Origin of the sequence: Faecalibacterium hominis (ex Afrizal et al. 2022), assembly GCF_049545105.1 — a bacterium.
GTDB lineage: Bacteria > Bacillota > Clostridia > Oscillospirales > Ruminococcaceae > Faecalibacterium > Faecalibacterium duncaniae.
Map to the genome: position 1 here is coordinate 1,264,398 of NZ_CP186860.1, position 112,881 is coordinate 1,377,278.

At 55.8% G+C, this 112,881-nt stretch carries 108 protein-coding genes, 1 tRNA gene and 3 pseudogenes (2 of these 112 running past the window's edge); 34 read left to right on the forward strand and 78 right to left on the reverse strand.

The genetic code is table 11. From position 1 onward, the window contains the following. The 14 genes and pseudogenes from srtB to mobQ all read right to left on the reverse strand — a co-directional run. Positions 1-1,948 carry the beginning of a class B sortase gene (gene srtB / locus ACKXGA_RS06070; protein WP_423730282.1) on the reverse strand. It extends 2,903 nt beyond the left edge of the window, so the window shows 1,948 of its 4,851 coding nt (coding positions 1-1,948); it begins with the start codon at positions 1,946-1,948; its stop codon lies off the left edge, out of view. Between the two features lie 99 nt (positions 1,949-2,047). Continuing rightward, positions 2,048-3,160 (reverse strand): DUF4366 domain-containing protein, encoded by a 1,113-nt coding sequence (locus ACKXGA_RS06075; protein WP_055156909.1) that lies wholly within the window; start codon positions 3,158-3,160, stop codon positions 2,048-2,050. Then, on the reverse strand, positions 3,150-3,395 hold the full coding sequence (locus ACKXGA_RS06080; protein ID WP_025577937.1) for a DUF4315 family protein: 246 nt from the start codon (positions 3,393-3,395) through the stop codon (positions 3,150-3,152). The genes ACKXGA_RS06075 and ACKXGA_RS06080 overlap by 11 nt, the downstream gene beginning before the upstream one ends. Positions 3,396-3,413: 18 nt before the next feature. Continuing rightward, the gene (locus ACKXGA_RS06085; RefSeq protein ID WP_158424852.1) at positions 3,414-6,092 is read right to left on the reverse strand and encodes a CD1108 family mobile element protein; all 2,679 of its coding nucleotides are present in this window, start codon (positions 6,090-6,092) and stop codon (positions 3,414-3,416) included. A 33-nt stretch (positions 6,093-6,125) separates the two neighbouring features. Then, positions 6,126-8,600, reverse strand: coding sequence for a VirB4-like conjugal transfer ATPase, CD1110 family (locus ACKXGA_RS06090; RefSeq protein ID WP_262590908.1), 2,475 nt, complete (start codon positions 8,598-8,600; stop codon positions 6,126-6,128). Next, positions 8,500-8,934 (reverse strand): PrgI family protein, encoded by a 435-nt coding sequence (locus ACKXGA_RS06095; protein WP_158424851.1) that lies wholly within the window; start codon positions 8,932-8,934, stop codon positions 8,500-8,502. Before ACKXGA_RS06095 ends, ACKXGA_RS06090 begins: the two co-directional genes overlap by 101 nt. A 36-nt stretch (positions 8,935-8,970) precedes the next feature. Further along, positions 8,971-9,717 (reverse strand): hypothetical protein, encoded by a 747-nt coding sequence (locus ACKXGA_RS06100; RefSeq protein ID WP_227199217.1) that lies wholly within the window; start codon positions 9,715-9,717, stop codon positions 8,971-8,973. Beyond that, on the reverse strand, positions 9,714-10,271 hold the full coding sequence (locus tag ACKXGA_RS06105) for an MT-A70 family methyltransferase (protein ID WP_015542954.1): 558 nt from the start codon (positions 10,269-10,271) through the stop codon (positions 9,714-9,716). Before ACKXGA_RS06105 ends, ACKXGA_RS06100 begins: the two co-directional genes overlap by 4 nt. Next, the gene (locus ACKXGA_RS06110; protein ID WP_015542955.1) at positions 10,271-10,723 is read right to left on the reverse strand and encodes a SpoVG family protein; all 453 of its coding nucleotides are present in this window, start codon (positions 10,721-10,723) and stop codon (positions 10,271-10,273) included. The genes ACKXGA_RS06105 and ACKXGA_RS06110 overlap by 1 nt, the downstream gene beginning before the upstream one ends. A gap of 38 nt (positions 10,724-10,761) precedes the next feature. Further along, on the reverse strand, positions 10,762-11,625 hold the full coding sequence (locus tag ACKXGA_RS06115) for a VirB6/TrbL-like conjugal transfer protein, CD1112 family (protein WP_423730283.1): 864 nt from the start codon (positions 11,623-11,625) through the stop codon (positions 10,762-10,764). A 10-nt stretch (positions 11,626-11,635) separates the two neighbouring features. Continuing rightward, positions 11,636-11,851 (reverse strand): Maff2 family mobile element protein, encoded by a 216-nt coding sequence (locus ACKXGA_RS06120; protein WP_005361081.1) that lies wholly within the window; start codon positions 11,849-11,851, stop codon positions 11,636-11,638. Between the two features lie 245 nt (positions 11,852-12,096). Next, a pseudogene (locus ACKXGA_RS06125) lies at positions 12,097-13,419 on the reverse strand (VirD4-like conjugal transfer protein, CD1115 family); the annotation flags it as partial. Between the two features lie 42 nt (positions 13,420-13,461). Continuing rightward, positions 13,462-13,635: a hypothetical protein gene (locus tag ACKXGA_RS06130; RefSeq protein ID WP_117527659.1), complete on the reverse strand. Its 174-nt coding sequence runs from the start codon at positions 13,633-13,635 to the stop codon at positions 13,462-13,464. A 14-nt stretch (positions 13,636-13,649) separates the two neighbouring features. Beyond that, positions 13,650-15,227, reverse strand: a complete 1,578-nt coding sequence (mobQ, locus tag ACKXGA_RS06135; protein ID WP_423730389.1) for a MobQ family relaxase — start codon at positions 15,225-15,227, stop codon at positions 13,650-13,652. 101 nt (positions 15,228-15,328) lie between these two features. On the opposite strand from mobQ, the gene ACKXGA_RS06140 reads away from it, so the two are divergent. Both ACKXGA_RS06140 and ACKXGA_RS06145 read left to right on the forward strand, forming a co-directional pair. Continuing rightward, positions 15,329-16,141 carry a PD-(D/E)XK nuclease family transposase gene (locus ACKXGA_RS06140; protein WP_117527663.1) on the forward strand — a complete coding sequence of 271 codons (813 nt, stop codon included), beginning with the start codon at positions 15,329-15,331 and terminating at the stop codon, positions 16,139-16,141. A gap of 484 nt (positions 16,142-16,625) precedes the next feature. Continuing rightward, positions 16,626-17,831 (forward strand): IS110 family transposase, encoded by a 1,206-nt coding sequence (locus ACKXGA_RS06145; RefSeq protein WP_117554713.1) that lies wholly within the window; start codon positions 16,626-16,628, stop codon positions 17,829-17,831. A 260-nt stretch (positions 17,832-18,091) separates the two neighbouring features. On the opposite strand, the gene ACKXGA_RS06150 is transcribed toward ACKXGA_RS06145, so the two are convergent. From ACKXGA_RS06150 to ACKXGA_RS06265, 24 genes and pseudogenes are all read right to left on the reverse strand, one after another. Then, entirely contained in the window at positions 18,092-18,415 is a 324-nt protein-coding gene (locus ACKXGA_RS06150) for a DUF3847 domain-containing protein (protein ID WP_423730284.1), read from the reverse strand. A 99-nt stretch (positions 18,416-18,514) separates the two neighbouring features. Next, positions 18,515-19,189 carry a tetratricopeptide repeat protein gene (locus ACKXGA_RS06155; RefSeq protein ID WP_117950304.1) on the reverse strand — a complete coding sequence of 225 codons (675 nt, stop codon included), beginning with the start codon at positions 19,187-19,189 and terminating at the stop codon, positions 18,515-18,517. Between the two features lie 11 nt (positions 19,190-19,200). Next, positions 19,201-20,985: a hypothetical protein gene (locus tag ACKXGA_RS06160; protein ID WP_055192369.1), complete on the reverse strand. Its 1,785-nt coding sequence runs from the start codon at positions 20,983-20,985 to the stop codon at positions 19,201-19,203. A gap of 17 nt (positions 20,986-21,002) precedes the next feature. After that, on the reverse strand, positions 21,003-21,491 hold the full coding sequence (locus ACKXGA_RS06165; RefSeq protein ID WP_055192367.1) for a hypothetical protein: 489 nt from the start codon (positions 21,489-21,491) through the stop codon (positions 21,003-21,005). Between the two features lie 9 nt (positions 21,492-21,500). Continuing rightward, on the reverse strand, positions 21,501-24,107 hold the full coding sequence (locus ACKXGA_RS06170; protein ID WP_117527671.1) for an ATP-binding protein: 2,607 nt from the start codon (positions 24,105-24,107) through the stop codon (positions 21,501-21,503). A 29-nt stretch (positions 24,108-24,136) separates the two neighbouring features. Beyond that, on the reverse strand, positions 24,137-24,322 hold the full coding sequence (locus ACKXGA_RS06175; RefSeq protein ID WP_147576378.1) for a hypothetical protein: 186 nt from the start codon (positions 24,320-24,322) through the stop codon (positions 24,137-24,139). Between the two features lie 24 nt (positions 24,323-24,346). After that, complete coding sequence (locus ACKXGA_RS06180) at positions 24,347-24,772, reverse strand: hypothetical protein (protein ID WP_129873419.1); 426 nt, start codon at positions 24,770-24,772, stop codon at positions 24,347-24,349. 254 nt (positions 24,773-25,026) lie between these two features. Next, entirely contained in the window at positions 25,027-25,629 is a 603-nt protein-coding gene (locus ACKXGA_RS06185; RefSeq protein ID WP_117527673.1) for a recombinase family protein, read from the reverse strand. A gap of 118 nt (positions 25,630-25,747) precedes the next feature. Further along, positions 25,748-25,954, reverse strand: a complete 207-nt coding sequence (locus ACKXGA_RS06190) for a hypothetical protein (protein WP_423730390.1) — start codon at positions 25,952-25,954, stop codon at positions 25,748-25,750. After that, positions 25,947-26,264 (reverse strand): hypothetical protein, encoded by a 318-nt coding sequence (locus tag ACKXGA_RS06195; protein WP_423730285.1) that lies wholly within the window; start codon positions 26,262-26,264, stop codon positions 25,947-25,949. Before ACKXGA_RS06195 ends, ACKXGA_RS06190 begins: the two co-directional genes overlap by 8 nt. A gap of 103 nt (positions 26,265-26,367) precedes the next feature. After that, the gene (locus ACKXGA_RS06200) at positions 26,368-26,757 is read right to left on the reverse strand and encodes a TnpV protein (RefSeq protein WP_423730286.1); all 390 of its coding nucleotides are present in this window, start codon (positions 26,755-26,757) and stop codon (positions 26,368-26,370) included. Then, a complete protein-coding gene (locus ACKXGA_RS06205; protein ID WP_423730287.1) occupies positions 26,754-28,694 on the reverse strand; it encodes a recombinase family protein in 1,941 nt (646 codons plus the stop codon). The genes ACKXGA_RS06200 and ACKXGA_RS06205 overlap by 4 nt, the downstream gene beginning before the upstream one ends. A 106-nt stretch (positions 28,695-28,800) precedes the next feature. Continuing rightward, positions 28,801-29,331, reverse strand: a pseudogene (locus ACKXGA_RS06210) (type IV secretory system conjugative DNA transfer family protein); the annotation flags it as partial. Continuing rightward, positions 29,328-29,798, reverse strand: a complete 471-nt coding sequence (locus ACKXGA_RS06215) for a PcfB family protein (RefSeq protein WP_158424849.1) — start codon at positions 29,796-29,798, stop codon at positions 29,328-29,330. The pseudogene ACKXGA_RS06210 and the gene ACKXGA_RS06215, both read right to left, overlap by 4 nt. A gap of 51 nt (positions 29,799-29,849) precedes the next feature. Then, positions 29,850-30,665, reverse strand: a complete 816-nt coding sequence (locus tag ACKXGA_RS06220; protein ID WP_005361071.1) for a hypothetical protein — start codon at positions 30,663-30,665, stop codon at positions 29,850-29,852. 17 nt (positions 30,666-30,682) lie between these two features. Then, complete coding sequence (locus tag ACKXGA_RS06225) at positions 30,683-31,099, reverse strand: DUF3846 domain-containing protein (RefSeq protein WP_005361068.1); 417 nt, start codon at positions 31,097-31,099, stop codon at positions 30,683-30,685. After that, positions 31,096-31,926, reverse strand: a complete 831-nt coding sequence (locus ACKXGA_RS06230; protein ID WP_025580367.1) for a hypothetical protein — start codon at positions 31,924-31,926, stop codon at positions 31,096-31,098. Before ACKXGA_RS06230 ends, ACKXGA_RS06225 begins: the two co-directional genes overlap by 4 nt. 18 nt (positions 31,927-31,944) lie before the next feature. Further along, on the reverse strand, positions 31,945-33,960 hold the full coding sequence (locus ACKXGA_RS06235) for an LPD1 domain-containing protein (protein WP_301858644.1): 2,016 nt from the start codon (positions 33,958-33,960) through the stop codon (positions 31,945-31,947). Positions 33,961-33,999: 39 nt separating this feature from the next. After that, positions 34,000-34,902 (reverse strand): hypothetical protein, encoded by a 903-nt coding sequence (locus ACKXGA_RS06240; RefSeq protein ID WP_158424847.1) that lies wholly within the window; start codon positions 34,900-34,902, stop codon positions 34,000-34,002. Positions 34,903-34,984: 82 nt separating this feature from the next. Continuing rightward, positions 34,985-35,266 carry a helix-turn-helix domain-containing protein gene (locus ACKXGA_RS06245; RefSeq protein ID WP_005361060.1) on the reverse strand — a complete coding sequence of 94 codons (282 nt, stop codon included), beginning with the start codon at positions 35,264-35,266 and terminating at the stop codon, positions 34,985-34,987. A gap of 32 nt (positions 35,267-35,298) precedes the next feature. After that, positions 35,299-35,523 carry a hypothetical protein gene (locus ACKXGA_RS06250; protein ID WP_005361058.1) on the reverse strand — a complete coding sequence of 75 codons (225 nt, stop codon included), beginning with the start codon at positions 35,521-35,523 and terminating at the stop codon, positions 35,299-35,301. A gap of 13 nt (positions 35,524-35,536) precedes the next feature. Beyond that, positions 35,537-36,517, reverse strand: coding sequence for a DUF3991 domain-containing protein (locus tag ACKXGA_RS06255; protein ID WP_067536870.1), 981 nt, complete (start codon positions 36,515-36,517; stop codon positions 35,537-35,539). A 77-nt stretch (positions 36,518-36,594) separates the two neighbouring features. Next, complete coding sequence (locus tag ACKXGA_RS06260) at positions 36,595-37,467, reverse strand: DUF6017 domain-containing protein (protein WP_005361053.1); 873 nt, start codon at positions 37,465-37,467, stop codon at positions 36,595-36,597. Positions 37,468-37,496: 29 nt separating this feature from the next. After that, a complete protein-coding gene (locus ACKXGA_RS06265; RefSeq protein WP_005361050.1) occupies positions 37,497-38,018 on the reverse strand; it encodes a DUF5720 family protein in 522 nt (173 codons plus the stop codon). A gap of 257 nt (positions 38,019-38,275) precedes the next feature. Here ACKXGA_RS06265 and ACKXGA_RS06270 point away from each other — a divergent pair. After that, positions 38,276-38,455: pseudogene (locus ACKXGA_RS06270) on the forward strand (tyrosine-type recombinase/integrase); the annotation flags it as partial. A gap of 62 nt (positions 38,456-38,517) precedes the next feature. Here ACKXGA_RS06270 and ACKXGA_RS06275 read toward each other — a convergent pair. Then, positions 38,518-38,596, reverse strand: a tRNA-Leu gene (locus tag ACKXGA_RS06275). A gap of 514 nt (positions 38,597-39,110) precedes the next feature. Here ACKXGA_RS06275 and ACKXGA_RS06280 point away from each other — a divergent pair. Both ACKXGA_RS06280 and ACKXGA_RS06285 read left to right on the forward strand, forming a co-directional pair. Beyond that, positions 39,111-39,590 (forward strand): hypothetical protein, encoded by a 480-nt coding sequence (locus ACKXGA_RS06280; RefSeq protein ID WP_117476741.1) that lies wholly within the window; start codon positions 39,111-39,113, stop codon positions 39,588-39,590. 164 nt (positions 39,591-39,754) lie between these two features. Next, on the forward strand, positions 39,755-40,108 hold the full coding sequence (locus tag ACKXGA_RS06285) for a DUF6465 family protein (protein ID WP_278320814.1): 354 nt from the start codon (positions 39,755-39,757) through the stop codon (positions 40,106-40,108). Between the two features lie 131 nt (positions 40,109-40,239). Here the strand turns inward: ACKXGA_RS06285 and ACKXGA_RS06290 are convergent, their stop codons facing one another. The 3 genes from ACKXGA_RS06290 to ACKXGA_RS06300 form a co-directional block, all read right to left on the reverse strand. Next, on the reverse strand, positions 40,240-40,839 hold the full coding sequence (locus tag ACKXGA_RS06290) for an ECF transporter S component (protein ID WP_097771480.1): 600 nt from the start codon (positions 40,837-40,839) through the stop codon (positions 40,240-40,242). 241 nt (positions 40,840-41,080) lie between these two features. Next, a complete protein-coding gene (locus ACKXGA_RS06295; RefSeq protein WP_423730288.1) occupies positions 41,081-42,064 on the reverse strand; it encodes a Gfo/Idh/MocA family protein in 984 nt (327 codons plus the stop codon). Positions 42,065-42,088: 24 nt separating this feature from the next. Continuing rightward, a complete protein-coding gene (locus ACKXGA_RS06300) occupies positions 42,089-42,976 on the reverse strand; it encodes a type III pantothenate kinase (protein WP_156072572.1) in 888 nt (295 codons plus the stop codon). 251 nt (positions 42,977-43,227) lie between these two features. On the opposite strand from ACKXGA_RS06300, the gene coaBC reads away from it, so the two are divergent. The 7 genes from coaBC to ACKXGA_RS06335 all read left to right on the forward strand — a co-directional run bounded on the left by coaBC (position 43,228) and on the right by ACKXGA_RS06335 (position 51,684). Continuing rightward, positions 43,228-44,424, forward strand: a complete 1,197-nt coding sequence (gene coaBC / locus ACKXGA_RS06305; RefSeq protein ID WP_423730289.1) for a bifunctional phosphopantothenoylcysteine decarboxylase/phosphopantothenate--cysteine ligase CoaBC — start codon at positions 43,228-43,230, stop codon at positions 44,422-44,424. 206 nt (positions 44,425-44,630) lie between these two features. After that, positions 44,631-45,572 carry an ABC transporter permease gene (locus tag ACKXGA_RS06310; RefSeq protein WP_005931767.1) on the forward strand — a complete coding sequence of 314 codons (942 nt, stop codon included), beginning with the start codon at positions 44,631-44,633 and terminating at the stop codon, positions 45,570-45,572. Then, positions 45,572-46,603, forward strand: a complete 1,032-nt coding sequence (locus ACKXGA_RS06315; protein ID WP_005931769.1) for an ABC transporter permease — start codon at positions 45,572-45,574, stop codon at positions 46,601-46,603. Before ACKXGA_RS06310 ends, ACKXGA_RS06315 begins: the two co-directional genes overlap by 1 nt. Before the next feature lie 13 nt (positions 46,604-46,616). Next, positions 46,617-47,678: an ABC transporter ATP-binding protein gene (locus tag ACKXGA_RS06320; protein ID WP_097771486.1), complete on the forward strand. Its 1,062-nt coding sequence runs from the start codon at positions 46,617-46,619 to the stop codon at positions 47,676-47,678. Continuing rightward, positions 47,671-48,696 carry an ATP-binding cassette domain-containing protein gene (locus ACKXGA_RS06325; protein ID WP_423730290.1) on the forward strand — a complete coding sequence of 342 codons (1,026 nt, stop codon included), beginning with the start codon at positions 47,671-47,673 and terminating at the stop codon, positions 48,694-48,696. The genes ACKXGA_RS06320 and ACKXGA_RS06325 overlap by 8 nt, the downstream gene beginning before the upstream one ends. Before the next feature lie 183 nt (positions 48,697-48,879). Next, the gene (locus tag ACKXGA_RS06330) at positions 48,880-50,613 is read left to right on the forward strand and encodes a class I adenylate-forming enzyme family protein (RefSeq protein WP_423730291.1); all 1,734 of its coding nucleotides are present in this window, start codon (positions 48,880-48,882) and stop codon (positions 50,611-50,613) included. A gap of 39 nt (positions 50,614-50,652) precedes the next feature. Continuing rightward, positions 50,653-51,684, forward strand: a complete 1,032-nt coding sequence (locus ACKXGA_RS06335) for an SGNH/GDSL hydrolase family protein (protein ID WP_423730292.1) — start codon at positions 50,653-50,655, stop codon at positions 51,682-51,684. A 166-nt stretch (positions 51,685-51,850) separates the two neighbouring features. On the opposite strand, the gene ACKXGA_RS06340 is transcribed toward ACKXGA_RS06335, so the two are convergent. Then, positions 51,851-52,879: an NAD(P)H-dependent glycerol-3-phosphate dehydrogenase gene (locus ACKXGA_RS06340; protein ID WP_097771489.1), complete on the reverse strand. Its 1,029-nt coding sequence runs from the start codon at positions 52,877-52,879 to the stop codon at positions 51,851-51,853. 316 nt (positions 52,880-53,195) lie between these two features. On the opposite strand from ACKXGA_RS06340, the gene ACKXGA_RS06345 reads away from it, so the two are divergent. The 3 genes from ACKXGA_RS06345 to ACKXGA_RS06355 all read left to right on the forward strand — a co-directional run bounded on the left by ACKXGA_RS06345 (position 53,196) and on the right by ACKXGA_RS06355 (position 55,718). Next, positions 53,196-53,879: an amino acid ABC transporter permease gene (locus ACKXGA_RS06345; RefSeq protein WP_005931789.1), complete on the forward strand. Its 684-nt coding sequence runs from the start codon at positions 53,196-53,198 to the stop codon at positions 53,877-53,879. Positions 53,880-53,895: 16 nt separating this feature from the next. Then, the gene (locus tag ACKXGA_RS06350; protein WP_423730293.1) at positions 53,896-54,711 is read left to right on the forward strand and encodes an amino acid ABC transporter ATP-binding protein; all 816 of its coding nucleotides are present in this window, start codon (positions 53,896-53,898) and stop codon (positions 54,709-54,711) included. A 158-nt stretch (positions 54,712-54,869) separates the two neighbouring features. After that, a complete protein-coding gene (locus ACKXGA_RS06355; RefSeq protein ID WP_423730294.1) occupies positions 54,870-55,718 on the forward strand; it encodes a transporter substrate-binding domain-containing protein in 849 nt (282 codons plus the stop codon). 53 nt (positions 55,719-55,771) lie between these two features. Here ACKXGA_RS06355 and uvrC read toward each other — a convergent pair whose 3' ends face one another. From uvrC to ACKXGA_RS06395, 8 genes are all read right to left on the reverse strand, one after another. Further along, positions 55,772-57,619 (reverse strand): excinuclease ABC subunit UvrC, encoded by a 1,848-nt coding sequence (gene uvrC, locus ACKXGA_RS06360; RefSeq protein WP_186850937.1) that lies wholly within the window; start codon positions 57,617-57,619, stop codon positions 55,772-55,774. Positions 57,620-57,688: 69 nt separating this feature from the next. After that, the gene (locus tag ACKXGA_RS06365) at positions 57,689-57,952 is read right to left on the reverse strand and encodes an HPr family phosphocarrier protein (protein WP_005920365.1); all 264 of its coding nucleotides are present in this window, start codon (positions 57,950-57,952) and stop codon (positions 57,689-57,691) included. Positions 57,953-58,212: 260 nt separating this feature from the next. Then, positions 58,213-59,445 carry a tRNA (guanosine(37)-N1)-methyltransferase TrmD gene (trmD, locus tag ACKXGA_RS06370; RefSeq protein ID WP_423730295.1) on the reverse strand — a complete coding sequence of 411 codons (1,233 nt, stop codon included), beginning with the start codon at positions 59,443-59,445 and terminating at the stop codon, positions 58,213-58,215. Between the two features lie 3 nt (positions 59,446-59,448). Next, positions 59,449-59,985, reverse strand: coding sequence for a ribosome maturation factor RimM (rimM, locus tag ACKXGA_RS06375; RefSeq protein WP_097771496.1), 537 nt, complete (start codon positions 59,983-59,985; stop codon positions 59,449-59,451). 212 nt (positions 59,986-60,197) lie between these two features. Beyond that, a complete protein-coding gene (locus tag ACKXGA_RS06380; RefSeq protein ID WP_005934928.1) occupies positions 60,198-60,431 on the reverse strand; it encodes a KH domain-containing protein in 234 nt (77 codons plus the stop codon). Positions 60,432-60,447: 16 nt separating this feature from the next. Next, positions 60,448-60,690, reverse strand: a complete 243-nt coding sequence (rpsP, locus tag ACKXGA_RS06385; protein WP_035394752.1) for a 30S ribosomal protein S16 — start codon at positions 60,688-60,690, stop codon at positions 60,448-60,450. Positions 60,691-60,775: 85 nt separating this feature from the next. Beyond that, the gene (ffh, locus tag ACKXGA_RS06390) at positions 60,776-62,131 is read right to left on the reverse strand and encodes a signal recognition particle protein (protein WP_423730296.1); all 1,356 of its coding nucleotides are present in this window, start codon (positions 62,129-62,131) and stop codon (positions 60,776-60,778) included. Positions 62,132-62,162: 31 nt separating this feature from the next. After that, a complete protein-coding gene (locus ACKXGA_RS06395; RefSeq protein WP_035394754.1) occupies positions 62,163-62,546 on the reverse strand; it encodes a sigma factor-like helix-turn-helix DNA-binding protein in 384 nt (127 codons plus the stop codon). A gap of 295 nt (positions 62,547-62,841) precedes the next feature. Between ACKXGA_RS06395 and ACKXGA_RS06400 the strand changes: the two genes are divergently transcribed. Both ACKXGA_RS06400 and ACKXGA_RS06405 read left to right on the forward strand, forming a co-directional pair. Further along, positions 62,842-63,753 carry a pyridoxal-phosphate dependent enzyme gene (locus ACKXGA_RS06400; protein ID WP_097771498.1) on the forward strand — a complete coding sequence of 304 codons (912 nt, stop codon included), beginning with the start codon at positions 62,842-62,844 and terminating at the stop codon, positions 63,751-63,753. A 276-nt stretch (positions 63,754-64,029) separates the two neighbouring features. Next, positions 64,030-65,358, forward strand: a complete 1,329-nt coding sequence (locus ACKXGA_RS06405) for an MATE family efflux transporter (RefSeq protein WP_423730297.1) — start codon at positions 64,030-64,032, stop codon at positions 65,356-65,358. 31 nt (positions 65,359-65,389) lie between these two features. Here ACKXGA_RS06405 and ACKXGA_RS06410 read toward each other — a convergent pair whose 3' ends face one another. After that, on the reverse strand, positions 65,390-66,076 hold the full coding sequence (locus ACKXGA_RS06410) for a ClpP family protease (protein ID WP_207697335.1): 687 nt from the start codon (positions 66,074-66,076) through the stop codon (positions 65,390-65,392). 253 nt (positions 66,077-66,329) lie between these two features. Between ACKXGA_RS06410 and ACKXGA_RS06415 the strand changes: the two genes are divergently transcribed. The 5 genes from ACKXGA_RS06415 to ACKXGA_RS06435 all read left to right on the forward strand — a co-directional run bounded on the left by ACKXGA_RS06415 (position 66,330) and on the right by ACKXGA_RS06435 (position 71,542). After that, positions 66,330-66,971: a redox-sensing transcriptional repressor Rex gene (locus ACKXGA_RS06415; RefSeq protein ID WP_005934937.1), complete on the forward strand. Its 642-nt coding sequence runs from the start codon at positions 66,330-66,332 to the stop codon at positions 66,969-66,971. Between the two features lie 87 nt (positions 66,972-67,058). Next, the gene (locus ACKXGA_RS06420) at positions 67,059-67,667 is read left to right on the forward strand and encodes a thymidine kinase (protein ID WP_005934938.1); all 609 of its coding nucleotides are present in this window, start codon (positions 67,059-67,061) and stop codon (positions 67,665-67,667) included. Positions 67,668-68,211: 544 nt separating this feature from the next. Next, complete coding sequence (locus ACKXGA_RS06425; protein WP_423730298.1) at positions 68,212-69,582, forward strand: ABC transporter substrate-binding protein; 1,371 nt, start codon at positions 68,212-68,214, stop codon at positions 69,580-69,582. A gap of 164 nt (positions 69,583-69,746) precedes the next feature. Then, positions 69,747-70,673: a carbohydrate ABC transporter permease gene (locus ACKXGA_RS06430; RefSeq protein WP_097771503.1), complete on the forward strand. Its 927-nt coding sequence runs from the start codon at positions 69,747-69,749 to the stop codon at positions 70,671-70,673. A gap of 11 nt (positions 70,674-70,684) precedes the next feature. Further along, positions 70,685-71,542, forward strand: a complete 858-nt coding sequence (locus tag ACKXGA_RS06435) for a carbohydrate ABC transporter permease (RefSeq protein WP_097771504.1) — start codon at positions 70,685-70,687, stop codon at positions 71,540-71,542. A 79-nt stretch (positions 71,543-71,621) separates the two neighbouring features. On the opposite strand, the gene ACKXGA_RS06440 is transcribed toward ACKXGA_RS06435, so the two are convergent. Beyond that, positions 71,622-72,437, reverse strand: coding sequence for an AraC family transcriptional regulator (locus ACKXGA_RS06440; protein ID WP_117505867.1), 816 nt, complete (start codon positions 72,435-72,437; stop codon positions 71,622-71,624). 160 nt (positions 72,438-72,597) lie between these two features. Between ACKXGA_RS06440 and ACKXGA_RS06445 the strand changes: the two genes are divergently transcribed. After that, the gene (locus ACKXGA_RS06445) at positions 72,598-74,154 is read left to right on the forward strand and encodes a glycoside hydrolase family 28 protein (RefSeq protein WP_423730299.1); all 1,557 of its coding nucleotides are present in this window, start codon (positions 72,598-72,600) and stop codon (positions 74,152-74,154) included. Between the two features lie 3 nt (positions 74,155-74,157). Further along, the gene (locus ACKXGA_RS06450; protein WP_423730300.1) at positions 74,158-75,303 is read left to right on the forward strand and encodes a glycoside hydrolase family 88/105 protein; all 1,146 of its coding nucleotides are present in this window, start codon (positions 74,158-74,160) and stop codon (positions 75,301-75,303) included. 169 nt (positions 75,304-75,472) lie between these two features. Here ACKXGA_RS06450 and ACKXGA_RS06455 read toward each other — a convergent pair whose 3' ends face one another. The 4 genes from ACKXGA_RS06455 to ACKXGA_RS06470 are packed head-to-tail and all read right to left on the reverse strand — an operon-like array spanning position 75,473 to position 77,725. Next, positions 75,473-75,964, reverse strand: a complete 492-nt coding sequence (locus tag ACKXGA_RS06455) for a hypothetical protein (RefSeq protein ID WP_423730301.1) — start codon at positions 75,962-75,964, stop codon at positions 75,473-75,475. Further along, entirely contained in the window at positions 75,948-76,622 is a 675-nt protein-coding gene (locus ACKXGA_RS06460; RefSeq protein ID WP_423730302.1) for a hypothetical protein, read from the reverse strand. The genes ACKXGA_RS06455 and ACKXGA_RS06460 overlap by 17 nt, the downstream gene beginning before the upstream one ends. Before the next feature lie 10 nt (positions 76,623-76,632). Continuing rightward, entirely contained in the window at positions 76,633-77,211 is a 579-nt protein-coding gene (locus tag ACKXGA_RS06465) for a hypothetical protein (RefSeq protein WP_423730303.1), read from the reverse strand. Next, positions 77,195-77,725, reverse strand: coding sequence for an RNA polymerase sigma factor (locus ACKXGA_RS06470; protein ID WP_005934952.1), 531 nt, complete (start codon positions 77,723-77,725; stop codon positions 77,195-77,197). The genes ACKXGA_RS06465 and ACKXGA_RS06470 overlap by 17 nt, the downstream gene beginning before the upstream one ends. 340 nt (positions 77,726-78,065) lie before the next feature. Here ACKXGA_RS06470 and ACKXGA_RS06475 point away from each other — a divergent pair, with 340 nt between their 5' ends. Beyond that, positions 78,066-79,028 carry a biotin--[acetyl-CoA-carboxylase] ligase gene (locus ACKXGA_RS06475; protein ID WP_423730304.1) on the forward strand — a complete coding sequence of 321 codons (963 nt, stop codon included), beginning with the start codon at positions 78,066-78,068 and terminating at the stop codon, positions 79,026-79,028. A gap of 581 nt (positions 79,029-79,609) precedes the next feature. On the opposite strand, the gene ACKXGA_RS06480 is transcribed toward ACKXGA_RS06475, so the two are convergent. Continuing rightward, on the reverse strand, positions 79,610-79,882 hold the full coding sequence (locus ACKXGA_RS06480; protein ID WP_423730305.1) for a hypothetical protein: 273 nt from the start codon (positions 79,880-79,882) through the stop codon (positions 79,610-79,612). 54 nt (positions 79,883-79,936) lie between these two features. On the opposite strand from ACKXGA_RS06480, the gene ACKXGA_RS06485 reads away from it, so the two are divergent. Continuing rightward, positions 79,937-81,220: a hypothetical protein gene (locus ACKXGA_RS06485; protein ID WP_423730306.1), complete on the forward strand. Its 1,284-nt coding sequence runs from the start codon at positions 79,937-79,939 to the stop codon at positions 81,218-81,220. 351 nt (positions 81,221-81,571) lie between these two features. Here ACKXGA_RS06485 and ACKXGA_RS06490 read toward each other — a convergent pair whose 3' ends face one another. The 4 genes from ACKXGA_RS06490 to ACKXGA_RS06505 form a co-directional block, all read right to left on the reverse strand. Then, entirely contained in the window at positions 81,572-82,768 is a 1,197-nt protein-coding gene (locus ACKXGA_RS06490) for a hypothetical protein (protein WP_423730307.1), read from the reverse strand. 6 nt (positions 82,769-82,774) lie between these two features. Then, positions 82,775-83,017: an acyl carrier protein gene (locus tag ACKXGA_RS06495; RefSeq protein WP_117533996.1), complete on the reverse strand. Its 243-nt coding sequence runs from the start codon at positions 83,015-83,017 to the stop codon at positions 82,775-82,777. A 183-nt stretch (positions 83,018-83,200) separates the two neighbouring features. Further along, on the reverse strand, positions 83,201-84,673 hold the full coding sequence (locus tag ACKXGA_RS06500; protein ID WP_423730308.1) for a class I adenylate-forming enzyme family protein: 1,473 nt from the start codon (positions 84,671-84,673) through the stop codon (positions 83,201-83,203). 28 nt (positions 84,674-84,701) lie between these two features. Continuing rightward, positions 84,702-86,210 carry a class I adenylate-forming enzyme family protein gene (locus ACKXGA_RS06505; RefSeq protein WP_423730309.1) on the reverse strand — a complete coding sequence of 503 codons (1,509 nt, stop codon included), beginning with the start codon at positions 86,208-86,210 and terminating at the stop codon, positions 84,702-84,704. 376 nt (positions 86,211-86,586) lie between these two features. Between ACKXGA_RS06505 and ACKXGA_RS06510 the strand changes: the two genes are divergently transcribed. The 8 genes from ACKXGA_RS06510 to ACKXGA_RS06545 all read left to right on the forward strand — a co-directional run bounded on the left by ACKXGA_RS06510 (position 86,587) and on the right by ACKXGA_RS06545 (position 97,232). Then, a complete protein-coding gene (locus ACKXGA_RS06510) occupies positions 86,587-87,747 on the forward strand; it encodes an acyltransferase family protein (RefSeq protein ID WP_117476717.1) in 1,161 nt (386 codons plus the stop codon). 59 nt (positions 87,748-87,806) lie between these two features. Beyond that, positions 87,807-88,634 (forward strand): hypothetical protein, encoded by an 828-nt coding sequence (locus tag ACKXGA_RS06515; RefSeq protein ID WP_423730310.1) that lies wholly within the window; start codon positions 87,807-87,809, stop codon positions 88,632-88,634. A 22-nt stretch (positions 88,635-88,656) separates the two neighbouring features. Continuing rightward, the gene (locus ACKXGA_RS06520) at positions 88,657-90,258 is read left to right on the forward strand and encodes a glycosyltransferase (RefSeq protein WP_423730311.1); all 1,602 of its coding nucleotides are present in this window, start codon (positions 88,657-88,659) and stop codon (positions 90,256-90,258) included. Positions 90,259-90,449: 191 nt separating this feature from the next. Further along, complete coding sequence (locus tag ACKXGA_RS06525; protein WP_423730312.1) at positions 90,450-91,475, forward strand: lysylphosphatidylglycerol synthase transmembrane domain-containing protein; 1,026 nt, start codon at positions 90,450-90,452, stop codon at positions 91,473-91,475. 90 nt (positions 91,476-91,565) lie between these two features. Further along, complete coding sequence (locus ACKXGA_RS06530) at positions 91,566-92,018, forward strand: hypothetical protein (protein WP_423730313.1); 453 nt, start codon at positions 91,566-91,568, stop codon at positions 92,016-92,018. Positions 92,019-92,652: 634 nt separating this feature from the next. Beyond that, complete coding sequence (gene pflB, locus ACKXGA_RS06535) at positions 92,653-94,905, forward strand: formate C-acetyltransferase (protein ID WP_117534012.1); 2,253 nt, start codon at positions 92,653-92,655, stop codon at positions 94,903-94,905. Beyond that, the gene (gene pflA, locus ACKXGA_RS06540) at positions 94,892-95,647 is read left to right on the forward strand and encodes a pyruvate formate-lyase-activating protein (protein WP_097773391.1); all 756 of its coding nucleotides are present in this window, start codon (positions 94,892-94,894) and stop codon (positions 95,645-95,647) included. The genes pflB and pflA overlap by 14 nt, the downstream gene beginning before the upstream one ends. 163 nt (positions 95,648-95,810) lie before the next feature. Further along, entirely contained in the window at positions 95,811-97,232 is a 1,422-nt protein-coding gene (locus ACKXGA_RS06545) for a family 43 glycosylhydrolase (protein ID WP_423730314.1), read from the forward strand. 89 nt (positions 97,233-97,321) lie between these two features. Here the strand turns inward: ACKXGA_RS06545 and ACKXGA_RS06550 are convergent, their stop codons facing one another. The 16 genes from ACKXGA_RS06550 to ACKXGA_RS06625 all read right to left on the reverse strand — a co-directional run. After that, entirely contained in the window at positions 97,322-99,169 is a 1,848-nt protein-coding gene (locus ACKXGA_RS06550) for an HD-GYP domain-containing protein (protein WP_423730315.1), read from the reverse strand. Between the two features lie 186 nt (positions 99,170-99,355). After that, entirely contained in the window at positions 99,356-100,726 is a 1,371-nt protein-coding gene (locus ACKXGA_RS06555; RefSeq protein ID WP_423730316.1) for an MATE family efflux transporter, read from the reverse strand. A 123-nt stretch (positions 100,727-100,849) separates the two neighbouring features. After that, positions 100,850-101,521, reverse strand: a complete 672-nt coding sequence (locus ACKXGA_RS06560; RefSeq protein WP_423730317.1) for a precorrin-8X methylmutase — start codon at positions 101,519-101,521, stop codon at positions 100,850-100,852. Beyond that, the gene (locus ACKXGA_RS06565; protein WP_423730318.1) at positions 101,518-103,020 is read right to left on the reverse strand and encodes a cobyric acid synthase; all 1,503 of its coding nucleotides are present in this window, start codon (positions 103,018-103,020) and stop codon (positions 101,518-101,520) included. The genes ACKXGA_RS06560 and ACKXGA_RS06565 overlap by 4 nt, the downstream gene beginning before the upstream one ends. After that, positions 103,017-104,066: a pyridoxal phosphate-dependent aminotransferase gene (locus ACKXGA_RS06570; protein WP_423730319.1), complete on the reverse strand. Its 1,050-nt coding sequence runs from the start codon at positions 104,064-104,066 to the stop codon at positions 103,017-103,019. The genes ACKXGA_RS06565 and ACKXGA_RS06570 overlap by 4 nt, the downstream gene beginning before the upstream one ends. A 96-nt stretch (positions 104,067-104,162) precedes the next feature. Continuing rightward, the gene (cbiB, locus tag ACKXGA_RS06575; RefSeq protein WP_156060400.1) at positions 104,163-105,113 is read right to left on the reverse strand and encodes an adenosylcobinamide-phosphate synthase CbiB; all 951 of its coding nucleotides are present in this window, start codon (positions 105,111-105,113) and stop codon (positions 104,163-104,165) included. Further along, positions 105,110-105,709: a histidine phosphatase family protein gene (locus ACKXGA_RS06580; protein ID WP_423730320.1), complete on the reverse strand. Its 600-nt coding sequence runs from the start codon at positions 105,707-105,709 to the stop codon at positions 105,110-105,112. Before ACKXGA_RS06580 ends, cbiB begins: the two co-directional genes overlap by 4 nt. Beyond that, positions 105,703-106,020 (reverse strand): bifunctional adenosylcobinamide kinase/adenosylcobinamide-phosphate guanylyltransferase, encoded by a 318-nt coding sequence (locus ACKXGA_RS06585; RefSeq protein ID WP_097771535.1) that lies wholly within the window; start codon positions 106,018-106,020, stop codon positions 105,703-105,705. The genes ACKXGA_RS06580 and ACKXGA_RS06585 overlap by 7 nt, the downstream gene beginning before the upstream one ends. Next, the gene (locus ACKXGA_RS06590; protein ID WP_423730321.1) at positions 106,017-106,769 is read right to left on the reverse strand and encodes an adenosylcobinamide-GDP ribazoletransferase; all 753 of its coding nucleotides are present in this window, start codon (positions 106,767-106,769) and stop codon (positions 106,017-106,019) included. The genes ACKXGA_RS06585 and ACKXGA_RS06590 overlap by 4 nt, the downstream gene beginning before the upstream one ends. Next, on the reverse strand, positions 106,766-107,287 hold the full coding sequence (locus ACKXGA_RS06595; protein ID WP_423730322.1) for a bifunctional adenosylcobinamide kinase/adenosylcobinamide-phosphate guanylyltransferase: 522 nt from the start codon (positions 107,285-107,287) through the stop codon (positions 106,766-106,768). Before ACKXGA_RS06595 ends, ACKXGA_RS06590 begins: the two co-directional genes overlap by 4 nt. Then, positions 107,281-108,345 (reverse strand): nicotinate-nucleotide--dimethylbenzimidazole phosphoribosyltransferase, encoded by a 1,065-nt coding sequence (gene cobT, locus ACKXGA_RS06600; protein WP_423730323.1) that lies wholly within the window; start codon positions 108,343-108,345, stop codon positions 107,281-107,283. Before cobT ends, ACKXGA_RS06595 begins: the two co-directional genes overlap by 7 nt. After that, entirely contained in the window at positions 108,342-109,727 is a 1,386-nt protein-coding gene (locus tag ACKXGA_RS06605) for a cobyrinate a,c-diamide synthase (RefSeq protein WP_423730324.1), read from the reverse strand. Before ACKXGA_RS06605 ends, cobT begins: the two co-directional genes overlap by 4 nt. Beyond that, on the reverse strand, positions 109,724-110,926 hold the full coding sequence (cbiE, locus tag ACKXGA_RS06610) for a precorrin-6y C5,15-methyltransferase (decarboxylating) subunit CbiE (RefSeq protein ID WP_423730325.1): 1,203 nt from the start codon (positions 110,924-110,926) through the stop codon (positions 109,724-109,726). Before cbiE ends, ACKXGA_RS06605 begins: the two co-directional genes overlap by 4 nt. Further along, positions 110,923-111,660, reverse strand: coding sequence for a precorrin-6A reductase (gene cobK, locus ACKXGA_RS06615; protein WP_423730326.1), 738 nt, complete (start codon positions 111,658-111,660; stop codon positions 110,923-110,925). The genes cbiE and cobK overlap by 4 nt, the downstream gene beginning before the upstream one ends. Continuing rightward, entirely contained in the window at positions 111,657-112,391 is a 735-nt protein-coding gene (gene cobJ / locus ACKXGA_RS06620; RefSeq protein ID WP_005935001.1) for a precorrin-3B C(17)-methyltransferase, read from the reverse strand. The genes cobK and cobJ overlap by 4 nt, the downstream gene beginning before the upstream one ends. Further along, on the reverse strand, positions 112,384-112,881 hold the final stretch of the coding sequence (locus tag ACKXGA_RS06625; RefSeq protein WP_423730327.1) for a cobalt-precorrin 5A hydrolase. Its footprint extends 501 nt past the window's final position; only the last 498 of its 999 coding nucleotides appear in the window; the start codon falls outside the window, past its right edge — the gene reads right to left on this strand; it ends in the stop codon at positions 112,384-112,386. The genes cobJ and ACKXGA_RS06625 overlap by 8 nt, the downstream gene beginning before the upstream one ends.

Below are 112,881 nucleotides of genomic sequence, written 5' to 3' on the forward strand. Positions count from 1 at the left end.
CCCCGGTGGAAAGATCCTTGATCTGAAAACCGGTTCCGGTCACAGGGATAATCTTTCCGGTCTCTGCGTCACATTTTTCAACTTTCAGACGGGCTGTGATGGTGCGGTTGTTCAGGATATAGCTGTAAGTCTTTCCGTCAGAGGAAATGAATACCGTAAAGTCCGGGACAAAGGCTTTGCCTTCCTCGCCTGCGATTTGATGGACCGTATAATGCCCATACGGAAGCGGTTTACTGGAAGCAAAACCATCCGCATCCGTGGTAAGAAGGTCGCGTTCACTTTCCTTTGCCGCGTCATAGCTTCCGGCTGCCTTTAAGTAAATTTCAAAGACTGCGCCTGCTTCCGGGCGTTCGATGATACCGGCATTGGGATCGTCGGTATTTTCGCCCTCAGGCACATCCGGGTCCAGGTCATCGGTGTGCTTGACAAGCTGGATATTTCCGTAAATAACCGTTTCCGTCACCTGATTTTCTGTGGTATTGAGTTCCACTTCATACAGGGAAGGGGATGCACCCACTTCATAAACGGTTTCATTCAGAAGATACCCGGTGCTCGGTTCGATCTCCCGGATCGTCCAGCTATCCCCGCACACATAATAGCGAGTCATAAAGCTGCCATCCGGCCCGGTAGTATAAGTGTCGATCAGTTCGCCATCACGGAAGATCCCATAGGTCGCCCCTGCAAGCGTGGCGTCCCCCTGGGCATTTCCGGTATCAGCGTCGCTCTTTACCACATGGACGCGGAACTTCTTCAGGATATTGCTGAAATGTACCGAAGAAGTTTGCCCGCTTTCAATGGTCACGTACTGTGCGGAAGGGGTCACATAGCGGTCCACCGGCAGCTCTTTTACCAGATAGGTTCCCGGCAGGAGCTTCTTTTCAATCTGGCCGTTTTCTCCGGTCGTGACTTCCTCATTGACTTCATTTCCCAAAATGTCCGTACCGGAAATATGGAAGGTGATACCGGAAACAATGCCGTCCTCACTGGTCTTGACAAGTTTTGCAGTACCGTAAGTTTCCGTTTTGATCTTTACAAAGAAGGAAACCGGATCGCTGGCGCCGGTCATCATGGTCTGGTAGCCTGGTCTGCCCCAGATCAGCATGTCATTTGCCACCGGGATATTCTTTCGGAATTCAAACAGCACCGGATCCATCATCATCTGCCTGCTGGTAAAGGTGTATTCATTTCCGTTTCTTGTCACAGAAACGCCGCTGCCTTTCAAAGCCTCCAGGTCGATCTTCAAGTTGTTGGTATCTGTGACCGTCAGGGTATAGACCTTTTTTTCTACATCCCATTTCAGTTCCAGTTCCGGTGCTTCGCTTTTCTTAGAAGAAGTAAAGGAAGGGACTGTGGAATGGGAAGCGACCTGTGCCAGAATCCAGTCATAGGCTTTTTCAGCCGGTCGTCCGGCGATCACGCTGAAATACTGGTCACCATCTGCGTGGCCGTTTCCGTGGCGGTTGTACGGATCGCTTCTAAGCTGCTGCTGGTATTCCCAAAGGATGATCTGGGTTGCCATCTTATAGTCATCCTCGTTGATTCCGGAAACAGGGAGCGCCGCACCGGGTTTCCAGCCATAGATCGCAGTCAGGGTGATCCCCCTCCTTGCCTCGGCAGGAAGCAGGTTCAGGTATTGGCTGTTGGTCCCGCTTTCCGAAACATAGGTATTTTCCGAAGTATGGTAAGGAATCCCGCTCTCCACACAGTAAACCTGGTGGCTGATCCCGTCAGAATCCGTCAGCATATAGTGCCGGTAAGCATTGCCCCCGGAACTGGTGTGTACATCGATGGTTCCGTCTGCATGGTAGGCAAGATAGGTGTAAGGCGCCGGGGCACGGTAGTGGTTCCCATCAGAGCCCACATACTGGTCGCCCAGCCAGGAGCTTGCCGTCTGTCCGACAGACATGGCAAAAGCCTGAGCCGGAAGAAGCCCCAAAATGCTTGCCATACAAAGCAAAAACGCCAACAGCTTGCGAAAGCCGCGGCGTCTGGTTATGATATGTTCCATGAAAAAATCCTCACTTTCATAAAATCTAAAAGGACAGCCTTATTTGCTGTCCTTGTCGTCAAAATCATCCTCGGAAAGATATTCCGGTTCCCCGTATGCCTCATCCGGGTCAAAGCCTTCGCCATAACCGTCATCCTCAAATTCCGCATCGTCCTCGGCCTGCTGTTTCGGACGCACGATTTTTACATAGTAACCGATCCCGCCGACCGCAAGTAAGGCAGCAAGGATAAACAGGATCGTGCCGACGCTGCCGGTTTCTTTCTTCGGCTTTTCCGGTTCTGCCGGTTTTTCAGTTTCCGCCGGCTTTTCTTTTCCTTTGCAGCCATTTAAGTCATTTTTGCAGACCGGACAGCCAGTATTAACCTTTCCTGCCTCACATTTTTCTGTGCAGTTGCAGCTTTCTTCCTGGGGAATCATGCTCATGCTGCCATTGTTCTTTTCTGCAAGCGCCATCAGGTCGGACTCTGTGACGCCGTTTAAGAAGTAGACATTGTTATCTTCCCGTTTCCCGTCGATCACCAGATAAAAGACATTGCCCGCGTCCGTAGTGATGGTGTAAAACTGCTTTTCCCCATCCGTACCGCTGATGTTGTCCTGTACCGTTCCGGTGCCTTCCGGGGTAAATGCACCTTCCGGGATCGCAGAAGTATTTTCCTGCTGTCCGGTACTGTTATCTGAACCGGAAGAATTTCCGCCGCCGGAGGGGGTTGCAGCGTTTGAGCCGGAAGGTTTTTCTTCCTTAGGCGGTTTTGTCTGTGTACCGGACGGACTCTGGGGTGCTGCCGTAGCAGGTTTCTTTTCAGGAGCCGGTTCTTTGTAATACGGATTATCCAGCTTTACCACATCAGAACGGTTGCCGGCATAATCTTTTGCGTATATGCTTACCTGTTTTTCTGTTCCGGCATAATCTTTCAGTGCGACCGACGCTTTCCCGTCGGTGAGGGAGTTGATACGGTTTTCATCAACAAAGACCGCCTCCACGCCGGATAGATCGTCACTGCTTTCTATTTTCAGGGCATCGCCCTCCATGGAAGCAGTCAGCGTTGGCGGTGTGGTGTCTTTGGAACCGCCGGCATGAGCCGTTACAGGTAATGCGCTGACACTTACAAGAAGCGTAAGCGCCAGCAGCAGGGAAAGTTTTTTAAGCCTCATGCACATCCTCCTTCTCCTGCGGTAAAACAGTTTCCGAAGGGGCTGCCTGCTGTGATTTCAAAAAATCCGCAAGCTGCTGGGGCGTCAGTTTGAAACTGCGCGCCACCGCTACATAATCGGTATTTTCCAGCTCTGTTTTCTGTTCCTCCAGCTTATGGAGCTTTGCCTGCATTTCCGCAATCTTTGTTTTGGTCTTTTCAATTTCCTTTTCCAGTTTTTCAATTTTAGGATTCAATTTATTACCTCCAATCTGTTAAGGCAGACGCCCAAATGTATAAAAATGCTGCTGCCAGTAGCTTGTATTGATGTTTGCATAAGAAATCGGGTCTCCACAGTGGATCATCATTCCATTTCCCACATAGATCCCTACATGGCTTGCGCCGCTGGTGTTGTAGGTCCCCTGGAAGAAGATCAGGTCGCCCGGTTTTGCATCCGCACTTGATACCGGCGTACATACACCTAAAAGACCATCCGCGGTCAGCCTTCCGAAATTCCAGCCAACGCCGCAGTTGTTGATCACCCAGGACACATAGCCGGAACAGTCAAAGGAAGTGGAAGGGCTTGCGCCTCCCCATACATACGGATAGCCAAGATATTTTTCCGCCTCGGCCATCATTGCGGCAAACTGTTCATCCGCAAGGGCTTCCGGTGGAATGTCATAATCGAAGTAGTTTCCTGTGCCGCCTGAACCAACTTCCGGCAGGTGCCGTTCGCTGGTATCGCCGGTACCGGCAAAATACAGGGGATTCAAATACTGGCCGTCAACCAGGACTTCTAAGTGCAGGTGGGCCCCGGTAGAATTTCCGGTATTCCCGACCTTTGCGATCACATCCCCGGCTTTGACCTCCTGCCCGGCAGAAACAAGGATCTGGGAACAGTGCCCGTATTTGGTCGTCAGGGTATGTCCTTCGTATGCCTCGCCTTCAATAGCGACACACAAGCCATAACCGCCGGCATTTCCCGCAAGGGTGACCGTTCCGTCATGCCCGGCAAGGATCTCTGTGCCCTCCGGCATCCCGATGTCCACACCGGTGTGATAGTTCTTTTCCCCACTGATGGGATGTACCCGGTAGCCGTAATAACTGGTCACATAAGGGAGCCAGTTGGTGCCAAAGACATTTTTGACATACTGGCGGTTTCCTTTTGTCTGCAGCAGGATCTCGCAGATCTCTTTCTGGTCTGCGTTCATCCGGGAAACGACCAGGTTTTCTAGAGGTGTGACTGTGAGCTTGACATTTAAGATGCGCCATTCATAAGGCACTTCCTTCTGGGTTTCTTCCCCGGTTTCCGGATCAACGGAAGTTTCGGTGCGGTAACGGATCTCGGTTTCTTCTGAAAAGGACAGGGTATATTGTTCCTGGAAAAGCTGCCGCAGCACGCTTTCCACTTCATCGTAAGTAAATCCCTGATAAGCAGAAGTCAGATACCCCATCAGCACATACGGGTCATGCTCGATTGCGCCCAGGTTATACCGGTATTCGTCATAGCCGGGGCGGTCTGATTCCACCCGGTCTATTTCCATTTGCAGATCCGTTTCCCATTCGGTATAGGTAAGCTCCGCCTGGTTGATGTCCTGATCATCTGCAAGATAGGTAGAAGCAGCCAGACTTCCCAAACCGCCGGTCCCGATATTGGAGAACGTGGAAAACAGGGATGTGATCAGGAAAATTACCAAAAGGAGAAGCAGGAGGACAAGGCAGATTACAGGGTGCCGTTTGACCGCATGGACAATACCGACGCTGACCCTCTCTGTTGCGACTGCGGCATTTTTTGCCTGTTTCCCGGCTTCACGGGCAGCCTTGGCATACTGCCTTTTCAGTTTTTGTTTCTGCCATATCCGGGCAATCGCATGTTTCTTCAGCTCCGGGTGGTCGCTAAGAGCCTGCCGGTAAGCAAGTCTTGCGTTTGCTTTTGCTGATTTTTGCTGTAATTTCGCTGCCTTTCGGTAGGGGGCAGTTTTATGCCGGTGATATGCCGTGCGAAGCCCTGCCTCGCCCACAAGTTCAGAGCGGTGGGCTGCCTTGATGCCCACATTTTCATCCTCTGCCTCATAAATCTTTTTATGAGCGTAACCAATGGCAGTATTGGCGCCCGCCTTGACCGGACGCAGGGGTACAGGTCCTTTTACATGGACCTTTTGGGATTTGACCTCCTTTTCAAATTTTAAGTGTTTTTTGGCTTTTCCGGTCTCCGGGTCGGAAACCGTCTCCATGCGCAGTTTCTTCCGGGCAGGTAGACGATTTTGCGCCTGCTCTGCTTTTTGTGCAGTCCGTTCCGCCTTCCGTCTTGCATGGGTGAGCTTTTTATCCTTTGTCTCCGGCGGTAGTTCATCCGCAGTAAATTCCAGCTTGGATGTTTTCGGCGGTTCGCTATCCATACCCTTTTCCTTCTGCGCTGCCTGTTCCTCCGCCTGTGCCGCTTCCTGAAAACGCTGCTGATATTTGTTCCCATGCTGGTGTGTTCGGTAACGGTGTTCCTGACCGGATCTGTCTGTGCCGTTCGGTGGGGCTGAGCCTTCGGAAGAAGGAGCATATTTTCCGGTATCATGGTCTGTCACATCCTCTGTTACAAAAGAACGCTTGGAAGCCTCCTGCCGGAAATTGCTTCGCACGTTGTCCTGTATCGGGGGCGCTGTCCTGGTAGCATCCGGTGTCTCAAAGTGTTCCGAAAAACCATCCAAAGCGTTTGCATACGCTTCGCCCTGTTCCAGCAAGGACGCCGGTGTTTCCGGTGACAGATGGGAAAATTCCGTCTGTACAGGGATGTCCTGCCTGTGTGTCTTGCCGTTGACAGAAGAAGGGGTGTCCCGTGCCCTGCGCAGGTCAAAATCCTGTTCGGTCTGCCTGGCTGCCGGTTGATCCTCCCCGTGGGAATCACGCACCGGCATCCGGGTATCTTTGCGCTTCCTTTGAAATTCCCTGTCGTGTGCCATTGTTCTCACCTCCGATCCATTTTAATTTTTGTCTCACGCTTTGGTCCCCGCTACTTCATCCGGTCTTGTGGTAAGCACGCTGTACAAGAGTGTGTCCTTCGGGAAGTGGTCCACAAAGGGGATGATCACATTTCCAAAGAACAAAAGCCCCTCGCCGGGACCGGAATGGGTCACATACGAAAGCTGGTGCGGGGAGATTCCCAACTGCTTTGCCAAAATCTGACGGTCTCCCTGGGCCTGGTTGAGCATATAGATAAAGTCCGAGTTCTCAAAAATATTTTCGATCTCACGGGAAGCCAGAAGGTCCTTGACATTCTGCGTTAAACCTGATGGGATTCCGCCCCATTTACGGAAGCGTTTCCAGATCTCCACGCTGAAACTTCCTGTCTGCCCTTTCAAAAGAAGATGGAATTCGTCGATATAGAACCAGGTTGTTTTATGTTTGGAGCGATTGGCCGTGACACGGTTCCACACCGCATCCTGCATGATCAAAAGCCCGATTTCCTTTAAGGCTTTTCCCAGTGACTTAAGCTGGAAACACAGTACCCGGTGTTTATCCATCTGGATATTGGAACGGTGGTTGAACACGTTAAGGGAACCATTGACATAGATTTCCAGCGCCGTTGCGATATTCTGTGCCTCCGGTTCAGACTGTTTCAAAAGCAGCTCGTAAAGATCACCTAAGATCGGCATATTTTCCGGGCACGGGTCCTGCAGGTATTCCCGGTACACCAGTCTGGTACAACGGTCGATGATCGTCCTTTCAATGGGGGAAAGTCCTTCTTTGCCGCCGATGATAAGGTCACACAGCGACAGGATAAAATCACTTTTCAAAGTGATCGGGTTTTCATCATCGGAATAGTCCAGATTGATGTCCATCGGGTTGATGTAGTTCGTGGAAGTAGGGGAAATATCAATGACCTGCCCCTGGGAACCGAACTGCTGTACCAGCGGCCCATACTCATTTTCCGGGTCGGCGATAATGATGTCGTCCTCCGTCAGAAGGAACACATTGACGATCTCACGCTTGGCAGAGAAAGATTTGCCGCTTCCTGGGGTACCGAGAAACAGCCCATTGGGGTTTTTCAGCGTTTTTCTGTTCGCCATGATCAGGTTATTGGAAAGGGCGTTCAGGCCGTAATACAACGCCTCGCCCTCCTGGAACAGTTCACAGGTCGTAAACGGTACAAAAATCGCTGTGCTGCTGGTCGTAAGCCCGCGCTCAATTTCAATCTGGTTCGTACCAAGAGCAAGCGAGGACATAAGCCCCTGTTCCTGCTGGTAATCCAGCCGTTTTAAGGCACAGTTGTATTTCTGTGCCACACCCGAAGCGGCAAAAATATCATTGAACAGCTTTTGGCGTTTGGCAGTGATATTTTCCACCAGTACCGTCACAAGGAACATGCGCTCATTGCGGCTCTGCAAATCCTGCAAAAGATTTTTGGCTTCCTCTCCATAGGTGGCAAGGTCGGTGGGAATGATGTCCATGTCATACCCGGATCGGACCGCTTTCTTTTGTTCCTCAATGGTCATTTTCTGCAGGTCCGACATTTTGCGCTTGATGTTTCGGATCGCCTGCGCCTGGTCGATAGACTGGATATGCAGGTTGACGGTCACGGCGTCGTTTAAGTCAAGAAGATCCGCTAAAAGCCGGTCAGTAAGCTCCGGCGCTAGAATCTGCAAAAAGGAGACAGCACCGGAATGGTCGCCTACCCGAAATGTCTTTCCATCCTTTGAAAAAGACAGCCCGGATGGGGAAACGAAGTCTTTGGTAGAAAGACCGGTCTTAGGCAGATCCGACCACTGGAAATGAAACTTTTCCTGGCCGTCCGGGTGAAGCTGGCTGTGAAGAAGTTCCAGACGTTCCAGTCCGTTTAAGGATCTCGCCTGAACTCCCAGAGTCTTGAAATTTGCCAGCACATCCGTTTCAATGCGTTCCAGACGCATTTTCGCAGTACGCAGGTCATCTGCCTCGATCCCAAAGGTAATGTATTTGCGTTTGGTGAGACCGTTATTTCCTTTCTGCAACTGGTTCTTTAACATATCCCCGTATTCCTTGCGGATTCCGTCATACTCGTCGCCGCGGGGAGGGATGTCAATGCTTTTGGTAAAATCCTGCATATTGGCCCGCTGGTTGATAAAGGTAAGCTGCACATGGATCGAGGCGTCGAAGTAATTTAAGAAATCGCAGTAACCCTCGAAGATCTGTGCTTTATCATCTGCCTGTGCAAGCTGATAGTTAATATCAAAAAACTGCACCGTTTTGGTGTAAAGGGTATCGGTCAGCCGGCAGATCCCATCCCGGTACATTTCACGGTAGGGAATGCTCTGCTGGACCGTCTGCGGGGCATCTGCTTTCAGCCCGGCAAAAAAGCCGCCTTTTTTAGACGGCTTGGAACGGGCAGACTTAGTCTTGCCCTGCTTTGCATCGGCTCCGGTCTTTTTGGCCTGCCTGATGTTTTTTTGCAGACGCTTTTCCTGAGCTTCCTGCTGCTTGTTTTTTGGCAATCTTTGTAACCTCCTTCTTTGACATAGATTTATACAGGTTATCCGTCCTGTATGGACGGTCCTTCGGCCAGAGCTTATAACGGAGCCGGTTCTTCAAGATCTTTTCTGCCGGCTGCCCGTCACGCTCATACATGGCGAAGAAGAAAAAGGGCATCATCAGCCCGATCATCAAAAGTACAGCCGCCGAGTTCCCGATCGCCCCGCGGGTAAAGAAATACACCGGAAGGCCGACAAGCCCGGCAAGGCTGAAACAAATAAGCTGGCGCTTCGTCAGATTGAAGGCCAGCTTGGTCTTAACTTTGGTTAAATCCTTTGGTACAGGTACATAAGGCATCTATACACCTCCCATCGTAATATAGTTTCCGGTCCATTAGCGTGCACCAAAATCGCGTACCGCTTTCTCCGCAGCCGGACATTCCCGCACTTCCTGAGCCGCATTTTGCAGCCGTGCCAGGACAGAAACAGCCGGTCCTCTCTGACACAGGTATTCCTGGCTGTCTCGGATTCCGGCAATATTTTCCCGAATATCCATATCCACGTCGAACACATCCGAAACTGGCAAAAGCCAACGGTCTGCAAAGTATTTCAAAGGATTCTCAAGCGCCAGCACATCATCCAGCATTTCATCCCCGAACTCAAACTTTGTTGTCAGATAGGAATACGCCTCCTGCATGGCTGTAATTTCAGCAGCTTTTTCAATTAAGGATTCCTTATCCTTTGACATAAGGCTTTCCCGGTAGGCAAAGTAATTCTGTCCCAGTCGTTTCATCAGGAGCGTATATTTGTCCTGTGCGGAAGGCTCGCTTGTGAAATGTTCAAATTTTTGCTCTGCATCAATTTCTTTGAGAAGATCGCAGATCGGGAAACTGTGTTCATGGTTATTTTCTTCCCAGCACCATCGGGCTACATCCAACGGGTCCTGAAAAGAAAGAAGTGCCTCTACTTCCGCCGGAGTAAATACATGCTCAACCTTCAGATAATAGTGGAGTTCCGAAAGTCCCTGCAACTCGTAAATGCTGCCGATGTTCTGTGCATCCAGCATATCCGCATGAACCTTCAAACACTCGTCCAGCCGTTCCATAAGCAGCCGCTTTGCATCTTGTTCTATCAAAATCACCCCTTTCGCTCCGGCATAGTCAGCGTACAGTTCACTTCATTGCCCCACACATCCCAGCCGGGTGTCTTTTGTCTTGCAAACAGTTCCACTCTGGGCTGATCGCCCATGAGTTTTACGATCTTATCCCGCACCTCGTCCGGTTTCTTGCTGTGCTGCTCAATATGGGAGATTACAAACTGATGGATTCCCGCACACTGGCGTTTCGGTCGGCCTCTGGTTGCCAGCAGGCAGACCTCCGCATTAGATCGGGTCCAAAAGCCCATGCCATAAAACCAGCTATCCGCTTTCCGGTTCTGTTTGAGCCATAGAAAAGCCAGCGTTTTATATTTGAATCCCCAGGCATCGATCACCCGGAAGGCTTCATTGAGCTGCGGGAAGGTCGCCCACAGAAAAAGGGTGCTGTCTTTTGCGGCAAGTTCCGATACCGGCAGGGCACAGATTTCTTCAATGCTCATTGTGGGGTAATGGTTCTCCGCAACGCCGCTTCCATGTTTCCTATCATAGCGCCAGGGCGGATCGGCATAGATAATGCCGTACTGTTTCGTTTCCGGCATTAGCGAGCCTGCTCATTCTTAGATGGGGCAGGTTTGGCCGGCTGTTCTTTGACCTTACCGGCATTTTCCTTCAATGCACCGGTCAGGGAAGGTTTTTCCGCAGCTCCCTTTGTTGCTTCAAGAGTTGCTTGCAAATTTTCAATAGCCTGCCCATACCCATCGATCAGAGCGTCATTAAGCTGTTTGCGGAACTCTGCCGTAACCGGCCAGCAGACATCTTTCCAGTTGCCTCCCTTATCCTGGGTTGCGGGCATATTGACATACAGCCCCTTTTCACTGGAACAGATACGGAAGCCGTCAATCTTAAAGCATCCGCCAATCGTAACATTGGCAAACGCCAGCAGGTTTCCCATTGGGGCGATCGGACGCACGCGGACATCCAGCTTCATGCCGTTTGTCATTTCCGGCGTCTGTGTCTCCGGCGCCATTTTTTCTGTATTGGTTTTACTCATATATAAAATCCTCCTTTTTAGAATTGGTTTTGTTCATGCTATCTTGCATTAAATATGGATTTGGATAACGAACCTGTCTTAAACAGGGCAAAGGCCAGCAGTACCGTATAACCCGCCGTTCCCCAGATCGCGCCGTGCACGTCGCCGGACGATGGGATAGACTGGACCAGCACTGCATAAATGGCAACACAGATCAGAATCAAAAAACCCTGAAAACCCAGGGCAAAAAGGGAACGCAGATACCCGGTTCCCATTTGTCCCCATTCCCGGTTTGCCATTGTGGAAAACGGGATCGGTGCAAGGCTCACGGTTAAATAAATCTCGATCATACGGCCATATACAATGACAAAGATCACGATGGACAGTACCCACATACACAGATTGATGATGTTGGTTTCCAGCCACAGTCCAATCAGTTCCCACATTCCCATTGCTTCAAGCTGGGTTTCCAGATTAGACAACGCCGCCTGCACATCCAGGTTCCCGTTTATGACACCGGCACTTTGCGACACCACATTTTGGGCCACATCAAAGACCGCCATCACAATCGTAAAACAGTTGGTGAGCAGGTAAGTGGCAACAAAAGTCTTGAAAATCCACTTGAAGATGTTGAATGTATCGAATTCGTGCATGTTGTTCTTTTCGAGAATCATCTGGATCAGTTCATACACCAGAACAAAGGTCAGGATCATGCCCGCAATGGGAATGACGACAGTTTCCGAAAGATTTTGGATCATGGAAAATACGCCGCCATTCCAGCCCTGCGGGGTCTGTCCTACTTGATTTGCCACATCCGCAACCTGATTGTTGACGGAGTTGAAAATGCTGGTGTACTGTCCGGTGATCGCATCGATCAAGCCCTCTTTAATCCAGTCTGTTATCCGTTCAAACAGACTGCCCATAAATCAGCCCTTAACCGAACAGGCCGGAAAGCAGCGGAATCAGCGTTGCACCAACCAGAGCGATACCTCCGCCTGCCATAAGCTGCTTGATCCCCTGGGATTTTGCACCTGGGTTATCATTTCCGTAACCTTCGAGAAGGTTTACAACACCCCATGCGCCCAGACCTGCGCCCAGGGCGATCACAAGGATCTTCAAAGTATCAATCGCGCTTGCAAAAAATGCCATAATGTTCCTCCTTTAATTTCAGAAATTTTAATTTGTGATATGGCCGTATCAGGCCGGAAACAAAAAAAGTCGCCGCACTGTTTTTAGAAAAAAATCTGTTTCAAACAGCACGGCGGCATGGGGCAGGAAGAATCCTGCGGTTATTTACTTTTCAGGGAGAATCACGAATCCTCAAAAAATCCTCCTTTCATCGTGACAAAAACAAAGCCTGCCGGGGCATCATGCTTTGACAGGCAGGAACAACTCTATAAAGTCTGGGAAGCCAGATCTTCGGCTGTGACTTCATAATTGCGGTATCGTTCACCGGGACGCATCGGCATCCGGGTAGAAAGAAACTTTTCGATATTAAAAGCGTTCTTCTCATTAAAATCGGAAAGCAGTTTGTAATTTGGGTGTTTGGTTATATCGTATTTCCGGGAGAGGAACGGCCGCACACCCCTGATCTGCAGCAGACATTTGCCCCCGTCCATAACTGCCAGTTCATCCACCGACATCAGATCCTTTCCCAGCTTTTGAAAATTTTGTCCGTGGGATTCCTGATTGCCCTTTGTGACACTGGTGTTATACAGGTCGATGGTCTCTTTCCCCAATAGGGAGTTCCAGCTTTTTAAGGTGGTTTCTTCTTTGCCTCCTAAGAAAAGAGAGGCGTCACAGTTACCGATGACGGTGTCCATGTTGTCTTTATACAGGGCTTTGAGCTGGCTTTGCGCCTGCAGCACCAGGCAGGCAGAGATCTCACGGCTTCGGATGGTCGCCATAAGACGCTCCAGGTTCGGGATCTGCCCGATATTTGCCGCCTCGTCGATCAGGCAGCGTACATGGATGGGAAGCCTTCCGCCATATATATCATCTGCCCGTTCGCACAAGCGGTTAAACAAAATGGAATAGATCAGACTGATCAAAAATGCAAAGGTCCCGTCCGTATCACTCATAATAAGGAAAAGAGCAGTCCGTTCATCCCCCAGCATATCCAGATCCAGTTCGTCATACATGGTAATTTCCCTGACTTCTTTAATGTCAAAAGGAGCCAGTCTGGAAGCACAGGAAATAAGGATCGACTTTGCTGTTTTTCCGGCAGCGAGCTTATATTTCTTATATTGACGCAGGGCAAAATGATCCGGGTCTTTTTGTTCCAGCGCGTCAAAGAGAAGGTCAACGGCATTTTTGAACGATTCATCATCCTCACGGACCTCCATTGCGTTCAGCATTTCTACCAGTGTGGCAAAATTCTGTTCGTTTGCCGGGGCTTCATAGTAGATATATCCGATCAGTGCCGTATAGAGCAGGGTTTCTGCTTTGACCCAGAAATCGTCTCCGGCTTTTCCTTCGCCTTTGGTATTGGAGATCAGAGTCGTGACGATTTTCAAAATATCTTTCTCGGAATGAATGTAGGCGAATGGGTTAAAGTGCATACTTTTCTGAAAATTGATCGTATTGAATACCCGTATTTTATAGGGCTCATAGATGATCTTTCCTTTTTCATTCCGCACAGGCTTTCCGTCCTTGTCCAGCTTTGGCGTGCCTCGCTGTAACATCTTTCCGCATTCCACAAGGACTGTACCTTTGGGCTGCATTTTGTCAAGATAAAAAATCAAGATGCTGCTGTAAATTCAAAAATTACCAGCTTTCGCTTCTTTTTGAATGATTTTCCGCATTTGAGTGTCTAATGTGTTCTTTGAGCTCGGATTGAAAAAAATGTTGACGTTGTAAGTTGTGTTTCTGACTCGCATGGTCAACATTCCATCCGCAGGGCGATGTTCGGTCAATGTGATAGTTTTGCTCATTTGCGCTTCTCCTCTTACAATGTGTGTTCGCTTTCTTTTGGCTGGGTCTGTGATTTTTTCTGTTCAAGTGCTGCCTTGCTATCGTTCAACTTCTTCAGCACCGATTCCTTTTCCGGGGTCTTGCCGCCCGGTGCGGAAAGCTGCTGCTTATTCAGCACCATGTCGATATACTTGCGGATATTTTTCAAGGCAGAGATGTCCGGCTGCAAGGTTTCCAGTTGGGTGCGCAGTTCTGCGCTGCCGGATTGCAGCGCAGAAAATTCGGCATCCAATGCCGAAAAATCCACTGTTGTGCTGCCGTTCAGCTTCATCAGGGTGCGGACAGCTTTATTAAAGGTGTCCAGCTCCTCTTTGTGCTGGGCAGCGTAAGCGTCCTTGGTTAGCTTGAAGTTTTTCTTCATAAAGGTATCATGGATGGGCTTCAGCTTGGCATGGACGGCAGCAGCGTCCCTGATCTGGGCGATTGTCCGCATACGGTTTTCGTTCTGTTTCAACTGCCTGCGGAGAGGGGCGGCAGTCTGGTTCAGGTTAGAAATTGCGGTGTCCAAATCCTCGATGGAGTTCAGGGAATGGGCTTTCAGATAGTCCACAGCCCGTTTGACTTCCTCAAAGTCCTGGACAGTGCATTTCAGTTTTGCCTTGCCAGACCAATCGGTGCGCTGCTCATTGCGGAGATTGAAGTAATCCACCAGCAGGTCGGACAGCGTGGGTTCCTTCGCCTTTTCCAGAGCGTCCAGAAGAAGCTGCTTCTTTTCGTTCAGGTCTGTGATCCAGCGTTGCAGCCCACGAATCGCGCTGCGGATAGACTGCATCAGGCTGTTGGCCGCACGAATATCCCGGTTCAGATTGCCGAGAAAAGTCTCCACTCCACGCTTTTCCATTTGGTGTGCGGCGGGGCCGAGATGGACGGTCGGTATCTGCTGGATGCCCTGCCGCTCAAAGGAGCGTAGGTCAACACGTTCTGGTCTACCAGCCGCTTCAAGATAGCGGTTGGTGATGGTCTCCCAGCTATGCCGCCAGACCTCGGCGTACTTCTGGTCGTTCCAGTCCACCGTGTTTTCCTTGTGGCACTTCCAGTTGCCGGAGGGGAGCCGGATGCGCTCACCGTTCTCATCAAGGTCATAAACCTTTCTGGCTTTCGGCAACCACTTGCCGTATTCGTCTATTGCTCGGAGCGTCAGCAGAATGTGGGCGTGTGGGTTACCATCGCCCTTGTCATGGATGGCAAAGTCAGCGATCATGCCCTTGGAAACAAACTGCTCCTGACAAAATTCCTTTATCATGGACAGATACTGCTCCTTCGGGATTTCCACCGGAAAAGCCAGCACGATGCGCCGGGCAAGCTGCGAGTTCCATTGGTTCTCTACGGCTTCTACGGCGTTCCAGAGGGTTGCCCGGTCTGCATATCCGGGCGGCGCATGGGACGGCAGCATAATCTCAGCATGGACAAGCTCTTTCTTCTTGTTGTAAAATTTTGTTTTCTGGTCGTACTCGCTGAACAGCCGTTCGCCGCTCTGGTAAGCGGCCCCGGCAACAGCGGACTGCCCTTGGCTGCGTTTGACGATAGTAATTTTGAAATGCGGACACGGAATAGGCATCACCCCCGTTGATGATATTTGAATCGTTCTCTTGTAAAAATCACGAACTTATGGTACTATTAATTTGAATAAGCAAGCAGAAAGTTGGTGAACCAATGTCGGAAAGAAAATCACAACAAGAGTTGGATTTTGAACGGAAACATGAAGAAGATTTGCAGCGGCTGCGTGGATTGCGGTTGATTGATGATGATTTCATGGCTGCGGTGTTTGAAGAACGCGCCTGTGCTGAGTTTCTTTTGCAGATCATCTTGAAACGGGATGATTTGACCGTTAAAGAGGTTCATGGTCAGTACAGCATCAAAAATCTGCAAGGCCGTTCAGTCCGATTGGATATTTTGGCAGTGGATCGGGAAAACCGTGCATATAATATTGAGGTGCAGCGCAGTGACCGTGGTGCTAGTGAAAAACGCGCACGGTACAATAGCAGTCTGCTGGATGCAAACTTGACTGATGCGGGCGATGATTACGATGCGCTGAACGAAACATACGTTATCTTTATCACCGAAAATGACGTATTAAAGGCCGGCCTTCCAATTTATCATGTTGACCGTACAATTCGGGAAACTGGAACGTTTTTTAATGATCAGGCTCACATCGTTTATGTAAACTCACAAATCAAGGACGAAACCGCATTAGGAAAACTGATGCACGACTTTTTCTGTACCAACTCGAAGGATATGAATTATTCCATTTTGGCACAGAGGGTTCGTTATTTCAAAGAAGACACGAAGGGAGTGGCAGCTATGTGCAGAGCTATGGAAAAGATGCGGGATGAAACCGAGCATGAAACATCGGTCAAACACGCATTGGCAATGTTGGCAGATGGTGTGCCTTGTGAAAAGGTGGCAAAGTACACCGACCTTTCAATTGAGGAAGTCCGGGCATTAGCTGAAAAGAAATCTGCCTAACAAAAAGATAAGCCGATTGGAAATGTTGCTGTTTCCAATCGGCTTTTTCTATGCGTGTTTTATGGTAGCGAGCAAAAGGATAGCTGCGGTAGCAGCGCAAGGAAAATGCAGTTTTCCTTGGGATGGAATCGGGCTGGCGCACAAACGCCAGCTTCGATTTCATCGAGCCGTCTGCAAGACCGCAATTTCACCGGAACGGTGTATAATTGCGCCCTATTACAATAGGGTTGGGACCGGATATGGTAGCCAGCCATATTCCATTCCAACTCGTACCTAAGTTACAATAAGAGAGTAATCGGCTGACGCATTGCGCCCTGGGCAGTTACGCCCGCAACAAAGACAGTTCGCCATCTCTCTTGTTGTAGCATTCGTTTTAAGCAGGTTGAGCCACCGCCAAGCGGAGCGTTCGTGTCACCCAATAGATTGAATCGGCAACGAGTAAAGATGGATTCCGGTTGCAAATACAAAAAATGGAGGAAAGATCATGAACGCAGTAGGCATTGACGTTTCCAAAGGGAAGAGCATGGTTTGTGTTATGCGCCCCTTCGGAGAAGTGGTACTCGAACCTTTTGAAGTTTTACATACCGCCCAGAACCTGCACGATCTGGCGGAGAAGCTCAAAGCTCTGGACGGAGAGACCCGCGTTGTTCTGGAAGCCACCGGGAATTACCACAAACCGGTTGCTTTCGTTTTACACGATGCGGGCTTATTTGTTTCCGTAGTCAACCCTGTTCTAATTCACGACTACGACAACAACAGTTTAAGACGTGTCAAGACGGACAAAAAAGACGCTGTTAAAATCGCCAACTATACGCTCGACAAGTGGACACGGCTGCGGCAGTACCTTCCAGAAGATGATACCCGGCTGGCTTTGAAAAATTGTTATCGCCAATACCAGCAGGCCGTAGCGATTCGTACTATGCTGAAGAATAATCTGATTTCATCTCTTGACCTGACCTTTCCAGATGCAAATAAATTGTTTTCAAGCCCCGTGAAGAACAATGGGTGCGAGAAATGGGTCGATTTTATTGGAGACTTCTGGCACAGCGAGTGCGTTTCAAGTCTTTCTGCGAATGCTTTTGCCAAAAAATATCTGAAGTGGTGCCAGAAACACGGATACGTTTTCACTCGTTCAAAATCGGACGAGATCTATGCCTGTGCCGTTAATTCCGCTTCTCTTCCGAAATCGCCCACCTCAAAACTCCTTATCCAGCAACAGGTCGCTCAATTGAAAGCCGTATCTCAGTCAGTTGCTGCATTCCGGCAGGAAATGCTTCGCCTCTCTCAGCAGCTTCCTGAATTTGACACCGTGATGGAAATGTACGGCGTCGGCCCTTCTCTCGGCCCTCAGCTGATGGCCGAAATCGGAGATGTCCGCCGCTTTTCCTCCAAGAAATCTCTCATTGCTTTTGCGGGAATTGAGCCGCAGCCAAACGACTCTGGCAAGGTCGTTGGGAATGACAAAGGAATCAGCAAAGTTGGTTCAGCAGTTTTGCGAAGAACACTTTTTCTGATTATGACTGTTATTTTGCAAACACAGCCACAGGATGAACCTGTTTTTCAGTTCATGAACAAAAAGCGCTCAGAGGGAAAGCCCTACAAAGTTTACATGATGGCTTCGGCCAACAAGTTCTTACGAATCTACTACGCTAAAGTGAAAGCTGTAATGGACTCCGAACGCTCACAGTAAGCATGGATATTTGTTTTTGGACGTAATTTCCTCTTGAGCCTGAGCTAAATCCAAAGAACCACTTAGCTGGCGCAGCGAACCCTTGACAAACCGAAGCATTCAAATGCTATCCTGATTTTGCGGGGGCTGGCTGGGCTTGCTTTGCTATCCCCTCCGTCGCCCTCGCTGTGTTTTGACTAGCATTTGAATGCTGTTTGTCATGGGCAGCGGTTGGTTGGCGAATTTTCTTATTTTAGGGCTTGACTTTTATTAGCAGGTCTTTATTCTAAAGGGTTTTGGACGTTGCTGCGTTCGTGAACATCATGCACCATCTTTGTAAGAGCCAGTACGACTTCCGGCTGACGGAACGAGATCTTCAGAAGCTCCATCACCTGATCGTCGGTCAGTTCTCCCGGACAGACCAAAAAGCTTTCCAGCATTCCGGCACGAGTGCAAAGGCGATGCACACGCTCTCTCCGGTTCAGCTTTGACATCTGACGTTCAAGGATTTTCTCCCGGTGCTGACAAGAGCGCAGCTTTTGTTCGGCTTTGGATTTTTCGCTGCGGAGGTAGGATAGGCTGTTTTTTGGTTGGGTCAATGGCATCACGCTCCTCTAATGATTTAAAAAAGGAGCAGCGCATCTATGAGCTTTGGAATCTCACAGATACGCTGGTTCTTGAGCTATATAAAAAGATTTATACGATTAGCGAATAGCATCCCATTTCTTAGTAAAACGGTTGTACCTTAGATGGTTGCGCAATACATCTTCAGCATCCTTATTGCCTTTTTCCGCTGCAAGAGAGAACCACTGTCCAGCTTTATTATAGTCAATTGGCACAGTGTAGTAGACGTAGCCTGCTTGATACATTGCATAGACACTACCCTGATTTGCAGCTTTTTCGTACCAGTAAATTGCAGCTTTGACATCCTTAACAATATAGGCACCTTCATAGTATTTATCTGCAAGGAGTTCTTCTGCATAAATATAGTTTTGTTCAGCCGCCTTTTTTAGCCAACGCTCACAACCAATATACGGATTAGCACCGCCAATAAAGCAAGCATCCCCCATCTCTTTATCAATATAGATTCTGGCAAGTTCATATTGCGCTGCGGCAACTCCTGCACGTGCACCATACTCGTAGTATCGTGCGGCTGCGACGATGTTAGGCTTTTCAAGACCGGCACCAGTTTTACAGCAATAGCCACAGTATATTGTCGCATTCAAATCGCCTTCCCAAACAGCTGCACGGAAAAGTTGAAATGCCTTTTTTTCGTCTTTTTGAATGTTTTTTCCAATCAGGTATTCATAACCCAGCTTACGCATGGCAACAGCGTCACCTGAATTGGCTTTTTGAGTTAAGGTATTGATGTCTTCCATACTTTTTCTCCTTAATCATACATGCTAGAAGTATTGTTGTTATTTAGCCATGCTTCAAGACCAGAAATCAGAATTTCATTGATGGACTCAATATAATTCTTGATTTTAGGATTCTGAGCTTGTTTTAAAGTAATCAGTCGATTTTGGTATTTCTGATTCTGTTCGATTGTATCAACCGCCTGAGTGCATTGGGAGTCTTTCGTAGGCAGATACAACGCATAAATAGCGAAGGAAACTTGTGTCATGGTAAGCTGTTCACCAGTAACAACAAACGAAAGCCACGGATATTTAGCGCTGTCGGTTGCTTCAATATAGACGGAAGGCTCGTACTCTACTTCATTTGAGAGTACTGCACCGCAGTTTTTAATTTTGGTTGTATACAGATCACCAAAATTTTCATGGAGATACTTATCAAGGTAAACTTGCATAGCATCTGTACTCCAGCGAATATTTTTTTGAGGAATTTTCTTGTTCCATTCAGCAACAACCATAGGAAGATCGAGTGTTTTGTCCTCGCTAGTTAAAAGGTTCATATAGGAGTTTATTTCCGAAACTGTCCAAGAAATAAATCGATAATCATATGCAATTTCATTATCACTTGTCTGAATGCTAAATTCCTCTATGCTGTTGGCCGCATTACTAATGTCATTTTGATTAAGATTTTTCAAAAAGTTTAACCGACGATCAATTTGCTCAGTACGAGGAATATTGTTTTTGACTAAAAATTCAAGAACCTTTCTCTCCTGAGAATACATTTTGAGGTAAGCAAAAACTTTCTGAAGTATGAAAAGCTGATCTTCCCAGCTAGATGTACAAATCAGAGGATAATATTCAAGGAACTCATCGAGATTGGTATCAACTTCCTGCGGGCTACCAGATTTCGAAGATTTAATAGATTGAGCAATCAAAAGATCGATTGGCAGGATTTGCTCTGTTGATGCAGAAATAAAAGGATTATCTTTTCCGACTTTTTCTTTAGCTGTTGAAAGCCGTAAATAATTCATAATAACCGTACAATATGTATCCAAAAGAAGAGCGGTAGCTTCGTCTGTTTCCTCCATAGAGAGACAGAGAATCATTTTTTTCATACCTGCATAAGGAGCAACCTCTTGATCGGCAAAAAGTAAATTGGAAACAGCAGCAACATAGTCTTCCGATTTCAAAATATCTTTCAAAGCTGCAAGCCTTGACAACGGACTGTTGCTTCCAACCATCGCGAGATAATTATCAGAATCATTTTTGGCAGCTTCTAATCCTTCCGCAATGCTGTCGAAATCTGTCAAAAAACTGCAATCGGCATTGTCAACAGGGAAGAAAGCATCATAATGACGATCCAAGCCTCGAATGCTAGGGACAATATCGGCGAAGCGCTGTAAATTGTGAATTGTCTGCATAACAAATCGAATGGAAATACAACACTTTTGATGCAGTTTAACTAGAGCTTCGCAGCATAGATTAACAACATCAGCTGCCTCCTGCTTATAGCTATCGCTGCTCTTCAGTTCATCGCTCAAACTATCCACAGCAGAAAAATCAAATTTTCCGGTATCCTCAAAAGAATCCATCAGAACATCAAAGGCATCATGAATGATAGTATTCTTTTTAGCCGCAAAATAGTTGCTTCTTTCATGCGTGAGCCAGTCTTGATAGAGTTTTTCATTTGCTTCAGCGTTTTGAGCATCGCGCTCCATCATTATCTTAATGAATTTTTCGGTTTCATTTTGATTCATTGTTTCTGTGATAGTTTCCTTTGCGATATCGGCGGCTGCCGAAAAAAGAGATCCGAGTAAGCCCATAAATAATTCCTCCCATTTTAAATTTGATCTAACTGACGGTAGACTTTTTCCAAATCCTGCATAGCTGAAATGACTTCACCTTTTAAGCCGGTTGCTTCCTGTAAGTGGTCATCCAGCTTGTTTACTCCTTTCTCCAATGATTTTCCAACACCTAATGTGTCTAACAGCTTCTTGGTTTGGTCGAGTTTCTTCTTCGCCTTTTGACTATCTGTGATTTCATCGTCAACATTTTGCCGGATTTGTTCAAGGCTCTGTAGATTCTGATTTGCATCCTTCGAAACGTCATAAGCTTTGTTCTCAACATCACGCAGAGAATCGTTAATGCTTTCCATAAGGGTAGCTTGAACAGCTGAATCTAAATTTGAAGAATCCAACGCAAGCCCGGCATCCATAAGACTCTTTTTTTGTTGCTTTAACTCGTCCAGCTTTTGTTTTTTATCTTCAATAGTTTTCTTTACCTCAGTGATTTTCGTTCTGGAATGCTCAATACTAAAATTTTCAGCCATAATAATACCTCATTCTAATTGGCCATTCGAATCAAGAAAAACAACGTTATTTTTGATTTTTTGTTGGAGAGATTCTCCTATACTGCGAATCAATTCATCCAACATCGCTTTTCTTTCGGCTGAAATGAAAAGTTCATTTATCGCCTGACAGTCTCTTCGGTATTGTGAACGAAGTATTACAATCGAGGTGTAAATATTTTCCATGTGCCAATAGAAATCTGTGATTTGAGTGGATGTATGTACGGATGAGTCATATTCGGAGAGTGCACAAAGAGCTTCAACCTCCTTTTTCTTTAGTGATTTAACATTTTCTTTTAGAGTTTCTAGCTTTAGATTTTCTTCTTTTTGCGCCAACTGAAAAAATGCTGGCTTGTGAAGCATAATATCATATAGTTCGTCGTCATTGGGCGTTTCAGAACCATGACCTTTTTGCTCTTGAATTCTGAGTTCAAATGGTCGCTGAAGTCCTTCATAAGACATTAGGGCCTCACCCGGACGATAAACTGCAACATGTTCTAGTTGAATGCCACTAGCAGACATTGTGCTGCCAATCAGTTGTCGATCATCTATAGAGGTAAGTCTATGAATCAGCTTGATATTAGTATTTTTAATAACTTCAGGTGCCATAGCAGTAGGAAGCTGGTCTGCGATGATAATACCTTCGCGTAAAGCACGAACCTCTGCTAACATTTTAACGATATATGCTGTAGCAGCAATTTTAGGATTTGAATCTTGACCAGATGCTACTTGTGCTTCAGGAGCGATAAGGTTATGGGCTTCTTCGATAAAAATGATATGCCGGACAACCTTTTCTTCATCTGCACGAGGAGAGGCTTTCAAAGTTTCTCGAATGAGGGTACATAATAACAACGTAACAAAGTTGGCAGGACCTTCTCCTAACGATTCGAGTTCTACAATGACAGGGTGCTTTAGCCATTCCTCTGGAGAGAATGTAGAGTGTTTTACATCAAAAATGTCCTTCATTTCCCGACGTAGGAGACTGCCAATACGCATTTCCAGAACAGATTGAATATTACCTTGAATTTCGCTGTCATAAGTTGTTTGGCTAAGTTCTTTTTGAAAGCGATCATATAATTCCGACATGGTCGGATATTCTTTTTCCCCGGTGTTAATATCATTGGTATTCCAACCATGTGCTCGATAAATACCTTCGATAGCTTTATCCAATATAAAAGGAGCTGGTGGAGCAATCGGAAAAGCACCCTCAAAAACCTGACACAGTTTAGAGATATGTTCTGAAAGTGTGAGTCCTTTCGGGAATTCGAAGGGATTCAACCTCATAGGAAATTTTGTACTAGCTGAAGGAGAAAGAATAATTAACTCTGGAATATCATACCTAGAAAGTTCTCGATATTCACGCTTGGCGGGTTCCAAAACCAAAAAAGGAATAGGATCACTTTCTTCTTTAAAAGTGACCGACAAATTATCGGTATCATCCTTGATTAGCTTTTTATGATGCCATAGGCTATTAGCGAGATGCAGCATGGTGTTAGTTTTACCAGAGCCGGGAACACCACATATGAAAGCGTGTTTTTTGAAGGATGATGCATCGATAAAAGCGCTCAACCCATTGTTGGTTTGTCCAAGGTAAATGCCAGTTTGCTCCAACTTCGGAGCAGTTTCCTTCTTTATTTCGATATTCTCGCCATCAAATAGTATTGGAAGCCGAAAGAAAGAAGAAAGTTCATCAAGTGTATAAGCGGTTGGCCAGAATGCTAAAGAGGGTGGTAGAAGATTGCAGTAAGGCTGATTTACTTCCTGCAATTCCAACGGTGTGGCCGTACTGGGAATTTCCTGAATTTCACAAGTTCCTTCTTTGATAGCTTCTCCGCAGACAGCATCCATCAAAAAATGCGCACTACTTTTTTGGTTTGCGTAAAGTAAAATGTTGGCAAAAAAACAAGGCGATTTGGCAACATCTGATAAAAACTCTTCGTATATCCGTAGGGTTTCTTCGGCTGAGACATCTCGCGGACGATTTTTGTTATCGGCGAGGGTGATTTGCCCACTACGGCCCAATGCTTTCTCACGTAGAATTGCGATAGGCTTTTGTAAGGCCTGCTGTGCAGTTTTATAGGTGTCACTTCCATAGATTGAAATATGATAAACCATATCCTCATTAAGAGCCTCTGCGGTTTTTTCCATTTCATAAAGACGTGACTTGGGATTGGATTTCCAGCCTTCGACTGTAAATAGCGTATCTCCTGTGGAAAGACGTGTTTGTTCTTGTTTTTTGACTAGAAGAATATTTGTAAATGATTTCCGCAAGCAAACAGGAACATCTTCAATAGGAGCAATCTTATAGTAGTCAGCTAAAGGACTTGCTTGCATAAGCGCATCTATTGATTCAAAGTTTACAGTCTGATCGGAAGAAAATGCCAAGAAAATTTGCAGACGACTCCCTTTTGGACGTTCATGAGTATAGCTAAGGAAAAAATGTAGGGTTGTATGGATTAGAACAGTATTCCTTTGCCATTGACGTAAAAAACGATTATGTCGCTCAAGAATACCATCTATACCTTGTTCACCAAGAGATTGATATTTAACTAGCTCTAAATCGGGAATGTACGGAATCTCATAGAAATGCCACATCATGGGGTACGCCCTCCGTGCAATCGAAGCAATTAGTCTTCATAACTAAGACATCCTTGGCGCTCTCTCGGATAGTAGTAAGCATCATAATGCGAACAGTACTGGCGGCCATTACTATCACGGTCATAAGGGTTCCAATAGATACATCCGTCAGAACAGTTGTGTCCGCAAAAGGCACCCGCAGGAATTTTCACAGAGGTTATATTGTTTTTGTCCATAATGTTTTTCTCCTTTTTATTGTATTAAAGTGTCAGATTCAATTCTTCGGGCGTAATAGAAAGTCCGGATAATTGATCATAAACTGCGAGATAAGGGAAAACTCCAGTATGAGGAATAACAATCGGAAAATACAACTTTTTCACATAAGCATTCATAATTGATCGAATATAGACAATATCCGCAGATGACAAGCATTGACATCCGTGCCCCTCTTTATGGGTGTGAAATATTCCTTTAAAAATAATTCCTTGAGCGTCCCAGTCCGATATTGTTTGATTCAAAAGCAATTCATTGGGAACATACTGGCAAGATTTCCTAAAAGATATTTTTCCTGAATCGACAAAAATGGTATTAATTGTGTTTTTTGATTGCCCAAGCAAGCCACCCATTTCAGGTGGAGCGGATGGAAGGTTGTAGAGCAAGTTGTACAAAGATTCGGTAATTAACACGACAAGACATCCTATAATTACAGTAGTGGAACTTAATATTATAGCTGAAAATAGCATACTCACTTTTGGGTTAGCGGTTGCTTCGAAGTGTTCTTTGAATTTAAAAGGTGTACTTTTTAAAACGATGATATATTTTCGTTGAAACTTCCAATTTCTCTTGAATTAAAGCGAGATTTGTGGCATAATGCCTTATAAAGAGTGAGCTTTGCAAAATTTTGAAAAGTACACCTTTCAAAATTTTGCAAGGAGTTTGCTTAGGTGGACTTTTCAAATTGGATAGATTTCCCATAGAACGTACCTACGGGTAAATCGCAGGTTTCCGCAGCTTCTTTAAGGGTCAATTTCTTATCTCTCCATGCTTTATGCACCTCATAGAAGTTGTCTGGAAGCGGCCGGGGCGGTCGGCCAAACTTCACACCGCGAGCCTTTGCCGCTGCAATGCCCTCCGCCTGCCGCTGCCGGATGTTGGTGCGCTCGTTCTCCGCCACAAAGGAAAGCACCTGCAGCACAATGTCGCTCAGGAAGGTGCCCATCAGGTCTTTGCCGCGCCGGGTGTCCAGCAGTGGCATATCCAGCACCACGATGTCAGCGCCCTTTGTTTGGGTGAGCAGCCGCCACTGCTCTAAAATTTCCGCATAGTTGCGCCCAAGTCGGTCAATGCTTTTGATATAAAGCAGATCGTCTTTTTTTAATTTTCGCACCAGCCGCTTGTACTGCGGACGGTTGAAGTCCTTGCCGGACTGCTTGTCCATAAAAATATTTTTCTCCGGGATTTTCAGTTCCCGCAGTGCAATCAACTGTCGGTCCTCGTTCTGGTCACGGGTGCTGACCCGGATATAGCCATATAAATTTCCCAATAAATCGCCCCTTTCTGCTAAAAGTGAATTTCATCGTTCTATGTAAAACGGGCAAAGCATCCCTCCTGACGCTTTGCCCGTTGCTCTTTATTCTACCATAGCAGATTGGTTATCGCTTTCAGGATGCCCGCACAGGCTGGATAGACAGCGCAGCGCCCCTGACCTGATACGTCACCCCGCCAGCTTCCCCCCTTGCCTTCCGCTGGCACACCTCCGGGTGCTGTGTGGCAAGAGCGGCAAGCTGTTTCTGCAAGGCGGGATTCAGCGTAAACACGCTGTTCGTTCCGTCCTCACTGGCGTAGATCATGGTCTCCAGCTTAAACATCGTCAATCAGTTCTTCCTCCTCGGATTCGTCAAAGATGGTCGGACCCCAGTCCTCGTCCTCTTCGATGTCCCGTGACATTTTCTGCATCATGGTATAATGCTCCATCTCGGCACGGACGAAGTAGAACATCTGGTCGTACCAGTCTGCCAGCGTTTCGTCCTCCAGCTTCCGGCAGAAGTCAAGCACCAGCTTGTTCTGGTCGGGGTCAACCGTCAGCCCGGCGATCTCGTACAGCCGCTTGCGGGTCAACTCCAGATCGGCGCAGCCATAGGTGTAGAGCAGCTTCTTTTCATCAAACGTCAGTTTCATAGGCTTGTACCTCCGTATTAAAAAAGGTCTGCCCTGTGCAGACCCGATGTAACAAAAAAGACCGCCGTGCGTTGTGCAGGGCGGTCAGAGATGCGATATTGTATTAGACAAAAATCAGCTCAGTCTTGATGATCTCTTCGGCACGGTTGCGGATGCTGTTCATCCGGCGCACCCATTCCAGTTGATCGGCAGCTTTCAGGGCTTCGGTCACGCCCTCGGCTTCCTGCATCTGCTGGACGGTCAATGCAAGCTGTTCCTCGGCTTGCTTGTCCAGCTTGGCAAGATAGCCGCCCAACTCACCGGACAGGAGCAGTTGATTATACCGGATGGGATGCTGCTCCTTCAGATACATTTTATGTAAGCGGCCCCACCGCCCGGTGGGGTCCTGCTCTGCCGTGGCTGCTGCGGTCAGGTTCGGCAGATAGTGGTCATTGACAAGAGTGTAGTCCAGACCGTTGGCGTTGTCATGGATGAATTTTTTTAGTTCGTTCATGCGGATTCTCCTTTCATTTCTTCAGGCGTTTCAAAAGACGGTTCAAATTGAATGGGGACTGTATCAGCAGGCTCCTGTTGAGCCGGCTTTTTATTTTGGGCATACTTGCGGCACCGTTCACGGCCTTTCTGCAAGAGGGCTTCATACTCTGCTGCCGCCTGTGGATCAGTTTTAGCAGCTTCACGCAGAGCAGCACGTTTCTTTTTGCGGTTTTCCCCGGCAGTTTTCTGATATTTCTTACGCTTGGCAAGTTGCTGTTCTGTAAGATTTTTCTTGTCGCCGCGACTAATCTCAATTTGACTAGGGAACGTGTCACCGATAAAATTGAAGTAGATGTCGATTTGCTGCTGACGGTAGATCGTCCGTCCGCCGGATGCGGAATGAATCACCACTTTTTCTACCAGTTCGTACAGCATTTCATCTGTCAGCGTGTCACAGTCCTTGTATTTCCGAATCAGTTTGATAAAGCGTTTCAGATCAACCTTCGTTGTTTCAGCGTTGTCCAGTTCTTTCTTCAACTCGGCAATGCGAGCTTCGCAGACAGTTTGTTCATCATCATATTGCGCCATCAAACGTTGATACTGTCGTTCGGGGATTTTTCCTAAGACGCTGTTTTCATATAGGCTCCGAATCAAAGCGTCCAACTCGTCCATTCTTTTTTGAACTGAATGCAGTTCTTTTTTACTCTCGGAAGATACCTGTGTGTTTTGGTTTTCCCATGCAGCTTGAAGCTGCTTGGCAAATTCATCCTCATTTTCAATAATTTCTTTTGTCATCGCTTTGATTGCATTGAGAATAGCGGTTTCAATGGTTGAGGTCTTGATAAAATGGGATGTGCAGGAAACGTACATATTACGGTATTTGCTGCACTGCCATGAAGAATCCGAATCATACACTACATCAGAATCCCGATGTTTGGATTCGGGGCTGGAAAAGCTCATTCGGGAGCCACAGTCGGCGCAGAATACCATCCCGGCTAGACGGTGTGAGTATGTTCCGCTCGGAAGTTTTTTCGGATTCCTCTTGCGCAGACGTTGTGCTTGATCCCATGTTTCTTGGTCGATGATAGCCTCATGAGTGTTTTTGAATATAATCCTTTCTTCCGGGGTTGCAGCACGGCGCTTTTTCAACTTGAAGTTCTCACGGATACTTTTACATAGCACTGTATGGCCGAGGTATTCCTGCCGGTCAAGAATATAGGTCAAGGTGGTCGTATTCCACCGATAGGGGTCGTGGTACGAATGGTTTCGGGCAGCTTCGGGATGATGCCGTTCTTCGTATGCAGACGGAATCAGCACTTTTTCGTCCGAAAGCGTCTGACCGATTTGCGCAAGACTGGCACCGCTGGCTGCCATATCGAAGATTCTGCGGACAACGGAAGCTGCTTCCTCATCTACATGAAGAGTTTGCTTATCACCGGGAACCCGCTTATAACCGTAGGGTATACTGCCGCTGCACCGTTTGCCATCCTGCATCCGCGATTTGAACACAGCGCGGATTTTATTGCTGGTATCCTTTGCGTACCACTCGTTCATGATATTCAGGAAAGGGGTAAAGTCATTGTCTGTGGGATTGGCACTGTCAACATTGTTGTTGATAGCGATGAACCGAACACCCTTTGAAGGAAACTGAATCTCTGTGTAAAATCCAACTTCCAGATAATTGCGTCCGAAACGGCTCATGTCCTTTACAATGACAGTTGCAATATGCCCGGTTTCAATCTCGGCAATCATGGACTGGAAGCCGGGACGGTTGAAGTTTGTTCCACTGTATCCATCGTCCGTAAAATGCTGGATATTGTTAAAGCCGTTTTTGCGAGCGTAATCTTCCAGATACTTTTTCTGATTCAGAATGCTGTTGGATTCACCTTGCAGTTCATCATCTCTGGAAAGCCTTTCGTACAGTGCCGTGATTTTTCCTTGGTTGGATTTTGCCATAGTTTCACCTTCTTTGTGTTTTTAGTAGGGGGGTACGATATGTAACAAAGATACGATACTTTTCCGATTTTGTAAACGCATCTTTGCTTTATCCTAGATAATTATAACCCTTCGGATCGGTGACGACGTAGGAACTGTGCATTTGCATCAGATTGGGCTTGATGAAAAAGCGCGTTTTTCCCGAACCTGATCCTCCGACTACCAGTACATTTTTATTTCTTGCATTGGCCGGATTTTTGGGCCTTCCTTTTAACATCAGTCCTTCACTTTGGGTAAGAATGATATTGTTTTCCGGCTTTGGGTCCATAAACGGGGCAATATCGGCTTTATTTCCCCAACGAGCTGAACCGTATTCCACATTTTTGCGGTATTTCTTAGCGTCTTTCCCTCTAAGATAGACTGCCAGCCGCATAATGGCTGCACCGCATAAACCGATCAGCCAGTCCATTGCCGCCCCCGGCCACATACTCTGAAACGCAAGGGCAAAGCCTTCGGACAGTCCTAACAGCTTTTGGGAAGCGTCCGCTCCGGGAGCCAGACGCACCGCCTCGCCCAGCTTGGCAAATACCAGAAGGAGCAGAAGATACGGAAGATGGAGAATAACCTGTTTTTTCAGTGTTTCTGCATCGATCTTCATCGTTCCGGTCCTCCGTGTTCTTTGTTCTTTACACGGTCACGGCCAAGCGACTGTGCCAGTTCTTTGAACTTATGAAGCTGTGTAAGCAGCGACGGTCTGCTGCTGCGTGTAAGGTCTTTCTTTGTATATTCCTTAAAAGCTGCCGTCAGTGCATCCGCCTGGTTTGCCTTGAAATATACCATCCATTTTGGGGGATCGGTCCCAAGTTCCTTTTCTATATGGTAGCGTACCTGATGTTTCCTGGCATACCGTTCAAAAGAGCGGATTCGCCCTGAAACTTCAATGGTATTGGCTCCGGGGTCTTTATAAGTCAGCCGCTTCATGCTGTTGCGCCCGACTTTTGGCATTGTGCGTTCCTGTTCCATCTTTTGGAGTACCGCAGTAATAGCCGCACGCAGTACCCGCCCTGACAGTTTTGCTGCCTGTATAGAAACAGAAACCGTTCGTTGTTCGAGATCTTCCTGCAAGAGCATCCTCCTTTCTGATAAAATCGGTATTTATAATATGGAAATAACTTTTTACCGGCTTTCCCCAAGAACCTGCTGTCGGGAAGCGTGTTCAAAGGCTTTTGCTGCCTGATCGACCTGAATTTTAGCATGTTTCAAAAGCGTCTTGATGATCGTAGCCGGGCGTTCCTGTTCCTCCAGATGATCGACCATCCCTTTGCACTCATCCGGGAGGTATGCCGCCATATCTTTCAACACATCGGAAAAGTTACCCATAAAGCCCCAGCAGCTATCCGACAGCTCCCCGTTTTTATAAAGCTCAAACCCATAACATTCGCCACGCAGATAGGAATCATAAGCGGCGACTTCGCTGCGCATCAGTGCGTCCGCTTTCTGCCGGATGGCGCCGGTCATCTTGTCAGCGTCAAATTCCTTTAGGGCATCTTCTTTGGAAACATAGATCCAGCCGACCTGTCCGCTGTCCCATTCTGCATGAGGAGCCCTGCCTGAGAAACTTTCTGTACTCATGGCAAGACCTGAGTGGTCGTAGAGATAGAGGGGGAGCATCAGATACTTTTCCGAAATTACTTTCTGCATTGCTTCATCGATCGCCCGTTCCTCTGTCTTTGGTCCATGCCGGAAACGGCTGCTTACAATGTTTACCATCCGTTCATAGCGTTTCATGCCGGCTTCATCATGTCCTACGGTATCTAAATACATTTCCCGCAGGAAGTCATCTTTGTCCATATGGTTGTGATGGTCGCCCAGCGCATAGCGGGGATGAAAGCATACCATCGTCCCAAAATGTTCATCTACCTCACGGGGAGAGATCAGAATATCGTCCGGCTGCACCATAAGGGCATAAGGTTCATTTACTGCCATTAACATAATTGGCTCCTTTCTTTCTACAAATCCGGGCCGGAATGGTGCATCATCGGTTTTTCCCGGTGCTCATTGGTTGCAGGCTGCTTGACTGCAATGATCTCGCCGGCAAGCCTTGCAAATTTTTCAGGGTACTTGAATTGCTCCCCATATTTCTCCATCAGATCCGGGGAAAGGTCTGTAAAATTTTCCTCGCCAAGACCAACGATCAGAAAATTCCCGGACACAATATCATAGATGTGACCGTCATCGTCAAAGAGAGCTCGGTTCAAAGGCAGCCCCATCAGCTTGCCTTCTTCATTGCAGATCAGAGCCACCGGGTCCTCATACGGATAGACCGCCTGAATATCTCCGCCCACTGCCGCCTGCAAGGATTTCAGACCACTTTCGATCTCCGCAGCATAAGGGGACTTGCCCGGCTCTACCATTAACACTTTCATAATTGTATATCCTCCTTCTTTTTCATTGCCGTACCGGGAGTGGTTGGCGTTTTTTCCTGAGTTTTTGCCACAGAGAGCTTCCCCAGGACGGAAGGCTTCTCCTGGTTTTCGGGTGTAAAAATACCGCCCTCCGAAACCTCGGCGGCGGCATGTTCCGTTTTGGCCTGTTCCAGTCCTTCAACCGTATAGCCAGGTAAAAGAGTACCGTGAACCATAAAATGGTGCTCATATTCTTTCGGGATTGGCGGGGAAATTTCCGTGAATAAATGGGAATAGGCTTTCTTTCGCCCATCCAGGTATTTTATGGCTGCGTTCTTATCTGTATATCGTTTCTGGTTTTGTCCGGCAATCTTTGCTCCATATCCCTGCTTCGGGGAATGAATACGGACTTCCCATGTCACATACCAGGCAATCGGAACACTCTGTTTGGTTTCTCTGTCATATTTCGTATCTTCCCAAATACTGCAGGTCATCTGATAGACCCGGTTGCTGATTTTCTGATCCGCCCTCCAGTTATCGGTGTCTTTCCACTGGTTGCCGGTATGTTCAATCTCCGGTGTACGAAGATATTCCAAAGCCCGGTTGATCGTCTGTGTTGCCGCTGCCTGCTGTTCCCACTGTTTTGCGGCAGCTACTACGATTTCATAGGCTTTCTGCTCCCCGTCGATACTTCCTTGGCGCATAGCTTCTAGGCTATCTGTTCCCATTGTGATCAGAGTAGAAATGTCCACATTTTCACAAACTACGCTGTGTTCTATTTTAAGCTCTGATCCCGGCGTCAAGTGGTCGCCATACCGGTAGGCATGGTAATCCCTGTTTTCTTCCAAAATGCTGTTCACCTCCTGCTATATTTCCGGCTCATGGTTTTTTCTGGAAACCGTCTGTGCCGGTGATTTTTTATCTGCCGGTCTGTTTGCCGCAAGCTGATCCATCACGGAAGGACGGCCGACGCCGAACATGGATAGCTGACCGTCCGCTGCCTCACGAAGTTCAGAAACAGAGAGGGGAAGCGTTACATCGGCATGGGTCAATAGCTGTTCCCGTTTCAAATCCTGAATAATCTCGTCAAAAACAGCGTTGATCGCACGGCGTTCTTCCCCCACAGGGAAGGCTTTCAATACCTCCATTTCTCCGCCTTTACCGGAAACCAGGGTAAGGGCACAGTCGGCATGGCCTGCCAGATAATCCGATGTGTAGGGCAGTTTGTCCTTGATATAACAGGCAAAGGCTCTGGCTGTCATTTCCACGTTGCTGTCCCAATAACCGCCGTCTTTTTCACATTCTTTTCCCATGCGTACCGAATTACGGTAAAAATCAGTTTCCGTCCGTCCAATCTGCGGAGCTTCCTGCGCCTGCATCCCGGAAAGCATACGCTCAAAAATTTCCAGCCGTTCCCGTTCACTTTTGGGAATTACCCGGCCGGTAACATTCTTTTTAAATGCGCTGATCTGTTCCACAGAGCCGGGTTCGCCGGACAAAAATGCTTCCCGCAAGACTGCGTAGGTTTCCATCTGTTCCTCATTGCCATACCGTTTCAGGGAAGCAAGAACCGAGGAATCCAGCCAGCTTGCTGCATTTTTCCGGGTGCGTTCTGTTTGTGCTTCCGTGCGCTTTGCTGCCTGTTCCGGTGTTTCCGGTTTATACTTCATGGTGTCAATGAGTTTTTGGAACGGCGCATAGAGGCGGGGCTGTTCTGACAGCATCCCTTTTGCGCCCATCTTTGTACCAAGATAATCGTCAAGTCCATGCCACCATTCATGTGCCAGCGAACCGGCTCCGTGCATTTTCGTAAGATTGATGACTGTACGCAAAGGTTCATAATGAGCCGCAGCATTGCCGCTGCCTCTTGCACCAAAAGCGATAGCAAGCGTTCCCTGATAAGCAATATCTTTATCGCTGATCTTAAGGGCTGACGCCAGATCCTTTAGTGCTTCAAATCCCATGTTAAGGGAGGTCTGACGGTCGTTCTGGTTCATCCAGTTTCCAAACTCGCCGCCGCGAAACCCAAAGGTATCAAGATAATGCTGTCCGGTGATCTCCACACCATTCCGGTAATCCGGCCCGGTACGTTTGACATGGGCGAGCTGGGGAGGGACAAACCGGATCTTTCCGTTTTTGTTCCTGCCTTTGGCAAGTTCCTGCACCCATTTCAGGGCAGCTTCTTTGGTCTCAAAATTGGTCCGCAGGATCGAATAGCCTTTTGTCACATAGTAGGTACCGGGTTTCCAGTCCTCATTTTTAGAATAGGTATGTTTCCCGTCGTTGAAGTGGATCGCATAACCTTTCGGTATTTTCTGCTCTTTGGAAACACAAAACTGTTCCTTTTTTGCTTTCTGAGTAAAGTTGCGCTCAAAATATTCAGCCGAGCGGATCAGCATGGTATTGGACAATTTGTTTGTGATCACGGGATTGTCCTGTCCCTTTTTCGTTGCCCGGTAATGGATTCCGCTTCCCCAGCCCTGTACCTTTTCTAAATATCCATTGTCAACGAAAAAGCGGTCATAGGCTCTCACAGTATCCTCCACAGTACGGACATCTGAAAGCACTGCCTGCAATTCCCGGACTGTTTTTATATATTCCTTTTGTCTCGCAGTCCGTTTTTCCGGGGTGTCATCCGTGCGGTAATACTGAGGGGAAGCGTTTAAGCCGTCCCTCGCTTTTTTGATAAAATAGACCACGCCAAGAGGAATCCCTTCCTCCAGCATGGCTGCATAGTCCGGCTTTTTCCAGACATTATCCTTTTTCACAAATTTTTCGGCTTCGCGCTCATTCATGGCTTCCAGATCATCCGCATACAGCCCGCGGTCTTTCCACAAGTCTTTTTTCGCACCACCGATCTTTTCGCCGAAATCTTCATGCACTCCTGCCAATCTTCATCACCTCCAGTCAGTGTAGAATTCTTATCGCTCCGGGGCAGGGCGGCGTTCTTCGTTTTTGTAAAGTTGTGGGAGGTTTCCTGTGAGCCGGTCGGTTTCCCTGCGGATCAGTTTGTCCAAAGCGCCTAAATCCTCTGGTGCAATGGCAAACTCCCGGTAATTTTCATACCACAAGCCCGTAGAGATTGCCGCGATGGGCGCAATTTTCTCCGAACCGGATGGAAGAAGGCGATACACAGGGGCTTCGTCATAAAGAAGCATCTGCTTTGCCGTTCCCTGTGGTATGCGGTACTTATCCATATCCGGGTTCTGGGCTGCCTCCATATATTGCATATTCAGGCGTTCTTCTAAATCCTGGGGCATATAACGAAATGCCTGATCCATCCACTGTCTGAACATCGTGGAATAGTGGTACTGCCATTCCGTAACTTGATTCGGGGCATAAGAAAATCCCCAACTTTTCAGAGCATCTTTTTCGTAAAGCTCCATTTCAGTCCATTCTTTCAGGCTGACCATAGCTGCTGAACCACCTTTGCGTTCGACATTGACGCCGCAGGGATAGAGGATATTTCTTTTTATATCCTGCCGCAGCGTGCCTAAATCCATCATTAGGACATCCCCGTACAAGTGACCGCCCTCTCTGCGGTCCGTATGAAACAGGAAAGCCCTCGCTCCGATAAACTCCGTTGTTGAGATCATTTGATGAAGATCCGCCGTAGAACAATAAGCAAACAAGGCGTCGGAAAGCCACATGTGATTTTTCCCCATGATGGCAATGGAATCAGCCCCGGTATTTGTCGCCAGAGAACGCATATTGAATTCGCATTCCCTAAGAAAATCTCCGGCAAAAATATGGAGCTCATACGCAAAGACGGATAAGTCTGTATCACGGATCAAATGAATCTGCGGTAGTGGTTCCTGATTCAATCAAATTCCTCCTTTCATGTGAAGCAGCTCTTTGACCTGCTCATTTTCCGCAAACGGCTGGCTATCTGTCCCCGCCATTTAATCAATCCCTCCCATCTGCCGGTAGCTGCCCGCCGGCAATCTTGCCGACAATCTCCGGACCGGTTTCATAAATCTGCATGAGGCGTTTTGCTGTGCCGCAAGGCTGTGCAGCTCCGCTGGTCCAAAGACGCACTGTGGATGGGGCAACATTCATCAAAAGCGCAAAGCCCTTTTCGTTCATGTCCAGCTTTTTCATCAGCGATTTAACCATATCGGGGCCGTAGTCTGGACACCGGGAAGCCTCGGCAATCATCTGCAAAGCGGTATTTTCAATTTTTTTCATTTTCAAATCCTCCTGTTATTTGTTTTCCAGCCTTATGCCGGGGCAAAGCTGATCTGGTTGTGTTTCATCCTTTTGGCAAAGTCCGGCATCGAATAATTTACCCCGTCAATTTCTGCATGGGTGTCATCCAGACGATGACAAACAGCAAAGTGCCTGTCCCCGTTTCCATAGAACAGGCAGAGTAAACCATTGTCGGGAATGGAAAACAGCGCTTTTCCGGCGCTGTCTGTAAAGCAGATATGTTGAGATCCATTCATGTTGAAATCCTCCCTAAATTGAAACAGCCGCCTCTTTTGGGCGGCGTTGGTGCTGGCTGGTTTGCAGTTGTTCCCGAACCAGCAGCAATTTCTCATTGTAATCTTTTCCCATCCGGGGAGGGTTGACACTTACCCGGATATGACGGAAACGTTTATCCTCGTGAAGCATGGTCTTGATTTTCCGGGCATTGACAAATCCGGCAAGGTCGTGGTCCATATAAAGGGTAACACGCCGTATCTCCGGGTGGCGTTCCAGGAAAGAAGTCAGCGCCACATGGGAAGTACCGCCCAAAGACAAGCGATAACCATTCCATTTCCATCCCTCCAGCTCTTGAAGTGTCGCATGGGAAAGCGCATCAATAGGAGCTTCAAAGACTGCCACATGCCGGCTGCCCGGACTTTGCGGGGGATAACAAAAGTTATATCCTTTGTCGCTGCCATAGACATCCTTTTTGAGATTGCCGCTGATACTGCGCATACAGGCAAACTTCGCTTTCCCGGAATCATCTTTCCCAACAAACACACAAACCGGTTCTCCATGATACCGGGCTTCGTAAAAAATCCCGGCTTGTAAACACTGGCGAATGACTTCTGAGCTGATCCCCCGTTTCTGCAAATAGAAGACCGCAGCGGTCGCGCAACGTCTGGCCCAGGGGAGAGCGAATGTTTTCTTTTCCGGCTCTTTTGATACCTGTATTTCTGCCGTACTTCGGTAAGCCGGTTCCTGTGGGATTTCGCCACCTACCAGAGCATGAACCGCATCCACAAGACCATATCCCCGAATCTGGATCAGGTAGTCCAGCGCATTGATACTCCGTCCGCGGCTGTTCCAGTACCAGTACCTTTTCCCGGTCACATATACCAGACTGTCATGCTCCTTATGCCGGAAATTAGGTCCATCCTGTTTCAGCACGCCGGGTTCATGGAATTGCAGGTAAGTAAACAAGTCAGCTTCCCGCGCTGCCTGAATCTGTTCTTTGGTTACGCCGGGCATAGTACCGGCACAGTGTTTCTTTTCATTGTGCTTTGCCTCCTTCCTGTGATGAAATGAAAAAAGACACCCAAAGGTGCCTAACAGCCGTACAGGTCGTGATTGACCTCGGCACGGTAATAGCTGTCCATTGTAGCCGGGGCATTATACAGCGCCGCCAGCAGATACGCTTTGATGTTTCCGACCTTCGTTGTGTTCTTGTCGATACAGTCAAAGACATACTCTAAGTGGCCGGAATTGATCTTCAGGAACCGGCTCTTGACGATTTCCCTCGGAAAATCATCTCCGGCAATGCGAATGTAAGGGCGTTTCGACAAAATCACTTCAAGCATAAGTTCAAGGGCTTCATCCAAACGTTCCCTGCCATACCGTAAGACCAGTAAGTCATATTCAATATTTTCTTTGATGATTTCACGATAGGCTTCTATCAGCTCTATCCGATCCATCCCATCCGTGCGGTTTGCCGCTTCCGGCTCTGCCGGATAGATTGATGGATAAGTTATTGATTTATCTTTTTTTGATTTTTTTGTTTTTAATGGATTAGTATTTAATTGTGCCGGATTTTCCTGTTCAGGTTCCGCCTGTTTAGGTTTTGCCTGTTCTGGTTTTACCTGTCTTGGATTTTCCCGTTTAGGTGAAAGCCCTGTGTTTTCGGTACTTACAGGCTGCTCATGGATCGTATATTCAATGTCTCCCAACTGCCCGTTATCATAGCGGAGGCGCTGTCTGGTGAGATAACCATGCCGCTCCAGTTCCTTCAGGGCAGTAGTGATAGAATCCACACCATCCTTGCAGATATGGGCGAGTCCCTTTGTGGTATAATCCCAATCTTCCGGCAGCGACAACATAAGTGATAAAAGCCCCTTTGCCTTTAAGGACAACTCCGTATTGCGCAGATGGTGATTGCTCATTATCGTAAAGTCCTTTGTTTTCTCTACACGGAATACTGCCATTGTACCGCCTCCTTTCTTCGACTATTCCGTTACAAGGCATGATCCCTGCGGTCATAATGGAGATGACCGTCAGAGACCTTCGCATGGTTTTTCAGTTTCACTTCGCCCCGTTCCTGGCTCTCTAAAAATTTCTGATAGCCGGCATCTGTAAGGAACAAGCGCATCTTATCGCCTTTGTCGCCAACAGGGGAATCGTAAGACAATACATCAAAGACGATCATGTGCTTTACTTCTGGATCAAAGCGTTCAAGTGCCATGATGTCATGCCCCTTCAATTTTTCTGCCCCTGATTGTTGTCTGGCCTCGGCGATCTTTTCTCCAATCGTCCGGGCTGGATAGGGCAGACGGTAATTCTTCTGAATATCTTTTACCAAGTCCATGCACTCTGCATTTGACAGAACACGAAGTTTTGCCATAAGACCTTCTGCCGCCTCCCGCTGTTCGGAATTATTTGAATACCGCACGGTCATATAAAGTTCATTCAGGATCTTTGTCTGATAATCGCCCTCCACTTGAAAGAGCAGCTTTTTTTCCATTTCGTTTAATTCCATGTGGATCTCCTTTCTCTCGAAAATGAGTATGAAAAAAGGGCGTCCACCTATAAAAGTGAAACGCCCACGGCAACCAGCGGTCAGACATAAAGCCGGACCGCTGGCACTATTAAATTTTGTCGTTAATAAAACAGCCTCCTTTTTTCTTTATAGTTTTCGTCAATTTTCAACTTGGAAAAGGAATTGAATAAAAGACGACAAACGCTCAAACCCCTTGAAAATAAAGGCTTTTTCTGTTTGTCGTTATTATACCGTAACGGCATAGCTGCGCCAGTCTGCTCTATGCCAATGGCGTGAGCCTGAAGGAGATTCAGGAGTGGCTGGGGCACAGCGACATCAGCACGACAAGCAACATTTATACACATCTGGATTTCTCCAGTAAGGTATCTTCGGCGAATGCAATCGTCAATATCTTCCCAGAAAACGCCAAAGTATAAAAAATGGGCAAAAAAGAAAAACAGCCTAAAATCTTTCGATTCTAAGCTGTTTTATGATGGAGTGCCGATGGTGGGACTCGAACCCACATGGTTTCCCGAACGATTTTGAGTCGTTTGCGTCTGCCATTCCGCCACATCGGCTGATATTCAATTATGAGACATTCGTACCGGTTTCTGAAGATTGGAGGGATGTTCAGGAGGGATGTAAGAAATCCTGCTTCGACAAACCTTCAAAATTCAACGCACAATCGTGAATTTCTCGTACAGACAAGAAAAATCACGAAGCGGATTTTGAGTCGTTTGCGTCTGCCATTCCGCCACATCGGCTGATATTCAATTTTGGGACATTAGTACCGGTTTCTGAAGATTGGAGGGATGTTCAGGAGGGATGTAAGAAATCCTGCTTCAACAAACTTTCAAAATTCAACGAATACTCGTGGATTTCTTGCACAGACACGAAAAATCACGAAGGGGATTTTGAGTCCCCCTCGTCTGCCATTCCGACACACCGGCGTATGTAGAACGGTATTATTATAGCGGATTTTCCGCCCAAAATCAAGACGCAGTTCCCTTTTGCAGAAAAAAGAATTTTTCGCCTTCCCTTTCCGGGGATTCCGTGGTATCCTTACAGCAAAAAAAGAGCCTGGAGGTTCCTATGAATCACACGTTTTCTGCTCCCGTTACCGATGCACAGCGTCAGCGGGACACTCTGCTGGGTGCGCTGGTGGGGCTGGCGCGCTCCACAGTCAATGAACCCAAAACGGAGGACACTGACCGCATACTGGCTGCCGGTCTGCGGCTGGCGGCTGACCCCGAGGCCGCCGAGAGCGCACTGCTCCGGATGACTGACATCGTTGAAGCGGAGAAGCACCGGGTGGCGCCCAACTGTGCTGCCTGTGCCATGCCCTGCGGAAACACCAGCAATTATGACCTCGCCCGTTTGTGGGGCGCACCCGCAGAAATTTGTGCCCTGAAAGTTCGACTGCTTTCTGCGGTCTGCGTCCTTGCCGGACAAAAAACGACGGCACAAATCCAGAAGGAGATCTGCGATGATCTATTTGTACTGGCAGAGGACTGGGACACCGAACTGCTGCTGTCCATCGTCACACGGGCCGAGGGGCTGTGCGCCCAGTAACTTTTCCAGAAACAAAAAAGCATTTCCTGCCTGAAAACGAACCTTTTTTCACAAAACCTCTTTACAAATGCGCCGCAAAAAACTATTATATAGTTATATGCTGCTGTTTGATGCAAAGTTTTTCTACCGGCGCATTCCGGTATTATTCCCACACGCAAAACGATATGAGAAAGAAGGTAGAATCCATGTCAGTGAAAAAGCCTGTCGTTCCTGCCGCTGCAGAAGCTTCCGCAGCCGAGGCAAAGCCCGCACGCAAGACCGCAAAGTCCGCTGTCAAAACGGAGAAAGCCCCCAAAACGGAAAAGACCGCCCACAAGGGCCGTCCCCCGCTTTCCCCTGAGATCTACGTTGAATTTGCCGGCAAGCAGTATAACATCACCGATCTTGTGGACCGCGCCAAGGCCGATTACCGCCTGACCCACAAAGTGGGCGTGCAGTCCTGCAAGATCTACGTCAAGCCTGAGGAAGAGGCCGCCTACTATGTCGTCAACAAGGTCGGCGGCAAGCTGCCTCTGTAAAGGCTGCGTTTCTGTTTTTCACCGCACAGAAAAAGACCAGAGCTGTTCTGCCAAGTGGCAGTTCAGTTCTGGTCTTTTGTTTTACAATGTTACAAACCCATACGCTCTTCCCTGACGCGGAACGCGGGGTCTTACTTCAGGAACTTGTGCACGGCGCGGGCCACGATGCCGCCCAGGATGCCGGAGACGAGGAACTCAGCCACGCCCTGGACACCAACCAGCAGCACAACGAACATCAGGGGGTTGGCAGCGCCCTTAACGGACACCAGGTTCTGGACATAGTCGCAGTTGTAGAACGCCAGCACGATATAGCCCATGAAGAACAGGGTGTTCAGGGCCGGAGCGCACATAGCGCTGACGATATAGCTCCAGGTGCGGCTCTTGTCCAGCTTGCTCAGGCCGTTGAAGATCAGGCCCACACACACGCCCATCAGCACACGCATGCCCACGCAGAGGATAAAGGTGTTGACAGGGCTGACCTGGAACAGAGCGCCGGTCATGGCGGAAGCACCGGTAACGGCATCATAGAAGCTCACCGCGCCGAACACGCCGCCCAGCACAGCACCGGCCACAGGGCCCATGGTGATGGCACCCACCGCAATGGGCAGGGTCAGGAAGCTCATGTAAAGCGGGCCCATGGGCACACTGCCCAGGCCGATGGCCTTCATTACAAGCTCGATGGCGACCAGCAGTGCCAGTCGGGTGAGAGTGCGAAGATCGTTGTTTTTCATAATTCAGTTTTCCTCCTGCTGCCGTTCCGCCCTATACGTCGGATACGGCGCAAATCTGGTTTTTGATAAAATGTCAGGGATGCTTGAAAATTTATAAACGACCTCACCCTCTCCGTCATTGCTTCGCAATGCCACCTCTCCCGAAGGGCGAGGCCTTGGCAATCCATGCAAAGTTTGCGGTTTTGTCAAAAGCTCCCCCTTTGGGGGAGCTGGCACGAAGTGCCTGAGAGGGTTAGGATGTTTATCTATCACAGGGAAATTTGATGCCGGCGCTCCGCCGGGCCACGGTCAGCACACGGCTGACGGCCACGGAGGTATCCAGCATCCGGCTGCACAGCTCCTGGTCACCGCCCTCGATGGCCCTGGCAAAGGCGTGGAACTCCGCCGCCTGCCGGGGCCTGCCGCCGTTCAGGTTGAAATGTTCTTCCTTGCCCTGATTGGGGTGGAAGGTCACGCCGCCGCACCAGTTGGCCGTGGATTTCTGCAGGATATAGCCCTTTGTGCCCTGGATGATATACCGGGCAGGCGCACCGCAATCCTTGGCGGCCATGCTGACTGCCTTGAAGCTGTTGTACTCCATGGTCAGGATACCGCTGGTGTCGATGCCGCGCTCCATGTTGGGCAGGTAGTGCACCTGATTCGGCTCGCCGAACAGGCCCACGATATAGCTGATGTTGTAGACATTCAGATCCATCAGGGCACCGCCCGCACACTCCGGGTCAAAAGAGACCGGCGTTTCCCCGGCACAGAAGGCATCGTAGCGGCTGGAATACTGGCTGAAATTGCACTGCACCAGCTTCACCCTGCCGATGCGGGGCAGCAGCTCCCGGATCTTGTTGTAGTTTTCGAGGTACTGGGTGGTCATGGCCTCAAACAGGAACACCTTTTTGCGGCGGGCCAGCGCTGCCAGCTCCTCGGTCTGGGCAGCGGTGCAGGCCATGGGCTTTTCCACAATGACATGCTTCCCCGCTTCCAGCGCCACCTTGGCATAGCGGTAATGCTGCAGGTTGGGCACGGCCAGATAGATCACATCCACCCACTGCAATAATTCAAAATAGTTCGTGGTGCGCTGGGGAATGCCGTACTGTTCGCACATCTCGTCGGCCACCGGCGCACTGCGCTGGGTGCTGCAGAGCGCCTGCACCGTAAAGGGGCAGTCCGGCCCTGCCAGCCAGGGCAGAAACTCCCGCACGATCATCCCCGTGCCCAGGATCCCTAGTTTCATTGTTCTCTCCATCCTGTTTCGTCGTCAGCCGTTTTTGTTCTCCTCCTCGCGGCGTTCCCGGCGCTGGGAGCGGGGGCGGCGGCCCCGGCGGAAATTGTTGTTCGGGTTCCGCCGCCTGCCCCCGGCGGCATAGTGCGGCTGAGGTGCATTCATCTGGTACAGCAGTGCCAGCCCCTTCAGCAGCAGCTCCGGGTCGTAGGTCAGCGGATGGCGGCAGAGCGGCGTGACATACTTTGCCAGCCCGCCCGTGACCACCAGGGTGGCCGGGCGGCCCAGCTCTTCCTCAATGCGCTGGGTGATGCCGTCCAGCAGAACTGCCGTGCCCAGCACAGAGCCCGAAAGCATACAGCTCTCAGTGTTCACACCAATGGCTGCTTTGGGGGAGCTCAGCCGCACCTGCGGCAGCTGGGCACAGCGCTCCCCCAGAGCCCGCAGGCCGGTGGAAAGCCCCGGGCAGATCACACCGCCCCGGAATACCCGGTTCTCATCCACAACATTAAATGTAGTGGCAGTGCCCAGATCCACGGTGATGACCGGCAGCGGGAAGTTCGCCGCAGCGTAAGCGGCATCCACCAGCCGGTCCTTGCCCACGGCATGGGGGTCTGGCACCCCCATGGTCAGGCCTGTGCGGATCTCCGGCGAAACGATGACCGGCTTTTTGCCGGTGTAATAGCGGGCGCACTCAGCCAGTGCCCCGGTGATCTGGGGCACTACGCTGGTCAGCACCGCGCCCTCGAACCGGATGGGCTTTTCCGGGTGGCGGCGGTGAGCAAACACCTTTTCCATTTCAATGCGGTATTCCGCGGCGGTACGGGTGCGCACCGTATCCATGTGGGCCACAAAGCATACACGTCCGTCCTTGATGCCGCCCAGGGCGACGGTGGTGTTGCCTATATCAATGGCTAAGATCATATTTTACCTTTCCTGCAAAACCTCTCAGGCGCTTTGCTCCGGCTCCCCTGCCAGAGGAGCCGGTTGGCTTGCCTCTCCCGGCAGGAGAGGCGGCAAAGACGCAGACCTTGACGGAGAGGTTTTATTCTAAGTCAAGCTATTTTACCGCATTTTTGCGCTGGATACAAGACCCAACCGAAAGATTTTGTTGTGCTGGCGGTGATTTTGGATTATACTAAAGAGGCAAACCCGCAAAACAGGAGGTTTTTTGGATGGATCTGCAGGGCAAATGCGTCCTTTTGGGCGTTACCGGCGGCATTGCCGCCTATAAAATGGCAAATGTGGCCAGCGCACTCAAAAAGCTGGGGGCGGACGTGGAGGTCATTATGACCGAGAACGCCACCCATTTCATCACCCCTCTCGTCTTTGAGACGCTGACCGGCCACAAATGCATGGTGGACACCTTCGACCGCGACTTCAAGTTCGAGGTCACCCACATCTCGCTGGCCAAAAAGGCGGATGTCGTTCTGGTGGCACCGGCCACGGCCAACGTCATTGCCAAAATGGCCCACGGCATTGCCGATGATATGCTCACCACCGTGGTGCTTGCAGCCAAGTGCCCCAAGCTGGTCAGCCCGGCCATGAACACCGGGATGCTGGAAAACCCCATCACGCAGGACAACCTCAGAACGCTGGAGCACTACGGCTTCACGGTCATCCCCTCCGAGAGCGGGATGCTGGCCTGCAAGGATGTGGGCAGCGGCCGCCTGCCCAGGGAGGATGTGCTCATCGAGTACATCCTGCACACCATCGCCCGGCCCAAGGATCTGGCCGGTGTCCGCATCGCTGTGACCGCCGGGCCCACGCAGGAGCCGCTGGATCCCGTGCGCTACCTGACCAACCACTCCACCGGCAAGATGGGCTATGCCATCGCCCGGGCCGCCGCCATGCGGGGAGCAGAGGTCACCCTCATCCACGGTCACACCGACCTGCCGCCGGTCCGCTTCACCACCGATGTTCCCATTACCACGGCGCAGGATATGTACGATGCCGTGACCAGCCGCTTTGAGGAGATGGACGTGCTGGTGATGGCTGCCGCCGTGGCAGACTACCGCCCCGTGACGGTGGCAAGCGACAAGATCAAGAAAAAGGACGGCGACCTCTCCATCCCTGTGGAGCGCACCGCTGACATTCTGGGCACCATCGGCCCGAAAAAGACCCACCAGTTCCTCTGCGGTTTTTCCATGGAGACCCGGGATATGGTGGAAAACTCCACGGCCAAGCTGACTCGGAAGAATCTGGACATGGTGGTGGCCAACAACCTGAAGGTCGCCGGGGCCGGTTTTGGGGTGGACACCAACGTGGTCACCTTCATCACCCCCGACGGCACCCTGGAGCTTCCCCTGATGAACAAGGCCGATGTGGCCGATGCCATTCTGGATGAGATTTTGAAGCGCAGAGGTTTATAAAAACTTTTATCCCTCTCCGTCAACCCGGCGGAGAGGGTTGTTTTTGTAAGAGAAACGTTCACTTTACCCTGCTTTTACAAAAACATTTTTCAAAATCCGGGCAAATCACTTTCCAAAAGTGCAATTTTGATGTATTCTATTCCTATCCGCTGTTCAGGTCCACTGTCCGCGGAGGAACCACAAACGAAAGAGGGGTGCGCACAGATATGCTGAAATATCTGGCAAAACGCATCGGGCGTTCCATCCTGACGCTGTTCGTCATTGTAACGCTCGTGTTCTGCCTGCTGCGGCTGATGCCGGTGGAAGGCTACTTTGCAAACTACGAAAAAATGACCGAGGCCCAGATCCAGGCGGGCCTGCAGTCCATGGGCCTGCTGGACCCGCTGCCGGTGCAGATCGGCCGCTTCTGGTGGAATGCCCTCCACGGCGACCTGGGCGTGAGCCATATTTATAAGGTAAATGCCTCGGTCACCGGCATCCTGGCCAAAAAGCTGCCCATCTCCATCCAGATGGGCGTGTTCGCCATGCTGCTGAGCCTGGTCATCGGCATTCCCATGGGTCTGCTGATGGGCCGGTTCAAGAACCGCTGGCCGGATAAGATCGGCACCGCCATCATCGTGCTCATTCAGGCCGTGCCTGCCGCCGTGTATTACCTTTATATTCAGATGTACGGCACCACCGCCCTGGGCGTGGGCCTGCTGTTTGATGCCTCTGACTGGCGGTACTGGGTGCTGCCGGTCTGCTCCATGAGCCTGGGCAACGTGGCATTCTACGCCATGTGGCTGCGCCGCTACATGGTGGACGAGAGCAACAAGGATTACGTCCGGCTGGCGCTGGCCAAGGGCGTGAGCGAGAGCAACATCGCCCTGCGCCACATCTTCCGCAACGCCATGGTGCCGCTGGTGCAGTATATTCCCTCTGCCTTCCTGAACACTGTGGTCGGCTCCATCTACATCGAGAGCCTGTATTCCATCCCCGGCATGGGCGGCCTGCTGGTCACCTGCGTCCAGCGCCACGACAACACCATGGTGCAGGGCATCGTGCTGCTGTACGCCTGCGTGGGCATCATCGGCCTGATCCTGGGTGATCTGCTCATGGTGCTCATCGATCCCCGCATCAGCTTTGGCAAGAAAGAAGGTGGCCGATAATGCTGTTCCACATGAAAGATCACAAGGCAGCTGTTCTGGAAAACGACCTGAACAAGCTGCAGAAGGACGGCCCCGCCGCTTGGGCCGACCTGCCCGAGGACGAGCTGTTCACCCCCGCCGGGTTCAGCGAGGAGCGTGCCGAGGCCACCTCCTACTCCAATTACAGCTATTGGGGCAGCACCTTCCGTGCTTTCTTCAAGAATAAGATCGCCGTGGCCCTGCTCATTGCACTGGTGTTCGTGGTGGGCTTTGCCTTTTTGCAGCCCTATCTGCCCGGTCAGGCAGATCCCAATCTCTGCCAGGTAGACTCTACCACCGGTATCCAGTTCCGCAATATCGCCCCCGGGGAAGAGGGCTTTATCTGGGGCTCCAACGCCATCGGCCAGGACCTGTGGGCCCGCATCTGGGCCGGTGCACGCACCAGTCTGACCATCGCCTTCTTCGTGGCCCTCATCGAGGCCGTGGTGGGCATCACGGTGGGCGTGCTCTGGGGCTATGTCCGCCAGCTCGATTTCTTCTTCACCGAGCTGTACAACATCTGTGATAACATCCCCTCCACCATCATCCTGATCCTGATCTCCTATGTCGCATCCCCCAGCATCCAGACCCTGATCCTGGGCATGTCCATCACGGGCTGGATCGCCATGGCGCGCTTTATCCGCAACCAGATCCTGATCATCCGCGACCGTGATTACAACGTGGCTTCCCGCTGCATCGGCACCCCCATCCGCCGCATCGTGCTGCGCAACCTGCTGCCCTATCTGGTATCGGTCATCATGCTGCGCATGGCCCTGACCATCCCCGCCGCCATCGGCAGCGAGGTGTTCATCACCTATATCGGCCTGGGTCTTTCTGTGGAAACGCCCTCTCTGGGCAACCTGATCAACGACGGCCGCAAGGTGATGATGCAGGCGGGCCTGCGGTACCAGCTGCTCTACCCCACCATCATCCTGAGCTTTGTCACCATTGCGTTCTACCTCATCGGCAACGCCTTCTCGGACGCTGCTGACCCGAAGAACCACCTGCAGTAAGGAGGGACAGAAGATGGAAAAAAATCAGCTCATCCTTTCTGTAAAGGACCTCAACATCAAATTCAACCTGCGCGGCAAGGTGCTGCATGCCATCCGCGGCATCGACCTGGACATCTACCACGGCGAAGTCCTTGCCATCGTGGGCGAATCCGGCTCCGGCAAGAGCGTGTTCACCAAGAGCTTCATGGGCCTGCTGGATGCCAACGGCTCCATCACCTCGGGCACCATTGATTATTACGGTGCCGATGACGGCAAGCCCATCCGCCTTTCCGACCTGAAAAAGGAGAAGGACTGGCTGAAGGTCCGGGGCCATGAGATCGCCATGATCATGCAGGACCCCATGACCAGCCTGAACCCCCTGAAGACCATCGGCGACCAGATCATGGAAGCCGTGGAGCTACACCAGCATCTCAAGGGCAAGGCCGCCCGGGAAAAGACCCTTGAGTACCTGCGGGACGTGGGCATTGCCGACCCCGAGGTGCGCTTTGCGCAGTATCCCCACGAGTTTTCGGGCGGTATGCGCCAGCGCGTCGTCATTGCCATTGCGGTGGCCTGCAACCCGCAGATCCTGATCTGCGACGAGCCCACCACCGCACTGGATGTGACCATTCAGGCCCAGATCCTGCAGCTGCTCAAGGAGATGCAGGTCAAGTACAACCTGACCATCGTCCTCATCACCCACGATCTGGGCGTGGTGGCCAACATCGCCGACCGGGTGGCCGTCATGTACGCAGGTGACATCGTGGAGATCGGCACCTCCGATGAGATCTACTACGACCCCCGCCACCCCTACACCTGGGCGCTGCTGTCCAGTATGCCCCAGATGGGCATCAAAGGCGAGGATCTGTTCAACATTCAGGGTACACCCCCGAACCTGTTCACCGAGATCCACGGCGATGCCTTTGCGCCCCGCAACCCCCAGGCGCTGAAGATCGACTTTGTCAAGCGCCCGCCCTACTTTACGGTCAGCCCCACCCACAAGGCCAAGACCTGGCTGCTGGACCCCCGGGCTCCCAAGGTGGAACCACCTGCCGCCGTCAAACTGTTGAAAGAGGAGGGGATGCAGGATGCCTGAAAATCGTGACATTCGCGTTTGCGAAGCAGCGAATACCCCAGTGGAGTGTTCGAGCGAAAAAAAGGTCTTGCGCCAACAAGATGGAGAGGCCTCGCCCCGGCAGGTCCTGCTTAAGGTCAAGGACCTCGAGGTGACCTACGGCTCCGGCCGCAAAGCCTTCAAGGCCGTGAACCGTGCCAACTTTGAAATTTACAAGGGTGAGACCTTTGGTCTGGTGGGCGAATCCGGCTCCGGCAAGACCACCATCGGCCGCGCCATCATGCGCATCCTGCCCACCTCGGGCGGCGAGATCCTGTACAAGGGCCAGAAGATCAACGGCAAGATCTCCCGCCAGCTGGACCAGCAGGTCATCAAGGAGATTCAGATGATCTTCCAGGACCCGCAGTCCTCCCTGAACGAGCGCGCCAAGGTCAGCTACATCGTGGGCGAGGGCCTGCAGAATGTCCGGCCCGACCTGACCGCCGCCCAGCGGGAGGAGAAGGTCCGGCAGGCACTGCTGGATGTGGGTCTGCTGCCTGAATTTGCTTCCCGTTTCCCGCATGAGTTCTCCGGCGGCCAGCGCCAGCGCATCGGCATTGCCCGCGCCCTGATCGTGGAGCCTGAGTTCATCATTGCCGACGAGCCCATCTCGGCTCTGGATATGTCCATCCGCGCCCAGGTGCTCAACCTGCTGCGCCATCTGCAGAAGGAGCGCGGCATCACTTACCTGTTCATCGCCCACGACCTCTCGGTCATGCGGTACATTTCGGACCGCATCGCCGTCATCCACAAGGGCGATATCGTGGAGCTGGCCGATGCGGAGGAGCTGGTGACCCATGCCATCCACCCCTACACCCGCAGCCTGCTCTCCGCCATCCCCATGCCCAACCCCAGGCTGGAGCGGAAGAAAAAGCTGCTGGTCTACGACCCCGCCATGCACGATTACACGCAGGAGGCTCCCCAGTGGCGGGAGCTGCGCCCCAGCCACTGGGTGCTCTGCAGCGAGCAGGAGGCCAAAGACTGGCTGGCTGAAATGTAAACTTTCTCTTGCGTTTTTTGGCAAAGTTCGCCCTTTGTTTCTTGACATTTCCACCCTGCTCTACTACAATAGCTCTTGTACGTATTGTGTTGTTTTTGACAAACGGACGAAATTTAAGACCCCATTGAATCTGGCTGCCCCGGCTGCGGGTGCAGTGACTGCTCAAAGGACAAAGGACAATTTATGACAACATCCAACACCCCGATCTACGCTTCCCAGGCACGTCCCTGGCTGAAATTCTACGATCAGAAGTACATTGACCAGACCATGCCCGCCTGCACGGCGTTTGAGCTCGTCTGCCGGCAGAACAAGAACCGGCTGGGCGAGACCGCACTGGAATACTATGGCCGCAAGTTCACCTACGCTGATTTTATCGTCAACGTCAAAAAGACAGCTGCCGCCCTGCGGGCCGCGGGCCTGAAAAAGGGCGATATCGCCACTGTGGTCAGCGTGATGACCCCGGAGATCATCTTTGCGTTCTATGCCGCCGACATGATCGGCGCGACTCTGAACCTGGTGGATCCCCGTTACAGTGTGGAGGGCATCCGCGAGTACATTGAAGAGGTGGATTCCCACCTGCTGATCTGCCTGAATGTGGTGTATGAGCGCTGCCATCAGGCTGCCAAGCGCACCCATGTGGAGCATGTGGTGGTGCTCTCCCCGGCCGATTCCCTGCCGCTGCCTCTGGCGCTGGGTTACAAGGTCCAGAATCTCGACAAGAACAAGTATCACTCCAATGTCATCCACTGGAAGCAGTTCCTTGCTGCCGGGAAGGACGAGAGCATTGCCGCGGAGCCCTATGACCCGGAGCACGCCTGCGTGGTGGTGCACACCGGCGGCACCACCGGCTCCCCCAAGGGCGTGATGCTGACCGATAACAACTTCAACGGCATCGCCATGCAGTTCTCTGCCTGCGACACGCTGTTTTCCAAGGGTCAGTCCCTGCTGAACATCATGCCCCCCTTCATTGCCTACGGCTTTGCCTGCGGCGTACATCTGCCGCTGACGCTGGGCATCAAGGTGGTCATCGTCCCCAACCTCGACCCCAATAAGCTGGGCAGCCTGATCTGGAAGTACAAGCCCGAGCACATGTTCGGCGTGCCCTCCCACTACCAGCAGCTGGCTGTTGACCCCAAGCTGCAGAACAAGGATCTCTCCTTCATCCGCAACTATGCCGCGGGCGGCGATGCCATCGCCCGGGGTGCCGAACAGACGGTCAACGACTTCCTGGCCGCTCACAATGTGGAATTCCCCATCGCCAAGGGCTACGGCATGACCGAGGCATCCTCTGCTGCCACCGCTGCTGCCGGACAGAACAACAAACCCGGCAGCGTGGGCCTGCCACTGGTCAACACGCTGGTGTCCGCCTTTGAGCCGGGCACCGACACGGAGCTGCCCATCGGCCAGCGGGGCGAGCTGTGCATCTCCGGCCCCGGCGTTATGAAGGGCTACTACAACAAGCCTGCCGAGACCGCCGCCATCCTGCGCACCCATGCAGATGGCCGGGTCTGGGTGCATACCGGTGACATCGGCTATCTGGACGAGGACGGCTTTGTCTATCTGGACAGCCGGATCAAGCGGCTCATCATCCGTCACGATGGCTTCAAGGTGTTCCCCTCCATGATCGAAAATGTGGTCAGCCAGCATCCCGCCGTGCATCAGTGCTCTGTGGTGGGCTGCGTTGACAAGGATCATGTGCAGGGCCGCCTGCCTTTTGTCTATCTGGTGCTTGACCCTGCGGTTCCCGCCGCCAAGCGTAAGCAGATCATCAAGGAGCTGCGCCAGCTCTGCATTGAAGAGCTGCCCGAATATGTCCAGCCTGTGGGGTACAAGATCATCCCCGAAATGCCCCTGACGCTGGCCGCTAAATTTGATTATCGCAAGCTGGAAGAAGAGATCACTCCCCGCGATTATTAAGCAGAATAATACACATTGGAAAGGATTCGTGACGACACCATGAAAAAGAAACTGATTGGCCTGGCCCTTTCGGCCGCCATGCTGTTCTCTGTCCTGAGCGTTCCGGCCTTTGCAGCCGTCCCGGAAGAGAGCGCAGACCCCGCTCTGACCACTGAACAGACCGCCGCAGAGGAGGAGAACTGTTTCTTCACCTCCAGCAGCACCGAAGAAGAGAAGGAGCCCAACTCCATCACCTATGTTGCCCTGGGCGACAGCATCTGCGCCGGCATCGGCCTGACTACCGTTCAATATGCACATAACTTGATGGGCGTGGACGTTTCCTTCAACTTCAAGGGTTACCCCGAGACCTGCTATGTGGGTCAGGTGGGCAAAAGCCTGAACCTCGACCGGGATCATGCCATCAATCTGGGCCTGCCCGGCGTGATGAGCAAGGATATGCTGGAGCTGGTCAAGACCGGCACCATGGCCGAGATGAACACCCTCTCCGGCTGCCAGTACAATTACCCCGAGTTTGTAGATTACATCAAAAGTGCCGATGTTATCTCCCTCCAGCTGGGCTCCAATGATGCTTTTGTGCCCACCGTGGTCTCTTTTGGTGAGGCCACTAACTGGAAAAGTGAAGACCTGGCTTCCATCGTGCTCAGCGGCAACCTGCGCGGCAGCAGCAAGGAAACCGAGGACGCACTGAACGAGAGCCTGAAAAAGCTCAGCCTGACCCGCAGTGAGAAGGATGCCGTCTGGAACCTGTTCTTCTCCGGCATGAACAAGATCTGCGAGAACGCTTATCCCGAAAGCAGCAGCAACCTGCGCCAGATCGTGGCAGCCGTCAAGGAGCTGAACCCTGATGCCCAGATCCTGATCATCGGTGCCACCAACCCTGTGCCCCTGCTGCCCAGCTGGAGCAACTACTTCAGCAAGCTGAACAACTACGAAAAGCAGCTGGCCGATGTTTACGGTGCCACCTACGTTTCCATCCCCTTTGCTCAGACTGAGCTGGATGGCCACCCCACCGTCTCCGGCCACAAGTACATCGCCGACAAGATCGTCAAGGCCATCGAGGCCCAGCAGTAAAATGAAAGAGGGACAGCCCTCTCCGTCAAAGCCTGCGGCTTTGCCAGCTCCCCCGAAAGGGGGAGCTTTTTTGATGCCGTAAAATACAGCACCAAACCTCTCCCCTCGGGAGAGGTGGCATTGCGAAGCAATGACGGAGAGGGTCGTCCCTCTCGATGAAAAAATATTACTTTTCGTAGCTCTGAGACAGTTCGTTCTTGGGGTCCCGGTCCATCAGAGAGCGCACCGCCTCGGCGGCGCTCATGCCCTTGTTCACAACAGCGTTCACGGTCTGAACGATGGGCATTTCCACCTGATACTTGGCGGCAAGTTCCAGCGCGGCGGGCAGGGCGTTCATACCCTCAACCACCATGCCCACCTCCTTCACGGCCTGCTCCGGGGTCTCACCCTTGCCGATGAGGATGCCGGCCCGGTTGTTGCGGCTGTGCATACTGGTGGCGGTCACGATCAGGTCACCAATACCGGCCAGACCGGCAAAGGTGTGGACATTGCAGCCCATGGCCACGCCCAGCCGGGCAAGCTCGGCAATGCCGCGGGTGATGAGGGCGGCACGGGCGTTGTCGCCATAGCCCAGGCCGGTGGAGATGCCCACGCCCAACGCAATGACGTTCTTCATGGCACCGCTGAGCTCCACGCCCTTGATGTCCTCGTTGGTGTACACACGCATGACATTGTTGGTGAACACCGTCTGCACGAATCTGGCCGCTTCCATATCCTTGCTGGCCGAAACGATGGTGGTGGGCAGGTCGATCGCCACCTCCTCGGCGTGGGTGGGGCCGCTCAGGGCCACCAGACGCACCCCCTTGGGACCACCCTCTTTGCCCAGCTCATCGGCCAGGATCTCCGTCATGGTGAACAGGGTATCCTTTTCAATGCCCTTGGCAACGTCCACAATGATCTGACCGTCCGGCACAAAGGGCCGGGCCTTGGCGGCGGTGGAGCGTACGAACACCGACGGCACCGCGAACAGCAGGATCTCCTTGTCCGTGCATACCTCTTCCACGCTCTTGGTGAACTTCATCTCTGCCGGAATGGTCATGCCGGGCAGATTGGGGTGGACCCGGGTGGTGGAAAGGTTGTCGATCTCCTGTTCCAGCGCCGACCACACGGTCACGTCATTGCCGCTCACCGTCAGCATCCGCGCCAGAGCCATGCCCCAGGTGCCTGCACCCAGAATACCAATTTTATGCTTCATTGTGTTTTGTCCTCCGTATGCGCCGGGCTGCTTGTGTGCCCGGCCTGTTCCCCGCGCTTCCTGCACGGGGCCTGTCTGATTCCATTTTACACGAAACATCGTACCGCGTCAACTCCTTGCCAGTCTGCACAAAGTTAACCTGTGTTTTCTTTTGTTTTTGGCCAGAGTGAAAGATTTTCGCCAATGGATTGCACTTATCTCCATTTCATGCTATAGTATTTTGGTAGGAATTGTAGGATATGCTCTTGACCTGAACCACAGTTTAAGGTGTATCCCAAAGATATTCCACCGTTTTTTATCAATAAGGAAGAAAAATATGTTTGAAGCACTTCTTACCAACCGCACGGTCAGCGTGCTGTGGGAGGCCCTGCCCCGCATCCTGACGGCAGGCCTGACCATGACCATTCCCCTGACCCTGATCTCCTTCAGCCTTGCCATGGTCATTGCAGTGGCTGTTGCGCTGGTGCAGTACGCCAATGTTCCGGTGCTGCGCCAGATTGCCCGGTTCTACATCTGGGTCATCCGGGGCACGCCGCTGCTGGTGCAGCTGTTCATCATCTTCTACGGCCTGCCCAGCCTGGGCATCATGCTGGATGCTTTTCCGGCAGCCGTCATCGCCTTTGCTTTCAACGAGGGTGCCTACTGCGCCGAGACCATGCGCGGCGCGCTGGAAAGCGTGCCCCAGGGCCAGCTGGAGGCCGGTTCCTGCGTGGGCATGACCTGGTGGCAGATCATGCGCCGCATCGTTCTGCCGCAGGCCCTGCGCACCGCCGTGCCCTCCCTGTCCAACTCCCTCATCAGCATGATCAAGGACACCTCTCTGGCCTCCAACATCACGGTGGCAGAGTTGTTCATGGCAGGCCAGCGTGTGGCAGCCCGCACCTACATTTTCCTGCCCATCTACTGCGAGGTGGCTGTGGTCTACCTGCTGTTCTGCACCATCATCACCAAGCTGCAGGCGCTGGTGGAGCGGCAGTTGAACGCGCACGGTTTCCAGTGAGAAAGGGGTGGACGGTATGGCCATGTTAGAGATCAAAGACATCCACAAAACATTTTACACCTATGATGACAAGCCCCGCTTCCACATCGGGCCTTTCCCGCGCGGCACTGCCCGCCGGGTGCGCAGCGCACTGCACGTCCTGAACGGCGTGGACCTGAGTGTGGAAAAGGGAGACGTTGTTGCCATTCTGGGCCCTTCCGGCTCCGGCAAGACCACCCTGCTGCGCTGCCTGAACTTTCTGGAGACCGCTGACAGCGGCACTCTGGTGTTCGACGGCGAATCCTTCGATCTTGGCAGGATCTCCCGGGCCGACATTGCCCGCCTGCGCAAAAAAACGGCCTTTGTGTTCCAGAACTACAACCTGTTCCGGAACAAGACCGCCCTGCAGAATGTGACCGAGGGCCTGATCGTTGCCCGCAGGATGCCCAAAGAGCAGGCGGATGAGATCGGCAGACGGATGCTGGAAAAGGTCGGTCTGGCCGACCGGGCTGACTACTATCCCCGCCAGCTTTCCGGCGGACAGCAGCAGCGCGTTGCCATTGCCCGCGCCCTTGCCACCGACCCGGAGATCATTTACTTTGACGAACCCACCAGTGCCCTTGACCCGGAGTTGACCGGTGAGGTGCTCTCGGTCATGCGAAATCTGGCCGAGGAGGGCATGACCATGCTGGTGGTCACCCACGAGATGGGCTTTGCCCGCAACGTCTCCTCCAAGACGGTATTCATGGAGAACGGCGTGGTGGTGGAGCAGGCCCCTTCCCACGAATTCTTTGCCCACCCCCGCGAGGAGCGGACCCGGGAGTTCCTGCGGAAGATCGAGCACACAGCATAAGGGATGGCCGACGGGGAGCTTTCCACGCAAATGCTTCGGGCCATTCCATCGCCCGCCCTATTGCCTTCGGCAACAGGGTCCCACCCCAGCGGAACATTTGCTTAGGAAACTCCCCGCCGTCCTTTTGATACAGCTTTTTCTATGAAAGGATCTTAACTATGAAGCGCAGAACTTTTATTTCGATGTTGAGTGTCATGGCCGCCGCCGGCGTTCTGACCCTGTCCGGCTGCTCCAACAGCAGCACCTCCACCGCCGCAAGCGCCGGTGCATCCTCTGCTGCCGGTTCTTCTGCTGACCAGCTGGCTGCCATTCAGGCCAGTGGCAAGCTGATCGTGGCACTGGAGGGCGCATGGCAGCCCTGGAGCTACCATGACGAGAGCGACACTCTGGTGGGCTATGATGTGGAGGTCTCCCGCGCCATTGCCGAAAAGCTGGGCGTGGAGCCGGAGTATGTGGAGAGTGATTGGGACAGCCTGTTCGCCGGTCTGGACGCTGGACGCTTTGACATGGTCTGCAACGGCGTGGAGGTCACCGACGAGCGCGCCCTGACTTATGATTTCACCACTCCCTACGGTTACATCCACACCGCTCTGGCCGTCCGCAAGGACAACGACGAGATCAAGACCTTCGAGGACCTGAAGGGCAAGACCACTGCCAACAGCCTGGCTTCCACCTACATGGAGCTGGCTGAGAGCTACGGTGCTACCGTGCAGGGCATCGACACCCTGGAGGAAACCATCCAGCTGCTGGCTGCCGGACGCATTGACGCGACCCTGAATGCGGATGTCTCCTTCTACGATTACCTGAACGTCCATCCGGATGCCGACTTCAAGATCGTGGCCCAGACTGAGGATGCCTCCCACGTTGCCATCCCCCTGCGCAAGGGCGACAACAGCGCCACCCTGCTGGAAGCCGTCAACAACGCCATCGATGAGCTGCGCGCCGACGGCACCCTGAAGGAGCTGAGCGAGAAGTACTTCGGTCAGGATATCTCCTCCGAGAATTGATCTTTTCCTGAATACGCCAGGAGGGCGGCTGCGATGCAGCCGCCCTCCTTTTGTTATGCGTGAAAATAATCATAGATGGTCTGTGCCAGCTGTGGGCCAACGCCGGGGGTATTTTCCAGCTGGTCGGGGGTGGCCTCTCGCACAGCACCCACGCTCTTGAACTGTGTCATCAGGGCCTTGGCCGTTTTGGGGCCCACGCCGGGCACCTCGGTCAGGGTGGAGGAATAGCTCTTCTTCCGCATCTGCTGCTTGCGGTAGGCATTGGCAAAGCGGTGAGTCTCGTCCTGGATGGCCGTGATAAAGGTGAATGTCCCCCGGTTCATATTGATGGCGATCTCCCGGCCCTCACTGTCCACGATGGCGCGGGTACGGTGATGGTCATCCTTGACCATGCCGTAAAGGGGCACATCGGCCAGCGAAGTGCCTGCCAGTGCCGCCTTGGCCGCGCTGACCTGTCCCCGGCCGCCGTCCATCAGCAGCAGGTCCGGCTTCTGCCCGAAATAATTATCGCTGCCCTGCCCCTGTGCGGCCAGCGCGGCGTATTTCTCATACTCTGCCGCCCGCCGGGACACCGTCTCGGCCAGCGAAGCGTAGTCGTCCGTCCCCAGCACGGTCTTCATCCGGAACTTCCGATACCCGGCTTTGTAGGGCTTGCCATCCCGGAAGGTGACCATGCCGCAGACGCTGGTGCCATCACCCCAGTTGGAGATATCGTAGCTCTCAATGGTGCGGGGCGGCTTGGAAAGCCCCAGCACCTGCGCCATCTCATCCAGCAGCTTTTCCTCACGGGCGTAGCGGCCGCTCTCCCGGGCCAGCCGTTCCACCGCGTTGGTGTGGGCCATCTCGACCAGATGGGCCTTATCGCCCCGCTGGGGCACATAGAGCTGCACCTCACTGCCCCGCTTTTCGTTCAGGGCCTGCTGCAGCACTTCGCTGTCCGGCGGCAGCTCGTCCACGGCAATGATCTTTGGGATCTGCTCATCGTCCAGATAATACCGGGGCAAAAACTCCTCCCGCACGGCGGCAATATCTGCCGTATCGTGGAAAAGGAACTCCCGCTTATCGGTCAGCCGCCCCTCCCGGAAGCGCAGGACCGCCGCGCAGACACTGCTGGGGGTACCGGCCAACGCCACCACATCCATCTCCACCTCCGGGTCCACCACGACCTTCTGGCCCGCTGTCACCTTGGTGATGGCGTTGATCTGGTCCCGGAGGAGGGCCGCTGTCTCAAATTCCAGCCGGTCAGAGGCTTCCAGCATCCGCTCGTTCAGGGTCTTGAGAATGTCCTTTTTGCCGTACCGGATCAGATGCACCGCGTTCTTTACGGCCTGATTGTAGTTCTCGCAGCTGATCTTTCCGCTGCACACGGCCATGCACTTGCCGATATGGGCATTCAGGCAGGGCCGCCCCTTGCCGATATCCTGGGGGAACCGTTTGCTGCACCGGGGCAGCAAAAAGGCATCCAGCGCAGTCTCGGCCATCTGCCGGGCCGCAAAGGACGAGGTATAGGGGCCGATGTATTCGGCATCGTCCTCCTCCTTTTGCAGCACGAAGGAAAGGCGGGGCCAGGCTTCCCGGGTCACCTTGATATAGCTGTAACCCTTGTCATCCTTCAGCAGGATATTGTATTTGGGGGTGTGCGCCTTGATCTGGCTGGCTTCCAGCACCAGCGCCTCGAACTCGCTCTGGCAGACGATAACATCAAACGCATAGGCGTGAGCGATCATCTGGCTGACCTTGTTGTCGTGGGGCACACCCTCGCGGAAATACTGGCTCACCCGGATGCGCAAGCGTTTGGCTTTGCCGATATAGATGATGGTATCGCTTTTGTCCCGGATGATATACACACCGGGCAAAAGCGGCAGCATACAGGCTTTCTGATACAGTTCTGCTTTGGTCATGGCAGCTCCTTGGTAAAACAAAAAGCGGCAGGAAAAACATCCCGCCGCCTCAAAAATCAAAGGCTCGAATTACTCTGCAAAGCCAGACTCGACCAGCTTGATCAGGCCGTCAACAGCAGCCTGCTCGTCTGCGCCGTCAGCGATGATGCGGATGGTGGTGCCGCCCACGATGCCCAGAGACAGAACGCCCAGCAGGCTCTTAGCGTTCACGCGGCGCTCTTCCTTCTCGACCCAGATGGAAGACTTGAACTCGTTAGCCTTCTGGATAAAGAAGGTAGCCGGACGAGCGTGCAGACCAACCTGATTTTCAACGGTAACTTCTTTGACGTACATAGTAAAACGCTCCTATCTATTATCGTTCTCGGGAATTCGATTTGTTTCTTGCCTGTTGCGTTGTACCTATTTTAGCGCAAGCCGAAACCAATGTACAGCCCCAGAACGCATTTTTGGCGGTTTTCCCAATGATGAGGGGGGTCTTTTTCGCCTTTTATACAAAGATAACAAAATTATTCCCCCAGTGTTGGCCGGGTAATACAAAAGTTTTCAACATTTTTTCGACCTTCGACAGTTTCCCGGCCCGTTCGACCCTGTTTTCAGCCCTGATAGCGCATTTCCAGCACCTGACTGGGGCGCACCACCAGCGGGTCTTTGGCCGGGTCGAATTTCTCCTTTGCGCCCACTACCTGCCAGCCCATGCGGCGGTAAAGAGCCAGTGCCCGGGTGTTGGTGTTCAGCACCGTAAGCACCGGGTGCTCATGCTCTGGCAGCTTCTTCCGGGCGAAATCCAGCATCTTCTGGCCGATGCCCCTGCCCCGGGTGCTCTCCGTCACAAAAAGATGCTCCACCTGCCCGGTCTTGTGGTGTACGCTGACCGTGGCATCCGGCACATCCTTGGTATAGTGGAGGTAGCAGACCCAGCCTTCCTGCTTTTCCTGCTGCAGCTGCGGCAGGAACATCTCCGGGGTCAGGGCATCCAGCGCTTCCTGCACCCAGCCCCCGGCACAAATGCTCCGGCGGCCCTCCGCAAACAGCTTTGCGGCAGCCTCCATCTGCTCAGCGGTCTTGACCAGCCGGACATTCTCTCCCCGCTTCCACTTGGGGATCTCGGTCAGGGGATGGGTCTCACACCACTGCTCGTAGAGCTCCGGGCGGCGCAGACGGGTGCGCTCCCGGCTCTGCTGCCCCCGCCAGGCATCGATCTTCTGGTGGTTGCCCTCCAGCAGGACAGGCGGTACAGCACGGCCCTCCCAGACCTCGGGGCGGGTGTACTGGGGGTACTCCAGCAGACCGTCCCAGTAGCTCTCCTCCTCGTAGCCCTTCTGCTCGGCCAGAACGCCGGGTTTCAGGCGGAGGACGCTGTCTGCCACCACCAGGCTGGCCAGCTCGCCGCCGGTGAGGATATAATCGCCGATGGAAATTTCCTCGTCCGCAAAGGCATCGATCACGCGCTCATCGATGCCCTCGTAGTGGCCGCAGACCAGGGTCAGGTTGTCGTACTGGGCCAGCCGCCGGGCGTGCTCCTCGGTATAGCGCTGCCCACCTGCCGTCAGGAATACTATATGCGGCGCAGGCCGTCCCTGTTCCTGCACTTCCTTCTGGACTGCCCGCAGGCAGTCGGCAATGGGCTGGGCATAGAGCACCATGCCGCAGCCGCCGCCATAGGGATAGTCGTCGGTCTGCTTCTGTTTATTCAGGGTGTAGTCCCGGATCTGGTGGCAGTGAGTCTCAATATATCCCTTTTTGGCGGCGCGGCCGATGATGCTGGAATCCAGCACCTGCTGGCACATCTCCGGGAAAAGGGTCACGATGTCCACACGCATCCCCATGGCTCACTCCTCCTCCCGCTCACTGTCAAAATCGTCATCCAGCAGGCCCGGAATGGGGGTGACAAGGAGATAGCCCTCCGGCGGGTTTCGCTCTTTCAAAAAGGCATCCACCCCGGGGAACATATATTCCTTGCCGCCGGGGGCCTTGACGGTGTAGATATCCTGTGCGCCGGGGTGGTCCACGCTGGTCACCACGCCGTACACCTTGCCGGTATCGGCATCCCGCACTTCACACCCGATGAGGTCGGCCACATACCACTTGCCCGCAGGCAGGGTGGCATCGTCACGGTCAAAGTAGAACACCTGCCCCCGCAGGGCACGGGCGGCATCCATATCGCTGACCCCTTCCAGCTGGAGCAGGGCCATCTGCCCCTGGGGGCGGATGGAGGTGATCTTGTAGCACCTGCCGCCCTGGGGGGTGGTGTACAGGCGGCCCACCTTTTTCAGAAAGGCCACGCCGTCACACCACAGCTCCAGCTTCATCTCGCCGCGCACACCGTGGGTGGTCACCACCTTGCCGGCTTCCAAGTATTTCTGCATTGCTTTTACTCCTTTAGCATCCTCACCCTCTCCGTCATTGCTACGCAATGCCACCTCTCCCGAGGGGAGAGGCCTTGGCAGTCACCACAAAGTTTCTGGTTTTGCCAAGGGCTCCCCCTTTGGGGGAGCTGGACGCGAAGCGGCCTGAGAGGGCGAGCTGCCTAATAATACAAAAAGGCCCCTTGCCTTGCGGCAAAGGGCCCGTAGGGTGCTCAGTCGATCTCAACAAGGACCTTTTCATCGACCCGCACAGCAGCCGCGCGCATCACCACACGAATGGCTTTTGCGATCCGGCCCTGCTTGCCGATGACACGGCCCATATCTCCCTCTGCCACGCTCAGGTGGTAGACGATGGTGCCGTCCTCGCGGGGCTCGTCCACCGTGACCTTGACGGCTTCCTTGTCCTCCACGAGACCGCGGGCAACTGCCAGCAACAGCTCCTGCATGAGTCAGCCCTCCTACTTACAGAATGTTGGACTTCTTCAGCAGAACGCGGACGGTATCGGTGGGCTGTGCGCCGTTGGCGATCCAGGCCTTGGCCTTCTCAGCGTCGATCTTCACCTCAGAGGGCTCCTGGTTGGGATCGTAGGTGCCGATCTCCTCGATGAAACGGCCGTCGCGGGGGAAGCGGCTGTCAGCAACAACAACACGATAGAAGGGAGCCTTCTTAGCGCCAACGCGGCGCAGACGAATCTTAACTGCCATGGTAAATATCCTCCAAAAATGTTTGTGCCCCGTTTGGGGTTTGATTAAATCTATCTGTACAACCCCTGCGGGGTGTATACCATTGTTATTTGAAGCCACGGAAGGCATTGGGGTTGCCCATCATGCCGCCCAGGCGGCGGGCAAAGCCCTTGGGGCTCTTCTTGAACTGCTTCATCATCTTCTGCATCATCTCAAACTGCTTGAGCAGCTTGTTGACATCCTCCACCCGGGTACCGCTGCCCGCTGCAATGCGGCGCTTCCGCTTGGGGTTGATGATAGAAGGCTTTTCACGCTCTTCCTTGGTCATGGAATAGATCATGGCCTCGATGCGGTCAAAGGCTTTCTCGTCGACCTGGCTGGCATCAATGCCGGACATACCGGGCATCATGCTCAGCATGGCACCTGCACCGCCCATCTTGCGGATCTGCGCAAACTGGGCCAGCATGTCGTTCATATCGAACTTGTTTTCCATCATCCGCCGGGCGGTCTCTTCTGCGGCCTTTTCATCGGCGGCATCCTGTGCCTTCTCAATGAGGCTCAGCACATCGCCCATGCCCAGGATGCGGCTGGCCATGCGGGAGGGATGGAACACTTCCAGATCGTCCAGCTTTTCGCCGGTGCCCTGGAACTTGATGGGCTTGCCGGTGACGCTCAGCACCGAAAGTGCCGCGCCGCCGCGGGTATCACCATCGGTCTTGGTCAGGATGATGCCGTCGATGCCCACCGTCTCGTTGAAGGTCTTGGCAACATTCACAGCGTCCTGACCTGCCATGGCATCCACCACCAGCAGCGTCTCGTCCACGGGGACAGCTTCCTTGATCTGCACGAGCTCCTGCATCAGGACTTCGTCGATCTGCAGACGGCCGGCGGTATCCAGAATCACGATGTCGTTGCCGTAATCCTTGGCGTGAGCCAGCGCCTTGCGGGCGATTTCCGGGGGCTTGGCACCCGGCAGTGTGAACACGGGCGCACCTGCCTGCTTGCCCACCACCTGCAGCTGATCGATGGCGGCGGGGCGGTAGATATCGCAGGCCACCAGCATGGGGCGGCGGCCCTGCTTGATGAAGTATTTGGCAAGCTTGGCTGCGTGGGTCGTTTTACCGTTGCCCTGCAGGCCGCAGAGCATGATGATGGTCTGACCCTTGTTCTTGACGATCAGGCGGGGGGCCTCCTCGCCGCCCATCAGGGCAACCAGTTCTTCGTTGACGATCTTGACCACCTGCTGGGCGGGGGTCAGGCTCTCCATGACCTCCTGACCCATGGCGCGCTCGGAGACCCTGGCACAGAAATCCTTGGCAACCTTGTAGTTGACATCGGCTTCCAGCAGGGCCATCCGCACCTCGCGCATGGCGGCTTTGATATCGGCCTCGGTCAGCTTGCCGTGGCCGCGCAGCTTTTTGAACACACCGGCAAGGCGGTCGGTCAAAGATTCAAATGCCATGTTCGGTGCTCCTCTCAAAATAGTAATGGTGTCAGCTCTCGTTGACTTCATCGATGGAGCGGATCAGCCCCAGCATCTTGTTCAGCGTTGCTGCATACTCAGTGGTGGTGAGCCTGGCATAAGGGCCGGTGCACTCGAACCGCGCGTCAATGACCAGCTGTTCCAGTTCCTCCAGCTTTTCCTGCACCCGGCGGTAGCGGCCTGCAAAGCCCACCTTGGCTTCCAGTTCTTTCAGGGTGGTCTCGCCATGCTTGATGGCATCCCGTGCGCCCTGACGGGTGATCCCGAAGTTTTCCCCGATCTCACTGAGGGAGAGGTCGTCGTTGTAATACTGGTTCAGCATCTCGCGCTGCTTGGGCGTGAGCACCTCGCCATAAAAATCGAGCAGATAGCCCATTTCAAAGTCTTTTGCCATGATGCGTTCTGCCCTGACCTCCGTTTGTTGTAAAGTTCATTTGCTTTACATACGGAGTATAGCAGACATTCTTTTCCTTGTCAAGGCTTTTTTCCATCACTCTGCTGATTTTTCGGCAGGTTTTTCTCCATTTTGTCCAATTGCGGCTTGACGCTGGGCACAGGATGCGCTACCTTATAGGTATTAAACCTCTCAGTCAAAGCCCGATGCTTTGCCAGCTCCCCCAACATGGGAGCCTCCGGCATGGCAGACAGTTCTGTGCTGACTGCTCAGGTTTGCGTAAGGGAGGAGTTTCGTGGCAATCTATCCAAACATCTACCAGACCCTGGTTCCCTGTCCGATCGTGGAGCTGCGGGGCTATCTTGCCGCCTGCGGGCTCAAAGGGCGACTGTATGCTTACCTTGATTATAATGGGCCCACCGGCACGTCCCGCGATTCGGTGGCCGAGGGGATGCTGGCCCTTGCGGCGGAAAAGCACAAGCTGCTCCCGGGCCAGCCCATCATTGAAGCGGCCTCCGGCTCCTTTGCCATGGCACTGGCCCTTGCCGGGCGGACGGCGGGCCACCCCGTGGTGCTGACCATGCCGGAGGATGCCCCGGCCCTGCGGCAGGAATACCTGCTCCGGCTGGGGGCGCAGATCCTGCATTCCCCCGCCCAGCGGGGCCTTGCGGGGGCCCGGGCGCTGGCAGAGACCACCGCCGCCGAAAAAGGCTGGTACTATATGAACTGGCTTGCCAACGACGATAACCCCGAATACCACCGCCGGGTGACCGGCCCCGCCATCGTGCAGGCCATCTCCCGGGAGGGCCGCAGTCTCGTGGACACCATCACCGTCGGCGTGGGCAGCGCGGGCACCATCACCGGCGTAGGCGAGACCATCAAGGCCTGGACCAACGATGTCCGCATCGTGGCTGTGGAGCCCTTTGAGAATCAGGCTCTGGGCGGCGGCTTCACCGGCGGGCACGGCATCCCGGATATCGGCTATGGCATCGTGCCTGGCAATTACAACGCCTATGTTGTGGATAATGTAGCCGCCGTTACCAGTACCGATGCCAACCGCGCTGCACAGCGGGTCCTTGCCACCGATGCCATTCCCGCCTCCCCTGCCGCCGGTGCAGCCCTCCACGCCGCTGCACAGCTGATTGCCACCGGCACCAGCCGCTCGGCGCTGGCCATCTTCAGCGGACGGCAAAATTTAAGTTTTTGATGTTGTTTTTCGCAGGACGGCGGGGAGTTTCCCAAAGCAAGTGTCCGCTGGGGTGGGACCCTGCTGCCGCAGGCAGTAGGGCGGGCGATGGAATGGCCTGCAACAACAGCGCCCGCCGCCAGTGGCGGAAACAGGAAGCTGTTGTTGGGGCCGCGGCCAGCAAGATGCGAGTGCAAGTGCACGAAGCAGATGCTGGGAGCCGCAACCCGTATTCACTTGCGTGGGAAAGCTCACCGTTGGACTGCACACTATACTTTTAAGGAAAGAGAATTCCAAATGACCAAAGATATGACGACCGGCCCGATCACACCGCTGCTGGTCAATTTCACCATTCCCCTTGTGCTGGGCAACCTGTTCCAGTTGACCTATAACGCCGTGGACAGCATCATTGTCGGCAAATTCGTGGGCGAGGATGCCCTTGCCGCCGTGGGCACCTCCAACCCGCTGATGACGCTGGCGATCCTGTTTATCAACGGTGTCTGCCTGGGTGCAGGCATCCTTGTCAGCACGGCGTTCGGGGCAGGCGACACCCGGCTGGTGGAGCGTCAGGTCTCCACCACCGCCATTGCAGGCTCCGTCTTTTCCCTGGTGTTCTCTCTGGCCTGTGTGATCCTGGCAAATCCGCTGCTCCGTCTGCTGCAGGTACCGGAAGAGATCCTTCCCATCGCTGTGAACTACCTGCGCATCGTGTTCGGCGGGCTGCTGTTCACCTTCTTCTATAATTTCCTCGCCGCTACCATGCGTGCGCTGGGCGACAGCAAAAGCGCGCTGTACTTCCTGATGATCAGTTCGGTGCTGAACATCGGCGGTGACCTGTTCTTTGTTGAGGTGCTGGATTGGGGCTCCGAGGGCTGTGCCCTTTCCACCGTGCTGAGCGAAGCGCTCTGCTGCGTGTTCTGCCTGATCTATATCCGCTGGAAAGTTCCTGTGTTGCAGCTGGGCAGGCGCTGGTTCATTTTTGACTCCTCGCTGCTGAAAAAGACCATCAGCTACGGCTGGACCAGCGCCATGCAGCAGGCCACCGTTCAGCTGGGCAAGATCGCCATTCAGGCCATCGTGAACACCATGGGTGTCAACGCCATGGCAGCCTTTGCCGCCGCAGGCCGCATCGATGACTTTGCCTATGTGCCCCAGCAGAACATCGGCCATGCCACCACCACCCTGATGGCTCAGAACCGCGGCGCGGGCAAAAAAGAGCGTGTCCGCGCCAGCTTCTTCTGCGGCCTGAAGCTGGAATTCCTCTACGCCATTTTTATCACCGCTGTCTGCTTCTTCTTTGCTGAGCCCATCATCCGGCTCTTCGTCACCGATGCCGCCGTGGTGCATCTGGGGGTGCGCTTTTTAAAGCTGGTCTCTCTGTTCTACCTGATGCCCTCGCTGACCAACGGCATCCAGGGCGGCTTCCGCGGCCTGGGCGATCTTAAGATCACCCTGAACAGCAGCACGCTCAACATGGCAGGCCGTGTGGCGGCCGCTGCCCTCTTTGTGCTGCTGATGAAGATGGATATTGAGGCCCTGCCGTACAGCTATGTTGTAGGTTGGATCCTCATGCTGGTCTATGAAGCCCCCATGATGGTGAAGTATCTGCGGAAGGGCGAGCTGTAAGCCTGACACCGCCCCGGGCAGACCCGTGTTCTCACTCTGCCCGCTCGATCTCCCGGTACAGCCAGTCCAGTGCATCAGAGATGCCGCCCAGCTGGTCGATGAGCTTCTCCTTCACGGCCTTTTTGCCGTCCAGCATGGTACCCACGTCCATCACCAGCTCACCGGTGCGGAGCATCAGCTCTGAGTAGCGCTCTGCTGTAATGCCGCTGTGGCCCGCCACAAAGCCGGTGATGCGCTCCTGCATCTGCTCGAACCACCGCATGGTCTGGGGCACGCCCAGAATCATGCCGGAGTGGCGGACCGGGTGCACCGTCATGGTCGCCGTGGGCACGATAAAGCTGCGCCGGGCGCTGACTGCCAGCGGGATGCCGATGGAGTGGCCCCCGCCCAGCACGACCGTGGCACTGGGCTTTGAGATGCTGGCAATGAGTTCTGCCAGCGCCAGCCCGGCCTCCACGTCCCCGCCCACGGTATTGATGAGCACCAGCAGGCCCTCCACAGCGGGGTCCTCCTGCACTGCCACCAGCTGCGGAATCACATGCTCATACTTGGTGGTCTTCTGGCCCTGCGGGGCCTCCACATGGCCCTCGATCTGGCCGATCACGGTCAGGCAGTGGATGGCATGAGGGCCGCGGGTGCGCCACACCGTGCCCAGATCCTCCAGCTGCTCTTTCTCCAGCCGCTGCTGTTCGGTGGTTTCCTTTTCATATTCCGGCATGTTGGCTCCTCCTCAGGGTGTTTTTTTTCAGTGTTCCCGGGGATCGAAGCAATATGCGGCGGTTAAGATTTCTTTACTTTGAAAAAAATTGGCCCAGAGGATTTGACATTCTGTCTCATTGCAGTATACTTTATGTAAGAATAAGATTGACAAGTATATATCATTATTGTTCAGAAACTGTCTTAATCGCCGGTGCACCTTGCAGGGCGCAAAGAGACCGGCATTCCCTTTGGATGAAAGGAGAACCATTTCCATGAACAATCCCGGCAAAGCTTCCCTTCCGGTGATCAAGCGCCTGCCCAAGTACTACCGCTACCTGCGGACGCTGAAGAACGACGGCATCACCAGCATCTCCTCCCGCGAGCTGGCCGCCCAGATGGGCACCACGGCCTCTCAGGTGCGGCAGGATTTCAACTGCATCGGCGACGTGAACGGCCGCCAGGGCATCGGCTACTCGGTGGAGAACCTGCTTTCCATCCTGGAGCATCTGCTGTTCGGCAACGGTGACCTGCTGCCCACCATCCTCATCGGCTGCGGCCGGTTGGGCAAGGCAGTCAGCCGCTTCATCACCACCGACACCAACGGCTACAAGCTGATCGCCGCCTTTGACAATTCCCCCAGCGAGGTGGGCAAAGAGATCAACGGCATCCAGATCTTACACGTTGACGAGCTGGAGGCCTTCTGCGCAGAGCATAAGCCTGAGGTGGCTGTGTTCTGTGTGCCCCGCAGCGGTGCGGAGGAGCTCAGCGGCCGGCTGGTCGAACTGGGCATCAAAGGCTTCTGGAACTTCTCCCACTACGACCTGTCGGTGCCCTACCCCGAAGTGGTGGTGGAGAACGTCCACCTGGGCGACAGCCTGATGAGCCTGGGTTACCGCCTGCGCAATCAGGACTGATCTATTCTTATAGCATATCACAGAAAACAGGCAGCCCTCTCCCCCCGAACGAGCAGAGAGGGTTGCCTTTTTATGAGGAGAGCAACTATGGCGAAGCTATACTTCCGATACGGTGCCATGAACAGCGGCAAAAGCACCGCGCTGATGCAGGTGGCCCACAACTACGAAGAGCAGGGGATGCGGGTGCTGATCCTGAAGCCCCAGGTGGATACCAAGGGCGGCGGCGAGCTGGTCAGCCGCCTGGGCGTGCGCCGCAGGGCTGACCTGCTCATCCCGCCCGAGGTGGATGTGTTCGAAGCCGTACGCGCCGCCTCAGCCGGGGAGCAGCCGCTGGCCTGCGTCCTCTGCGACGAGAGCCAGTTCTTTACCCCGGCACAGGCCGAGCAGCTGTTCATGGTCACGGTAGACCTGAACATCCCGGTCATCTGCTACGGTCTGCGGTCAGACTTCTCCCTCAAGGGCTTCCCAGGCTCCACCCGTCTGCTGGAGCTGGCCCACACCATTGAGGAGATGAAGACCATCTGTACCTGCGGCCGCAAGGCTACCTGCAACTGCCGCAGGGTCAACGGGGAGTTCGTCTTTGAAGGCGAGCAGGTTGCCATCGATCTGGAAAACGATGTGCAGTACGTCAGCATGTGCCCCCAGTGCTATTTCAAGGCACGGCGGGCCTTTTACGCCAAACGGAACGCACAGTAAGCGTTGATGTCCGGCAGGCACAGGAGCCGCCCTTCCTGCATGAGAGCCCGGATCTCCCAAAAGTTTTTTACAATTTTCAGAGCGCTGCCCGGCCGGGCGGCGCTCTTTTTTGCCTGCCGCCTTTCAAAGTGATATATTAGTTGTATCCAACGGCGAACGTTTTTTGCACAATTGATATATCAGTTTATAAAATAGTGATATCGTCACTTTTTTCACATGTTGTATACAACAACATACCGTCAATTTCGCAATAAGTTACAAAAACATTGCAATTTTAGAGGTTCCGCCACACTTTCTCGGCCCGTTTCTATGCAATCTATCCAACTATGCAGATTGCATAGTTTTTCGCCCCAAGTTTATTCATTTCGGCAATGCCGTCAAATCGCCGCAAATCACAAGAGCAATATTTGTTCGTTTTTTGTCCGTATCACTTCAATTTACATCTTTCTTTTTCCCATTCCTTTTGTTATCATATTTGTATACAACGAGCCTTGTGCAGTAAGGCCCGCTCGATGTTTTTTGATTTATTAGGAGGAGAACAACAATGAGCAAGGCAATTTCCCGTCGTGATTTCCTGAAGGTCACCGGTGCTGTCGGTGCAGCTGGTCTGCTGGCTGCCTGCGGCGGCAATGGCGGCGCTGCTTCCAGCACCGCTTCTTCTGCAGCCGAGGCTGCTTCCGTGGCTGGCCTGAGCAACGATCCCGTTACCCTGACCATGAGCTGGTGGGGCGGCGAGTCCCGCCACAATGCTTACCAGGAGGCCCTGAAGGCTTTCTCTGCTGAGCACACCACCATCACCGTTAACCCCACCTTCGCTGCATGGTCCGGCTGGGAGGACACCATGTCCACCAAGTTTGCAGGCGGCGTGGCTGAGGATGTCTGCCAGATCAACTGGAACTGGCTGTACAACTACTCCGGCAACGGCCAGACCTTCCTGGATCTGAACAGCGTCACCGATTACCTGGATATGTCCCAGTGGGACGACGCAAAGCTGGGTGCCTGCAATGTTGCAAATGCACAGCAGTGCGTGCCCATCTCCATGACCGGCCGTATCTTCTACTGGAACATGACCACCTTTAACAAGGCCGGCATCACCGAAGTCCCCTCCACTGAGGATGACCTGTTTGCAGCAGGCAAGGCTTTCCAGGAGAAGCTGGGCGATGATTACTATCCCCTGCACCTGGGTGCATACGACCGTATGATCCTGATGGTGTTCTACCTCGAGTCCAAGTACGGCAAGGACTGGGCAGATCCCACCACCTCTACCCTGAACTACACCGCTGACGAGATCGCCGAGGGCATCGACTTCATCAAGAGCCTGGTCGACGGCCACGTCATCATGCCGCTGCCCACCTACTACGGTGCAAACGGCGACGGTGCTACCCACCAGTCCAACGAGTGGATCACCGGCAAGATCGCCGGCATCTTCGAGTGGGATTCCGCTGCTTCCAAGTACCAGGACGCTCTGGACGAGGAGAACAAGCCCGGCTTCACCGTTGGTGAGGAGATCAAGTTCGGCGATTACAACGGCGGCTTCTCCAAGGTCTCCATGGGCATGGCCATCACCAAGACCTGCAAGAACCCCGCTGAGGCTGCTACCCTGATCGAGTACCTGTGGAACGGCGACGGCGCTGCCATCATGGGCTCCGAGTGCGGTGTCCCCGCTTCCAAGGCTGGTCTGGCTACCGCTCAGGCTGCCGGTAAGATCAACGAGCTGGTCGCCGAGGCAAACGGCAAGGTTATGAGCTTTGTTTCCTGCCAGCTGGATCCCCTGTTCGAGTCTTCCGATCTGAAGGCTACCGGCACCGGCATCTATCAGGAAGTGTTCGATACCGTTGACTACGACAACAAGAGCGGCGCAGATGTTGTTGACACCCTGCTGGACGGCATGTCTGCTGTTGGCTACACTGTCTGATCTTCTTTGCTGACCTGAGTTAAGCTACATATCAGGGGCATCGTCCACCCGTAGGCCCGATGCCCCTTTTTTCTCAGGTACAGGTTACAATTCTCTGACAAATCTGTTGCCAAAGTGTGACATAAGGTTTGTTGCACTGATTTTCACCAAAGGAGGATCCCCGGATGAAAGAAAGCAAAGCGCCCTCTCTCGGGCGTACCCCCGCACAGAAGTTCCTGGATAAGTGGCAGGGTCTGATCTACCTGATCCCCTGGATCATCGGCTTTATCGTGTTCAAGGCCATCCCCTTCGGTCAGTCGCTGTATTACAGCTTCACCGACATGAACTTCTTCAACGGCATCCACCAGTATGGCGTGATGAATTACGTCACCGCCTTCTCTGATGCCAAGGTCACCAAGGCTCTGGTCACCACCTTCAAGTACGCGTTCGTCACCGTGCCCCTGAAGCTGATCTTTGCCCTGTTCATCGCATACATCCTGAACTTCAAGATCGCCTGCGTGAACCTGTTCCGTACCGTTTACTACATCCCGTCCATTCTGGGCGGCTCCGTTGCCATCGCCGTGCTGTGGAAGGCCGTTTTCCGTGATGATGGTCTGGTCAACACCATCATCCGCGCCATCACCTTCGGCCACGCACAGGGCCCCTCCTGGCTGAGCGACCCCAACTATGCGCTGTGGATCATCTGCTTCCTGCGCATCTGGCAGTTCGGCTCCGCCATGGTGCTGTTCCTAGCCGCCCTGAAGGGCGTGCCTGCAGACCTGTACGAGGCTGCCACCATTGATGGTGCCGGTAAGTGGAAGCAGTTCTTCTCCATCACTGTTCCCATGATCACCCCCATCATCTTCTACAACCTGGTCACTCAGATCTGCCAGGCTTTCCAGGAGTTCAACGGCCCCTTCATCATCACCAACGGCGGCCCGCGCAACTCCACCACCCTGATCTCCATTCTGGTTTACAACTACGCCTTCAAGTCCAACCAGATGGGCATGGCTTCCGCTCTGGCCTGGATCATGTTCGTGATCGTCTGCATCCTCACGATCATCGCCTTCACCAGCCAGAAGAAGTGGGTCTACTACTCGGATGAAAGGTAAGGTGTGACAGTATGGGAATGAAAGCATCCAACGCCATTGCGACGTTTTTTAAGTACTTTGTCCTGATCCTGGTTGGCCTGATCATGATCTATCCCCTGCTGTGGATGGTCAGCGCCACCTTTAAGGACAACAGCGAGATCTTTGCAGGCATCGGCCTGTGGATCAAGAACCCCACCCTGGAGGGCTACCGGAACGCGCTGAACAACTTCGGCGGTTCCATCAACATCCTGCAGGCCATGCTGAACACTTATTCTTATGTTCTGCCCAAGGTCATCTGCACGGTGGTCTCCTCCTGCATTGCAGCCTACGGCTTTGGCCGTTTCGACTTCCCGGGCCGGAAGATCCTGTTCAGCATCATGCTGGCCACCCTGTTCCTGCCCCAGGTCGTTCTGAACGTTCCTCAGTTCCTGTTGTACACCAAGTTCGGCTGGGTCAACAGCCCGTTCTATCTGGCCATCTGGGTCCACACTGCATTTGCAACTGAGACCTACTTTGTTTACCAGCTGGTGCAGTTCATGCGCAATGTCCCGCGCGATCTGGACGAGGCTGCCGCCATTGATGGCTGCAACTCCTTCCAGACCCTGTACAAGGTCATTGTCCCCATGCTGATGCCCGCTCTGGTGTCCTGCGCACTGTTCCAGTTCATGTGGAGCTGCAACGACTTCATGGGCCCCCTGCTTTACGTGCAGACCCCTGCAAAGTACCCCATGTCCCTGTTCGTCAAGCTGTCCATGGACGGTGATACCGGCTTTGCCTGGAACCGTATCCTGGCCCTGTCCCTGATCTCCATCCTGCCGCAGCTGATCGTTTTCTTCTGTGCACAGGATCAGTTCGTCGAAGGTATCTCCGCCGGTGCTGTCAAGGGCTAAGCACCCCCTCTGCGGACAGAACCATTGACTTTCGATGAATAAGCAACGCCCCCTGTGCTGTGCACAGGGGGCGTTGTTCTTATCCGCGGTGGCTCTTGCGGTATTGCAGCGGCCCCGTTCCCATCGTCTCGCGGAACACGCGGCGGAAATGGGCGGCGGAGGCAAAGCCGGTCTGCTCGGCCACAGCGCTGATGTTCAGGTCGGTGCTCTCCAGCAGGCGCTGGGCAGCCTCAATGCGGCGGCCATTGATGTAATCCACAATGGACTGGCCCGTGACCCGCCGGAACAGGCGGCTCAGGTAATAGGGCGACAGGTAGAACCGCGCAGCCACATCTGTCAGGGAGAACTTCTGCTGGTAGTTGGCTGCAAGGTAAGCGCAGATCTGCTCCACCGTCTCGTTGCGGGGGCGGATGTCCTGCCTTTCACTGCGGCACTCCTGCTCCACATAGTGCAGGATGAGGGCCAGATAGATCATGCCGGGGCTTTCCGGCTCGCTTTCGGCGCTCTGCATCATGCCCAGCAGAGTGCGCAGGCGGCCCGACCACTGCACCGGGCCGTACAGGGCCGTTTGTGCTCCCGGCTCAAACAGCGGCATAAAATCCCGCTGCATCAGGTTCTTGAGCACCGGGAGAACGCCCGCCGGGAACCGACAGCCGATGAGCTCAGGGGCAATGTGGCCCGCCTGCTGCAGCAGGCCCCCGCCGGGGCCCAGCAGCAGCACACAGCCCGGGTTCACCAGCAGGCTCTCACCGCCCCGCACCAGCGTAAAGCTGCCGCCGGACACCAGAATGATCCGGCAGATCTCCTCCTCCTCAGCCAGCTCATACTGGCCGGTCTGGAACCGCAGCGCCGTTGCCGTTACCCGGCCGCTCCATTTTTCCCGTTCCGCTTTCATCCGCACACCCCATTCAACAGTTTCTTTTTCTCAGTGTACCATGCCCGCCACCTGCGGGCAACCCCCTACTCAAACACACTTTACATGGTCAAGTGTAAAACATGCCCGCCACCTATGGGCAACCCATAAATCTTTCAACATCCAAGGAGGCATCCTGTTTATGAAGCTTTCCCTGATTCGTTCCATGACCCGCAGTGCCGTGTTCGAGCTGGAAAACGGCCTGTGCTACCGTCCGGCACATCCCTTCACCGTCCAGCTGAACGGCGAGACTGTTTACACCGCCTGCGAGACCAACGTGTTCTCCCTGTTCAGCCTGCTGCCCGGCACCTCCTACACGGTTGCCGTGCAGGCTGAGGGCGAGACCCTGACCCTCGATTTCACCACTGAGGCCGAGACCTTCTTTGTAGACGCATCCCGTTACGGCCTGGTGGCCGACGGCACCACCGACAACACCGGCAAACTGCAGGCCGCCCTTTCCACCTGCCCCAAGGGCGGCACGGTCTATCTGCCCGCCGGGCGCTACCGCACCTCCAGCCTGTTTATGAAGAGCTGCACCACCCTCTACCTGGAAAAAGGCGCTGTGCTGCTGGGCGACAACGACCGCACCCACTACCCCATCCTGCCCGGTGTCATTCCCAGTGAGAATGAGGTGGATGAATACTACCTGACCGGCTGGGAGGGCAACCCGCTGGACAGCTTTGCCGGTCTGCTGAACATCACTCAGGTGCACGACGTGGTGGTGACCGGCGAGGGCACGCTGGACTGCGATGCCCAGAACGGCGACTGGTGGATCAACCAGAAGGTCAAGCGGATCGCATGGCGGCCCCGCGCGGTGGCTGCGGTGGACAGCGAGAATGTCTGCCTCCACGGCATCACAGTGCAGAACAGCTACTCCTGGACCATCCACCCCATCTTCGTCAAGCACCTGGACCTGCTGAACTTCAACATCAACAACCCCTACAACGCCCCCAACACCGACGGCATCGACCCCGAGAGCTGCGAGTACACCCGCATCATCGGCGCGAACATCCACGTGGGTGACGACTGCATTGCCATGAAAGCCAGCAAGGTGTTCCTGGGCATGAAGCTGAAAAAGAGCTGCGAGCACACCATCATCCGGAACTGCCTGCTGGACAAGGGCCATGGCGGCATCGTCATTGGCAGCGAGATGAGCGGCGGCGTGAAGGATATGGTGGTGACCCAGTGCCTGATGGACCACACCGACCGCGGCCTGCGGGTCAAGACCCGGCGCGGCCGCGGCAACACCGCCGTCATCGACGGGCTGGTGTTCCGCAACGTGGAGATGCGCGGTGTCAAGGCTCCCTTTGTCATCAACATGTTCTATTTCTGTGACCCGGACGGCCACGGTCCCTATGTCCAGTGCCGTGATGCTATGCCGGTGGATGAGTACACCCCCAGGCTGGGCAGCCTGACCATGGAGGATATCGTGGCCACCGATGCACAGTTCGCGGGCTGCTACTTCGACGGCCTGCCTGAGCAGCCCATCGAGCGCATCTCCATGAAGAATGTCACCATCACCTTTGACCCCAATGCCGAAGCCGGTCAGGCCGCCATGGCGGACAACCGCCCCAACGTGAAAAAGCTGGCCATCTACGCGGAGAACGTCAAGGAGATCGACCTGCACAACGTCAAGATCACCGGCTACGAGGGCGAGCGCCTGCGCTTTGCCAATGTCGGCCATTTCGAGGAGGACTGACCCATGACCCATGAAGAAATTCTCACCCTGCTGGGCGACTATGTGGACTACCTGATCGCCAATTCCAGCGCCGAGGCCCCCATGTGGAACATTGAAAAAGTGCGCAGCGGCAAGCCCAACAAGTGGAACTACATCGACGGCTGCATGATCACAGCCTGTCTGAGCCTGTACAAGACCACCGGCGACGAGAAGTACCTGAGCTTCTCCAGGGACTTCATCGACTTCTTTGTGCAGGAGGATGGCTCCATCAGGACCTATGACCCCAAGGAGTACAACCTGGACAATGTGAATCAGGGCAAGAACCTGTTCACCCTGTACGACATCTTCGGGGACGAGAAGTACCGCCGGGCCATTGACACCATCCGCAGCCAGCTGCTCACCCAGCCCCGCACCAAGGAGGGCAACTTCTGGCACAAGGATATCTACCCCTGGCAGGTCTGGCTGGACGGCACCTACATGGCCCAGCCCTTCTACATGGAGTACGAGACCCGCTACAACAAGATGCAGGGCTGCATTGACAGCTACAAGCAGTTTATGAACATCAAGAAGCACATGCGGGACGAAAAGACCGGCCTGTACTACCACGGTTACGACGAGAGCCGCCAGATGTACTGGGCTGACCCCGTGACCGGCTGCAGCCCCAATTTCTGGCTGCGGGCCATGGGCTGGTTCATGGTGGCCATGGTGGATGTGCTGGAGCGGATGGACGAGCAGCTGTACAACGAGTACCGCGGCATCATGGCCATGCTCAAGCAGACCATTGAGGATGTGCACAAGTTCCAGGACGAGGAGACCGGCATGTTCTGGCAGGTGATGGATCACCCCGGCGTGGAGGGCAACTACCTTGAGACCAGCGGCACTGCCCTGTTCGCCTATGCGGTGCTCAAGGGCGTGCGCCTGGGCTACCTGCCCAAGCGGATGGCTGCCTGGGCTGAGAAAGCCTTCTACGGCACCTGTGACAAGTACCTCTCCAAGAACCCGGACGGCAGCCTGCAGCTGGATGGCATCTGCCTGGTGGCAGGTCTGGGCGGCAAGGACCACCGCGACGGCTCCCTGGCCTATTACTTCAGTGAGCCTGTGGTCTGCAACGATGCCAAGGGCGTAGGCCCCCTGGTGCTGGCCTACACCGAGATGATCGCCCGCAGGTAATACACGATACAGCAAAAAGCGAACCGCCATGGTGACAGTTGCCATGGCGGTTCGCTTTTACACTTTTTTCTTCGAGCACCCATCGTCCGGGTGCACATTCAGTATACCCGGACAGGTGCCCCCTGTAAAAGGTATCTTTTGTATTGCTGTGATATGTTTTTTGTATGGCTCACACTTCCGTGTGGGAGGCCGCGCCGCTGTCCTCATTTTCCTCATCGAGGTCAGGGCCGGTGCCCTCGTCCAGATCAAGGCGCAGGCGGTCGCTTTCCTCATCGGTCAGGTCCCGTTCCTGCCGGGCATCGTATTCGATCCAGAACTCCCCCCGGTGCAGGGCAAAATCAAAGGCTGCCATCAGGCAGGCCCCGCCAAAGGCGCTGATCATCAGCACGATGCAGAGGAGCACCGAGAGGAAATCGTACTTCCAGCGCTGGGGCCTTGCGGCAAAATACAGCACCTCGCACCCCAGCAGGATCAGCCCTGCCGCCGGGGCGATCTTCAGCGCAAGCTCCCAGTTGAAATGCGGCACAAAGAAATAGCAGAGGAACAGCACGCCGCAGACGATCAGGCAGACTCCCAGCGTCAGGGTGCCCACCCGGCGCACCGGGGCACTCTCCGGGGCTTTGGGGGTCGGGCGCACTGTTGTGTTATTCTTCTCGTCCATCGTCTTCATCCTCCGGGTCAAGGGTCACCTCACCGGTCGTATCCGGCTCTGCCTTGCGGGCAAAGCGATCCAGCAGGCTGGGCATCTTCTTTTCGGGCTGATACTCCTGAAAATCGGTTTCCTCCAGGGCGGCTTCCGGGGCAGCCTTCTTTGCCCTGGGCCCACGCACCAGCCAGATGCCGCACAGGATCAGCGCCACGCAGAGCACAACCTCGGGCAGTTGATCCATCACCAGATAGATGGCCCGCCACACCGGAGCCTTCTGGCCCCAGCGCCACAGGATATCGCCCAGCGTGTTCATAATGATCTGCTCGTAAGCGATCAGCGCACCGATGGCGATCAGGCACCAGCCCACCAGCTTGTGGCTGTCCATCATCATCCGGGCAAGGCGCTTGTCCTGCGGGTCGAAGTGTACCAGATAATCGTCCTCCGGGGCGGTGCCCATGCTGATCTGGGCACGCAGATTGAAGGTGTCGAAAAAGCTGTACATGAACACCACCAGCAGCGTAAACACGACGGGCGGGATCAGTACGGATGCCATGCCGATGGCAGCAGCCATCAGCACCAGCGAAAGGCCGCGCTTCATATATCCCTGATACATCTGGCCTGCGCCCGGGATAAAGGCGAACAGCAGGGTCAGGATGCCATTTTTCTTCATAATCGTTCCCTCATTTCTCAGTATTCGGGGCATTGCCCGCAATCTTATCGGTCACATCCGTGAGCAGCTTGTGGAGCAAAGAGGAGCCTTCGCCGGCATAACGGCGGTCCTGTTTTGTCTCCACGGGTCTCCCCAGCTGTTCCGGCGCGGCCTGCGGCCGGTCGTCCTCAATGGGGCGGTATTGCGGGGTGTCCTCCGGAGCCGGGTCGTTCTGGCCGGGTTCCCAGAGCTGGCTCTGGTCGGTCTCCAGCACGGTCTCCCGCCCGGCACCATACTGGATGATCTGCTGCAGCGCCCCGCTCCGCCACAGAGTCAGGGCCAGCACAGCAGCCACACCGGCCACAGCAGCCCTGCCGTAGGTATTCTGCATCAGGCGGGCCCAGATCGTGCCCATCACCGCGCCCTGCACGCTCCTTGGCGGTGTTTCCAGTGCATCGGCGGTCAAAAGGGCCGTGTATCGGTCCATGCACTGGTCACAATAGGAGAGGTGTTCGGCGGCTTCCAGCCTGCCCAGCTCATCCAGCTGGCCGTCCATCATGGCCCGGAAGCCCGCGTCGGTCATGCAGCCATCTTCACGAAACAATTCCATCTTCGCTCCTCCTTTCCTGACGGATCTGCTCCGCCAGCATTTTCTTTGCCCGGTAGATCTGCGCCTCCACCGTCTTTTGGGGCCTGCCGCAGAGGGCTGCCGCCTCGGCGGCGGTGCGGCCCTCCAGCAGCATCAGGCGGCAGGGGGTGCGGTACGGCTCCCGCATCCCCAGGATCTTCCCGGTCAGGGTCTCCTCGCTCATGGCATCCAGCACCTGCTGCTCCGGGTCAGAGCCGGGCGGCGCGCCTTCCAGTGCAAGGATATCATCTCCCGGGGTGTTCACCCGGCGCACCCACGCACTGCGCAGGTAGTCCTTGGCTTTGTTGGAAGCGATACGCGCCAGCCACTGCTTTTCGTACCCGGGCGGGCAGCGGTCAATGGCCCGCCATGCGGCCAGAAAAGTCTCCTGTGCCAGATCCTGGGCATCGCCCTCGTCCGGCACCAGCTGGTGGCAGACCGTGTAGACCAGCCCCTGATACTGCCGCACCAGCGCATTGAATTCCAGTGTTGTCAACGGTCCGCATCCCTCCTTTCCTGCCGCTCTGTAAATGAATACGAGGCAGAGCGCGGTTTTCCTGCAAAAATTTTGAAAAAAAAAAAAAAAAATGGATCAAACCTCTCAGGCGCTTCGCGCCAGTACGGGTTGCGGCTCCCAGCATCCACTTCGTGCTGTAAACAGCACTCGTATCTTGCTGGCCGCGGCCCCAACAGCAACGCCCTTCATCCGCCACTGGCGGCGGTTGTTGCTGTTGCTCCTAGTAGGGGAGCCCTTGGCATAATGGGCAAGTCTCTTTTGCAAAACTTCAAGTTATGCTATACTATTACTACTATAGCACAAGAAGGAGGCGTTTTCCATGGGGGGAAGCACCAAACAGGCCCTGCTGCAGGCGCTTTCGGCGGCAGAGGGAGCCTATATCTCAGGCCAGCAGCTGGCCGAAGCGCTGGGCGTGAGCCGCGCGGCTGTCCACAAGGCGGCACAGGCGCTTTCGGCCCAGGGATACGCGCTGGATTCCGCCCCGCGCCGGGGCTACCGGCTGGCAGGCGGTGACCCCTTCTGCGCCGAAGCAGTGGGCCCCTACCCCGCCCCCATTCACATCTACGACACGCTGCAAAGCTCCAACCTGACGGCCAAGCAGCTGGCACTGGGCGGTGCACCCCACGGTACGCTGGTGCTCACGGCCCATCAGCAGGCGGGGCGCGGGCGGCTGGGGCGGCGGTTTGAAAGCCCTGCCGGGAAGGGGGTCTACCTCTCCCTCATCCTGCGGCCCGCCCTCTCTGCCGCCGATGCCCAGAGTGTGACCATCAGTGCAGCGGTGGCCGTGGCCCGGGCTGTCAAGGCCCTGTGCGGGCTGGAACTGGGCATCAAATGGGTGAACGACCTTTACTATCAGGGCCGCAAGGTCTGCGGCATCCTGACCGAAGCCGGGACCGACATGGAGAGCGGCCAGCTGGAATGGCTGGTGGTGGGCATCGGCCTCAACTTGACCACCTCCCCTGCCGATTGGCCCGAGGAGCTGGCCCGCACGGCGGGCAGCCTTTACCCCGGCGGGCCCGCACCCGTGAGCCGGGCAGTGCTGGCCGGGGCCATTGCCCGGGAGCTGCTCTCCCTCTGCCCGGCCTTCGACTGTCTGGACGAGTACCGGGCCCGCTGTTTTGTGCCGGGCCACTGGGTCACTGTCTGCACCGGGGCCGAGACCTATGCCGCAAAGGCCCTTTCCATTGACGATGCGGGCCGTCTGGTGGTGGAGCGCGAGGGCGGCAGACAGGTTGCCCTGCAGCATGGTGAGGTCAGCATCCGGCCGACAAGGACAGGGTGAGGTGGATTGTCAAGGAGGAGAGGTCGTCCTCAAAAAAAAAAAAAAAAAAAAATTCCCAGTCAGGTGAAAGGATTCCTCATTTTTTGCATTATAGGAAGTAGAAGAGTATAAGCCCCCATACCACCCAGCCGGGAGACCGGCGCAAGGAAAGTGAGGAATCTCCTATGAAGAAACGACTTATCAGCCTTCTGGTGGCGCTGTGCATGGCGGTAACGCTCCTGCCTGTGTCGGCAATCACAGCGTGGGCGGAGGAAGGCGGCTCCACCTTGAAACCTTTACAAATTCGGTCTGGTTATCCGGTTCTCGATGATATAACTCCTACAACCGATTCCCAAAATCACGAAATTTATACCGGTGATGGCTGGAGCTATGATGCTACGGCTAAAGTTTTGACCATCGCCCCCGAAAACCCTACTACCTATGATTTGAAAGAGTGCGGAAACATCCGTCTGGATCCAAAGAGTATTTTATGTTCTGCCATCATAGGGGAAAACGCAACGATTGAAAATGGTAAATTTTGGGACACCGGAAATCATGGTTCCAGTATTACCAATGATGGCACTATAACGAGTGGCGTTTACTCAATGCACGTTATAAATCATGGTACAATTACCGGCGGCATGTTTAATTCTACCGTTACCAACACTGGCACCATAAAGGGCGGCATTTTTCATAAAAAACCAAAGGATGGCCAAGTCGCTGACGGCTATACCTTGAAAGTGAATTCCCAGCAGAATGGTAGCTATGAGAGTTTCGATACAGAAATCAGTTATTTCGGCAACAGCGGTTATGTCATTCCCAATTCCGACCATGATACCAGCATCACCATCTATATTTCTCTTAAAAACAGTCAAGCAGTATTATTTCCTATTGATGTTACATTCGGGGACTCAAACGACACACATTGTTTGTTTGAAGATTGGGCACCAAGTGCAAGATATCACGATGATGGTAGCGGTAATTTTTCTGTCACTTTTACCGCACCACACGCCCATGCGGGCACCGTTACCCTGAGCATGCTGACCCGGCTGGTGATCGATAAAGACGGCTACCCCGTTGGCACCAAGGGCGGCACCCAGGATTACAGCGGCAACGGCTGGAAGTTTGAAAACAACAGCCTGATTTTGGAGCCTACCGCCGAGAAAAGCTATGACTTTAACAACACCGACCTGAACCCCCATAGAGTGGCGGTGAACTGCCCGGTTACGGTGGACAGCAACGCCACCATCACCAACGGCATTTTCCTGAAAGAAGTTACCGGCAGCGCCAGCGCCCTGAACGGCGTGTTCCTGAATGTTCCCACCGGCTGCGAAAACAGCGCCAAAAAGATCACGGTTTCGGACAACGGAACCATTACGGCCCTGAAAACCAGCGGCGATACCACCACACTGGAAAGCGCCGCCAAGGAGCTTTATGTGGTCGGCCAGCCCGCCGGCACCCTGTATGTGACCCTGAGCAGCGGCAAGGTACGGGAAGTACAGCTGCCTCTTACGGCTGACCTTGAGCTGCAGCTGAACGACCCGAAACCGGAACCCAAACCCGAACCGAAGCCTGAACCGGAACCGGAGACCTACACCCTGAAAGTGGTGGGCGGCAGCTTTACGACCGGCGAAAGGGATGCGCTGACCAGCGGCACCGTGCCGGTGGATGCAGAAGCAAAAGTGACCCTGAACCCGGATGCCGTACCGGAGGGCATGGTGTTCGACCAGTGGACCATCAGTGAGGAAAGCCTGCTGGGCAACCCCAATGTGGCCTACAACGCCGAAAGCTTTACCATCCCGGCCAATGCAGTGGAAAAAGGCAAGACCGTTACCGTGGAAGCCCAGTACCGGGAGGCCACCATTGAAAGCGAAGGCCCCGGCATTCTGGGCACCGCCGCCATAATCGGCACGGCGGGTGCTGGCGCGGCTGTGCTGGGCTACACCGGCTACATGATCGGCACCGAGCTGTACCTGAACACCGTCCTGCCTGCCGGTGCGGCCGTCCCCAACAACGCCGGGGAGCTGGCCCTGCTGCTGTGGGAAGCAGCCGGGACCCCGGCCCCCGCTGCTCTTCTCCCTGCCGATGCTGCCCCGGTCCAGCAGGCCTTTGCATGGGCCATCGAGAACCAGCTCCTCACCCCGGATGCGTCCGCGGAGGATTCCGTCAGCCGCTGGGAGGTTATTCGGAGCTGGGGAAAAGTAAACGCATAAAGTAAACGCATAAAAGAGGGCAGGTTATCCTTCGTACAACCTCTCAGTCACGGGCTAACGCCGTGATCCGGGTTGCGGCACCCAGCGTCTGCTTCGCTCCGCTTGCATCCTGCTGGCCGCTGTCCCAACAACTTCTCCCTCAATCCGCCACTGGCGGCGGTCGTTGTTGTTGCCCCAAAGGGGGAGCCAAGGGCAATCCCAGATTTAGCAGCATCTGCCCTCTGTGATGTCTTGCCTCTCCCTTCGGGAGAGGTGGCATTGCGCAAGCAATGACGGAGAGGGTGAGGATGCTAACTAAACAGCGAACCCCCCGGTGCGATCTGCACTGGGGGGTTCGCTGTTATTGTTGCTTCAGGAAATCTGTACCGCTTCCAGCACCCTGATGCCCTCCTGCTCCATCACGTCGCGCAGGGCCTCGAGATAGCCGGGCTTGTCCACCTTGTTCTCAATGCAGCAGGTCAGCACGCCGTGCAGGCTGGTGACCTCCATTGCAAGGGACGCACCGTCCGGCAGCACCCAGGTCTGGAAATCGGTCAGGTATGCTTCCAGCTCCGGGCTGTGCGGCAGCAGCGGGCTGCCGATGTAGCTGACCCAGAAATCTGCCGGGAAGCCGCTGATGTACTCACCCATCTGGAACACACGCTTCTTGATCTTGAGCGCGGCCTTCTGCTGGAACACCTGATACACCCAGCCCATCTGTTCGGCCATGCGGAACAGGCGGCGCTCCGGGGTCAGGCTTTCCCGGATCTCATGGTCGAGCCGCTTTGCAAAGCTGTGGAGCCGGGCCTGCGGTTCCAGCCGCAGGGGCAGCTGAAAGGACGCAATGCAGTTGTACAGGGCGTGCGGCACCCCCAGCGCCGCGCGGGTGTCGGCGGCATAGCTGTACACAAGGTCATTCTTTTCCAGATACCGCTGCGCTGCCCGGCAGGTCAGCCCCATAAGGGCGCTGAAGGGCTTCACGCCCTCCTTCTGCGCCAGATCCACAAGGCTCTGCCTGTCCAGCCGCAGCCGCTGAAAATGGGGCGTGCCTTCGTGGATCTGCAGCACGTCCTTCTGCATGTCGTTGGCCACCTGGCTCTCCGGGTAGCGGGCCAGCAGCTGTTCCACATCGTAGGGTGGGTCAGAGGCAAGGGCCTCGCACACAAAACCGGCGTTGGAGCGCAGGTTGCAGTAGAGCTTGAGCAGCAGGGTGAAAAAGGGCGAGCCGCCCCGGCCATCGGCCAGGAAGTGGAACCAGTCCAGATAGACCGTGTTCCCCTCACAGCCCAGCGAGAAGAGATAATCGTTCGTCTCCTCGGGGATCTTTGGCTGGGTGCTGCCCTGCCGCACACGGCAGGGGGCAGTGTTGGGCTCCAGACGGACCTCCCGCTTTTCCCACACCACATGGCAGAAATAATACTCTGCCAGCGGGCGGGCCGCATCCAGTGCTTGCTGCAGAAGAGCCGGGTCAACGGCCTCCTTCAGCGTGGCCTGATAGCGGCAGAGGACCTGATTTTCACGGTAATAGTAGACGATGCCCTGAAACACCGCACGCTGCTCTGCATTCATCCGGAATTACCCCGCGTTCTCGGCCAGATAATCAGCCAGATCGCCGATGGTCACAAAGTTGCGCAGCTCCTTTTCGGGGATGCGCAGACCAAAGGTCTCTTCCAGATCGGCCACGACGGTCAGGATCTCCATAGAGGACAGATCCAGATCATCCATCATCACGCTGTTTTCGTTGACATCCTCGGGCGAGATCTCTGCCACATCCTCCAGAATTGCCAGGATCTGAGACACGATTTCTGCTCTTTCCATCAAAAAATCTTCCTTTCCGTGAGGGATTTTTTATCGCCTGTAAGGGCGCAGTTTCAGTATGCCACGCGCCGGGCCGGTTTAGCCAGCCGGGCGGGGCATTCCTGTGTTTTATAATACCTGTTTTATAGAGGAAATGCAACACACAGGCCGCCCGGTTTCGCGCTTTTTTCGCAATTTCCGCGCTTACCTGCGCAGCAGCTTGCCCATGGCGTTGCGGGGCAGGGGTTCGGCACTGAACTCCACCGCCGTGATCCGCTGGTACAGCGGCAGGGTACGGTTCAACCCGGTGATAAAGGCCCGGACCTCCGCCTGCTTTTCCTCGGCACAGCAGATCAGCGCGCCGATCTTTTTGCCCATCTCCTTGACCACGCACTCCTGCACCTCAGGGCAGGCGTTGAGCTTTCTTTCCAGTTCCTCGGGGCTGACGTTCTCGCCGGTGCCCAGAATGATCAGGTTCTTCTTCCGGCCCACCATGTAGTAATAGCCGTCCTCGTCCTCACGGGCCAGGTCGCCGGTGTGGAGCCAGCCGTCCTTGTCGATGATCTCGGCGGTGGCCTCGGGGTCTTTATAGTAGCCCAGCATCACACAGCCGCCCCGGATGCAGATCTCGCCGGTCTCATCCAGCTTGTACTCGCAGTGGCCGTCCGGCTTGCCCAGCGCCCGGATATAGGGCTCTGCCTGGGCGTAGTTCACCAGACCATCGCCGCAGGTCTCGGTCATGCCGTAGCACTGGGTGATGTACATGCCGTTTTCCACCAGACCCAGCAGCAGCTCGCTGTCGAACATGGCAGAGCTGCCGCAGGGGTTCCACAGGCCGTTCAGCTTATCGGCGCGGCCGCGCTTGACATCCTTGTAGATGCTCTCCATCAGCACCGGGGCCACGGCAATGGAATCGCTGTGCATCAGGCCCAGATCCCGGTAGAAATTCCGCAGGTCACTGCAAAGGTTCAGGGCCCAGCCCTTGAAGGGCCAGGAGAACAGGCAGATAAAGGTGCCCAGATGGAACAGGGGCAGGATGGCAAAGTTGCTCAGGACATCGTTTTTGTCCTCGGGCAGCTGCCGGTGCTTGAAGTCCAGCATGTGGTCGCCCATGGCAACGTGCATCTGCATCACGGTAAAGAAGTTCCGCTCCGCCAGCATCACAGCCTTGCTGCGGCCGGTGGTGCCGGAGGTGAACAGCATGACCATCAGGGCATTGGGGTCGATCTTCTTTTCCAGCCCGCCGGGCGCGGTGTCCTTCCAGACATCCATCGGCCGCAGGCGCTCCCCATACGCAGCCTCCAGCTGCTCACGGCAGCCGTAGTCCACCCCATCGTTCAGGATGAGGGCAGGCTCTGCCAGCTCCAGCTCCCAGCTCAGCTCATCCCAGGTTTTTTTCTGGTTCATCGTTACCAGAACAGCCCCGGCCAGCACAGCGCCAAAGGTGTTCACGCCATACTCATAGCAGTTCCGGCTCAACAGGACCACCCGCTTGCCCTCCACCTCCGGGATGTTCCGGGCAAACCAGGCAGCGGCGCGGCGGATATCCTGTGCATACTCGGCATAGGTCTTTTCCTTCACGGTGCCGGTGGCATCCTCTACCCAGCGGAAGGCCACCCGCCCGGGGAATTCCTGCTCCATTGTCCGGGTGACAAGATCATAGACATTGTTTACCATGGTCTGCTCCTTTTTCTCCCGTTTGATTTTACTTGCGCAGCAGTTTGCCCAGCGCGTTGCGGGGCAGGGGCTCGGCGCTGCATTCTACAACGGAGATGCGCTTGTACATGGGCAGGGTGCGGTTCAGCTCGGTGACAAAATCCTTCACCTGCTGCTGCTTGTCATCCTCACAGCAGACCACGGTGCCGATCTTCTTGCCCATCTCCTTGACGATGCACTCCTTGATGGCATCACACTTGCCCAGCAGCTTTTCCAGCTCCTCGGGGCTGACGTTCTCGCCGCTGTCCAGAATGATGAGGTTCTTCTTGCGGCCAGTCATATAGTAGTAGCCTTCCTCGTCCACGCGGGCCAGGTCGCCGGTGTGGAGCCAGCCGTCCTTGTCGATGGTCTCGGCAGTGGTCTCGGGGTCCTTATAGTAGCCCAGCATCACGCAGCCGCCGCGGACGCAGATCTCGCCGGTCTCGTCCACCTTGACCTCACAGAAGCCGTCCGGCTTGCCCAGGGCACGCAGGTGGTCGCCCTCCTGGGTCACGTTCAGCAGGCCATAGCCGGCCAGCTCGGTCATGGAGTAGCACTGATTGATGTAGAAACCATTCTTCACCAGGTCGCTCAGAATGGCGGGATCAAGGATGGCGGAGCTGCAGCTCAGGTTCCACAGCCCGTTCAGGCGGTCGGCATGGCCGCGCTTGACCTCGTTGTAGATCATCTCCACCAGCACCGGCGGGGTAGACATGGCATCGCTGTGCATCATGCTCATATCCCGGCGCAGGTCGCGGGCATCACAGCAGAGATTCAGGGTCCAGCCCTGTATGCCATAGACAAAGTAGCAGATGAAACCGGCCAGATGGAACATGGGCACCAGCGTAAAGTGGCTGAAGGTCTGGTCGAGGTTCTGGGGTGCCAGCCGCTCCTTCTGATCAGGGATGACCTTCTGGCCATCGATGTACATCTGGCAGGCGGTGAAGTAGTTCTTCTCGCTCAGCATCACGCCCTTGCTGCGGCCGGTGGTGCCGGAAGTGAACATCAGCATCAGCAGACCCTCGTGGTCGATGCGGTTGACCATCTCAGCCTCAGGGGCAGCGATCCAGGCATCCATGGGGCGGAGCCGAGCGCCGTAAAGTGCTTCCAGCTGGGCGCGGTAGCCGTAATCGATGCCGTCGTTGAAGATGAGGTCCGGCTCCATCATGCCCAGCTCATGCTCCAGCTCGGCCCAGGTCTTGCCCTGGTTCAGGGTCACGATGACAGCGCCTGCCATCATGGTGCCGAAAACGACCGCGCCGTACTCATAGTTGGTGCGGCTCAGGATAACGATCTTCCTGCCCTTGGGCTCGCCCAGCTCCTGCTGCAGGTAGCCGGTCACTTTGCGGATATCCTGCACATACTGGGCGTAGGTCTTTTCCACCACCGTGTCCTTGCCCTCCACATAGCGGAACGCCACACGGTCAGCATACTTATTCTGCATCGCAGAGATCATGTCAAAAACGGTCATCGGCATATTTGCCACGGTCACAACTTCCTTACAAGCCTTGTTTTCCATTATTTTACACTCCCTGTTTATTTTTGTTAAAATATTCCCTTTTGTTTCCGCTAAATGGAATCTTCTGGGTACTCTAGCCTAGAGTATACCGCATAGAAGGCTCAAACGCAAGATTTAATTGCACAAATATGCAACTTAAACTTACAGTCAATCTGTGCACCCGGATGTAAATCCTGCCTTTTGTTGCGGGCAGGCCGTGAGTGTGGTACACTTTTCCCGGTATCCGCCCATCGTGCTTTCTCCCTGGGTTTGATTGACAGCAGGGGCAAAAAGCATTATACTTATTATAAATATCTCTAATTTTTAACATGATGCGCCAAAAATCCGGCAATTCTGCCATCCCGGGGCGGGGTGCGGCGCAGAGGAGGACCTTTTTATGGAGGGAACCAAACGCCGTGCCGCAAATTCGCTGGGCATGTTCGACCTGCTCAAGGGTGTCGGCATGCTGACCATCGTCTTTGCCCACACCGGTGAGCTTTATCCCATGGGCGATGCCAGCCACATCAACCCGCTGACCTTTTTCATGTTCGCCTACCGCGAATCCCTGATGGCGGCCTTTTACATTGCCAGCGGCTACGGCTTCCGCAAGCGCTCCATCGGCAAGTGCATCGACCAGCAGTTCAAAACGCTGCTCAAGCCTTACATCTATACAGGCATTGCCACCACCGTGTTCCATTTTATCATCCATTACAGCCTGTTCGGCAGCCTGCACAACGCCACCTACGAGACCTACAAGGTGCTGGGCGGCTTTGCACTGGGCCTGCCCCACACGGCCACCTACTTCGGCCAGCTGTTCTTCTCCTGCGGCCCCATGTGGTATCTGCTCTCGCTGATGATCGCATGGATCCTGCTGGATCTCATCCTGAATATCTTCCCGGAGCAGTACATAAACTGGGCGGTGCTGGGTACCATGCTGTTAGGCTGGGGCATCTGCATCACCTGGGAGGCTCCTTTTTGCATCGGCCAGGGCATGGTCACTGTTCCGGCTCTGTATGTGGGCTACCTTGCCAAGAAGTATAAGATCTTTGAACAGCCCCTCTCGCCCCGTCTGCGCGGCGGGATGATCGCGGCAGCGCTGGCTGTGGCCGCACTGGTGCTTCTTACCAAGAGCACCGACTGCGTCTCGATGGCCGAGTGGACCCTCGGCCCCGTGAGCATCCTGCTGGATGCCGTGACGGGCCTGGGCATCCTTTCCATCGTCATCTGGTTCCAGCGCAGGGTGGAGAACGTTGTCACCCACGCCATCCAGGCCATTGGCCGCCGTTCGCTGTTCATCTTCTGCGTCCACACTGTGGAGCTCACGGCCATTCCCTGGTATCTGATGCCCCAGAAGTTTGCGGCTCACCCGGTGCTGGGCATGGTGCTGCAGTTCACCCTTTCGCTGGGCTCCACCCTGCTCATCTGCGAGCTGCTGGTGCGCCGCCGGGACCTGAAGTTCTGGCTCACCTCCCGCCGGGAGCAGAAGGCGGCGGAAGCGCCCCGCCGGCGCAGCGCCCGCGCCGAAGCGCCTGAGCGTCATTTTGCGGCAAAACACTGATTTTTGCGGAGGTTGCCCCCTCTGCTGAAGTGAAATAATATTATGAGGAGAATCCGGTTATGAACAACGCAGCTCCTGAGAACACTGCGGCTCTGCAGGAAAAGATCGCCGAGCTGGAACAGCAGCTCAAGCTTTCGGACGAAAGCGTTTCCCATCTGGCAGAACGCTGCCTTGCCCTGGAACAGAAGGTGCAGTCCTACCTTGCGGCACACCCCCAGCGCGAGATGCACACTGACTCGCCCACTCTGCTGCAGCCGCTGCTCTATTATGATGCAGGCTTCGGCTTTTCGGAAAAGGACACCCTGACCGCACCCGACTGCACCACCGACGAGCTGACCGGTGCCGTGACCGCGACCTTTGAGCTGCCGGTGGCTGCACAGGCCCTGCGGTTCGACCCGGGTGAGCTGCCCTGCTGCATCACCAACCTGATCTTTTCAGATGACCGCATCATCTGCACACCCACCAACGGCCTGAACCTTTCCGGCGGCAGCACCCTGTTCCTGGGCGATGACCCCAACTACCGGCTGGAGGGCACCACCCACTACCCCGCCGGGATGAAGCTGGTGGTGAGCTACGGCTACTTCCCGCTGGAGACCCTGACGGACGAGCCTTTGTTCTGCGCCGTGCTGCAGGGCGTGCAGCAGCTCCAGCTGCGCAAGGACAGCGAAAAGCAGCATATCCAGCAGCTGGAGCAGAATGCCGCGGCCCAGCAGCAGATGGTAGCCGCCCTGCAGCAGGAGATCGCACAGTTGTGCCAGAAAAACGCCGATCTGCAGGCCCGGAGCAATGCCTACGAGACCTCGCTGGAAAGCGTGTTTTCCAGTAAAAGCTGGAAGCTCACTGCTCCCATCCGCAGCCTGATGCGCCTGTTCCACCGTGGAAACTGAGAAGCGGAACGGAGGAACAGCCATGTATAACAATTACACCCCCCTGCAGCAGCGTCAGCTGGCCCTGCAGGAGTACAGCAACACCCAGAGCACCTATCTGCTGGTCTGCGCATCGGCCCGCAGCACGGCCCTGAAAGCCACCCTGACTGACCAGCTCCACCGCAAGTTCCGGCTGGTGGACCGGCTGGATGGGGAACTGACCGCAAGCGTGGACGGTGTGCTTCTGGCCGCTGAGGACGTAGAGCTGATGTCCACCGCCCTGATGTACTTTGCCAAAGCCCTGCAGGATGGGGCGGATTACGCCGTCTGCAATGCGGTGTTCGGTTTTGGCGGGGCAACCGCCCTCTATCAGAGCCAGCCGCTGCAGGCGCAGAACCGCTGCGCCGTGGTCAGCCGCACCCTGCTGGAGCGCTGCCGCGCCGCCGCCCATGACCCCGAAAATGTGCCTGAGCTGCTGGCGCTGGCCGCGCAGCTCTGCACTAAGCCCACTCTCATCCCGCAGGCCCTGCTCCACTACGAGCGCGGCATCTGCGCCGAGGATGCGTTTTCGGCCCACGGCAAACGTGCCTTTATTATGAGCCATGTGCTGGATATGACCGGCGCACCCATCGTGCTGGTGAGTGCCGTGCCGGTGCTGCGCAGCATGGGGTATGAGGTACTTGTGCTGGGCCCCAGTGACGGCGGCTCCCTGCATCTCTTCCTGGATGCCGGGGCCTCGGTCATCACCCGGTCGTCCTGCCGCAATGTCTCCGATGCCTGGGGCATGGCCCTCTGTGCCGACTTCGTCATCGCCAACACGGTGGTCATGGCCCGGGCTGTCCGTGCCCTGAGCGGCACCGCCGTACCGGTACTGTGGTGGCTCCACGATGCCTTTGCAGGCTATCCCCACATTGCCCACCAGATCCCCACCCAGCTGGGGGAGAATGTCCGGGTCTACTCAGTGGGCAGCCACGCCGCCAACGCCATGCACGCCGTGCGCCCCGAATTCGAGATCCGGCCGCTCATCTACGGCCTGCCCGATTACGCGGCAGAGAACTTTGTCCGCACCGATCTGGGCTACAACCGCGGCCGCCCTCTGTTTGCCACGGTGGGCTCCTTTGAGCGCCGCAAGGGCCACGATATCTTCTGCAAGGCCATCCGCCTGCTGCCGCCCGAGGTGCGGGAAAAAGCCTCCTTCCTCTTTGTGGGCCAGGCCGCTGACAAGGAGATGATGGACTCCGTCCGCGCCCTGACCGCAGACTACCCGGAAAACGTGTACTACTGCAAGCGGCTCACCCGTGACGAGATCAAGAGCCTGATGGAGCAGTGCACCGGTCTGGTCTGCGCTTCCCGCGATGATCCCATGCCTACCTTTGTCACCGAGGGTCTGATCTTCGGCAAGCCGTCCATCGTGTCGGAGCACACCGGCACCGCCGGGCTCATCTCCGAGGGGCGGAATGGCTTCGTTTACCACAACGACGACCCGCAGCAGCTGGCTGTCCTGCTGGAGCACGCCATTGAACACCCGGAAGAGCTGGCCTCCATGCGGACAGAATGCCGTAAAATGTACGAGCAGTATTATTCCAAGGAGGCTTTTGAGCAGACGCTCCGGGCTGCTGTGGAAGATCTGACAGCGAAAAAGTAACACAAAACCTCTCCGTCATTGCTTCGCAATGCCGCCTCTCCCCTACCGGGAAAGCTGGCGAACGAAGTGAGCCGGAGAGGTTCTTTTTTATCATATCACACAAAGTGACGAGAAAAATTTTGTTTCAGTTCACAAAAGCAAGGCCCCGCTGTGTTATACTGCAAGCAGTATCGTGAAAGGAGCCTTGTCTCATGGAACAGACCAACACCCCCCAGCAGCCCTCCCGCAAAAAAGCGATCCTTTCTCTGCTGGTGCTGCTGGCGCTGACCTGTGTAGTGGTTTTTATCTTCAGCAGCCACTGGGCCGAGATCTCGACCGCGCTGGCCCAGCTCTCCCTCTGGCAGGTGCTGCTGGTGCTGGCCATCGGCCTGACATACCCCCTGCTTGAGGGAATCGTCTGCTGGCTCATCATCCGCTGCCGCCTGCCGGGCTTCACCCTGCGGCGCGGCATGGATGCCGCCTTTGTGGGCATCTTTGGCAACGTGGTCGGCCTGGGTGCCGGGGCTGTGCCCATGGAGTCCTACTATCTCTACCACTGCGGCCTGCCGCTGGGCCCCGGTGTGGGCCTGATGACCCTGCAATATGTATTCCACAAGACCACCGTTCTGCTCTATGCCACTGTGATGCTCCTGCTGCAGCACCGTTGGCTCGCCGCCAACACCTCCGGCGTGATGCACTATCTGCCCGCCGCCTACTGCGTGGTGGCGCTGGTCATCGTGACGCTGGTGCTGCTCTGTGTCTCGCCGCTGGTGCAGCGGCTGGCCCGCTGGGCCATGGGCTTTCTGCCCAAAACGGAACCATGGCGGACCCGCCGGGAAAAGTGGCTGGAGCAGCTGGACACTCTGGCCGCCGAAAGTCGCCTCCTGCTGGCCGACAAAGGCCGCTGTGCCCGCATCCTTGCCATGCAGACCCTCAAGCTGTTTCTGATGTTCACCCTGCCGTGGTTCTGCATCCGTTTCATGGGGCTTTCCTGCGGGCTGAGCTTCTGGCAGGTACAGCTGCTCACCAGCCTGATGCTCTTCCTTTCCAACGCACTGCCCAATGTAGCAGGCATGGGCTCCATTGAAACGGCCTTTCTGCTGGTGTTCAGCAGCTTTATGACCAGCGGCGAGGCCATGAGCACCCTGATGCTCTTCCGCATCGCAAGCTACTATTTTGTGTTTGCCGCCAGCGCCGCAGGTACCTTTGCGGCACAGAAGCATCTGGAGAACAGTTGACATCCTGCGCGTTCCGGCACTATAATGAAAGCGTACTCTCTGAAGATCTCTGGCCGCCCAGCTGTGCGGCCCACCAAAGGAGAACGCCTTATGGAAAACAAAAGTCTCCGTTTTTATGCCATCATGGCCCTCTGGGTCCTGTTGTTCGTGCTGCTGTTCGTTTCCAACCGCCGCGTTGACCTGAAAACTGATATCAATAAAAGCACTTCCGTCTCTGTCAGTGTGGAGGATACCGTCAGCCTGAGCCCATCGGTGGTTACCACCCACGCCTATTCTGCGGGCGATGACACCTATCAGGCATTTTTCAAGATCCTGCAAAACGCAAGCTGCTACCAAAAATTCAGCCAGAACGCCCGCTCCTACTCCCACGACTACGAAGCGCATTCCATCACCCTGCGCTTTGCAGACGGTGCCAGCCAGAACCTGCTTTTCACCGTCTATTCAGACGGAGTCTGCCAGGTAAACGGAAAATTCGTCTCCCTCCGCTCCCCCGATGGAAACGCAGAGGCGATCTACCAGCTGCTGCGGGACGCGGTGGTGTAAAGAATGTTGTCCGCTCCCCGGGATGCGGCTGATCAACGACCGGGACAAAACAAAAATCGGGGCACTCAGGTGGTCAAGCTGAGTGTCCCGTTTTTGTTTTCATCTGCGCACAGTGCCGTACCAGAGCCCTGTGTGCCGCGCAGCGGATGCAGAGCAAACCAGAATGCTGCATCCTGCCAAGAAAAAGAGAGTATGGAATGGAGGAATGGAACGGAGCGCTTGCAGACGTTCCGTTTTTTGGTGCAGCGCGGTTAGAAATAGCTAACCTGTGCTGTGAGAACAGGATACCATACGCAGTTAGTCTTGTCAACCCTCAATTTGCAATTTTTCCCGAAAAAAGTGTACACCGCCGGGGATTCAGCGTTTTTTCTACATTCTGCCCAAAGAATCCCCCTTGCTTTGGAAGAAAACCCACTTGTTTTCTATTGCTTTTTAAAGTGGTTCTTGTTATTATAGTAACGCAAGATTTTGTGGGCAGGTTTTCATTTTTGTCTACACCTTGTAGTTAGAACTGCCGCAGACGGCAGTTCAGGACTGTTTCGCCCCCAGAAAGCCGCCTATGCAGTGCGGTTTTTCAAAGGCTCATTAGTTAGAATGCGCTAACTTGCGCATGAAATGGAGCAAGGAGGTTCCAATGATCAATTTTGAACAGTGGGAAGGCTTTGAGGGCCGCATCTGGAAAGAGGAAGTCAATGTCCGCGACTTCATCCAGAAGAACTACACCCCGTACGATGGCGACGAGAGCTTTCTGGCTGGCCCCACCGAAGCCACCAATAAGCTGTGGGGTGCCCTGCAGAAGCTGCAGAAGGAAGAGCGCGCCAAGGGCGGCGTGCTGGACATGGAGACCGAAGTCGTCAGCAGCCTGACCGCTTACGGCCCCGGCTATATCGACGAGACCCTGAAGGATCTGGAGCAGATCGTCGGCCTGCAGACCGACAAGCCCCTGAAGCGTGCATTCATGCCCTACGGCGGCATCAAGATGGCAGAGCAGGCCTGCACCACCTACGGCTATCAGCCCAGCGAGGAGCTGCACAAGATCTTTACCGACTATACCCGCACCCACAACCAGGCTGTGTTCGATGCCTACACCCCTGAGATGAAAGCTGCCCGCCACACCCACATCATCACCGGCCTGCCCGACACCTACGGCCGCGGCCGCATCGTGGGCGACTACCGCCGCGTGGCCCTGTACGGCATCGATGCCCTGATCAAGTTCAAGCAGGAGGACTTTGCCAACTGCGGCGACGGCACCATGACCGATGATGTGATCCGCCTGCGCGAGGAGATCGCCCGCCAGATCAGCGCCCTGAAGGGCATGAAGAAGATGGCCGAGGCCTACGGCTGCGACATTTCCCAGCCCGCCAAGAACGCCAAGGAAGCCTGCCAGTGGCTGTACTTCGGCTACCTGGCTGCCATCAAGACCCAGAACGGCGCTGCCATGAGCGTGGGCCGCATCTCCACCTTCCTGGATATCTACATCCAGCGCGATCTGGAGAACGGCACCCTGACCGAGAGCCAGGCTCAGGAGCTGATCGACCACATGGTGATGAAGTTCCGCATGGTCAAGTTTGCCCGCATCCCCAGCTACAACCAGCTGTTCTCCGGCGACCCCGTGTGGGCCACCCTGGAAGTGGGCGGCATCGGCATGGACGGCCGCAGCATGGTCACCAAGAACTGCTACCGCTTCCTGCACACTCTGGAGAACATGGGCCCCGCACCGGAGCCGAACCTGACCGTTCTGTACTCCTCTGCCCTGCCCGAGAGCTTCAAGAAGTACGCTGCCAAGGTGTCCATCAACACCAGCTCTGTTCAGTACGAGAACGATGATGTGATGAAGCCCGTTTGGGGCGACGATTACTCCATCTGCTGCTGCGTGTCTGCCACCCAGACCGGCAAGGAGATGCAGTTCTTTGGTGCCCGTGCCAACCTGGCAAAGTGCCTGCTGTACGCCATCAACGGCGGCGTGGACGAGAAGAGCCACGAGCAGTGCGGCCCCAACTACGCCCCCATCACCAGCGAGTACCTGAACTATGACGAGGTCCTGCCCAAGTATGTCCAGATGCTGGACTGGCTGGCCGGCCTGTACGTCAACGTGCTGAACCTGATCCAGTATATGCACGACAAGTACTACTACGAGGAAGCCGAGATGGCCCTGATCGACACTGATGTGCGCCGCACCTTTGCCACCGGCATTGCAGGCTTCTCCCACGTCATCGACTCCCTGAGCGCCATCAAGTACGCCAAGGTCAAGGTCGTGCGCGACGAGACCGGCCTTGCCACCGGCTATGAGGTGGAGGGCGACTTCCCCAAGTACGGCAACGATGACGATCGTGCCGATGAGATCGGCGTTTGGCTGCTGCGCACCTTCCTGGAGATGATCAAGAAGCGCCACACCTACCGCAACTCCGAGGCTACCACCTCCATCCTGACCATCACCTCCAATGTGGTGTACGGCAAGTACACCGGTGCTCTGCCCGATGGCCGTGCCGCCTTTACCCCCTTTGCACCCGGTGCAAACCCCAGCTACGGTGCGGAGCAGAACGGCCTGCTGGCTTCCCTGAACTCTGTTGCCAAGCTGCCCTACCACTGGGCTCTGGACGGCATCTCCAACACTCAGACCATCAACCCCGAGGCTCTGGGCCACAGCGAGGAGGAGCGCAAGGAGAACCTGGTGCAGGTCATGGACGGCTACTTCGATCAGGGTGCACACCACCTGAACGTGAACGTGTTCGGCAAGGAGAAGCTGCTGGATGCCATGGAGCACCCCGAAAAGGAAGAATACGCCAACTTCACCATCCGCGTCTCCGGCTATGCGGTCAAGTTCATCGACCTGACCCGCGAGCAGCAGATGGACGTGATCTCCCGTACCTGCCATGCCGCACTGTGACCCAGTCGGTCTCGTCCACTCGCTGGAAAGCTTCGGCTCAGTGGACGGGCCGGGTGTCCGGTTCGTTGTCTTTCTGCAGGGTTGTGCCCTGCGCTGCAAATACTGCCACAACCCCGAAACGTGGAGCGCTGAGGGCGGCACGGAATGGTCTCCGGAGAAGCTGTTCCAGCACGTCTGGCGCTACCGCAATTACTGGGGCAAGAAGGGCGGCATCACCGTCAGCGGCGGCGAGCCGCTGCGGCAGATGGACTTCTTGACAAAATTCTTCCAGCTGGCACGCGCCAAGGGGGTGCACACCGCGCTGGACACGGCCGGTCAGCCGTTCCAGCCCGATGACCCCGCCTACCTGGCCGCCTTCGATACCCTGATGGCTTCCACCAGTCTGGTGATCCTGGATCTCAAGGAGATCGACCCGGAGAAGCACCGTCAGCTTACCGGCAGGGACAATGCCAACATCCTAGCCATGGCACGGCACATCTCTGATCTGGGCGTTCCGCTCTGGATCCGGCATGTGCTGGTGCCCGGCCTCACCGATGACGAGGAGGGCCTGCGCAGGACCGCAGATTTCATCCGCAGCCTGAAAACGGTGCAGCGGGTGGAGGTGCTCCCCTACCACACGCTGGGGCTGTTCAAGTGGCAGAAGCTGGGCATCTCCTATCCCCTGCCCGATGCTGTTCCCCCCACGGCGGAACAGGTCCGCCGGGCGGAGGAATTGTTGGAAGTGGCTAAGTACCCCGGCTGAAGCGATGCAGCCACCGGTGCTTGACAAAGCTTTTTGCATCTGATTTAATAAAATCAAACAGAAGATGGAGCCCTTCGGCGGCTCACGCATCAGGGACCCCCCTGCTTTTCCGGGGTAAACTGCGTGAGCGCCGGAGGGCTCTTTTTTGCAAGGAGGTATTTGAATGAAGCATCCCGCCATGAATCCCTATCTGCCCCTGTGGGAGTATGTCCCGGACGGCGAGCCCCGTATCTGGGGGGATCGGCTCTATGTCTACGGCAGCCACGACGTGGCAGGCTCCACCCAGTTCTGCGAGGGCGATTACGTTGTGTGGAGCGCCCCGCTGGATGATCTGGGCAGCTGGAAATACGAGGGCATCAGCTATCCCTACACCGCCACCACTGCATCACTGGAAGAGGGCGGCAACCTTGCCGCCCCCGACTGCGTGCAGGGCCCGGATGGACGATACTATTTGTATTATAATCGTGGAAAATACGATTCCTGTGAGGTCGCTGTCAGCGACACACCGCAGGGGCCCTTCACCTATCTGTGCAATGTAACTTTCCCGGATGGCACCATACCCGCCACCAAGATGTTCGACCCGGGCGTGCTGGTGGACGACGATGGCCGGATCTATCTCTACATCGGCTTCTGCCCCACACCGGATTTCCCATGGGCACTCAAGCTGGGCAAGTACAGTCTGGGCTTTGAGCTGGAACCGGACATGCATACCATCAAGGCCGGGCCTTTTGAGGTGCTGCCCGGCTGTCAGGCTACCGCTGGCACCGGCTTTGAGGGCCACGGCTTTTACGAAGCCTCTTCTCCCCGGAAAATCGGCAAACGGTATTACCTTGTGTATTCCTCTGAGCAGAGCCACGACCTGTGCTATGCTGTCTCCGACCAGCCGCTGACCGGCTACCGGTACGGCGGGGTCCTCGTTTCCAATGCAGACATCGGACGGAACGGTAACACCACGCCCAAGGCCCCCTATGGCAACACCCACGGCGGCCTTGGCCAGCTGGGTGGTCAGTGGTACATCTTCTACCACCGCCAGACCCACGGCATCGAGTGCTGCCGCCAGGGCTGTGCCGAACCCGTTGTGCTGGATGCGGAAGGCCGTTTTCACCAGGCCGAGATCACAAGCTGCGGCCTGAACGGCGGGCCGCTGCCCGGCACCGGCAGCTACAATGCCTGTTACGCCTGCAACCTGACCCACGAGACCATCGGCAAAGAGCGGCTCACCATCCGCAAGTGTGCGCGGGACACCCAGCCCCACATTTTTGAAGAGCCTGCCTCCAGCGGCAAGCGGGAGGACAGCCTGCACTATATCGCCAATATGCAGGACGGCACACTGGCAGGGTTCAAGTACTTCGCACTGGGGGATGCTTCCCGGCTCACCCTGCGCCTGCGGGCCAGTGCACCGGGCAGCATGGCCGTCTATCTGGACGAGGCCTGCACCCGGAAATCCGCCGAGGTCACCTTCCCCGCCAGCACGGACTGGCAGGAGGTACAGGGCAGCTTTTCTGCCCCGGCAGGAACCTTTCCGCTCTTCTTCCGGCTGAACTGCACCGGCAGGGTGGACTGGGAAAGCTTCATCCTGACTTAAACAAAAAAACGACCCTCTTTATCACGCTGACGTATGCCCGCTCCCTTTTTGGGGAGGTGGCACTGCGAAGCAATGATAGAGAGGGTCGTTTATTTTTCTTCACTTCCGGCGTGATACACCTGCAGATACACCCTTTTGCGCTCGGCATCCGTGTTCTCTGCCAGCTGCTGGCAGAAACGCTCATCCTCGAACAGGGCGACCACATTGGGCGCATAGCGGGTGCCGCTCTGGGCCCGCAGCTCTTCCAGCAGCGTGCGGAAGGGCTTGGCAAGGTTGTAGCACCGGCCGATATTATCGGTGGCGGCATCCAGCGAGTCTGCCACGCTCAGCGCATCCACGATTCCCTTGATCTCCGGCGGGCAGGAGGGTACATCATTGGGATATCCGCCCTTGCCGTTGTAATAGCAGTGGTGATAGAGTGCCGCCGGGGCCAGCGTTCTTCCGCAGCCCATTCTATTCAGAATGGCAGCGCCGATCCCTGGGTGGCTCTGGATGCAGAAAAACTCCTCATCCAGCAGGCGGCGGGCGTTGTTGTCGATGTACATCAGAACAGCACACTTGCCAAGGTCGTGGTACAGGCCGCACTCATAGGCCGTCTGGCAGAGTTCTTCCCGCCGGGCCTGCACCTCGGCCGCGCTCCTGCAGCCCAGCAGGCCAACCAGTGTTTCGGGCCTTGTCTCGATCTGCCGATGCAGCAGGGCACGGGTCAGCTCTGCCACCATCAGCGAGTGGACATAGGTCGGCTTGTGCCCGGCCAGGATACTGCCCAGCATCCGGCGGTTCGCCGTTTCATCTGAGCTGGTGTTGATCTTGCTCAACTCCCAAGCGGCAGAGTTTACCACACGGGGATACTGGCTGGCCGGCATCTGTTCCAGATACTGATACGCAGAACGGCGTACCTGCTCCACGGTTGCACGATACCTCTGTGCTCCCGCCTCGTCCAGACGTTCTGCATAGACCGAAAGATAGGCCGCCAGAACCAGCTTCCGGTTGATGGCCTCGGCAGAATAATCATCCTGCGCCACGCTTCCCGCCGATTCCAGAAGGATCTTGACCACGTCTTCCAGGCTGCCCACCCCGGCATGGTAGCGGGCAGCGGCATAAAAGTAGGGCACCCGCCAGTTCTGCAGGCGTGCATCCGGGCCCTTGTGTTTCTTCTTGTGCGTCCAGATGTATTCCGCCGATTCCAGCACCTGCCGCGCCACCTCGGGATCCTCCTCCTGCCGCAGGTGGGTCAGCAGGGTCATGCGGTCCATGTGCATGGAATAGATGTAGCTTTCCCAGGGGAACTCCGGGTCCAGTGCATGGTAATGCGCAGACTGGATGACCTCCATTGCGCGGCGGAACCGCTCCAGATACCGGCAGCTTTCCGCATGGGTGCCGCGGGACATCCCCAGCCGGGTGTTGCCCACACAGCGGATGAGATACTGCCGGGTATTCCTGTCCAGCTGTTCATACCGTGACATATATTCAGCAGCTTCCGTAAAATAGACCTGGATCGCATCTCCCAACAGGTTGATGCCAGTTCCCTCATCCCGGACGTTCATATAATGCAGGGTGATGCCCGTGTAGTACAGCTCCCTGACGATCATGGGCACGTCTTCCCGGCTGCGGGCCGCTGCCAGCAGCAGCTGATGCACCTTGAACGCCACGCCCATATCCTCGCTGTTCGCATAGTTGAACAGCCTGCCCGCAAAGGCACTCAGTCCCTGGATATCCGTTTCGGTCAGGGAGGCAGGGTCGCGGTCGTAGACAAACTGCGCCAGCAGTGCCTCATTCTGCCGCATCAGGGCATTGCATCTCAGCGCGTTGGTCTGGATCTCTTCCAGCACGGCAGCGGGAGCTTTGCCCTCCGGAAAGCTGGGCCGGGAGATCGAGCGCACAACGCGCAGATCCCGAATATACTGTTCAAAGGCCTCTGCCTGCGTGCACTCCATCTCATCAGCCCCTTTTGTCGAAGTCTGTCGTTCGATTTGAAACTATAATTCAGTATACGGCATTTTTCGGCAAAAATCAACTGATTTTCGCAGATTTTTTAGCCCCCCCCCCCCGAATATTTTATGCATTCATACGTTACTTTTTGTATAAAATGCACTTTCACCGGGGGATCGGGTGCGCTTGATTTACGAAATTGCTTCCGGCAGCTGCATCCATTTGCCCTTCCAGGCGTAGAGCACCATCAACACTGCACCCACAGCCCAGGACACCGGATAGACCAGCAGCACGCCTTCAATGCCCGCAAACAGGGGCAGGGCAAACTGGATCCAGACGATGCGGAACAGGCACAGGGAGATCAGCAGCACCACCATGGGCGGCACACTCTTGCCGGTGCCGCGCACCGTACCGGCAAGGCCCTGCAGGATGCCCAGCATCCAGTAGAAGGGGCAGAAATAGAGCATACAGATCTTGCCGTAGGCAACGACCGTTTCATCGCCGGTGAACAGGTGCATGATGGGGTCCTGGAAGGCGAGCAGCAGGATGCCGGTCAGGATGGTGTAAACGATGCACATGCCCAGGGTGACAAAGGTGCCCTTTTTGACACGGTCGATCTTGCCCGCACCAAAGTTCTGGCCCACAAAGGTGGTGGCCGCCATGCCGAAGCTCAGCACAGGCAGAATGTTGAAGCCATCCACCTTCATATAGGCGGCAAAGCCTGCCATGGCAGCGGCACCATAGCCGTTGACGCTGACCTGCACCAGCACATTGGAAAGGGAGATGACCATATTCTGGATACCGGTGGGCAGGCCCACCTTGATGATGCGGACCGCCATCTTTTTGTGCACGCGCACTTCCTTTGCCGTCACGCGGTAATCGTCCTCCACCCGCATCAGAAAGCGCAGGGAGAGCACACAGGACACCAGCTGGCTGATATCGGTGGCAATGGCCGCACCGGCCACGCCCATCCTGCATCCGGCGATCAGAACAAGGTCGAGGACGATGTTGGTGATGGAGGCAACGCCCAGGTAGAGCAGGCTCCGCTTGGAGTTGCCGGCAGCGTTCAGGATACCGGCCGCCATGTTATACACCACGCTGAACAGCACGCCGCCAAAATAGAGCCGTATATAGAGCACCGCATCCTCCAGCACCTCTGCGGGGGTGTTCATGGCGGTGAGCAGAGCCCGGCTGACGGCAATGCCGCACACGGTCAGGATCGTGCCCAGAATGGCCGAAAGGGCCAGCGAGGTGTGCACCGCAGTGTGCGCGCCCTCCCTGTCCTTAGCTCCCAGAAACTGGGACACCACGACACCGGCACCCACGGCAATGCCCTGGCTGAACCCGATGAGCAGGAAGATGGGCGAGCCGCTGGAGCCGACGGCTGCCAGCGCGTTGCTGCCCACAAAGTTGCCCACGATGATGGAATCGGCGGTGTTGTACAGCTGCTGCAGCATGTTGCCCAGGATCAGCGGCACCGAGAAGAGCAGGATGCTCTTCCAGATGCTGCCCTCTGTCATCAGCCGTGATTTCTTCTTTTCTTCTAAAATCGTCTGTGCCATAATGCTTCCTTTTTCACGCAAAGCTTCCACTCATATATCAATCGTCATACAGATAAACGATACCTTGTTTCTGCCAAAAAGTCAAGCAAAAGCGTAAAAAGGGGCGTTTGTACCGGTTCCACCCTATTTCCACCCTCTTGCCGCTGGGTCCAGCATCTCGGCGGCAGAGTAGACCAGGGCGTTGCAGACTGCAGCGGCCACGGTGCTTCCGCCCTTGCGGCCCATGGCCGCGATGGCAGGCACGCCGTTGGCGGCACAGGCGGCAAACAGCGCTTCCTTGCTTTCCACCACATTCACAAACCCCACCGGCACGGCGATGACCAGGGCAGGCCGCAGCCCGGCCTCGATCTCTTCCGCAATGGTCAGCAGGGCGGTGGGGGCATTGCCCACCGCAAGAATGGCCCCGGGGTGCTCCTGCGCCGCGCGGTGCATGGAAGCCACTGCCCGGGTGGTTCCGGTCTCGGCTGCGATCCGCGCCACCTCAGGGTCCGCCATATAGCAGAGGGCACTGCCGCCCAGCCGGGCAAGGGCAGGCTTGGAAATGCCCGAAAGCGCCATGTTGGTGTCGGTGATGATAGGGGTCCCGGCCCGCAGGGCGGCCACACCTGCTGCCACAGCCCCCGGCGTGAAGCGCAGATTTTTCGCATAGTCAAAGTCGGCGGTGGTGTGGATGACCCGCTTGACCACAGCGGCAGTCTCGGGCGGCGGGGTCAGGCCCTGCGCTTCCAGCTCTGCCGTGATGATGGAAAGGCTTGTCCGCTCAATGTCGGCGGGCAGATGATGTTGTGGGATCATTGTGCATTCCTCCGCGGGTTCTCCAACCCCATGGCCGCGTAAACGGCATCCAGATCCAGCGCGCCGCGCACGCCATCGGCCAGCAAGTCAAACTGCTGCTGGCGGTATTGCTCCATCGGGATGAGGGCCGCGCTGTCCGGCGCAATGCCCTTGCGCCGGCAGAGCAGGGTCACCAGTTTCTCGGTAAGCTCCCCGGTATCAAACAGGCCGTGCAGGTAGGTACCGAACACATTGTCCTGCACGCAGCCCTCGGGTGTGCCGTCTGCCAGTGTGCAGAAGGGCACACCCTGCACCTCGGTGCGGCCGGTGTGGATCTGATATCCGGTCAGGGCCGCACCCGCAAAGGGGGCGGCGGTCACGGCGGCAGTGTCCTGGGTGCGGTGCTTCTGACCGGTAAAGACCGTGTGGGTGGGCAGCAGCCCCAGCCCCCGCACGGTCTGCACCGTACCGCTCTCCGTGCCCTCAGGGTCGGCCAGCGTCTCGCCCAGCATCTGATACCCGCCGCAGACTCCCAGCACCGGCGTGCCGCTGGCCGCCAGCTTCAACAGGGCTGCTTCCAGCCCGGACTGCCGCAGCCAGAGCAGGTCATCCACTGTGTTCTTGGTGCCGGGCAGGATGATGAGATCCGGTGTGCCCAGCTGGCGGGTATTCTGCACATACCGCACGCCCAGCAGCGGATGCTGCTCCAGCGGCATGAAATCGGTAAAGTTGGAGATGTGCGGCAGGCGGAGGATGGCCGCATCCAGCGGGTGGACCGTTTTGCCCACATCCAGCCGGGTGGAAAGGGAATCCTCGTCCTCAATGTCCACCTTCAGGTAGGGCACGACCCCCAGCACCGGCAGCTGCGTTTTTTCTTCCAGCATCGCAAGGCCGGGGCGCAGGATCTCCACATCGCCGCGGAATTTATTGATGAGCAGCCCCTTGATGCGGGCGCGCTCCTCTGGCTCCAGCAGCGCCACCGTGCCGTACAGCTGGGCAAACACACCGCCCCGGTCGATGTCTCCCGCCAGCAGAACAGGGGCATCCACCAGCCGGGCAAGGCCCATGTTGACGATATCATCCGCCTTCAGGTTGATCTCCGCCGGGCTTCCGGCCCCCTCGATGACGATGATGTCCACGGTTTCGGCCAGACTGTTGTAGGCCGAGAGGATCTCCGGGATGAGCGCTCTTTTCATTTTGAAGTAGGCGGCGGCGGACATCTGGCCCCGCACCTCGCCGTTCACGATGACCTGACTGCCCACGTCACTGCTGGGCTTGAGCAGGATGGGGTTCATCCGCACATCCGGCTCGATGCCTGCGGCCTGCGCCTGCACCACCTGTGCCCGGCCCATTTCCAGCCCATCCCGGGTGACAAAGCTGTTCAGCGCCATGTTCTGGCTCTTGAAGGGAGCCACGCGGTAACCGTCCTGCGCAAAAATGCGGCAGAGGGCGGCGCACAGCAGGCTTTTGCCTGCACCGCTCATGGTTCCCTGCACCATGATGCACTTTGCCTTGCTCATTCCAGCACCTCCGCAAGAAGTTTCAAAAGCTGTTCGTTTTCAGGTCCGGTGCGCACGGCGGTGCGGTACCAGCCAGGGCCCAGCCCGGGGTAGTTCGCACAGCTGCGCAGCACAGCGCCCCTTTGCCGCAGGGCTTCTCCCAGCGTCTCCGGGGCCTGAAACAGCAGGTAATTTGCCCTGCCGTCCAGCACCCGCAGGCCCAGCGCCCGCAGCCCGGCCGTCAGGCGGGGCCGCTGTTCGGCAATGAGGGCCCGGACATTTTCCACATACGCAGTCTCCTCCAGTGCGGCAAGGCCCGCCGCCTGCGCCAGACTGGACACGCCCCAGGGCTGGCCGCAGGCCTGCATCTGTTCCAGCAGCGCCGTGTCGGCACTCAGGGCATAGCCCAGCCGCACGCCCGCCATGCCGTAAAGCTTGGTGAAGGCTTTCAGGATGACCAGATCTCCCTCCCCCAGCAGACCTTTTGCCGTGTGCAGGGCATGGTCGGGCAGGAAATCGAGGAAGCATTCGTCCACCACCAGCAGGGTGCCGCACGCCGCGCAGCGGTGGAGGATCTGCTCCACCAGCGGCAGGGCCGTCAGCTGGCCGGTGGGGTTGTTGGGCTGGCAGAGGAACACCATATCCACCCCCGGGCGGATGGCCGCACAGAACGCATCCGTGACCGCAAAGTCCTCCTGCTCCCGCAAAAAGAAGCGTCCTACCGTGCAGCCGATGCTTTCCAACGCAGTGGCATACTCCGCAAAGGTGGGTGCGGTGACCAGCGCCCGGCGGGGCTTTTTGGCCCAGACCAGCCGGAAGATGAGGTCTGCCGCCCCATTGCCGCAGAGGATCTGCTCTGCCGGCACCCCCTCATGGAGCGCCAGCTTTGCCCGCAGCTCCCGGCACAGGGGGTCGGGGTAGCGGTCCGCCGTGGGCAATGCCGCCGTGATGGCCCGGGCCACCCCTTCCGGCAGGCCCAGCGGGCTGACGTTGGCCGAAAAATCCAGCGCATCCCGCCCGAACTCGGCCCGATAACCGGCCCAATCGCCGCCATGTACCAGTTGCATCTTCGTTCTCCTTTTCCCGGATGGTTATGGATATCAGTTCCTGGTTCCCCCTTTGGGGGAGCTGTCATGCAAGGCATGACTGAGAGGGCGAGGTCGTTACAAAATAGCCCGTATTGCCACGCCCCACGCCAGTGCAAAGGCGCTTGCCACGTACATCATCCGGTTGGCACGCAGGATATCCTCCGGTTCAATGGGACGCAGCGGATCGCCGATGGTGGGCTTGGCGTAGTATTCGCCAAAGTAATAGGCGGGCCCGGCCAGCTGCACCCCCAGCGCACCGGCGCAGGCGCTCTCGGTCTGGGCGCTGTTGGGGCTGGCGTGGTTGCGGCGGTCCCGCCGCCAGATCTTCCACGCCCCTTTTGCGTCATTGTGCGTAAAGGCCGCGGCAGCCACCCACAGCAGGGCGGCAAGGCGGCTGGGAAGGTAATTTGCCGCATCGTCCAGCTTGGCCGGGATGCGGCCAAAGTAGAGGTATTTTTCGTTTTTGTAGCCCAGCATACTGTCCATCGTGTTGATGGCCTTGTAGGTCAGGGCCAGCGGTGCTCCGCCGATGAGCATATAGAGCAGGGGCGCGATCACGCCGTCGCTGGCGTTTTCGGCCACCGTTTCCACAGCGGCTCTGGTCACCCCCTCCAGCGTCAGATCCTGGGTGTCCCGCCCCACGATGCGGCTGACCGCCCTGCGGGCGGCAGGCAGGTCGGGCTTGACCAGTTCCCGGTAAACATTGGTGCTCTCCTGCGCCAGCCCCTTTGCGGCCAGTGCCTGCCCGCACCAGAACATCTGGACGGCCAGCCCCAGCCACGGGCTGATGCGGGCAGCCCCCAGGCAGACAAGGCTCGTCAGCAGAAAGGTACCCACCGGCAGGCAGAACGCCACAATGGCACCGCCCAGCAGTTCCCCCTGAGGCGTTTTGGGCAGACGGGCCCGCAGGCGCTTTTCCAGCGCCGAGATGGCCTTGCCCATGTACACCACCGGGTGGGGCAGCCAGGCCGGGTCGCCGAAGAGGCAGTCCAGCACAAAACCGCCGAGTACTGCGTATTCGATCATCGGGCATCCTCCTTTGTGTACTGCACAGTCTTCAGCAGGTGCAGCACCCGCTGCTCCGCCCAATCTCCTGCATCCAGAACGTAGCCGCCCGCGTTGGGGGCGCACCAATGGTAATAATCCGCATGGGGCAGAGCGTAGCGCTCCATGGCAGCCATCTGGGTGCCGCCGTGGGCCAGAATGACCAGTGTCTCTTCCCCATCGGCAAGGGCCCTGTCTACCAGTGCGGCAAAGGCCCTGCACACCCGCTCCGAAAAAACAGTCTTGGTCTCGCCGTCCGGGCAGGGGCTTTCGCAGTTGGCGTTCACCCAGGCCAGATAATCCGGGTCGTGCTCCATCTCAATGAAATTGCGGCCCTCAAAGCTGCCGAAGCACATCTCCTGCAGGTCTTTCACCTCCACGAGCCTTGCACCCGGGAAGAGCACCTCCGCGGTCTGCCGGGTGCGGCAGAGCGGGGTGATATAGACCGTTTCCGGCCGGAGATCAGCCTGCCGCAGCTGGGCGCGGCCCGCGGGGCACAGGGGGATATCCCGCTGGCCCTGATAGCGCTTTTCGGCGTTGTAGGCCGTCAGGCCATGGCGCAGAAGATAGATCAGCATGGGGGCAGTTCTCCTTTCAATACTGTGGGGATGCCGCAGAACATCTGCACCACGCACCCGGCCCGGGCCGCCAGCAGGCAGGCCAGCCGCCCGGCGGCTTCCCGGGCGGCCCGCTCCCCTGCGTCCACGGGCACCACGCCGCCGCCCACCTCGGTGGCCATCACGATATCATAAGCGGAGAGCTCCTCCGCAAGCTTTTCCAGATCCTCAGCCTCTGCGGCCAGGGCCTGCACCTCCGCAATGCGGGTGCCTGGCAGGCGCTGGGCAAAGGTGCGCTTGCCGCTGTACAGCGGCCCGGTGATAAAGATCATAACAGTCCTCCCCACTGGCAGGCACACAGCGCTGCCAGCATCCACAGCTCGGCTTTCTGCAAAAACCACCCGGCCAGATCGCCGGTGATGCCGCCAAACTGCTTGTTTGAAACAACATGATAGCGTGCAAACACCAGAAACGCCGCCAGCACCAGCGCCCAGCCGCCCAGTGCCAGCAGGGCGGCGCTGAGCAGAGCGGCCAGCACCATCAGCACCCGGCGGACAGTAGTTCGATCCGCCGCCGTGGCAAAGGTGTGGGCAAGGCCGGTATTCTTTGCCATCGGGAACGATGCCACGGCCAGGCCCGAGAGGGCCCGTTCCAACACAAGGGCCAGTGTCCAGCAAAGGCCCACCCGGGGCGTAAAGTCCACGCAGGCACAAAGGGCAAGGTAGGCCGCAAAATAACTGCACAGCCGGATCACCGCAAAGGCACCGCAGTGGGGGTCTTTGAGGATCTCCAGCTTCTTTTCCCGGTCGCCATAGCTGGAAAGGGCATCGCAGGTGTCGGCATAGCCATCCAGGTGGATGCCGCCCGTGACCCAGACCGGGATCAGGCAGAACCCCGCCGCCTTTGCGGGCATCGGCAGGGGCAGAGCGCCGCACAGGCACCACAGCCCGCCAATGACCGCCCCGATGAGCGGGAAGGCACACATGGCATACCGCATGTTTTTCTGGTTCCACGCGAACTGCGGCACGGGCAGGGCCGAAAACATGGCAAAGGCCACTGCAATGGTCTGCAATCCAATCATTTTTCCACTCCTTTATAATAGACCGGGATGCCGCACACCACCCGCACCACATGGTCAGCCCGGGCGGCAAGGGCATTGTTCACCTGCGCCAGCGCTTTCAGGTAGCGCCCGGTGTCGCCTGCGTAATCGGCACCGCCGCTGAACACCTCGTTGGAGACCACGATGAGGTGCGCGCATTGTCCGGCCAATTGGTCCAGTCCTTCCAAAATGACCGAAGCCGCATTTTCTCCCGCCCCGGCGGGGTCGTAGAGCTCGTTGGCGGTCAGGTTGCCCAGATCCTCCAACAGCGCAGTTCCCCGGGCAGGCAGACGGATGTTCTCCAGATGCAGGGGACACTCCACGGTCTCAAACTGCTTTGCCGCCCGCATCTTCCGGTGCTTTTCCACCCGGGCGGCACACTCCGCATCCCACACCTGCATGGTGGCGATGTAATAGCGCGGAAGCGCGGTTTTCAGCACCAGGCTCTCGGCATACCCGCTCTTGCCGCTGGCGGCACCGCCCAATACCAGCGTCAGCATTGGGGGGTGTACGGCGTAATGCCGCCCTCCGTGAAGGAATAGCAATCGCAGTAAACGGCCAGCGCCATATCCCACAGCGGGATGCTTGCCACCGCTCCGGTGCCCTCGCCGAGATGGAGCCCGGCGGTGAGCAGGGGCGCTTTGCCCAGCGCTTCCAGCACCAGCCTTGCTGCCGGTTCGGTGGAGCAGTGGCTGGCAAACACGGCCTTTTCCGCGGCGGGGCAGAGCCGCACCGCGCACAGCGCCGCCACCCCGCTGATGAAGCCATCCATCAGCACGGGCAGGCCTTCCAGCGCGCCGCCCAGAAAAACACCGCACAGCCCGGCGATGTCGAACCCGCCCAGCTTGGAGAGCACGTCCAGCGGGTCAGCGGCATCGGGCCGATTCCGCGCAATGCCCCGCCGGATGGCATCCAGCTTGCGGGCAAGCCCTGCGTCGGAAAGGCCCGCACCACGGCCTGTCATCTGCTCCACGGGCTGCCCCAGCAGAACCGCAGCCACGGCGCTGGAGGTGGTGGTGTTGCCGATGCCCATCTCCCCCGTGGCCAGCAGCTGCACCCCCGCCGCCTTCTGCGCCCGGACAAGCCCGATGCCCGCCGCAATGGCATCCACCGCCTGCTGGCGGGTCATGGCAGGGCCGGTGGTGAAATCCGCCGTCCCGGCGGCAATGCGGCAGTTCTGCACCCCGGGCACCGGCTCCCTGGCCATGCCAAGGTCCACAGGAACCACTTCGCAGCGGGCCGTTTTTGCCATCTGGCAGACACTGGTGCGCCGGGCGGCAAGGTTCTCGGCCACGGCCCGGGTCACGCTCTGGTCCGTCTGGCTCACGCCCTGCGCCACCACGCCGTTGTCGGCGCAGAGCACCAGCACGGCCCGGCGAGAAAACGCCAGCTCTGCCGTACCGGTCAGGGCGGCGGCATCCTCCAGCATGGTCTCCAGTCTGCCCAGCCCGCCCAGCGGCTTGGCCAGACTGGCCCAGTGGGCGTGGGCGGCGGTGCGGGCGGTCTCGTCCGGCCGGGTGATCCTGGAAAGAAGCTGTTTCAGTTCAAGCTCTGTCATTGGTCCTGTTCCTCTTGATGATAGTGTGCGGCGGCATCCACGAACCGCCGGGGCAGGGCCGTGCCCGCCCAATACAAATGCGGGAAGCCCGCATAGAAATGCTCGTTTGCAAAGCCGCAGTCCCATTGCTTCCCGTTGGGCTTTGCGGCGGTAAAGCCGGTGCCGTTGTCGGTGGAATCCCAGTGGTGGAACTCATGCACCGGCAGACGCTCTCCCGTGCGGAACAGCATACTGTCGGTGCGGGCGGTCAATGCCGCGTATCCGAACCGCACCAGCCGCCCCACCCGGAAGCCCTGCCCCGGCAGAACACCTGCCATGGGCCAGCGTTCCCCGTTGGCATCCTCCAGGCTCTGGCCCAGATAGAGAAAGCCCCCGCACTCGGCCACCGTGGGCAGGCCGCGCTCCACAGCCCGGCGCACAGAGACCAGCATGGAGCGATTCGCGCTCAACTGCCCGGTATACAGCTCCGGGTAGCCGCCGGGCAGATAGAGCCCGCCGATCTGCTCCGGCAGGGCGGAGTCCTGCAGGGGGCTGAACCAGCAGAGCTCCGCCCCCGCCCGCTCCAGTGCTTCCAGCGTTTCGGCGTAGGTGAAGCAAAACGCCGCATCCCTTGCAACGGCAATGGGAACGCGGGGGCGCTGTTCCTCTCCTCCCTGGAGCGGCAGCTCTCCCGCAGGGGGGAGTCGATCTGTGTGCACCAAAGGCGCTACGCACTCGGTCAGGGCAAAAAGCTTCTCCCAATCCATCACCAGCGCATCGGCCATCCGGCTGATCTTCTGCTGCAGGTCCGCGATCTCCCCGGCAGTTTTCAACCCTAAGTGGCGGCTCTCAAGGGCGGCATCCGGCAGGTGGGGCAGATAGCCCAGCACCGGCAGGCCGGTCTCCCGTTCCAGCATGGGAGCCAGCAGGGCATACAAATGGGCGGCGCAGTCATTGAGCAGGATGCCCGCCAGATGGCTGGGGGTGCGGAACTGCTTCAGCCCGTTGATCTGGGCCGCCAGCGTCAGGCTGGCCCCTCTGGGCTGGACCACCAGCAGCACCGGCAGGCCCAGCGTATCGGCCAGATGCCAGGCACTGGCGGTATCACTCACGCCGCCCAGTCCATCGTAAAAGCCCATGGCACCCTCGCACACGGCTGCCCCGTGCCCGGCTGCGGCCTGCGCATAGAGCGCGCGCACGGTCTCCGGCGCAGAGAAAAACAGGTCGAGGTTGTGGCTCTCCACCCCCAGCACGGCCCGGTGAAACATGGGGTCGATATAGTCCGGCCCGCTCTTGAAGGAGCAGGGGTCCTGCCCCCGCCGCTTGAGCGCCGCCAGCAGAGCGCAGGTCAGTGTGGTTTTGCCGCTGCCGGAACAGGGCGCGGCCACAAGAAATTGGATCATTTACGTTCTCCTGTGATAAGGAAGATGGGGTTATTGGCCATCAGCAGGTGGAGCCTGCCCGCAGGCCGGGTGCGGCTGACCGCGATCTGCGTCACCTCCGCAGCAAGGCCGTGGGCAGTCAGTGCGGCCACGGCGGCGCTCAGCGTTTCCAGCGCAATGGCAGAGATGCAGATGCGGGCGTTCGGATTCCGGGCAAGCACCGTGTCCACCACAGCCTCCATGCCCCCCTTGGTCCCGCCGATGAACACGGCATCCGGGGCGGGCAGGTCAGCCAGCGCGGCGGGGGCGCGGCCCTCTACCAGTGTCAGGTTGCAGGCGTGGAACGTTTCCTGATTCTGCCGGATGAGCCCGCAGGCCTCCGGGTCACACTCCACGGCATACACATGCCCCCGGGGTGCGGCCAGTGCCAGCTCCACGCTCACGCTGCCGGTGCCCGCGCCCACATCCCACAGGGTATCGGCAGGCTGCACGGCCAGCTTGGCCAGCGCCGCCGCCCGCACCTCCTGCTTGGTCATGGGCACCTCCCCCCGGAGAAAAGCTTCATCCGGGAAGCCGGGCACCCGCCGGGGCGGCTGAGGAAGATGCTCCACAAGCAGAACGCTCAGGCTTGCAAACTGCTTTTGCGCAAACTCCTGCGCCGTGCCGAACAGGATTTTCTCCTCTGCCCGGCCCAGCTCTTCGCCCACCAGCACATGGGCATCGCCCAGCCCGGCAGCAGCCAGCCGGCCGCAGAGAGAGGCAGGCGTTTCTGCCCCGCCGGTCAGGAAAAACACAGGCTTTCCCCCGGCCGTCAGGCATTCGGCCACCGGGTCGCAGGCACAGCCATGGGCCGAGACCAGCTTCCACTCCTGCCAGGAGCGGCCCACCGCAGCGGCCAGCAGCTGAACACTGGAAAGCCCCGGCAGCACCCGGCAGGAGATGCCAAAGGCCCGCAGCATCGGCAGCAGCCGGGCCGCGCCGGAATAGAACCCGGTGTCGCCGCTGTACACAAGGGCAGCATCCACCTCCGGGTCAGCCGCCAACGCGGCGAGGACATCCTCAGGCTGATACAGGGCCTTCCGGTGTTCCGTGCAGCCCTGCGGCAGCTGTTCCAGCAGGCGCTTTGCCCCCAGGATCAGTCCGGCGTTCTGCAGGGCGGCAAGGCCCTGCGCGGTCAGGCTTTCCGGCGTGCCTGACCCCATCCCGATGAGTGTGATCATTGCAGCATCTCCTTACAATGTGTCAGGATCTGTTCCGCCGTTTCGCCCTGCTCGGCCGGGCGGCGGATGACGATGAGCTGTGCCCCGGTGTCCTGCGCTGCCCGGGCTTTTTCTTCAAAGCCGCCCGCCGCGCCGCCGTCTTTGGTAACGAGGAAGCGGATGGCAAACTGCTCCATCAGTGCCCGGTTCAGCGCATAGGAGAACGGCCCCTGCATGGCGATGATGTTCTTATGGGGGATATCTGCCCCCTCGCAGGCGGCAATGCCCTCCCGGGTGGGCAGGACACGGGGAAAGAGCCGTGCCGGTTCCAGCACAGCAAAGGCAGAAAGCTCCTTGGCCCCGGTGGCAAGCAGGATATTTCCCTGCGTCCGGGCCAGAAATCCCGCCGCATGGGCCGCAGAGGCAAACACCATGCTCCCGGCAGGCAGCGGGCTTTCGGGCCGGAGCAGGCGGCGGTACTCCGTGCCCGCTGTTTTACAGGCCGCCCGGATGTTCCGGGTGGCCTCCACCGCATACGGATGGGTCGCGTCCACGCAGAGGTCAGCCCCCTGCAGCAGGGCGGTCATCTCCTCCGGGGTCAGCCGCCCGCAGTGGACGGTGATGCCGGACCTTTCGCCCTGTTCCTCGGCCCCCAGCGGGGTGGCCACGCTGACCAGTACCTCGGCCCCCAGTGCGGCCAGCTGCTTCGAAAACACACGGCCCTCGGTGGTGCCGCTGAATACCACGACCCTCATGCGCGGTACCCCCGCGGCGTGACCATCCGCCCGCTCAGCTGGCGGGTCTGGGCATTGCCGACAAACACGGTGGTGAACATATCCACCGGGGTGGTTTCCAGCGCAGCCAGCGTCAGAACGCGGCTTTCCTGCCCCTCCCGGCCAATGTTCCGCACGATGCCGCAGACCGTTCCGGGTGCTTTGCCATTTGCCAGCAGGATGCGCACCGCCCGCGCCAGATAGTCCGGCCGCCCCTTGGAGGAGGGGTTGTACAGCGCGATGCAGAAATCCCCCATGGCCGCTGCCGCCAGCCGCCGCTCGATGACCTCCCACGGCGTGAGCCGGTCAGAGAGGGAGAGCACGCAGAAATCGTGGGCCAGCGGAGCACCCAGCACCGCACCGCCGCTCAGGGCGGCGGTCAGGCCGGGCACCACCTCCACCGTCACGTCCGGGAAGTGCTCGGCCAGCTCCAGCAGAGGGCTTGCCATGCCGTAGACCCCGGCATCTCCCGAGCAGACCAGCGCCACCGCCCTGCCGCTCCGGGCCGTTTCCAGTGCCCAGCGGCAGCGGTCGATCTCCTTGGTCATGCCGGTGGAATAATAGAGCTTGTCCGGGAAGTAAGGGCGCACCAGATCCAGATAGACCGTATAGCCGCACAGCACCTCGGCTTGCGTTAAGGCGCTCTGCGCCTGTGCGGTCAGAAACCGGGGATCCCCGGGCCCAAGCCCGACAACAAAAACAACATTAGGCATCCTGCCACCTCCAATCCGGGGCAAAGGGACGAAGCGCCAGCGCAAAGGTCACGCCACCGCCCGCCTGTTTGGGAAGAATGATCGTGCCGCCTGCCGCCAGCACCGCCGCCCGCTCGCAGACATTGTCCACACCGGTCACGCTCCGGACAAAGGCCGAAGGTGTGAACTGCCCGGGGGCGTTCTGCAGCTGTGCGGCAGAATAGAACTGCACCGGCCAGCCGTGGGCTCTGCAAAATTCCAGCAGGCCCGGCTCATGGGCTTTCAGGTCGATGCTGGCTGCCGCCGTGATGCACACTGCTGCAAGGCCGTGGGCCGCGTAGAACTGTGCAAAGGCCGCTTCCAGCTGTGCAGCGCTGGTCCCCCGCCTGCACCCGATGCCCAGCACACCGATCTTCGGGATCAGGTGCAGCGCATCGCCCGTCGGGAAAAGGGTCAGGGCAAAGTCGGCGCGCTCTGCCTCCCCCGCCGGGACCACCCCGGCAGGGGCCTG

Bases quoted from the DNA above. Each gene is read 5' to 3' on its own strand.
- pflB (WP_117534012.1), top strand. From the start codon at position 92,653: ATGATCAATTTTGAACAGTGGGAAGGCTTTGAGGGCCGCATCTGGAAA.
- ACKXGA_RS06075 (WP_055156909.1), bottom strand. From the start codon at position 3,160: ATGAGGCTTAAAAAACTTTCCCTGCTGCTGGCGCTTACGCTTCTTGTA.
- ACKXGA_RS06170 (WP_117527671.1), bottom strand. From the start codon at position 24,107: ATGATGTGGCATTTCTATGAGATTCCGTACATTCCCGATTTAGAGCTA.
- ACKXGA_RS06465 (WP_423730303.1), bottom strand. From the start codon at position 77,211: ATGGAATTGTTTCGTGAAGATGGCTGCATGACCGACGCGGGCTTCCGG.
- ACKXGA_RS06250 (WP_005361058.1), bottom strand. From the start codon at position 35,523: ATGAATGGATCTCAACATATCTGCTTTACAGACAGCGCCGGAAAAGCG.
- trmD (WP_423730295.1), bottom strand. From the start codon at position 59,445: ATGGGGATGCGTGTGGACATCGTGACCCTTTTCCCGGAGATGTGCCAG.
- ACKXGA_RS06515 (WP_423730310.1), top strand. From the start codon at position 87,807: ATGAACAACGCAGCTCCTGAGAACACTGCGGCTCTGCAGGAAAAGATC.
- cobJ (WP_005935001.1), bottom strand. From the start codon at position 112,391: ATGCCTAATGTTGTTTTTGTTGTCGGGCTTGGGCCCGGGGATCCCCGG.
- ACKXGA_RS06425 (WP_423730298.1), top strand. From the start codon at position 68,212: ATGAGCAAGGCAATTTCCCGTCGTGATTTCCTGAAGGTCACCGGTGCT.
- ACKXGA_RS06415 (WP_005934937.1), top strand. From the start codon at position 66,330: ATGAACAATCCCGGCAAAGCTTCCCTTCCGGTGATCAAGCGCCTGCCC.
- cobK (WP_423730326.1), bottom strand. From the start codon at position 111,660: ATGAGGGTCGTGGTATTCAGCGGCACCACCGAGGGCCGTGTGTTTTCG.
- ACKXGA_RS06290 (WP_097771480.1), bottom strand. From the start codon at position 40,839: ATGAAAAACAACGATCTTCGCACTCTCACCCGACTGGCACTGCTGGTC.
- ACKXGA_RS06500 (WP_423730308.1), bottom strand. From the start codon at position 84,673: ATGGTAAACAATGTCTATGATCTTGTCACCCGGACAATGGAGCAGGAA.
- cbiE (WP_423730325.1), bottom strand. From the start codon at position 110,926: ATGATCACACTCATCGGGATGGGGTCAGGCACGCCGGAAAGCCTGACC.
- ACKXGA_RS06095 (WP_158424851.1), bottom strand. From the start codon at position 8,934: ATGCCTTATGTACCTGTACCAAAGGATTTAACCAAAGTTAAGACCAAG.
- ACKXGA_RS06160 (WP_055192369.1), bottom strand. From the start codon at position 20,985: ATGGGCTTACTCGGATCTCTTTTTTCGGCAGCCGCCGATATCGCAAAG.
- ACKXGA_RS06245 (WP_005361060.1), bottom strand. From the start codon at position 35,266: ATGAAAAAAATTGAAAATACCGCTTTGCAGATGATTGCCGAGGCTTCC.
- ACKXGA_RS06130 (WP_117527659.1), bottom strand. From the start codon at position 13,635: ATGAGCAAAACTATCACATTGACCGAACATCGCCCTGCGGATGGAATG.
- ACKXGA_RS06260 (WP_005361053.1), bottom strand. From the start codon at position 37,467: ATGGCAGTATTCCGTGTAGAGAAAACAAAGGACTTTACGATAATGAGC.
- ACKXGA_RS06320 (WP_097771486.1), top strand. From the start codon at position 46,617: ATGGAAAAAAATCAGCTCATCCTTTCTGTAAAGGACCTCAACATCAAA.
- ACKXGA_RS06545 (WP_423730314.1), top strand. From the start codon at position 95,811: ATGAAGCATCCCGCCATGAATCCCTATCTGCCCCTGTGGGAGTATGTC.
- ACKXGA_RS06590 (WP_423730321.1), bottom strand. From the start codon at position 106,769: ATGATTGGATTGCAGACCATTGCAGTGGCCTTTGCCATGTTTTCGGCC.
- ACKXGA_RS06475 (WP_423730304.1), top strand. From the start codon at position 78,066: ATGGGGGGAAGCACCAAACAGGCCCTGCTGCAGGCGCTTTCGGCGGCA.
- ACKXGA_RS06190 (WP_423730390.1), bottom strand. From the start codon at position 25,954: ATGTTTAAGCTGGAGACCATGATCTACGCCAGTGAGGACGGAACGAAC.
- ACKXGA_RS06365 (WP_005920365.1), bottom strand. From the start codon at position 57,952: ATGTACGTCAAAGAAGTTACCGTTGAAAATCAGGTTGGTCTGCACGCT.
- ACKXGA_RS06280 (WP_117476741.1), top strand. From the start codon at position 39,111: ATGAATCACACGTTTTCTGCTCCCGTTACCGATGCACAGCGTCAGCGG.
- ACKXGA_RS06520 (WP_423730311.1), top strand. From the start codon at position 88,657: ATGTATAACAATTACACCCCCCTGCAGCAGCGTCAGCTGGCCCTGCAG.
- cobT (WP_423730323.1), bottom strand. From the start codon at position 108,345: ATGACAGAGCTTGAACTGAAACAGCTTCTTTCCAGGATCACCCGGCCG.
- rimM (WP_097771496.1), bottom strand. From the start codon at position 59,985: ATGCAGAAATACTTGGAAGCCGGCAAGGTGGTGACCACCCACGGTGTG.
- ACKXGA_RS06505 (WP_423730309.1), bottom strand. From the start codon at position 86,210: ATGGAAAACAAGGCTTGTAAGGAAGTTGTGACCGTGGCAAATATGCCG.
- ACKXGA_RS06310 (WP_005931767.1), top strand. From the start codon at position 44,631: ATGCTGAAATATCTGGCAAAACGCATCGGGCGTTCCATCCTGACGCTG.
- ACKXGA_RS06455 (WP_423730301.1), bottom strand. From the start codon at position 75,964: ATGGACGAGAAGAATAACACAACAGTGCGCCCGACCCCCAAAGCCCCG.
- ACKXGA_RS06085 (WP_158424852.1), bottom strand. From the start codon at position 6,092: ATGGCACACGACAGGGAATTTCAAAGGAAGCGCAAAGATACCCGGATG.
- ACKXGA_RS06405 (WP_423730297.1), top strand. From the start codon at position 64,030: ATGACCAAAGATATGACGACCGGCCCGATCACACCGCTGCTGGTCAAT.
- ACKXGA_RS06605 (WP_423730324.1), bottom strand. From the start codon at position 109,727: ATGATCCAATTTCTTGTGGCCGCGCCCTGTTCCGGCAGCGGCAAAACC.
- ACKXGA_RS06450 (WP_423730300.1), top strand. From the start codon at position 74,158: ATGACCCATGAAGAAATTCTCACCCTGCTGGGCGACTATGTGGACTAC.
- ACKXGA_RS06510 (WP_117476717.1), top strand. From the start codon at position 86,587: ATGGAGGGAACCAAACGCCGTGCCGCAAATTCGCTGGGCATGTTCGAC.
- ACKXGA_RS06195 (WP_423730285.1), bottom strand. From the start codon at position 26,264: ATGAAACTGACGTTTGATGAAAAGAAGCTGCTCTACACCTATGGCTGC.
- ffh (WP_423730296.1), bottom strand. From the start codon at position 62,131: ATGGCATTTGAATCTTTGACCGACCGCCTTGCCGGTGTGTTCAAAAAG.
- ACKXGA_RS06140 (WP_117527663.1), top strand. From the start codon at position 15,329: ATGTCGGAAAGAAAATCACAACAAGAGTTGGATTTTGAACGGAAACAT.
- ACKXGA_RS06315 (WP_005931769.1), top strand. From the start codon at position 45,572: ATGCTGTTCCACATGAAAGATCACAAGGCAGCTGTTCTGGAAAACGAC.
- ACKXGA_RS06445 (WP_423730299.1), top strand. From the start codon at position 72,598: ATGAAGCTTTCCCTGATTCGTTCCATGACCCGCAGTGCCGTGTTCGAG.
- ACKXGA_RS06435 (WP_097771504.1), top strand. From the start codon at position 70,685: ATGGGAATGAAAGCATCCAACGCCATTGCGACGTTTTTTAAGTACTTT.
- ACKXGA_RS06325 (WP_423730290.1), top strand. From the start codon at position 47,671: ATGCCTGAAAATCGTGACATTCGCGTTTGCGAAGCAGCGAATACCCCA.
- ACKXGA_RS06355 (WP_423730294.1), top strand. From the start codon at position 54,870: ATGAAGCGCAGAACTTTTATTTCGATGTTGAGTGTCATGGCCGCCGCC.
- ACKXGA_RS06335 (WP_423730292.1), top strand. From the start codon at position 50,653: ATGAAAAAGAAACTGATTGGCCTGGCCCTTTCGGCCGCCATGCTGTTC.
- ACKXGA_RS06330 (WP_423730291.1), top strand. From the start codon at position 48,880: ATGACAACATCCAACACCCCGATCTACGCTTCCCAGGCACGTCCCTGG.
- ACKXGA_RS06150 (WP_423730284.1), bottom strand. From the start codon at position 18,415: ATGCCATTGACCCAACCAAAAAACAGCCTATCCTACCTCCGCAGCGAA.
- coaBC (WP_423730289.1), top strand. From the start codon at position 43,228: ATGGATCTGCAGGGCAAATGCGTCCTTTTGGGCGTTACCGGCGGCATT.
- ACKXGA_RS06255 (WP_067536870.1), bottom strand. From the start codon at position 36,517: ATGCCCGGCGTAACCAAAGAACAGATTCAGGCAGCGCGGGAAGCTGAC.
- ACKXGA_RS06350 (WP_423730293.1), top strand. From the start codon at position 53,896: ATGGCCATGTTAGAGATCAAAGACATCCACAAAACATTTTACACCTAT.
- ACKXGA_RS06340 (WP_097771489.1), bottom strand. From the start codon at position 52,879: ATGAAGCATAAAATTGGTATTCTGGGTGCAGGCACCTGGGGCATGGCT.
- ACKXGA_RS06440 (WP_117505867.1), bottom strand. From the start codon at position 72,437: ATGAAAGCGGAACGGGAAAAATGGAGCGGCCGGGTAACGGCAACGGCG.
- ACKXGA_RS06595 (WP_423730322.1), bottom strand. From the start codon at position 107,287: ATGCTGACGCTGGTATTGGGCGGTGCCGCCAGCGGCAAGAGCGGGTAT.
- ACKXGA_RS06495 (WP_117533996.1), bottom strand. From the start codon at position 83,017: ATGGAAAGAGCAGAAATCGTGTCTCAGATCCTGGCAATTCTGGAGGAT.
- ACKXGA_RS06145 (WP_117554713.1), top strand. From the start codon at position 16,626: ATGAACGCAGTAGGCATTGACGTTTCCAAAGGGAAGAGCATGGTTTGT.
- ACKXGA_RS06460 (WP_423730302.1), bottom strand. From the start codon at position 76,622: ATGAAGAAAAATGGCATCCTGACCCTGCTGTTCGCCTTTATCCCGGGC.
- ACKXGA_RS06175 (WP_147576378.1), bottom strand. From the start codon at position 24,322: ATGGACAAAAACAATATAACCTCTGTGAAAATTCCTGCGGGTGCCTTT.
- ACKXGA_RS06295 (WP_423730288.1), bottom strand. From the start codon at position 42,064: ATGAAACTAGGGATCCTGGGCACGGGGATGATCGTGCGGGAGTTTCTG.
- ACKXGA_RS06265 (WP_005361050.1), bottom strand. From the start codon at position 38,018: ATGGAATTAAACGAAATGGAAAAAAAGCTGCTCTTTCAAGTGGAGGGC.
- ACKXGA_RS06420 (WP_005934938.1), top strand. From the start codon at position 67,059: ATGGCGAAGCTATACTTCCGATACGGTGCCATGAACAGCGGCAAAAGC.
- ACKXGA_RS06555 (WP_423730316.1), bottom strand. From the start codon at position 100,726: ATGGCACAGACGATTTTAGAAGAAAAGAAGAAATCACGGCTGATGACA.
- ACKXGA_RS06585 (WP_097771535.1), bottom strand. From the start codon at position 106,020: ATGATCTTTATCACCGGGCCGCTGTACAGCGGCAAGCGCACCTTTGCC.
- ACKXGA_RS06200 (WP_423730286.1), bottom strand. From the start codon at position 26,757: ATGAACGAACTAAAAAAATTCATCCATGACAACGCCAACGGTCTGGAC.
- ACKXGA_RS06550 (WP_423730315.1), bottom strand. From the start codon at position 99,169: ATGGAGTGCACGCAGGCAGAGGCCTTTGAACAGTATATTCGGGATCTG.
- ACKXGA_RS06570 (WP_423730319.1), bottom strand. From the start codon at position 104,066: ATGCAACTGGTACATGGCGGCGATTGGGCCGGTTATCGGGCCGAGTTC.
- ACKXGA_RS06395 (WP_035394754.1), bottom strand. From the start codon at position 62,546: ATGGCAAAAGACTTTGAAATGGGCTATCTGCTCGATTTTTATGGCGAG.
- ACKXGA_RS06300 (WP_156072572.1), bottom strand. From the start codon at position 42,976: ATGATCTTAGCCATTGATATAGGCAACACCACCGTCGCCCTGGGCGGC.
- ACKXGA_RS06410 (WP_207697335.1), bottom strand. From the start codon at position 66,076: ATGCCGGAATATGAAAAGGAAACCACCGAACAGCAGCGGCTGGAGAAA.
- ACKXGA_RS06560 (WP_423730317.1), bottom strand. From the start codon at position 101,521: ATGATCCCACAACATCATCTGCCCGCCGACATTGAGCGGACAAGCCTT.
- ACKXGA_RS06380 (WP_005934928.1), bottom strand. From the start codon at position 60,431: ATGCAGGAGCTGTTGCTGGCAGTTGCCCGCGGTCTCGTGGAGGACAAG.
- ACKXGA_RS06525 (WP_423730312.1), top strand. From the start codon at position 90,450: ATGGAACAGACCAACACCCCCCAGCAGCCCTCCCGCAAAAAAGCGATC.
- pflA (WP_097773391.1), top strand. From the start codon at position 94,892: ATGCCGCACTGTGACCCAGTCGGTCTCGTCCACTCGCTGGAAAGCTTC.
- ACKXGA_RS06220 (WP_005361071.1), bottom strand. From the start codon at position 30,665: ATGTTAATGGCAGTAAATGAACCTTATGCCCTTATGGTGCAGCCGGAC.
- uvrC (WP_186850937.1), bottom strand. From the start codon at position 57,619: ATGACCAAAGCAGAACTGTATCAGAAAGCCTGTATGCTGCCGCTTTTG.
- ACKXGA_RS06155 (WP_117950304.1), bottom strand. From the start codon at position 19,189: ATGGAAGACATCAATACCTTAACTCAAAAAGCCAATTCAGGTGACGCT.
- ACKXGA_RS06285 (WP_278320814.1), top strand. From the start codon at position 39,755: ATGAGAAAGAAGGTAGAATCCATGTCAGTGAAAAAGCCTGTCGTTCCT.
- ACKXGA_RS06580 (WP_423730320.1), bottom strand. From the start codon at position 105,709: ATGCTGATCTATCTTCTGCGCCATGGCCTGACGGCCTACAACGCCGAA.
- ACKXGA_RS06345 (WP_005931789.1), top strand. From the start codon at position 53,196: ATGTTTGAAGCACTTCTTACCAACCGCACGGTCAGCGTGCTGTGGGAG.
- ACKXGA_RS06430 (WP_097771503.1), top strand. From the start codon at position 69,747: ATGAAAGAAAGCAAAGCGCCCTCTCTCGGGCGTACCCCCGCACAGAAG.
- ACKXGA_RS06115 (WP_423730283.1), bottom strand. From the start codon at position 11,625: ATGGGCAGTCTGTTTGAACGGATAACAGACTGGATTAAAGAGGGCTTG.
- ACKXGA_RS06530 (WP_423730313.1), top strand. From the start codon at position 91,566: ATGGAAAACAAAAGTCTCCGTTTTTATGCCATCATGGCCCTCTGGGTC.
- ACKXGA_RS06110 (WP_015542955.1), bottom strand. From the start codon at position 10,723: ATGAGTAAAACCAATACAGAAAAAATGGCGCCGGAGACACAGACGCCG.
- ACKXGA_RS06165 (WP_055192367.1), bottom strand. From the start codon at position 21,491: ATGGCTGAAAATTTTAGTATTGAGCATTCCAGAACGAAAATCACTGAG.
- ACKXGA_RS06120 (WP_005361081.1), bottom strand. From the start codon at position 11,851: ATGGCATTTTTTGCAAGCGCGATTGATACTTTGAAGATCCTTGTGATC.
- ACKXGA_RS06225 (WP_005361068.1), bottom strand. From the start codon at position 31,099: ATGAAAGTGTTAATGGTAGAGCCGGGCAAGTCCCCTTATGCTGCGGAG.
- ACKXGA_RS06205 (WP_423730287.1), bottom strand. From the start codon at position 28,694: ATGGCAAAATCCAACCAAGGAAAAATCACGGCACTGTACGAAAGGCTT.
- ACKXGA_RS06490 (WP_423730307.1), bottom strand. From the start codon at position 82,768: ATGAATGCAGAGCAGCGTGCGGTGTTTCAGGGCATCGTCTACTATTAC.
- cbiB (WP_156060400.1), bottom strand. From the start codon at position 105,113: ATGATCGAATACGCAGTACTCGGCGGTTTTGTGCTGGACTGCCTCTTC.
- ACKXGA_RS06105 (WP_015542954.1), bottom strand. From the start codon at position 10,271: ATGCCGGAAACGAAACAGTACGGCATTATCTATGCCGATCCGCCCTGG.
- ACKXGA_RS06565 (WP_423730318.1), bottom strand. From the start codon at position 103,020: ATGAGCAAGGCAAAGTGCATCATGGTGCAGGGAACCATGAGCGGTGCA.
- rpsP (WP_035394752.1), bottom strand. From the start codon at position 60,690: ATGGCAGTTAAGATTCGTCTGCGCCGCGTTGGCGCTAAGAAGGCTCCC.